This window comes from Thermosynechococcus vestitus BP-1, from assembly GCF_000011345.1.
Lineage (GTDB): Bacteria > Cyanobacteriota > Cyanobacteriia > Thermosynechococcales > Thermosynechococcaceae > Thermosynechococcus > Thermosynechococcus vestitus.
The window spans coordinates 1-109,660 of record NC_004113.1; the positions used below are offsets into that span (position 1 = coordinate 1).

The window sequence follows — 109,660 nt, forward strand, 5'->3', positions numbered from 1 at the left end:
ATTTAAATCCAGAGGTGCTTGCATCGCCAGCCAATGGAAAATCTGCAGGGGGTTCTTTGGCCGTCGAGTTGATGGAGTACAATAGGGGCGTTATTTTGTTCTGAAGTGCTTTCCCAGCGAGCCAAAAGATGAAAGCCGTTGCCATCGCTGAGTTTGGCGAGCCCGATGTCTTGGTGCTACGGCAGGTACCCGAGCCGCAGATTGAAGCTGCCGATGAGGTGAAAATTCAACTGCGGGCAGCCAGTGTCAACCCCATTGATACCAAGCTGCGACAGCGGGGCACGTTTTTTCCCGATCGCCGGCCAGCGATTCTTGGCTGTGATGGTGCTGGCGTAGTCGTGGCCGTGGGTGCAGCAGTACGGCGCTTTCGCGTAGGCGATGAGGTCTATTTCTGCTATGGCGGCCTGGGCGATCGCGGTGGCTGTTACGCCGAGTATGCAGTTGTGCCGGAAGCGGCTGTTGCCCACAAGCCCAAAACCCTCTCCTTTATTCAGGCAGCCGCCTTGCCCTTGGCCGTCATTACCGCCTGGGAAGCCTTGGGCGATCGCGGGGCTGTCCCACCGTTGAATGTCCTCTCTACGGCAAAAACCGTTCTCATTCACGCCGGCGCGGGCGGGGTGGGGCATCTGGCCATTCAATTAGCGCGGCGCGCAGGGGCCCAGGTGGCCACCACCATTAGTTCACCGGCAAAAGCCCAATTTACAGAAGCCTTGGGGGCAACCCTCGCCATTAACTACACAACAACCGACTGGGTGCAAGCGGTTTTAGATTGGACCGGCGGCAAGGGGGTCGATCTTGCCCTTGATACCGTTGGGGGGGCCACCTTTGCCGAAACCTTCAAGGCCGTGCGTCCCTACGGCACCCTAGCCACCCTCTTGGAACCTGCAGTCGATACCCCATGGAAAATTGCCCGCCAACGCAATCTCTTGATCCAACTGACCCTAATGCTCACCCCTCAACTCCTGGGCCTGCGGGAGGCCCTTGCCCACCAAGGCCAGATCCTAGAGCAGGTGGCTACCCTCGTGGATCGCGGTGAGCTGCGGGTTGTTGTGGATAAAACCTTTCCCCTCGGTGCCGCCGCCGATGCCCACCGCTATCTCAGCCAACGCTTGGTACAGGGGAAGGTGGTACTCATCCCATAACTGGGGATTTTCCGATGGTTGCTCCAATCTTTGCTGCCCTCCCCATCGGGCTGGAACACGCCCAAGGGATGCCGGTCCTCCGCAGCCAAAGGTCCCCCAGCGCTCTCTATCGTGTTGCCCCATGTTTAACGGGCGGCTTAGCGACTGTGGCCTTTGGTTTAGGGGCGAGACGGTGCGGGCGCAGCCTTAGTCCTAACTGGGTCCTAACTTATTCGGGTTGAGCGGAGGGATACCATTCCGGCGGCATGGGCTCGGGCTTAAGGCGAAGGGTTTGCCGGCGATCGCCCCGTTCAATCTCCAAAGTAATTTTCTCCCCAAGTTTCGTTTGCTCAACAACGCTTTGTACCTGTTGCGGGGTGGGTTGGTTAATGTCGTTCACTTTGGCAATCCAATCTCCCGCTTGCAGACCCGCTTTTGCTGCTGGGGAATTGGGGGCAACGCCAATGATCAAGGTGCCTTGGGTTCGGTTCAGGGTCCAGTTGGGCTGTTGTTCACGGATTTGTAGTGCCAGTTCTGGAGTTAGGGGCACCATGCGAATGCCTAAGTAGAGGTGCTGAGCGCGACCTGTGGTAATAATTTGCTCAGCAATACCATAGGCCGTATTGATGGGAATGGCAAAGCCAAGACCCTGCGCTTGGGAAATCACCGCCGTATTGACCCCCACCACTTGACCGGCAGCATTCAGGAGTGGCCCCCCGGAATTCCCCGGATTAATGGCTGCATCCGTTTGAATAAAGCTGACGCGCTTATCGGCAGCACCAATTTCACTACTGGCACGCCCCATGGCACTGATAATCCCAGCGGTGACCGTGTTACTCAGCCCCAAGGGGTTACCGATGGCGATCGCCCACTCACCGGGCCTCAGGGTGTCGGAATTCCCCAGTTGAACCGTGGGCAGATTCTTGGCATTAATTTGCACCACCGCCACATCCGTCAGGGAATCAGCACCCAGCACCTTGCCATCGTACTGGCGACCATCGGGAAGCGTGACTCGCACGGCGCTAGCGCCTTCCACCACATGGGCATTGGTCATGATTTTGCCATCGGGCGTAAAGATAAACCCAGAGCCTTGACCTTGGCGCAGCGGCACATCTGGCACTGGGAAAGGAGCGAGAAAAGGATCCTCGCTACCGCGGTCCAATCGTAGCGTATCAATACTCACCACCGCTGGCCCTGCCTCAGCAACCACCTTGGCAATGAAATTCTCTCCCGCGTGGGGTCGCTCCGCGGGGGCAAGGGGAGGCAGAGATGCTTCTGTACTAGGGGTGGAGGGGGTGCGATCGGGCAAACGCAATGGACAGCCCGTTAGGGCGCCAAGGGCGATCGCCATCCCAAGGAAACTCAGCCGCCTGCGGACCATACTCAACCCAACTCGGCATCAGATCCACTCTAGCCTTATTCTGAAAATAGTGATTTTGTCGAACGTCTGCTGCCATGCTAACTGTGATTAGCTACCTTGAACAGCCCATGACCTTTGATAGTTTCTTTGGGCCGGTGACCCTTCAGCCAGGTCGCAATGAAAATGTCGATGAACGGCGCTGGCGCAACTGCAAAACCCACAATGCGGATCTGCAAGCTTTGATGAAAAAGGGCCTCATTGTTGTCGAAGAATTGGGCTAAATTTAGACTGAGAAGGCCAGACTTCGCCGGCACCTGACCTCTTTAGACCCCCAATGAGCTACCGGATTGATCGCCAGACCTATGCAGAAACCTATGGCCCGACCGTGGGCGATCGTCTGCGACTTGCGGATACTGACCTGATTATCGAAATTGAGCACGACTACACCCACTATGGCGATGAGGTTAAATTTGGCGGCGGCAAAGTGATCCGCGACGGGATGGGACAGTCCCCCATTGCCAATGCCGAAGGTGCGGTGGATGTGGTGATCACCAATGCGGTGATTCTGGACTGGTGGGGCGTGGTCAAAGCCGATGTCGGCATCAAAGACGGCAAAATCTACAAAATTGGCAAAGCCGGAAATCCCTACACCCAAGAGGGGGTAGATATTATCATTGGCCCCGGCACGGAGGCGATCGCTGGCGAAGGCATGATCCTCACCGCTGGGGGGATTGATGCCCATATTCACTTTATTTGTCCACAGCAGATTGCCACTGCTATTGCCGCCGGCATTACGACAATGATTGGCGGCGGAACGGGACCTGCCACGGGTACCAATGCCACCACCTGTACGCCGGGACCTTGGAACATCTACCGCATGCTTCAGGCTGCTGATGCCTTTCCAGTGAATTTAGGCTTTTTGGGCAAGGGCAATAGCAGCCAACCCCAAGGATTGATTGAGCAAGTGCAGGCGGGCGTTGTGGGTCTCAAACTCCATGAAGACTGGGGCAGTACCCCTAATGCCATTGACACCTGTTTGAGCGTGGCGGAAGACTACGACATTCAGGTGGCCATCCACACCGACACCCTCAACGAATCTGGGTTTGTTGAAGATACCATTGCTGCTTTCAAAAACCGCACCATTCACGCCTATCACACGGAGGGCGCTGGCGGAGGACACGCCCCCGACATTATTAAGCTCTGTGGTCAAGCCAATGTGTTGCCCTCTTCCACTAATCCCACTCGGCCCTACACCGTCAATACCCTCGATGAGCACTTGGATATGTTGATGGTGTGCCACCACCTCGACCCCAGTATTCCTGAAGATGTGGCCTTTGCCGAGTCGCGGATCCGCAGAGAAACCATTGCCGCTGAAGATATTCTCCATGACCTCGGGGCGTTTAGTATTATCTCCTCAGACTCCCAAGCCATGGGACGGGTGGGGGAGAGTATTATTCGCACATGGCAAACTGCCCACAAAATGAAGGTGCAGCGGGGACATCTCAGGGATCCTCAGCGGCCGGGAGTCGATCACGACAACTTCCGCGCCCGCCGCTATGTGGCCAAATACACGATTAATCCTGCCATCACCCACGGCATTGCTGAGTATGTGGGATCAGTAGAGGTGGGCAAAATTGCTGATCTATGCCTCTGGAAGCCCGCTTTCTTTGGGGTCAAGCCCGAACTGGTTATCAAGGGGGGAGTGATTGCCTACGCCCAAATGGGGGATGCCAATGCCAGTATTCCCACACCGCAACCAGTACACATGCAGCCCATGTTTGCCAGCTATGGGGGCTGCCGAACCACCACATCGGTAACCTTTATGTCTCAGGCGGGCATTGCCAACAACATCCCAGAACAATTGGGGCTACAAAAAACGGTGCTGCCGGTGGGCCATATTCGCCAACTGCGCAAAGCGGATTTGAAGCTCAATGACTACTTACCCCATATTGAGGTCGATCCCGAAACCTATGAGGTGCGGGCGGATGGTGAATTGCTCACCTGTGAACCGGCGACCGTTTTGCCCCTTGCCCAACGTTATTTCCTCTTTTAAGCGATGACAGATGCGGTATCTGCCCTCTTTCAACAGGGACAACAGGCCTTTGAGCGGGGCAACTATCAACAATCCATTACCCTCTTGGCCCAGGCTGTCGCTCTCGCTGAGGGCAACACCACCCAATCGGGAGAAATTAGTCTCTGGCTGGTCACTGCCTATAGCGCTGCTGGCGATCAAGAGGCCGCCGTGAGCCTCTGCCGTCAACTGCAACGACACCCCGATCATCAGACCCGCCAGGAAAGTCGGCGCTTGCTGGCGATTTTGGAGGCGCCCCAACTGAAACGCCGCCCGGAATGGTGCAGCGAAATTCCTGACCTATCCCACCTGGGCGATCGCGCCTACACCTCCCCCTATCGCCATTCCCGGAAGCGGCCATCGGCCCCCACCCCAAAACCCCAAGAACCACCGCCCCCTGCAACTCCTTTACCAAATGCCTTTATCTGGATTGCCCTCACAGGCTTGGGCGTGGCTACCCTCTTGGCAGCTTGGTTATAAAGCAGCTTTGACCACCCTGCAAAAAGTGCTGCAAAGGCAGTAGGGTAGTTCTCAAGGGCTACAAATGACGACAGGGTAGGCCTTACTAATTTTCTTCTTAAGAATACTCTGGATGAGTGGGGCTCCAGAGCGATTACCCAAGGATGGCGATCGCTACGAAATGATGAGTGGGGAGTCAGGGGTGAGCCGTGCCTCCCACTGCCAAATCACCCATCTGTAGAAATTTTGACAGCCAACTTTAGGCATGGTCACACGTCACGGGTCTCCGTCGTACCTGCATGGGAGTTGGCGTTATTCAAAAGAAATTCAAAAGAATACCTTGACCTTTGCAACATCTCCCCTGTTGCCCAAGTTCCGTTGTCCCCTAGGGCAAATATTTCAGCCATGAGCCCATGGGTTAGTGATTGCTATAGAGGCTAAAGAGCGAGCGAAAGTCGAATAGACGAATCAACATTGGCCAAAAGGCATCTAGACCATTGGGGGCTTTCGGTTTGTGCCACCATGTGAGGCCACCATAAAGCAGTTGTACCAGGCCCCGCTGTGCCTCATCACTGACCTCAAGAAACCGCAGGTAAAGACAGCATTGCTCCTCTTCGGTGCGACTACGAACGACGGCAGCAGTCACACTAAAGTCCTGTTCCAAAAAGGTGAGGGTGCCGACGGTATCTCTTTGGGCTTCTATAAAACGCCCGGCGGTTAATAGTAGAGCAGCGCCTGTCTCCGACACATCGCGGGTATAGCCCCAGTAGGTTTGATCCCCTAATTGGAAGCGACACACAGTGCAAACGGGAAAGCGATCGCTTTGGCGCCGACTCGGCTGGTCAATAGACGACAAAACCGCAATCAAGGCAATAAAGGCGTTGTAGAGCGTCCAAGCCAACATCACCTCTAACCCTGACCGTTCATACTCCATTGGTGGCCAGATATGGAGCCAGTAACCCCCATAGCGGATAAAGACCCCTACGCTCACCGCAATCAGAAACGCCACCAGCGGCCATGTATAGCGCAAATTCAACCGCTTCCGATTGGAGAGGGTGCCCTTGTTGGTGACAATGCTGCCAATTTTGCCGAAGGGATTGCGGAGGATTTTAATCAGTTGCACCATTCCCGGAAAGGCAAAGGTTACCTCATAAACTTCACCCCAAAGGGAAAAATACCGTCCTTCCGTCGCCCAGCTAAAGGTGGCGATCATCAGCAGCGTATAGGGCAGAGCATAAAAGAGATATTCACTCAAGGTAGCCACTGTCAGGGAAATGCCGGTCATCAGGCTTAAAAAAGGGCCGATGAGAAAGCAAGTGCGAATAAAGGGGTTGATGTTGTGCAATAGCAGCGACAGGTGGCAACTGCGCTGAAACCAGGACAGTTTTGACCAAATGGGGAGATCATCGCCACAGAAATAGATTTGCATATTCCCCTGTAGCCACCGCAGCCGTTGCTCCAGATAATCTTGGAAGTTCCGCGGAGACTCGCCCATGCTGAGGATTTCATTGAGGTAAACGAGGCGATAACCAGCGATCTGCATTTTGGTTCCGGTCTGGAAATCCTCGACCACACAGCGGGTATAGTATCCGCCTATGGCTTCTAGGGCACGGCGGCGCACGACATAGGAGGTACCACAGCAGATAATGGCGTTGCCAAAGTCTCGCCCTGGCTGAATAAAGCCAAAAAAGTACTCCATATCGCCGGGCATCATAAACTCAATCCCCAGGTTTTGGGAGTGGTAGTCAGGGTTAAAGAAGTGCTGGGGGGTCTGCACCATGGATACCTGATCATCTTGGAAGAAGCCCACGGTGCGAGTGAGGAAGTTCTGAAAGGGAATAAAGTCGGCATCAAAAACGGCAATCAGTTCACCAGTGGTGTGTTTCAGGGCATGGTTGAGATTGCCTGCTTTGCGGTGCTCATTGGTGGGGCGGGTGAGATAGTTGACCCCCAGGTGCGCACAAAGATCTGCAATTTCCGATCGCCGACCATCGTCAAGGACATAGATACTTTTATTCCTGTAGTGGATCGCCTGACAGGCCACAATTGTCCGCCGCAAAATATAGGGGGGTTCATTGTAGGTGGGGATGAAAATATCTACACTGGGACAGTATTCACCCCTGAGAACCGCCTGCTGATAGGCATTTGCCTGCTGCGATCGCCAGGCAGTTGTCAGCCATGCCGTCTGGTAAAAATAAAGCAAATAGGTGAAAAAGGAGAGCACCTCAAGACCATAGAAGCCAAGACTGGCAGCGAAGCTCAACCAGTGGGCATCATTGAGCGTCACCCAGCCCCGCCACACCAGATAGCGGCAGCCAAAAAGAATGACAATGAAGCGAATAATTAAGCGGCTGACATTGTTGCTCGGAATAAAATTGAGGGCGATCGCCACCATCCCCACCAGAACCAGTGGCCACCACACACTCAACTCATCCTCAGGCATCTGTAAGAGGTCAGGTAAAGGCCGTAACTGGTCTGGGTTCACCAGATCAATGGGAAACAGCGTCGGTCGCCACGTGGTGGCCAACAGCACACCGAAGAGCAAGAGGATGCTGAAAACAAAGAATCCCCAGACCCACGGTGCAACCCATTGGCGGGGTGAAGCGGGCCTAGGCGGCTCATGGCTCATCGGCAGGGACCCTAAAAAGAGGGAACTTAGGCCATCGTTGGCATTTGCAGACGGGCAAAAATCATGCGGCCGGCGGAGGTTTGCAAGGCACTGGTGACAACCACCGACAACTGATCGCCAATGTGATCCACCCCCTCTTCAACAACCACCATTGTGCCATCCTCAAGGTAACCCACCCCTTGGGCAGGCTCTTTGCCTTCCTTAAGAATTTTCAACTCCAGGGTATCCCCGGGGAGATAGATGGGACGCAGGGCTTGAGCTAACTCGTTAACGTTAAAGACATCCACTTTTTGGAAGCGGGCAACTTTGTTCAGATTCAAGTCGTTAGTGACCAGGGTGCCGTTGATCTCTTGGCACAGGCGCACTAGCTTGGCGTCCACCGTCGTTAATTCTGGATAGTCTGCGGAGTGAATGACAATGCGATCGCCCAAACTCGCTTGGAGGCGATTGAGGACATCTAGACCCCGCCGCCCCCGCATCCGTTTTTGCTCATTGCCGGCATCGGCAATCAGTTGCAACTCCTGAAGGACAAACTGGGGCACAATGATTTGCCCTTCCAGGACCCCGAGATTCAACAGCGCCTCAATGCGGCCATCAATAATACAACTGGTATCCAGCACCTTTGCACGGGCAGGTTTGAGCATTCCCTCCGCCAAGAGGCTGCTTGCCACAGCATTGGGGTTAATTAACCGCAGTAGGGCCGGTCCGTGGCTATCGGCCAAGGTCGTTCCCGAATAGGCAAAGAGAATGCTCGTGAGAACAGCAATCAGAGGCTTAATAAAGGAAAAGTCCTTGGGAATGGGCAACAGAAAAATCGGTGCCAGCATCAAATTGGCAAGGAGCAGCCCCACCACAAGACCCACTGCCCGCGACAGGAGGGTTTCTGGGGGCAATTGGCGGATACTGCGCTCGAGACGATGGTAAAGCGACTGCAACAATAAGCCAAGGGCAATGCCAACGATGGCGCCAAAGGCAGCCATGACCCACTGCAATCCCCGCACATTGGCCACTTGAGCAAGAACCGTTTCTGGGAGTAGGTCAATGCTGTTGAAGCCAACGGCAATTCCCATCACGACGATAATGAGGAGTAAGATGGTATCGAGCATTTGTTCGCTCCTGTCGCGCTGGACATCTCCATAGGCCCTTACTTTAGGATTATACTTTCTTCTCTTTTGCTGCGGTGTTGGACTGTTGCCTATCGAGATGACGACTCATACGGCTACCGGCTCGGATGCCCGCGGCTTCGGCTTGAGGCCCCAAAATGCCCCGTGCCACAATCCCACCGAGGGTGGCCAATAGCGTTTCCTTGGCAAAGGTTTGACTGGTTTTCACCCACCACTCCAGGAAAAAATGCAGGGACGGAGGGGGAGGTCCCTCAGGGGAGGGTTCGGCCAACTGTCGCCCCAGATCTTCCCCGAGTTGCGAACCGACCATATTGCCCACCACACGTCCGAGGGTTTCACCCACAGGTCCTAAGACCACTTGCCCCGCTAAGCCGCCAGCAAGTTCACCGGCTGCCCCGCCAATTTTGTCACCGCTGTGAATCTCCAGTGCTTTTGCAATTCGTTCCGGAGTTTCCTCAAGGGCGGTAAATTGCAGTTGAATCATCTGCTCAGTGGCTTCCATGCCCAGTCGTGCACCAATGACACCGCCAACAAAGGTGCCCACTTGCACCCCCATGACAGCACCCCCAGGCCCCATCAACAGACCGCCCGCCGTTCCCCCCACCATGCCGCCGAGAATATCCCCCAGGTAGCCCCCCATGAGGAATCCGCCCATGGCGGTGAGTTTGTTGCCGACTTCTTCGGGTTCGAGATCAAAGGCGCGGGTGAGGTTTTGCAGGCCCCTATTGCCTTGGCCAATGATCTGAACCTCTCCCCAAAACTGAATGGCGGCGAGCAGTTGCAGGGGAGTGATCTGCTCGCGGTGATACTCAATGGTGATCGAGGCGGCAAGGGGGTTAACGTGAACAGACTGGATACCGCGGAGGGTTTTCAGGTAGGCAGTCAAGGAGTCGCGAAAGCCGACATCGGTTTTCAGTTCTTGAATCCGCAATCGCAGGCGATCGCCCGTGACGTGCACGAGCTCGGCAATCGGCGCAGTTTCAGCAGTGGCCATGGGAACCCTCCCCAATCGGCTCTAGTTGCTGTTGTAGCACGCACCCCAAAGGAAGGAGAAATATCTGTCAAAATGTTAAGGGAATCGCACACAGAGTTAATGACCATGACAGCCACGGTAAAGGTCGAACATCTCAGGAAGTCCTACGGTGCCATTACAGCGGTGGCCGATGTCTCCTTGACAGCCCATCAAGGGGAAATTTTTGGGGTGCTGGGGCCGAATGGCTCAGGGAAAACGACAACGCTGCGCTGTCTGTGTACCCTCTCGCGACCGGATGCGGGGCTACTGGAAGTCTGCGGCTTCTCGGTGCTTCACCAACCCCATTTGGTGCGCCAAAAATTAGGCTATGTGGCCCAAGAGGTGGCTCTCGATAAAATTCTTACGGGTCAGGAATTCCTAGAATTGCAGGCGGCGCTGTACCACATTCCCCGTGCCCTGATTCCGGAGCGCATTGAGGCGGTGCTGGCGCGCTTAGATCTACTGCAATGGCGCGATCGCCAGTGTGGTACCTATTCGGGTGGCATTCGCAAACGCTTTGATCTGGCGGCAGGACTGCTGCACCAACCCCAAGTTCTTGTCTTGGATGAACCCACCGTAGGTCTCGACATTGAAAGTCGCCAAGTGATCTGGGATGTGCTGCGGGATCTCAAGGCCCAGGGACTGACGATTATCTTGACCAGCCACTACCTGGAGGAGGTGGATCTCCTCAGCGATCGCTTGGTGATTCTCGATAAGGGACGGGTGATTGCCAGTGGTTCTCCTGAGGAACTCAAGGCCAATATCGGGGGCGATCGCGTCACGTTGCGGGTGCGGGAATTTACACCGCGTCAAGAGGCGCAAAGGGCACAGGCCCTTCTCAGTCAATTGACCTGCGTAAAATCAGCACTGATTAATGCCAACCAAGGCAACTCCTTGAATTTGGTCGTCACAGATGTCACTGTGGCGATCGCAGCCATTAAAAGGGCGCTAGAGGAAGCAGGCCTGCCCCTCTTTAGCTTGGCGCAGTCACGGCCCAGTCTAGATGATGTCTATTTAGCAGCCACCGGTCAAACCCTCTTGGATGCCGACTTGGCAGCAGCAGCGCAGCGGGACAGCAAACAGTTGAAAAAAGAGGTCATGCAACGCTAATGGGGCAGCCAATTCTCTGGGTACATGGGGATTGCCTCGACCCCAACGCCCCCATCTTTAGCCGCTATCCGGCAGCACCGGCAATTTTTGTTTGGGATGTGGCCCTGCTCAAGGAGTGGCAAATTCGTCTGAAGCGGCTGGTGTTTCTCTATGAGTGCCTGCTGGATCTACCGGTGCAGATGTACCGTGGCGAGGTGGCGCCCTTGGTGAATGCCTTTGTGGAGCTGCACGGGGGCGATCGCGTGGTGACGATGGCAAGTCCTAGCCCCCGCTTTCGCGCCATTTGTGGGCAATTGGCCTATCCCCTGGAGATCCTAGAGCCAGAACCCTTTGTTACGTTGCCGGCCAATGCTGATTTGAAGCGATTCTTTCGTTATTGGAAGTTGGCCAAACCTCGCCTGGGGCTATAGATATGTTGGCGATCGCCCACTCCCTTGAGAAGCTGCCTTGGCCGCCGCGATTCTCCCTGTTGGATCGCTATATCCTGCGGGAGATGATTCGCCCCTTTGTCTTTGGTTTTGGTATTTTTACGGCGATCGCGGCCGTTATTGGTACGGTGTTCTACCTCATTCGCAATATGGTGGAGCACCACCTTGGCCTCCTCAGTGCCATTCAAGTTTTTTTTCTACGCCTACCCACCTTTGCCGTGCTGGGCATTCCCATGGCGATGCTCTTTGGTGCGCTCCTTTCCTATAGTCAACTCTCCCGCCGCAGTGAACTGATTGCCTGTAAAAGCTGTGGGGTTAGTCCAGTGCGTCTGGTGCGACCCGCGCTCCTAGCGGGGTTCTGTGCCTTGCTCTGCACCTTTGCCCTCAATGAACTGGTAGCTCCCCCCCTGGCCTATCGCGCCATCAAAACCTTGGAGGTGGCGATCCACCGCCCGCAACCCACCTTTCAGACCCGCAATATCTTCTACCGTCGTTTTGGCGACGGACACCTGCGGCAACTCTTTTTTGCCCATCGTTTTGATGGGAAGGTCATGGGTCAAGTGACGGTGTTGAACTTTGAGCAGGGGGAGTTGCGGGAAATTATCACGGCCCAGGAAGCTCAGTGGCAGGGTTCAGCGTGGCTGTTTCGTCAGGGAACCTACCACCACCTCAGGGGCGATCGCGACTATGATGTGGCCGAGATCTTCTCAGAACGAAGGTTTGCCTACCCCCGCACCCCCCTTGATTTAGCCATGGAAACGCGGGTACCCGAGTTTATGACTAGCCGCGAAATCTATCGGTACTTGCAAATTTTGGCGGAAAGTGGCGATGCCAAACGCTTGCGGCAGTGGCGGGTGCAGTTGCAGGAAAAGCTCTCCCTCCCCTTTTTGTGTCTAAGTTTTGCCGTCATTGGCGCTGTTTTGGGGATCAGTTCTCCCCGCCAAGGACAGGGACGAGCCTTTGGCCTGAGTGTGGCGATTATTTTTGGCTACTATGTTGCCGCTTTTATTTTCACTGCCTTTGGTGAGGGTGGAGCGGTGCACCCGATCGTGGCCAGTTGGCTACCAAAGGGAATTGTGAGCGCGATCGCCCTGGGGATGCTCTACGACGCCAATCGTCATTAGTCGGTGATGAGTAGGCCATTAGTAGGGAATTTGCCAGTAGCGGCAGGCCGCATGGGCAAGGGTCATGACCCCCACAGGAATGGCCTGTTCATCCACATCAAATTCGGGGTGATGCAGGGGATAGTTGGGGCGATCGCGAAAGCCGACGCCAAGGCGAAACATAGCACCGGGGGCGTGCTCGAGGTAAAGGGCAAAATCCTCTGCCCCAAGGGACGGTTCTGGCAAGATGTGCACATGGGGGGCACCGACCACCTCCGTGGCTGCCTCCGCCAGCAATTGCGATAGGTAGGGGGTATTTTCCACTCCCGGCACCCCCCGCCGATAGTGGAGCTGGTAGCGGGCACCGTAGGCGTGGCAGACGTTAGCCACAATTTGCTCAATCCAAGTGGGAAGGGTGGCGCGGGTTTCCGGGTGGAGCGATCGCACAGTTCCCTGAAGTGTGACCTGATCAGCAATGACATTGGCTGCCCGTCCCCCTTGAATTTTGCCAAAGGTGAGCACCACGGGGCGCAACGGATTTTGGGTACGACTAATGGCCTGTTGCAAAGCACTGATGACTTGAGCAGCAATCCAAATGGCATCCACCGCTTCATGGGGGCGCGCCCCATGTCCCGATTCTCCCAAAATCGTTAACTCAATGTCATCGGCAGCGGCCGTTAAAGCACCATAGCGCACCGCCACGTCCCCCGCTGGAATACTGGGGAAAACATGGAGCGACAAAATGGCACTCACCGCTTCCATAGCGCCATCCGCAATCATCCAACTCGCCCCTTGGGCAATTTCTTCCGCAGGCTGAAAAATAAACCGCACGCGGCCGGGGAACTCCTCCTTGAGGGCAGCTAAGACCATTGCCGTGCCAAGACCCACTGTCGTGTGGACATCGTGGCCACAGGCGTGCATCACCCCCGCATGTTTCGAGCTAAACTCCAGACCGGTGCGCTCTTGAATAGGCAAGGCATCCATATCGGTGCGAATAGCCAAGAGCCGTTGTTCTTTGGAATTCCCCTCCAGCTCAGCAATCACACCCACTTTGCCCACATCCTGCTGTACACTTAAGCCTGCGGAGGAAAGGACCCCAGCCACATAGGCAGCGGTTTGATGTTCTTGGCCACTCAACTCGGGGTAGCGGTGCAGATGGCGACGAATTTCAATGAGACGGGGGGTGAGGGTGTGGGTAATCTGGCGAATCCGAGCAAGCATAGGGCAGCTGTGGCGATATTTTTGTATCCTATCGAATCTTAGGAATTCAGGGGGACCACTCCTGATAGGGATGCTCTGCTAAGTAGGCATTGGTATAGCGGGGGTCGTCGGTCACCTCAGGGCCAACCCAAGGGGGTAAAGTCAGGGGATAGTCAGCACGGGGCAATTCAATTTCTGCCAAAATGAGACCCCGACAGGCGCCAGCAAATTCATCAATCTCCCAACAGAGGTCACCCACTGGGATGCGATAGCGGTTTTTCTGAATGATTGGTTGCAGGCACAATTCCTCAAGGAGTTCCCTGGCCTCGGTAACGGGGATAGCATACTCATACTCACGGCGTTGGCCACCCCTGGCTTTGCCCTTGATCGTGATCCAGGCCTCCTCAGCCGCAAGACGCACGCGCACCGTGCGCTCAGGAACCGTTGAGAGGTAGCCTTGGGCAAATTCGGCCACACTTGTGGCTAGGGACCGCCATTGTTCACCTGTGACGAGGAACTTGCGCTCAATTTCAATGCCCATTGCCTAGACCGCCGTGGTAAATGAACCGTGAAGACCATAGGGAATGTGGTGTTTCAGGTGCAACCGTGCCACAGGACCAGCGCTAATGGCCGCGGCATCAAAGATGAGTAACTGGGATTTGTGGCAACTGGCATCATAAACCACCTGCAACAGCCAGCCATCCTCTTCTCCTTGGGCCCCCTGCCAGAGAAAGTCTCCCTTTTGCAGACCGCGGGGGACAACGATCGGCTCACTGACAAAACCGCGCGGCGCTGCTGACCAAAACTGTTCCTCGCCCGTCTGGCGATCGCACCGCCACAGGGCCTGTAGGGGTGCATTGGTTTTCGGATCATGCCCCGCCGCCAAATAGGTGTAGCGGTAGGGTTGGCCCACCTTGGCCGGATGCACCACAGGAAATTCGCAGGGGCGATCGCTCACCACCTGCCAGTCCACCGCTTTTGTCTTCGGATTCAACTGGATGCGCCACAGCAAACTTGCGGGCAGGGCTGCAAAATTCACCTCCCGAAAATCCATGCCCGGTTCCAAATTGGGAAAATGGCTGTAGGCAATGGACTCCACGTGAATTTCATCCCCCACTTCGTAGGCATTGGCATGGTGAAAGACAAAACAGGGGGGCATGGTCAACATTTGGGGGGGGCCACCCCGACGGGGCAGCAGCCAAACCCGTGTCGGTTCCTGAGCATTGAATTGAAGGCACTGGGCAGCGCCCCGCAGTCCCAGCAGATAGGGCAAGGGATTGAATTGCACTGGGTTTTGAAAAACAATGGCGTAATTGGGGGTGAGGGCAAAGTCATGGATAAAGGCAAACCCTGGAATTTGAAATGTGGGTTGCGAAACACACTGACCATTGGCATCAAACTCGTAGAGCCTAATGCGGGTATTGAGGCCGGGCTGAACACCAAAATTCACCAGCCGCTGCGTCTGGGGGTCAAAGCGGGGATGGGCTGCAAAGGCATCCCTCTCCCTGAGGAGACCGCCTAGGTTGTCGAGTCCAATGGTTTCTAGGGTCACAGGATCAAGGCGGTGGGGCAGGCTTGCTTCCCAGAGCGCCAGTAATTTCCCAGCCCAGTAGATCACATGGGTATTGGCAATGTTTTTGACACGGGTATCGAGGAAATTGGCGAACCAGCCTCCCGGCTTTTGGGTGCCAAAGACACCCCGATAGAGCAGGCGATTGGCTTTTTCCTCCTCCAAAAATCCCGCAGTGCGCACGTAGCGATTGCGAAAATGTACCCGTCCCTTCTCAAAGCGAAAAGCACAGATCATGCCGTCGCCATCAAAGGGATGGGCTAAGGGCACGCCGCCGCGCTCCAACAGTCCAGGGCCATTGCGGTAGAGGGTTCCCACCAAATCCGTGGGCACCGTGCCTTCGACCTCCTCAATCCAATAGTCATACTCTTGGGTAAGGGATTCGGTACCCCCCCGCCAATCGGCCATTGTGTAGGGGCGATCTAAAACTCCGGTCATGAAACACTTGGCTCCAACTCAACAGTGACAGCGGATTGCGAGGCGGGTGCGGGCAGCTGCTGCGGCAACCAGTTCAACAGCGGTAGTGGCAATAGCGTACTCAGGTTAGTCATGAGCACCAGCAACCACAGGCGATCGAAGTTGTGCTCAGTAATCCCCAGCCAGTGGGTCAGCAGCGCCCCCAACTCATGGGAAACCAAATTGGCAAGGTTGCTAATGGACATCAGCAGCGCAAAGAGGGTGGCCTCAATCCCCGGCGGACACAACCGCGCCGCCAACACCAGTACCGGCATAAAGGCAATTTGTCCCATGACGGCCAAAATCAAGCTATCACCCAAGCTAAACCACTGGTCACTAATGCCCCATTGGCGATTGAGGTGGGTGACCAAAATCAAGCTAGAGAGCCCTAAAAAGGCTGAGAGAATCGTGCTCCAGAAAAATATGGTACGCAGGGGCAGCGTTTTCAGATACCGCTGGAAAATCCACACCCCCAAGAGGGAAGCAATGCTCGTGACAAGGCGCACCCGCCCCAAAAACTCCGCCTCAAAGCCCAATTCATTCGTTGTAAAGAAAAAGAAAGCGGATTCCGAGCCGGGGGTCGCCTGCCAGAGGAAGAGGAAAGCCACCGGCAACCAAATCCGTTTTTGCATCATGGCTTGGCGCACATGGTTGATATGCTCCCAAGTCTGACTCAGTTGAGGCCGAGCCATGACCCGTTCTTCGGCGATCGCTCCCGCCACTGCCGACACCAAGAGGGGAAACACCGCCGTAATTTGAAAGACTGTACGCGGACTAAACCACTGCAACAGTTGGCCACTAAAGTAAGCGGTGAGGATGCCCCCCACAGCAGTAGCGGCCCAGCTTAGGGATTGCAGAGTTCCCATTTCTGTAGCGGATTCTTGGCGTGCCCGCTCAACCACCAGTGAATCGACAATCACATCACTGAGGGCGATCGCGATCGATGCTCCTAGAATTGCTGCCGTTGCCTGCCAAGGGGTAGCCACCCACGTCCCCAGGCTCAACCACGCCCCACAGCCCAGCAAGCCCGACAGGACAAGATAGGAGCGGCGGCGAAATCCCAAAAGTGGCAGGCTATCAGAAACGAGACCAAAGACCGGCTTAATCACCCAGGGCAGCGCCGCCACCCCCATCAAGGCCGCCACTTCCGCCGGCGACAGCCCCAACTCATCCTTAAAGAAAAAGCTAATGGCCAGCCGTGCTAAGCCCAAAACCCCTTGGACAAAATACACCAGCAAAATGGCTAGGAGTTCGCCACTGGGCTCTTGGCCAAAAAGGAGTGTTTCCTTGAGCCCCCGTAGCCAGCGTTGAGGTTGCGAAGGTTGAACCAACATTACCAAATGTTAAGCAACAGCATTGCCTCCATCATATCCAGACAAGCTGAAAATTGCTAACACTGGTACGTTTCACTAGCCCCCAGAAGAACAGAGGCGCAAGAGACCCTGATGGGGGTTATTGGGCAACCTCGAGTTGATCGAGGCGCAGCCAAACCGTGGGCGTGGGGACTGGAAATTTAATCTGGGCATAGTCACCGCGAATGTCCACCACCTCGCCCCGTCCCTCAAAGAGATAGGGAGGGTAGCGGTGATCACTGGCTAGAGCTTCAAGACTATTGGCCAGCTTTTCAGCAACGACTTTCACCAAATCTCCTTTTTTGATTGCCATAGGACGCTCCACAGAAATCGTTCCCCATTGTAGGGGATCAGGGAATGGCAGTGGCTCAACAGTAGGCTGCCTGCGGTTAAACTACGCTTAGGGATCACAATACCACTGGGGAGTTTTGGCATGGACTGTATTCCCGTCATTCTGTCGGGGGGCGTAGGAAGTCGCCTCTGGCCCTTATCGCGACAAGCCCATCCCAAGCAGTTTATACGCCTAACTCCCGAAGGTAAGAGTCTGCTACAGCAAACGTGGCAACGGGTGCAGGGCTTACCCCAACTTCAGCCCCCCCTTGTTGTTGCCAATGAGGCCCATCGCTTTCTTGTGGCGGAGCAATTTCAGGAGCTGGGGGTAACGCCGACGCGCATTTTACTTGAACCCGTAGGGCGCAATACTGCCCCTGCCATTACCGTTGCTGCCCTCTATGTCACAGAAGTCCTTGCCAGCGATGCCCTTCTCTTGGTGCTGCCGGCAGATCACTTCATTCAGGATGTCGCCCATTTTCAGTGGGGACTGCAACGGGGATTTTCAGCCGCAGCCAAGGACTGGCTGGTAACCTTTGGGATTGCGCCCACTTCTCCCCACACAGGCTATGGCTACATCCGGCGCGGCGAGTCCCTCAGTGATCCTGACACCTATCGCGTGGCAGAGTTTGTGGAGAAGCCCGATTTGGCAACCGCAGAGGCCTATCTTGCTGCGGGGAATTATCTTTGGAATAGCGGCATGTTTCTCTTCCGGGCCCAGAGTTTTTTGGCGGAACTGGCGCAGCAACAGCCACAGATTTTAGACTATTGCCGCTTGGCACTGCGGCAGGGACGGGAGGATTTAGACTTTATCCGCTTAGGGAAGGAAGCCTTTGACCAATGCCCCAATCTTTCTGTGGATTATGGCCTCATGGAGAAGACCCAAAAAGCAGCTGTTGTGCCCCTAGACTGTGGCTGGAGCGATGTGGGGTCTTGGTCGAGTCTCTGGGAAATCCTGCCCAAGGATGAATGGGGGAACAGTTGCCGCGGTGATGTCCTCGTTTATAACAGCAAAGACTGCTTTGCCCAGAGTCAGCACCGCTTGGTGGCCTTGGTGGGCGTGGACAACCTCATGGTGGTGGAAACGGCCGATGCCATTCTGATTGCCCATCGCGAGGCCGCCCAACAGGTGAAACAGGTGGTGGAGCAACTCCAAGCCCGCAACCGCAGCGAGGCCTATAATCATCGGCTGGTCTATCGCCCTTGGGGTTACTACGATGCCATTGATGCCGGTCATCGCTTTCAGGTAAAGCGGATTACGGTGAAGCCAGGAGCCAGCCTTTCACTCCAACAGCACCATCATCGTGCCGAGCATTGGATTGTGGTCAGTGGCACCGCAGAGGTCACCTGCAATGGCAAGACGTTTTTGCTGACCGAAAATGAGTCCACCTATATTCCCGTGGGAGCAGTGCACCGTTTGGCCAATCCGGGAAAAATTCCCCTTGAGATGATTGAGGTGCAGTCGGGGTCATACTTGGGGGAGGACGATATTGTCCGCTTTGAGGATTGCTATGGTCGCAAGACAGAGGAATAAAGGCAAAACCCTAGACCGCTAGCCAAGCGATCGCCACCCCCAGGGCGGAACCGACAATCACTTGAATGGGGGTGTGGCCCAACAATTCCTTGAGGTGGGCCTCTGCCAATTCGTGCCCCTCTTGGAAAAATTCATCAACAATTTGATTGAGAATGCGGGCTTGTTTACCCGCTGCTTGGCGTACCCCAGCGGCATCGTACATGACAATACAGGCAAAGACAACGGCGATGGCAAACTCAATGCTATCCCAGCCCCGCTGCAGCCCCACTCCAGTGGCCAAAGCAGTGACCAGGGCGGAATGGGAACTGGGCATCCCACCGGTTTCCACCAAAACGCGGAAATTGAGCTTGCGGTGTTTGGCAATGTCAATCAGTAACTTGAGCATTTGGGCGATCGCGCTCGCGGCGAAAGCGACCCAGAGGACATGGTTAGCCAGTAGCTCACGAAGACCGTCCATCATGGTTACGGACAAGGACAAACTCTGCGCCCATCCTAACCCACTTCGGGATCGTTAATGACTACGGCTGGTAATGTAGTCGGCGATCGCCTGCAAAGGAACAGCGGCCGCCCCATATACAGCCAACTCTGCCTTCGCCTCCGCCACCAAGCGCTCAGCCTCTTGGCGAGATTTTTCCAGACCCCACAGGCGCGGGTAGGTCATTTTTTGGGCAGCCACATCTTTACCAACGGTTTTACCGAGGACATCGCGGGTCGAAGTAATATCCAAAATGTCATCCACAATCTGGAATGCCAAGCCAATATTTGCCGCATAACGGGACAGGCGTGCCACGTCAGATTCATGCGCCCCCGTCAGCAATGCCCCAGACACCACAGAGGCCTCCAGTAGGGCCCCCGTTTTGTGGGAGTGGATAAAATGCAGCGTTTCCAGACCAATGTCGGGCTGTCCTTCACACTCTAAGTCCACCACTTGACCACCGACTAAGCCCGTTGCTGCCACCGCATGCCCCAACCGCGCCACAATTTTCAACAGATACTCCGCGGGTACATTCTTGGTTTGTTCCACCACATACTCAAAGGCATAGGCCAGTAAGCCATCCCCCGCCAGAATGGCAATATCTTCACCATAGACCTTGTGATTGGTGGGCTTGCCGCGACGGTAGTCGTCATTGTCCATGGCCGGTAGATCATCGTGGATGAGCGACATCGTATGGATCATCTCCAAGGCACAGGCAGTCGGCATGGCCATTTCCACGGTGCCCCCCATCAGTTCACAGGTGGCCAAACAGAGAATCGGGCGCAGCCGCTTGCCCCCCGCCATCAGTGAATAGCGCATCGCATCGTAAATTTTCTCCGGATAGGCCACCGGAATCGAGGCTTCAAGGGCAGCTTCCACAAGGGCTTGGCGTTCTTTGAGGTAGGCCTTGAGATCAAATGTGCCGGCGGGATGGACTTGGGGGGGATCAGCGGAAATCATGAACAACTCCTCAGGGTGCGGGCGGCATAGAGGTCAAGGAAAGCAGGGGCTGCTGCCAGTTGTGACGGCGACAGTAGCTCCATACAGTATTGTGCAACAACATGGCAACGGTCATCGGACCTACGCCCCCCGGAACAGGGGTAATATAACTGGCCACTGCACGGGCAGCTTCGTAGTCCACATCACCCCAGAGACTTGATTTGCCATCGGGGCGTTGGATGCGATTAATGCCCACATCAATGACCACTGCCCCTGGTCGGATCATATCGGCCGTAATGCGCCGCGGCTGCCCCATCGCTGTCACTAAAATCTCGGCACTACGGGTGATACTGGCGAGTTCACGGCTACGGGAGTGGGCGATCGTCACCGTTGCGTTGGCACTGAGCAACATCAGCGCCAGGGGCTTACCGACCAAAATACTGCGACCCACGACCACTGCTGAGCGACCTACGACATCAATGCCATAGGCGGCCAAAAGCTGCATCACCCCAGCGGGAGTACAACTGCGCAGTCCCGGTTCATCGCGCACTAGCCGACCCAGATTTTCTGGATGCAGGCCGTCCACATCTTTATCGGGATGAATGGCGTATAGCAGGGGACGAGGATCAAGGTGGGGCGGCAGGGGCAATTGCAGGAGAATGCCATCCACTCGTTCATCTTGATTGAGCTCAGTGATTTTGGCCAAGAGAGCTGCTTCTGTGATAGTGGCCGGTAGGTGGGCACCAAAGGATTGAATCCCGACGCGGCTACAGGCCTGTTCCTTGGCACGGACATACACCGCACTGGCGGGATCATTGCCAACTCGCAAGACTGCTAACCCGGGCGATCGCCCCCACTGGGCTTGAAACGTCCGCACATGATCAGCCAACTGGCGTTCAATAGACTGGGCTAAGGACTTGCCATCAAGGCAGGTAGCGGCATGTGCAACCAAAGGACACCTTAAAATTCATCGATCACAAAAGTCTAGGGTTGAGTTGCCCAATACGTTTCCATCGGTTGGCAACAACATCGAACTAGTTTATCCCAAATCGTGACCACGGGCGCCCGCTTCGATCAAGTTCTTTACTCAGTTGTACCCAGGGCTTAACACTCCCTAGGGGCGATCGCCTGCGGGGGAGCCTCGCTCCACTTGAATGTTGGAAATGGCAGGGGTGGTACACAGGTACGTCAGCACATCCTCTGCACTCATCAGGCGCTTTAGCACCACTTGGCCAATGGTTGAGGCAGGATCAGGATGGCTCGGCTTGACCTCCACCATAAGAACCATGTCCTCCACTTGATAAAGCCAGAGCTTTTCTTCCCCCTCTAGGATGTAGAGGCAGGTACGGGTGATCACCGGCGATCGCCGCCACGCTTGCTCATTCCAGAGGCCTTGGGGTTCCCACACGCGGCCAATATGCCACCCCTCAGTGAGGAAAAAGTATTTCATGCCCCGGGTGGCGATTCATTCCCTCGGGTACTGGCGGTCTCCTCGGGTTCCATAGAATTAAAACAAGCTGCCGCCATCAGCAAAAAAGGTGTTCCTGGCACTAGGGGTAAGAGAAAGCCCACAACCCCAATAATTCCAAAAATCACACCAAGAATCATACGTGCTGTGTTACGGATGCTTTTAGTCACAGGCACTCCTTTCGAGTTCCAATAGGCGAGGATGATTCACCTCTAACGTAGCCTGAACCTTGTCTTTTCACAAGTTGCGGGTCTAAGCTTTATCGAGAATCGCATTCCGCAGATCCATGTCGTCCATTTCTGCTTTGTAGAGGTTGGCTCCCTTAAAGTTGGCACGGCGGGCATTGGCCTTCGCCATCTTGGCAGCAATGAGAACGGCAGATTCAAAGTTCGCCTCAATGAGACTGGCGCTTTCGAGAATCGCCTCCTGTAAAATTGCACCCTTGAGATCAGCCAAGTACAGGTTGGCCTGAAAAAGATTGGCACGGGTGAGGTTGGCATAGGCAAGGGTTGCTTCCACCAAACTCACGCGCCGCAGTAGCGCGCCCACTAAGTTGGCTTGGCGGAGATCGGCCATCGCAATATTTGACTTGTAGAGATCGGCACCCACTAAGGTGGCTCGCTGTAGACAGGCACCCTGCAAATCTGCCTCAATCAGGTCACTCATGTAGAGGTTTGCACCTGCCATGTAGGCATCCTTGAGCAAAGCATTGCGCAGATCGGCCCCTGCTAAATTTGCCTGATCGAGATTGGCATTGGTGAGGTTGTATAGCTCTAAATTGGCGCCAGTGAGATCCGCCTGTCCCAGATCAGGACGAATATCACTGTTTTGCTCCCGCCATTGATTCCAAGCGGTCACCCCCTGCTTAAGAAGCTGAAGATGTTGGGGATTCGTCACAGCAGCTATCCTTGGGCACTCGGCTCAGTATTTTGATAACCGTAAAAATCAATGCGATAGTCAACAATCTTGACGCCAGTTTTTGCTTCAATCTCAGCAACGAGGGAGGGGGGGAGCTCAACGTGAACGTCAATAATCTTCTGGGTATCAAGACAATTGACATGGCTGTGGCTATCACTGATATTGCCGTAGAGACGCCCATCGGCACGCTCAACGCACTCAATGATGCCATGCTCTGAAAGGGCTTCAAGATTTTGGTACACAGAGGTATGGCCGATGTCTTTGCCGGCTTGATTCAGGCGATCATAGATCTGCCGCGCTGAGAGATGATCCTTGGCATCCCAGAGCAGTTCAAGAATAGCACGCCGCTGCCGACTCAGGCGCAATCCTAGGCGTTGACAGCGATCAATGGCATCCTCAAGGGAACGAATGGGGGGTAGGGAACTGGGAGCAGGAGACGTGAACACGGCGCTATCCTAAAATAAAACTCAAACAGCAGATGTTGCTTAGTGAAGTAGCCTATTGCGGTTTAATCGCAGTTTCAGGATGATCCATTTATTAACCTGTAGTCACTATGATAATCAATCCTCTGGTTATAATCAAATTTGCCCCTTGTCAAGGCTCTCAGCCGTTGTTTGAGAGAGTAAGTAAAAACCCAGAAATGCAAACATCATTGCAGCGATCGCCTTTACAACCTTGACGGGGATCAATGTGGCTATCCCACTGCCCAAAAGCACACCCAAAAACGTTGTACACACCAAACCAGAGGCGACCCCTAAAAACACGGCAGTAGTGGAGCGGGCATTACTCCCTAAAGTAATCGCCACCAGTTGACTCTTGTCCCCCAGTTCCGACAAGAAAACAATTGCAAAACCGAGGGCAAAGGATTGCCAGTCCATCTGGTCTCTCCAAAGAGGTTGCTGCTATAGGGCAGCGTAACGGTATAGGCAGTGGTGGTCAACGAGGGTCCTGGTTCAGCGTGGCTGGTTCAGCTTAAAATAAGTTATAATTCTTAACATCAGTTTTGCCTATAGTTATAGCCCTGTTAAATAATAGTCGAGGTGCGCCTGTTGAATACCACTGATGGATCGAGCGCGATCGCGCCGGACCCTTCCTTCTTGACCAGTCCAGCACAGGCCTGGGCAAAGCGCTATATCAGCAACCTCAACACCCCCACCCTTGCGGAGGATGATCCGGCAGTGGTGGCTCCTCGACTTTTGGCCGAACTGCGCAGCGCCAGTGTCAAGGCTTGGCAGCGCACCGAAGGCTTTTTGGCTGAAGCGATGATTCGCCATGGCATCCCAGCGGAACTGGTGGATCCCTGGAGCATCTCCAAAGACATTCATGACATTTATCAGCACACCCTGAAACTCTACGTAGCTGGCAAGGGCACCCAGCAAATGACCGCCAAGATAGCCAGTGCCGTCAGTGAGATTCGCAGCCGCTATACAGCGGTCGATTCCCGGGTGATTGGCTTTGTGAGCATGCAATTTCACCACACGGGGGTATTACTGCTGGAAGTAGCACCCATAAATCAACGTCCCATTCTCAGTCGCTTCTTCAAGGTCATTGATGATCACCTCTACATGCCCTTGCACCGTCTCTATAGTGCAGCGGCCAATTACGACTACAACGATCCTGCCTTGGCTTTAGTGCGCCATCTATTGCCCCAGAGCACAGCGATCGCCACCGCCATTTGTCACCGTGTTGCCGAGCTCAACCCCCAGCACCGCTGTTTTAGTGGCCCTTTAACCGAAGCCAGTGTGCGCGTTTCCAGTATTCGCGATGTTGAGATGTTCCAAATCTACCTTTGGGTATGTCTTTTGGAGCAAAGCCTTGAGGCCCTGCAACGGGAACTTTTTCCCCTCTGTTTGATGCTGTATCCCTCTCTAAATGTGACATGGGAGCTGGTGTTTCAAATGGTGCACCTTTTGGGTAAAGAAATACAAACCCGTGCCCCTGGGCATGATACAAGTGTTTTTACACCCTACTATTTATCTTTCCGAGAAATGTTTGATCCCAAGATTTTTCAAGGACTCCCATGATTCCCAATTTGCCGCAGGTTTCTTTCTCCCCCATTGCCATTGCCGGCTCTGGTCTGTGGGCGATCGCCCTGTACTGGGGGTTTTATCCCACGGGGCAAGCCTTCATGCAGCGTTTAGTGATGTGGCTAGGGGGTGAAGCAAACCAAAGTGCCGAATTCTGGGCAGGGATGGTGGGGCTCATTCCCTTTATTCTTGTGGGTACGGGTTGCTTTGTCCTCTGTAGTTTGGGCTTAGGTCAAAGTTGGGCCTTGAGTTTAGGCCTGATGGCAACCATCGGCGGGGCAATTTACGAACTCGGACGGCGGGATGGCCAGCGCTCCTAGGTTGGGCTGCGGATGAGAAGCCTAACATTTCAGTTAACCTTTATGTTAGTTAATCTTTATACATCCTCTTTAGGGTTTCCCCTCTAGGAAGCGCAATTCACTGCCCTTGAGAAGACTCCCCGGTGATTCAATGAAAGCGTCTGCGGATGCCAGTTCTCCCCAAGAAACGACACCGCCGCTCAGTTTGCTCCTGTTTGTTGCCAATCGTCCGGGCGATGAAGAGGAAACTGCTGCCATTCAAGCTCACATTCAGCAACTGCCCTCGAACTTTAGCTTTGAATTAAAAGTGGTGCCCATTGGTGAGCAGCCCTACCTTCTAGAGGAGTATAAGCTAGTTGCCACGCCCGCTTTGATTAAAGTCCGTCCTGAACCGCGCCAAACCCTCGCTGGTCGTAAGCTCCTGCAAAAGGTGGACTATTGGTGGCCGCGCTGGCAGCGGGAAGTGGCCCTTGGCCTACAGGCGGATATGCAAAAGTCGGCAGCGGAGCAGTCAGATTGCTCTATGGAACTCAGCCGCCTCAAGGATGAGCTGTTTCAACTGCGCCAAGAGCGGGATCGCCTTGCCGAACAACTCCAATTCAAGGATCGAATTATTAGCTTGCTGGCTCACGAATTACGCAACCCCCTCACTGCCGGCGGCATTGCCCTTGAAACCCTAGAGTCCAACCTTCAGGAAGAGAGCAGTCAACAACTCCCTATTGAGGACATCCAACGCCTGTTTCACCATGCCCGCAGTCAAACCCAGACAATGGGACAGCTGATTACTGATTTACTTTTGGCGGCTCGCGGCCCCCAAGACAAGCTGCAAATTATGGCACGGCAACTGGATTTGCGGCAACTATGCCAAGAGACCGTTGAGGATGTGCGCCTAAATTTTGAGCGTAAAAAGCAGCACTTTACCACCGATATTCCTCTGGATTTGCCCTTGGTTTATGGGGATGGCGATCGCATTCGTCAGGTGCTTGTCAACCTACTGGATAATGCCTGTAAATACACTCCCGAAGGGGGCAAAATTCACCTGAGTGCTTTTCACCGCATGACTCAAAAAGTGCAAGTTACCGTCTCTGACACTGGTCCAGGTATTCCCATTGAGCAGCAGGAGAAAATTTTTGGCGAAACGGTTCGCCTCGATCGCGATCGCGCCATTGAAGGCTATGGCATTGGCCTTGCCCTTTGCCGCCAGATTATTCGTATGCACTATGGCCAGATTTGGGTGGACTCCCAACCGGGGAAAGGCAGTTGCTTCCACTTCACACTCCCTGTTTATAGCTAGGGCTGCCCTTCCTCAATCATGCGGGCGATCGTTTCGGCACGCAGATAGGGATCAGGCCCAAAGGGCAAAATTTCGTAGAACTCATTATCTGGCAAGCGCATCAGTTGGAGGGATTCCTGCTCGCGATAGATCACATAGACTCCCGGTGGCCACGTTTTGGCACTGCGCACTGGCACTGGAATGTCGCGGCGCTCTCCGCCGACGCAGGCTAGGCGTACCACCTGTGTATTGGGACGATAGACCACCTTATCTTCCCGCGTGCGCCGAAACAAAAAGCGATCCAAAACCTTGGGTAGGATCTCTGTTTCTGTGCCCCCCAATTGCAAATTTAACTCCAGCAATTTGTCTTCGAGGGTGAGTTCAATGATACGGGGTTCAGGGACAAGGGGCTGAGAGTGAATTTCGGTGGTCTCTTGGGGCGGCGCGGCAGTAGGTTTTAGCTTCTGGACAATTTGACTGATGTACTCTAGATCGACGGTCGTAATTTTCTTAAAGGTGACAAACCAAGAGAGCAAACTAATGGCCACCCCCGGTTCCAATGTCGTAATTAAGGTGGCGAGGTCTAAGTCATCAAGACGAATGGCCTTAAGGGCAGCATCGGTTTGGCCTAAAACAATGGCTGCATCCCCCGGACTTAAGTGTTGCAGGCTGGTGTAGAGCAGGCCCAGATCAATCGTTTCTTGGCAGCCTTGGGTTGAAATGCGGTAGGTGATGTCGTAGAGCCAATCTAGGGTTACCAAGTCATGGTTGAGCATCCAGAGGGCAACATTAAAGGCGGTTTGGGGAAAGGCAGCTTGGGCAAGACTTTTGACGATGACTTGGGCGCGATCGCGCTGGAGCAAGGAGATCAAGGCCGCCTGTTTTTCTGCCTTGGTTGTGAGTTCATGATAGCCAAGGAGATCTTGGAAGAGTTTTTGATCGCTGGGCAGTAATCGAATTGCCGCTGGAGGAGTCATAGGCTTAGTGCCGCAGATTGATGTGACTCATTTCCCCTCACCCGACGATGAAGGCGATGAAGGCTAGACAAGGCAACGCTAGCTCTTAATTCCACTATAGAGGGTGGCGTGCGACGCGAAAGCTAGCCAGATGATTGTCCCACTAGCCCAACAAGCTAGAACGGGACCGGTTGTTCCCCCAACCGTAGCCTAGGGAGGCATGCGCGACTGGTAACGGTCAGGTATGAAGCCCTCCCGACAACGGAGCCCGAACCGAAAGGTTGAAGCCGAATCCGTGAGGAGGAAGCAACTTTGCCAGCGTCAGGCGATAGGGAGCTAGGCTTGAGGGTATGGTGAACGCAAGTGAAGTGACGCCAGAAGCCTCGTTACTATAAACAGGCCAAAGACGCCGATAGGCCTGAGCCAAAATGGCAAACGGACTGGTTTCACTGCTGTCATCTCAGTGGACGGGGACAATAGTTCCGTCGGGGTAAAGTCACCACCTAACCCCTCGCGTCATCTGGTTGGAACGCGGTAAGCCCGTATCTTCGCCTTGAACATTCAAGGCAGGCAAACCGTAAGGAATGCTGATGAGGGTGCGGGTATGGGATGCAGGAGAAAGCGAATGCTGGTCTGTAACGGACCGGATAGGGGTTGAGGAAACAATCCAACATCACCCCGCCCGAAAGGGAGCAGACTTCCTGCTGGTCTCCCTTTGCGAGATAACCTGTAGAACCTCTTGAATGGAGACAAGGCAGTGCGACGCGAAAGCTAGCCAGATGATTGTCCCACTAGCCCAACAAGCTAGAACGGGACCGGTTGTTCCCCCAACCGTAGCCTAAGGAGGCATGCGTGACTGGTAACGGTCAGGTATGAAGCCCTCCCGACAATGAAGCCCGAACCGGAAGGTTGGAGCCGAATCCGTGAGGAGGAAGCAACTTCACCAGCGTCAGGTGATAGGGAGCTAGGCTTGAGGGTATGGTGAACGCAAGTGAAGTGACGCTAGAAGCCTCGTTACTCCAAGCAGGCCAAAGATGCTGATAGGCCTGAGCCAAAATGGCAAAGCGGATTGGATTCACTGCTTGCTTTTCAGTGAACGGGGACAGCAACTCCGCCGGGGTATAGTCACCACCTAACCCCTCGTGTCATCTGGTTGGAACGCGGTAAGCCCGTATCTTCGCCTTGAACATTCAAGGCAGGCAAACCGTAAGGAATGCTGATGGGGGTGCGGGTAGAGGAGGTGGGAAAAAGCGAATGCTAGCCTGTAATGGGCTAGATAGGGATTGAGAATGCTGGCAGGACATTCAACATCATCCCACTCGAAAGAGGGCAGACTTCCCGCCGGTCCCCCCTTACGAGAAAGTCTATAGAACCTTCCTAATGGTGACAATGCAAATGGCGGTGATCTTGAGTCACTGGTGCGGTCACCAACCTGCTCAAAAGGTAGAGAGGCTGTAGATGAGTATCGTAAAGGTTGCATGCACAACCGGTTCCTCTTAAATGAGGGGTCCTGGGGGGCTCGAGCCGGATGCGGGGAAACTTGCACGTCCGGTTCCTAGGGGGCTAGGGGGCAGCGATGCCCCCCTGCTACCCGACAATGACGGTGGACCAAACCACTGGTGCAGTCACCAACCAAACGGAAATAAGCTGGCACAGCATAAACTGGGCCAAAGCCAACCGTGAGGTAAAGAGGCTGCAAGTGCGTATCGCAAAGGCTGTGAAGGAAGGACGCTGGGGCAAAGTGAAAGCTTTGCAATGGCTCCTGACCCACTCGTTCTACGGCAAAGCCCTTGCCGTGAAACGGGTAACTGACAACTCAGGCAGTAAAACACCTGGTGTGGATGGGATAACCTGGTCCACACAAGAGCAGAAAACCCAAGCCATAAAGTCCCTCAGGAGAAGAGGCTATAAGCCCCAACCCCTGAGGCGGGTATATATCCCGAAAGCAAACGGCAAACAGCGCCCGCTAGGAATCCCGACAATGAAGGACAGGGCAATGCAGGCACTATATGCACTAGCCCTAGAACCAGTCGCGGAAACCACAGCAGACCGGAACTCCTATGGGTTCCGCCGAGGGCGATGTACGGCAGATGCGGCAGGACAATGCTTCCTTGCTCTGGCAAGAGCCAAGTCGGCTGAACACGTCCTTGACGCTGACATATCCGGATGCTTTGATAACATCAGCCATGAGTGGCTACTAGCCAACACTCCACTGGACAAAGGGATCTTACGGAAATGGCTTAAATCTGGGTTCGTCTGGAAACAGCAACTCTTCCCCACCCATGCTGGGACACCTCAGGGAGGGGTAATCTCCCCAGTTCTTGCCAATATAACCCTAGATGGGATGGAAGAACTGTTGGCCAAACACCTCAGAGGTCAAAAAGTCAACCTCATCCGATATGCTGACGATTTTGTCGTGACGGGAAAAGATGAGGAAACCCTGGAGAAAGCCAGAAACCTAATCCAGGAGTTCCTAAAAGAACGGGGCTTGACCCTGTCCCCCGAGAAGACAAAAATCGTCCATATTGAGGAAGGCTTCGACTTTCTCGGATGGAACATTCGCAAGTACAACGGGGTTCTTCTCATCAAACCCGCGAAGAAGAACGTGAAAGCGTTCCTCAAGAAAATCCGAGACACTCTAAGGGAACTTAGGACAGCAACCCAGGAAATCGTGATAGACACACTCAACCCAATCATTAGAGGTTGGGCCAACTATCACAAAGGACAAGTCTCTAAGGAAACCTTCAACCGAGTGGACTTCGCCACCTGGCACAAATTGTGGCGATGGGCAAGGCGCCGGCACCCAAACAAACCTGCCCAATGGGTGAAGGACAAATACTTCATCAAAAACGGAAGCAGAGACTGGGTGTTCGGTATGGTGATGAAAGACAAGAACGGGGAACTGAGGACCAAACGCCTAATCAAAACCTCTGACACCCGAATCCAACGCCACGTCAAAATCAAGGCAGACGCCAATCCGTTTCTCCCAGAGTGGGCAGAATACTTTGAGAAACGCAAGAAACTCAAAAAAGCCCCTGCTCAATATCGGCGCATCCGCCGAGAACTATGGAAGAAACAGGGTGGTATCTGTCCAGTATGCGGGGGTGAAATTGAGCAAGACATGCTCACTGACATCCACCACATATTGCCCAAACACAAGGGTGGTTCTGACGACCTGGATAATCTTGTCTTAATCCACGCCAACTGCCACAAACAGGTGCACAGCCGAGATGGTCAGCACAGCCGGTCCCTCTTGAAAGAGGGGCTTTGAGAGGCCTGAGCCGGATGCTGGGAAACTAGCACGTCCGGTTCTTAGGGGGCTAGGGGGCAGTAATGCCCCCCGCTACCCGACTAGAGTATCGAGGCTATTCCCCCACCTTAGCTTCTAATTTGCGCACTCGCTTGAGGAGATCTGGCAATTGCTTCACTGCGGCTGAGACCTTGAGGTAGAGGGTTTGATCCATCGCCGGGATCCCCCCCATGCGGCTATCTGGGGGTACCGAGCTACTAATGCCGGATTTGGCGGAGACAACAGTGCGATCGCCAATGGTCAAATGACCCGCTGCCCCCACCTGTCCAGCCAAGACCACGTGATTACCAATGTGGGTTGAACCTGCCAACCCCACTTGGGCACAGAGAATGGCGTTTTCACCAATGGTGCAGTTGTGGGCCACCATCGTTAAGTTGTCAATTTTTGTGCCATTGGCCACAGTGGTCTCTCCAAGGGTGGCGCGATCAATCGTTGTGCCAGCACCAATTTCTACATCGTTGCCAATGACCACGGTGCCCACTTGGGGAATTTTGTAGTGACGACCATCGGGTAGGGGGACATAGCCAAAGCCATCACTCCCTAAAACCACGCTGTTTTGCAAGATGACGCGATCGCCCAATTGCACCCGCTCCCGCAGGGCACAGTGGCTGTAGATACGACAGTCTGAGCCAATCACCACATCGTCATAAAGGGTGCAATGGCTATCAATCACTGTGCGATCGCCAATGCGGACGCGATCGCCAATCACCGTATAAGCACCAATCGTTACCTCAGCTCCCAAAACCACATCGGCTCCCAGAATTGCTGTCGGGTGGATTTTGGCGACAGGTTTGGGTTGTGGATAAAACCATTCAATACACTTGGCAAAGGCAAGGTAGGGATGGGGCACCCGCAGCAGAGGACAGGCCGCCTCCCCTTGAAAGTCGGGACGCACAAACACCGCAGCCGCTTGGGTGGTCTGCAACAGGGCGGTGTACTTAGGATTGGCCAGAAAAGAAATATCCGTTGCTGTTGCTGTTTCTAGGGGGGCTACTCCCAACACCGGGCGATCGCCGTGCTCTGGACAGTCGAGGGTTGCCCCAAACCGTTCGGCTACATCTGCCAACCGCATCTTGCCGTCCTCATCATTGACCTGGATTTGAGCTCAGTCTATCAGGTCTCATTAATGAAACTGAACAAGAATTTCGTGAAATCGTTCACGCTGAACATTTTATCCTTTGCGCAGGTGATATTCATTGAGTGGCAACTTTGTCAATGTGTTTGTTATATTTTTTAACACCTATACCGATGACATGGAGTAAGGAGTACGTTCTATGGAGCAACGCTTCCCCGAACTGAATGTTGACCTCAGCGTCGAACAGCAGTTTCAAATGCGAGTGATGGAGGCGCAAGTGAGTGCGATGAGCCTTCAGGAAGCTCGTGAGCTGCTGTTGCAAGCCTCTCGCCTATTGATGATGAAAGACAACGTCATTCGCTCCTTGGTCAAACGCGCTGCCTAGGTCACCAATGTGTGGGACGGACCTCTTTCTCCACCTTGCTTCCGCTCGCGAATCAAGTAGGGGATACGGGGCTGCACCACAATTTTTTCTGCACAGGACTCTTCCCACAGCAAAAAGCTTTGTAGCGGCGAATCACGCCCATCATTTTTTCTGGGTTCAATGTCCCTTGCCCTACCACGGGCGGAGCTGAAACTGCGGGTCGTGGAGAATCGTCACCCCATCCCGCGACTGCGCTAGCACAAACAAGCCTTGCCGATAAGCGTAGCGAGGAATCATCCCCACCACAGGTCCCAAGAGTTGAGTGCTGCGATACTGATGAGCCAAACGAGGAAATTTTGCAATCCGCTCTAAATGCTCATCAATATTCCCTTGGCTGAGTTGTGTTTTCACTGGGACGAGAACGGCTTCATCCCTATTGACCACCGATAGATCAATTTCTAGGCTTTCGTTGCCATCTTGAAGCATGACATCGCTGTAGAGTTGAGAAACAGCAATTCCACGACTCTGAGATCAGCGCAACACGGCTGGGCGTACTTGCCACTCAACAAATTCCCCAAGGCGATTGCCCAGTTTGCCAATTTGTTGGTTGAGCGGCCGTGCTTCTTCTTACAGTAAGCGTTCAGCCTCTTGAAAGCGGTGTTCTGTTTCCTTTTGAGTCTCTAGTAGCTCCGCCAATCATCGCGAAACCTCTTTAGGAGTGTATGCCTGATTGATAATTGCAAACGACCTAGTGTGTACCCCTTGCCATCCTAATTTAGGGAACCATACAAAAGAGGACCTGAGCAGCCTCGCCATCTCAGGGTGAAGAGGAAAAACTGAAAAAGGACTTTAGTCCCAGGGAGTATAATGAAAAAATAAGGCTGAGTTGAGTGAACAAAACGAACGGCTAGCGGAAGGAAAAAGTCAGCAGCCCTTTAAGTTTGAAGCTGGAGGAAGTAGGTAGGAGTATTTTAACAGCGCTTTTATTTTTAGGTGTCACTCCAGAGGACTGCAAGTGCGATCGCTCCTAGGAGGTATGGATTTATGACCCGTCTACTGCTGATGAGTATGGTGCTGACGGCGATATTCTCTCCCCTCGTCACGTTGGCAACCCCCCTGTCCCCAATCTTTAATCCCATTTCCCCGACCACTGGCTTTGAATCCTCAGAAATGAACCGCCTTTGGCAAAATCAGTGGCCCCCTAAAGACCGCCGCAAAACCAACACCACACTGCAACCCTCCTCTGACAAGGTGCTGCAAATTGAGCTGGATGGCCAACTCCTGACCCCCAGCCAAGCCCAACAACTCCTGCTGCGCCAGGAATAATCCTGAAGGGCTTAGACTGTTAGCGGGAACATTTCACGTACTCGTTATGCGCCTAACCCGTCGTCAAACCCTCGGCCTCCTCGGCGTCAGTGCTGCTACCCTGTGGTTGCGATCGCGCCCCGCCGTGGCGGCAGGTGAGCCATCAGAAATTTATACGCTGCCGCCTTTGCCCTATGACTACGATGCCCTAGAGCCAGTGATTGATGCAGAGACGATGCGTCTGCACCACGACAAACACCATGCAGCCTATGTCAACACTCTCAACAAGGCACTGACACCCTACCGTCAATGGCACGGGCTCGCCATCGAAACGCTCCTGCGCCACCTTCACCAACTCCCCACCGCTATCCAATCAACTGTGCGCAACCACGGCGGTGGCCATGCTAATCATTCCCTCTTTTGGCAAAGTATGGCACCGAATGGCGGCGGTGAGCCCGCGGGGGACTTAGCCATAGCCATAGAAAACACTTTTGGCTCGTTCCCAGAATTTCAAGCCCAGTTTCAGCAAGCAGGTCTGAGGCACTTTGGCAGTGGCTGGGTCTGGCTTGTGCTGACGCCCCAAGGGAATTTGACCATTACCACCACGCTCAACCAAGATTCTCCGCTGATGCAAGGGCAAGTGCCCATCTTGGGTAATGATCTGTGGGAACATGCCTACTACCTAACCTATCGCAACCGTCGCGATCAGTACCTAGAGGCTTGGTGGCAGGTGGTTAATTGGCCTTGGGTGAGCGATCGCTATGCCCAGATGCGCGAGCTTTTGGCTTAGTGCGCAAGGCCTGCTCATGGCGATCGTAGGCATCAATAATCCGCTCGACAAGGGGATGGCGAATGACATCCCCCTTGGTTAGATAACAAAATGCGATCCCTTCGACATCCTTGAGAATTTTCGTAGCCACACTGAGGCCGGAAGTTTGGTGTTCTGGTAGATCGGTTTGCGTCAAGTCCCCGGTCACCACCAAGCAGGAGTTAAAACCAATACGGGTCAACACCATTTTCATCTGGGCAGGAGTGGTGTTCTGGGCCTCATCGAGGATGACAAAGGCATTGTTCAGTGTACGCCCTCGCATATAGGCCAAGGGAGCTACTTCAATCACACCCCGCTCCATCAGGTTGCTAATTTTCTCCGGCTCTACTAGCTCGTAGAGGGCATCGTAGAGGGGGCGCAAATAGGGATCAATTTTTTGCTGTAAATCTCCCGGCAAAAAGCCAAGCCGCTCCCCCGCTTCCACCGCAGGCCGTGTCAAAATTAACCGCTCATAGGTGCCCGCCAGTAGCGCTTGTACGGCTAGGACCGTGGCCAGGAAGGTTTTACCAGTGCCCGCTGGCCCAATGCCAAAGGTCAGGGTATGGCTACGAATCGCTTGAATGTACTGGCGCTGGCGAAAGGTTTTGGCGCGAATAATGTCACCCCGACGGGTGCGAGCCAGAATATCCTGTTGCAGCTCTTGGAGGGCTTCCCGCTGCTGAGTATCGTAGGCGTGGCGGACCGTGAGAATATCCACCCCCGACACAGGACGTCCCTCCCGCCAGAGGGTACCGAGGTCCTGAATGAGTTGTTGGCAGAGTTGGACTTGAGCAGGGGTGCCAGTGATATAGAGATCCCGTCCCCTTAAAACAAGAGTCGCCCCTGTTTGGGCGGCAAAGATGCGCAGGTTAGCTTCTTGCTCACCGACAAGGGCGATCGCACTCTCAATGCTGTGGAGGTCAATGGTGAGGCTTTCCCTCGTGGTCATAGCCTAAGCTTAGCGATTGCGCTTGCGGGCAGCCTCCTGTTTGCGTTTGCGGCGCAGGCTAGGTTTTTCGTAACGTTCACGCCGCTTGACTTCCGAAAGAATACCTGCTTTCTGGATTTTTTTCTTGAATCGCCGTAGAGCGGACTCAATGGATTCGTTTTCACCTAAACGGACTTCAGCCACGCGCTAACTTTGCCTCCTTGATGATGGATAAAAACGACGACGGGATCGCCGCGGGCGATCGCTCCTTTGATGATCTATTTTAGGCGTACTTTTGGCATCATCATAAACATCTAAATAAACCTGCTGACCAGCGGCTTGGGCAGCAGCCTGTAAAACCGCTCGAATGGCTTGAAGATTGCGACCCCCACGACCATAAACCCGCCCTTTATCCTCGCCAGCAAAGGCAAGACGTACCCAGATACGAGAATTGGCAGGGGAAAATTCCGCATGGAGCCGCAGGGTTTCTGGTGCTTCCATAAAGGGCTCCAGCAGGAAGCGAATCAAGGCAGCGTAGTTGGGGGCAGCCGATTCAGTCATTGCCTATTTTTGGGCAGTTTCGGGGAGAAGATTCGCTTTGACAAAGAGCCGCCGGACGGTATCTGTGGGTTGTGCACCCTGCGCCAAACGCCGCTTGATCGCCTCTTCCTTGAGGCGCACTTCATTATGGATTGGATCATAAAAGCCCAATTCTTCAAGGGCACGCCCATCGCGGCGATCGGTATTATTCATGGCCACAATACGATAGGTGGCGTTCCGCTTTTTGCCGTAGCGTTTGAGACGCAGTTTAATCATGTCAGCCTATGGAGATAAAAGAGGTAGGTTTTTCTCGACAATTTTCTAGTATAACGGACATCCCAAATCGGGTAAAGTAGATTCCGGTTTGAGTTGAGCAGTGCCGATGACAAAGACAGCGTGGTTATTTCCCGGCCAAGGGTCGCAACATCCAGAAATGATGGCGGATTTGCTGACGGCCTATCCCCCAGCCAAGGCGCGCTGCGAACAGGCAGCGGCCATTTTAGGGTGGTCGGTCATTGACTGCTGTGGAGGGCGCATCGGCAATTTAGACCAAACGCTCTATACCCAGCCCAGTTTGTTTCTCGTCGAGAGCCTACTGGTGGATGCCCTCAAGGAACGGGGAGCGAAGGCGGACTTTGTGGCAGGACATAGTCTCGGTGAATATGTTGCTCTCTATGCGGCAGAAGTCTTTGATTTTGAAACGGGACTCCAATTGGTGCAGCGGCGCGCCGCACTGATGAATGCTGCTGGTGGCGGCAAGATGGTGGCCTTGATTGGCTTTGACCGCGAGGAGTTGCAGCAGGCGATCGCCCGCATCCCCAATGTGGTTCTGGCCAATGATAACCATCCGGGACAAGTGGTGATTTCAGGGCTGCCCGAGGCCGTTGACGCCCTACTGGCAAAGATAAAAGTCAAACGGGCAGTTCCCTTGAATGTCAGTGGTGCCTTTCATTCCCCCTTTATGGCGGAGGCCGCGGCAACTTTTGCCACACTGTTGGATGAGTGCCAGTTTCAAGAGGCTGTCTTTCCTGTCCTGAACAATGTCGAACCCGAACCAACAACGGATGCAGCGCTGATCAAGGCACGGTTGCGATCGCAAATGACGGGTTCTGTGCGTTGGGTGGACACTTGCTATGCCCTTGCGGCGGCGGGAGTAACCCAAGCTCTGGAGATTGGGCCCGGGAATGTCTTAGCTGGCTTGGTCAAGCGCACCACTCCAGAGATCACAGTCACAGGGGTGGCAACGATCGCCAGTTTGGAGAGCCTGGTGTGAGTCGCGATCGCGAGCCGCTGATCAGCCTGCTCCTCTACCATCTCTTCAAATGGTCAGTGGTGAGTCCACTCCTGCACACCTATTTTCGGGGGCGCATCTATGGTGCCCATCAGGTACCGCTGCGCGGACCACTGGTGGTGGTCGCCAATCATGCCAGCTACTTTGATCCGCCCCTTATCTCCAACTGTGTGCGCCGACCGGTGGCCTGGATGGCTAAGGAGGAATTGTTCCACATTCCCATTTTTCGCACCTTGATTCGCTGGTATGGCGCCTATCCTGTGAAGCGAGGCGCGGGCGATCGCCGGGCGTTGCAGGCTGCCCTCAAAGCCCTACAACAGGGTTGGGCGGTGGGGGTCTTCTTGGAGGGTACCCGCACCAAGGATGGCCGGATTGATGACCCGAAACTGGGGGCCGCGTTGATTGCAGCCAAAGCGCAAGCACCCCTGTTGCCTGTTTGTCTTTGGGGCACTCAGGAGATTCTCAAGAATGGCACCTTTCCCCGACCGGTCCCAGTTACGGTGCGCATTGGTGCACCGATTCCACCGCCGGCTTCGGGGGATCGCGCTGCCCTAGAAGCGGTCACTCAGCATTGCTGCGACGTCATCCACCGCCTCCATGACTTGGGTCGCTAGAGCAGACCCTCCTTAGCGGCCATTAATTTGAGTAGATCCACCACCCGGCAGGAATAGCCCCACTCATTGTCATACCAGGCCACTACTTTAAAGAAATTGGCATTGAGTTGGATCCCGGCTGTGGCATCAAAGATACTGGAGCGGCCATCACCAATAAAATCGCTGGAGACAACCGCCTCTTCGGTATAGCCGAGAATACCCTTGAGTTCCCCCTCTGCCGCTGCCTTCATTGCTGCACAAATGTCCCCATAGGTTGTCGCCTTCTCGGTTTTGAAGGTCAAATCCACCACAGAGACATCGGGTGTGGGAACGCGAAAGGCCATCCCCGTCAACTTGCCCTTCAGTTCGGGCAACACCAACGTTACTGCCTTGGCGGCTCCCGTAGACGCGGGAATAATATTTTGGCCAGCCCCACGGCCGCCGCGCCAATCCTTTTTGCTGGGACCATCCACAGTGGGCTGGGTAGCGGTGACGGCGTGCACGGTGGTCATCAAGCCCTCCGCTAAGCCAAAGCTTGCGTGCAACACCTTAGCAACTGGGGCTAAGCAATTGGTTGTGCAACTAGCATTGGAGACAATGCGATCGCTCGACGGGTCAAAGGTGTCATGGTTAACACCAACGACAATCGTTTTCACTTTATCGGCATCCTTAGTGGGGGCTGAAATCACTACCCGTTTGGCACCAGCTTGTAAATGCTGCGCTGCCCCCTCATAGCTCGTAAATAACCCAGTGGACTCAACAACATAGTCTGCACCAACGGCTCCCCAGGGCAGTTCTGCTGGATTGCGCACAGCAGTACAGGGAATGAACTGACCATCAATTTCAATGCCCTCCGCTGTGGCCTTGACGGTACCCGGATACATGCCGTGGGTGGAATCGTACTTAAAGAGGTAGGCTAGGTTATCCGCAGGCACGAGATCGTTAATGCCGACAAACTGAAGATTGTCGCAGGCAAGCCCTGCCCGTAACACCAAGCGGCCAATACGGCCAAAACCATTAATACCGACTCTCAACGTCATGAAAACTCTCCCAAATCATCCACTAGTAACGGGGAAGGGTTGGATCCACTACCGCAGCATAGGCATCAATTCCACCCACAATATTCTTGACATTGCGAAACCCCTGCTGAATTAACCAGTGCCCCATCTGGGCAGAGCGTACACCGTGGTGGCAGAGCACCAAGGTTTCCCGGTCTGGATCAAAGAGCTGACAAATTTGGGGCGACCATTGGGGAAAGGCACTCAAGGGCAAAGGCGTAAAGTGAGGAAGATGGGCGATCGCCCACTCCTCGGGTTCCCGCACATCAATGAGTTGCAAGGTATCCGCCTCTGTGGCTAGGCGTTGCGCCAATTCCACCACTGTGATTTGTCCTAGCATGGTTTCCCCTTGATTCTATGAGGATCATGGGAGATCGGCATTGAAATCATCCTTAAGATTTGCCTGCCGGGGAGAGGGCTTGGTAAGCGACCTCCATAACCGTTGGTTGATTAGCCAGTTGCGGCACATCCCATACTGCCGTATTCACCAAGTTGAAGAGGGGATTGGCCAAGATGCCCGCTAAGGAGGTGGCAATCACCGTCATGACCAAGCCCACCTGCAAAGGCCGCAGGCCAAAACTCGACCAGGAGACTTCGGGATAGTTGCGCACCGCCTCTGACATTTCTTGGGGCTCCTTGACCACCATCATCTTGACGACGCGGATGTAGTAGTAAATGGAGATCACACTCGTCAATAGGCCCAGCAGGACAAGACCATAGGCACCTGCTTGCCAACCCGCCCAGAAGAGGTAAATCTTACCAAAGAAGCCTGCCAAGGGTGGAATCCCCCCCAGAGACAGTAGGCATAGGCTCAGGCCAAGAGTCAGCAGGGGGTCTTTTTGATAGAGGCCTGCATACTCACTAATTTGATCGGTGCCGGTGCGCAGGGAGAACAGAATCACACAGGTAAAAGCACCAAGGTTCATGAAGAGGTACACCAGCAAGTAAAAGAGCATACTGGCATAGCCTGCCTCAGTGCCAACGACAAAACCAATCATCACAAACCCCGCCTGACCAATGGAGGAGTAGGCGAGCATCCGCTTCATACTGGTTTGGGCGAGTGCCACCACATTGCCGAGAATCATGCTGAGGATGGCCAGCACTGTAAAGATGAGTTGCCACTGATCGGTGACACTGGGGAAGGCCAAGGTCAAAAAGCGAATGGCGAGGGCAAAGCCAGCGGCTTTGGAACCCACCGAAAGAAAGGCAACCACAGGGGTAGGGGCACCCTCATAGACATCGGGGGTCCACTGGTGAAAGGGTACCGCGGAAATTTTGAAACTAATGCCGGCAATCACAAACACTAGGGCCACAACAAGACCCAAGGATTCGGAGGACAGGGCTTGGGCGATTGCTGGCAGTTGGGTGTGCCCACCGGAAAGGCCGTACAGTAGCGATGAGCCATAAAGGAAGATGGCAGAGCTGGCCGCACCAATCAGGAGATATTTCAAGGCGGCTTCATTGGAGCGGCTATCGCGCTTTGTATAGCCCGTGAGCAGATAGGAGGCAATACTTAGGGTCTCTAGGGCCACAAAGATAAACACCAGTTCTTGGGCACCGGCAATGAACATGCCACCCACCGTGGCCGTCAACAGAATGGTCATAAATTCGCCGAGGGAACTGCCCGTTTGCTCAACATAGCGAATGGACATGAGAATCGTGCCCAAAGCGGAGAGGGCAATCAGTCCCCGGAAGAAGAGGCTGAGGTGATCGGAAATAAAGCTGCCAAAGAAACTGATAGTTGCAGGCTGAGTCCATAGGGGAATCATCGTGGCGATCGCCCCCCCTAAACCGACAATGGCAAAGTAGGGCGTCCAGCGATCGGCCTGACGTCCCTGAATCAAATCCGCCAACAGGACGACAAGCAGCGTCACAATCAGGATGGTTTCCGGCAAAATGGTGCCTGCATTGAGCTGTCCGGCCAGTGTCACCAAATCCATAACTTTTTACGTGCCTTGATGGAATCCCCCATATCTTATCACCCAGATTTTCATTTCATTGGTGACTGGCGATCAGCTTCTGCTTATGGGTTCGATTAGTTTTGGCCCCCCTTGACAGCGGCGCATCAGGGATTTGATTCCTTAGCAGCTTGTGGTTCACCGGGTGTCAGCTTGTCAGAGCAATACCTGCAAAGAACCGCGATCGCCATCTAGCTCAGCCGCTACCCCCACTGGTAATGCAGCATTGACCCCCTCATGGCCAAAGGGCAAGTCACTAACAATGGGAATTCCCAAATCCCCCAAGCGATCGCTCAAAACCTCAATCAGCCGAAAATTCGGTTCCATGGTGGCATCTTCACAACGACTAAAACGGCCGAGGGCAATCCCCTTAATCTGATATAACGCCCCACTCCGGCGCCACTGCGTCAGCATACGGTCAATGCGATAGGGGGCTTCAGCCACATCCTCTAGGGCCAAGATCACATTCTCCAAAGGTGGGCAATCAGGTGTGGCCAGTAAATGGGTCGCGACCGTTAAATTTCCCACTAAGAGGCGACCCTGCACCACACCGCCTCCCCAACCGCTTCCCCATAGGGGGTCTAGGGACTTGCCCTGGACGAGATCAAAAAGACGCTGCTGAGTCCAAAGGGGCTCTTGCGCCAGTGTGGTGAGGACTGGACCATGAACGCCGGCCACCCCTTGGGCGGCATAGCTCCACAGAAGAGCCGTAATATCTGAAAAACCAATTAGCCACTTTGGTGGCGCTGAAGGCCACTGCCACTGTTCCAGTAGACGGGTGGCACCAAATCCCCCTCGCCCACAGAGAATGCCCTTAATAGAATCATCTTGCAATAAGTGCCGTAGGCGATCGCGCCGCTGTTGATCGGAACCCGCAAGGTAGCCCCAGCCGGCAAAGGCCGCCTCATCGACAATGACCTCATAGCCCTGGGCTTGCCAACAGGCCACTCCCTGCCAAAAAGGTTCCTCTTGGCGGAGCACACCACTGGGAAAGGCGACGGCAAGGCGATCGCCCGGCTGCAGGGGAGGCGGTAATGCTGCAACAACAGTCACGTTAACAAAAATTAGAATTGCGGCAAAACTGTAAGCGACCCGTGATGACATTTTGACCCAAGGGGCGATCGCCCCCACGGAGACCTTGGGGCAACAAATCAACGGTCTCAATGCTGGGCAGTTGCTGAATCTCAAGACGGGCAAGGGGTTTCCCTGCGCTGGCCGGTATCTGGATAAAGAAGTTGGAGGTGGTCTTCATCAGGCCCCCTTGAGGGCTATTGGCTTCAAGAACAACTTCAGCAAAAACAGAGGGCTGCTCAAAGGCCACTCGCCCATGGGGAAACCCAACCCCCGGAATTATAGGGGTTAAAACAAGGGCAATCCCGAGAGGGCGTAACATCCCCTATTTACCCCGCGAGGGGGGTTCTGTCCCGTGGGCGATCGCGCTACTACAGACCCAGTTTTCTGGCAGTCCCGGATAACCACGCCGCAGCGCCTCTGGACAAATGGTATAGATCGTCAGTTGGCAATCAATCAGTTGCAAACCATATTTCTCCGTTTGCTTCAAGGCCTGCTTGAGGATGGAGTCATTATCGAACTCAGTCGTGCGGTTGCACTGCACACACACCATGTGGTGATGGTGGTGGGGGGACATGGTATTTAATTCGTAGTGCTTGTGCCCCTCAGCCAGTTCCAACTCCCGCAGAATACCCATCCGTGACATCAACTTCACGGTACGATAAACGGTGGATAAACTAATGGAGTGTCCCTGTTTGCGCAACTCATGGTAGAGGTCTTCAGCACTCAGGTGATTGCCCTTAGGCAGATTCTGGAAAATGTTGAGAATAGTTTCTCGCTGTGGCGTCAACCGCCAGCCCTTCTCATTGAGTTCTGCCTTTAAGGCTGCTGCTGTATAAAGTGGCATAGGAGATTCACTTGATCTGCCGGTCTTGGTTTGCATGATAGCCGAGAACAAGTGTCATTTGCAACAACCGGAGCTTATTGAGAATAATTACAATGGTTTTACTGGACTTTTTGCCAATGAGTTGCAATGCTTCACCAGCCCCCATAACGGTGTTCCCCAACTCCCAGATCAATCCCTGAACCACCTCACCCTATGGGGGGATTCAGAATTGCGCCAGCAGAGTTAATTTTTTGGCCGCGGCGGCTTGGGCCGCTGGAACTTCGACATCGGGGTAAAGTCCTCTACGGGCACATCCTTGAGTGCCTGACTCATGAAATCTCGCCAAATGGGTGCCATAAAACCACCCCCCGTTGCCCCCTGCCCCAAGGGCGCATAGTTGTCATTCCCTGCCCAAACAGCCGCTGAGAGTTGGGGCACATAACCCACAAACCAAATATCCCGCTCCGAAGAAGTGGTGCCTGTTTTTCCTGCGGCAGGCCGGCCAATGTTGGCTGCTGTCCCTGTACCACTGGTGATCACACTCTGCAGTGTGTTATTTACAGCGGCGGCGGCCCAAGGATCAAGCACGAGTTTGGGGCGCGGTGTGTGATCCAACAGCAAATTGCCATTGTTGTCGGTGACCTGAATAATTGTTGTCGTGGGAGATTGCCAACCATTATTGGCGAATGTGGCATAGGCAGCGGCCATTTCCAAGGGGGTGAGATCCACCGCTCCCAAGGGCAGGGAAACCACCGGCAGCATGGGACTGGTGATGCCAAGGGTGCGGCAAATTTCAATTACGCGCTCAATGCCCACCTCTTGGCCAAGGACAATCGCGGGAATATTGCGGGACATGGCCAAGGCCATGCGCATAGACATCCCACCCATAAATGAGCCATCGTAGTTGCGAGGCACATACCATCCGTCCCCATCCCGATACTGCACTGGCGAGTCGCTAATGACTGACTCAGGGGTATATTTGCCACTGGCATAGGCGGCATAGTAGACAAAGGGCTTAAAAGCAGACCCCGGCTGGCGCAGGGCTTGGGTGGCTCGATTAAATTGACTGCGGCTGTAGTCCACTCCCCCCACCAGTGCTTTGACATAGTGGGTACGCGGATCCACAGCAGCTAAAGCTAACTGATCTGCGCGCACGCCACTGGCTTGTAGGCTGTCATATCCCCGTCGGATGGCCTCTTCCGCCATTGTTTGCATTTTGAGATCAAGGCTGCTTTGCACCCGCATGCCACCACGAATGACTGCTTCACGGCCAAATTGGCGGGTCAATTCCTGCAACACAGCATCGGTTATCCAAGGGCTACGACTGCGCTGGAAGGAGGTAATTTCCCCCAGCTTGATGGGTTCTTGGGCAGCGGCAGCAGCCTCTTGGGGGGTAATCCAATGCAACTCCACCATCCGATCCAGGACCAATTGCTGCCGTTCCTTGGCGAGATCAAAATCCACAAAGGGGCTATAGGCTTCTGGAGCTTGAATAATCCCAGCCATCATGGCGGCTTCAGCAAGCGTGAGATCTGCAGCATTTTTTTTGAAGTAGCTTTGGGCTGCAGTTTGCACACCGTAGGTGTTGTGTCCCCAATAGACCTGATTGAGGTACATCTCTAAAATTTCGTCTTTGTTGAAGATCTGCTCGAGGCGCATGGCCAAAACGGCCTCAGCCACTTTACGGCTCAGGGAGCGATCGCGAGACAAAAAGAGATTTTTGACCAATTGCATCGTCAGGGTAGAGCCGCCCTGCACAGTACGCCCAGAGGTGAGGTTGACCATCAAGGCACGGGCAATACCAATGGGATTAATACCGCGATGCTGGTAGAAACTGCTGTCTTCGATCGCCAGCACGGCCAGCTTCAAATTGGGCGAGATTTCGTTGAGGGGAACGACTTCGCGGTTTTCTTCATCGTGAAGGCTCACAAGGAGTGTGCCCTTGGCATCGTAAATGTGGGTGGTTTCACTGGGGACATAGCCCCGTAGCGATCGCACATCCGGCAGATTCCGAAAGCTAATCGCTAGGCCCAACAGGCTGCCCCCAATAGCCGCACTCCCAAAGGTCATCCCCACGAGGAAGGTGCGGTTAGCAATTCGCAGTACCCCACGCCAGAAGTTTTCATGTTGGGGGCGAGTTTGGGAGGGGTGTTTGCCAAGGGTAGTGGTGGACACGACAGTCGCTGCCTCAGGCGAATTATTTTTTGCTTCGTATACGATTTTTTATTTGGAGAAAAGTCAGGAATGGCAAAATTGCCGCGCGATCGCAATTGATTGCTATCATAGCCATCCTAGACCAGAAAATGTCCTCACCCCAATCAATGCCCAATCAAATGATGTCTTCAGACCTTGAGGCCACCATTGCACGGCTCCAGCGCGGCGTGGTCGAAACGTTCCCCCATGTCCCTGATTCTGTCAAACCCGAAGAAAATCTCTGGGCCTATTTGCGGCAAACGCAGCGACCGCTCCGAATTAAGTTTGGCATTGATCCAACCGGCAGTGAAATTCACCTCGGTCATAGCATTGTCCTGCGCAAGCTCCGCCAGTTTCAGGATGCGGGGCACTGTGCTGTGCTGATTATTGGTGACTTTACGGCTCAAATTGGCGATCCCACGGGGAAGTCGGAAGTACGCAAACAACTCACCCCTGAGGAGGTCGCTGCCAATGTGCAAACCTACCTTGAACAGGTGAGGCCGATTTTGGATTTTGAGACCCCTGGCCGCTTAGAAATTCGCTACAACTCAGAGTGGCTTGCCAAACTGGACCTGCGCAAAGTGCTTGAGCTTTTGGGAACGATGACGGTGGGCCAGATGCTGGCCAAGGAGGGATTTGCCGAACGTTACGCCAAGGAAACGCCTATTTTTCTCCATGAGTTTCTCTATCCGCTGATGCAGGGCTATGATTCGGTGGCGGTGGCCGCAGATGTGGAATTGGGGGGAACGGATCAAAAGTTTAATATTGCCGTCGGTCGCGATTTACAGCGTCACTTTCGCTTGCCAACCGTGCAATTTGGCCTGCTGATGCCAATTCTAGTGGGGACCGATGGGGTTCAGAAAATGTCCAAGTCCCTTGGCAACTATGTGGCGCTCACGGAGTCGGCAGCCAGTATGTACTCCAAGCTTGAAAAAATTCCCGATGCTTTGGTGAACCAGTACATTGAGCTGCTCACGGATCTGCCTTTGGACAGTTTGCCCACTCATCCTCGCGATCGCCAGAAGGCCTTAGCCCTAGCAGTAGTCAGTCAATACCATGGGCAAGAGCTGGCCCTGCAAACCCAAGCGGAACTGGCGGCGATCGTCACCCAAGGGCAAACGGCACAGGCGGGATCCATTCCAGAGTATTCCCTTGGCGAGTTTCAGTTTCCTGTGAAACTGACCTACGTGCTCAGTCACACCAAGCTCTGCCCCAGCAGCAGCGAAGCCCGGCGGCAAATTCAAGGGGGTGGCGTCCGCCTCAACGGTGAGAAAATTACCGATGTGGATTTTACCCTCACCGCGCCAGAACCCTACGTCAACCAAGTGCTGCAAGTGGGCAAGAAAAAATTCCTGCGCTTTGTGCCCTAGGCGTTTTTTCACCTGCTGCGCCAAGATTGATTCAAGATAGAGGGAGCAGGTTCGGGGGCAGATGGGTGAGCAGGAATGTCAGGCCAAGGTCCGCAGGGAGTGACCCGCCTTGGGCGCCGATGTGCCGCAGCGGCAAACAGATGTCACGTCTCTTGCTCATCTTCAGACTGACCTGCCCAAGCGGCAAAGTGATAGGAGTGAGTTGGCAAGGGTACAAGGTGAGGTTAGGCGTGTGACCCCATGGTGTGGATGGCAACAACGATGAAACAATGGGGAAGGCGGCAGCATCAGGGATGGTTCTGTTGCGTCTTTCAGCAGCGATGATGACTCTTGGGAGCGCGATCGCCCCCCAAGGCAATTCAAAGGCAATTCAGTGAAACAATGACCCTAGGGCTAACTCCAAAATTCGTTAAAATTTTCTTATTTGTTGGCTTGATGCTCTTGAGTACCAGTTTGGCTGTGATTTTTCCCCTGAACTCGGTAGAAGGACTCGGTAGTGGCGTGACCAAAACGGTCTTAGACAATGGCCTGACCGTTCTCATTAAGGAAATTCCCACGGCGCCCGTTGTGAGTTTGCAGGTGTGGTATCGCGTGGGGTCTCGCCATGAACCTAAGGGAGAAAACGGAATTGCTCACCAGCTAGAGCATCTGATGTTTAAGGGGACCCAAAGCCGACCCGTGCAATTTGGGCAGTTGTTTTATGCCCTGGGCAGTTCTTCCAATGCCTTTACCAGCTACGACATGACGGCCTACCACCACACGGTGCGTGCTGACCAACTGGAGCCACTGCTGATCCTTGAAGCGGATCGCCTGCGCCATACCCTCATCACCCCCGATGCCCTTGAAAGTGAAAAGCGGGTGGTGATCTCGGAGCTACAGGGCTATGAAAATAGTCCTGAATATCGCCTCAGTCGTGCGGTGATGGCGGCCCTCTATCCCAAGCATCCCTACGGCTTGCCAGTGGGGGGAACAGCCAGTGATGTGGAGCAGTTGACGCTAGCGGCAGTCAAGAGTTTTTATCAGCAGTACTATCGCCCCGATAATGCTGTGGTGGTGATTGCTGGCAATGTTCGGGCCGCGAGGGCACTGGAGCTGGTCAAGAGCACCTTTGGGGCTATTCCGCAGCCGCCAGAACCTTTGATTTCTCCGCCGCTGCCGCCGCCTGGGGCCGTTTCAGGCCAGCGAATTCGCCTCAGGGAACCGGGGAGTGCGCCGCTACTACAGATTTTGGTGCCCATCCCGGGGATCACCCATCCGGATCAAGCGGCGTTGGATGTCCTGGATATGCTCCTCAGTGGCGGCCGCAGTTCGTACTTTTATCAAGAACTGATGGAAACGGGTCAAGCCAGTTCGGCCTACTCCTACGTAGCTGCATTGCAGGAGGGGGGCTGGTTTGAAATGGGGGCGATCGCCAGCCCCGATCAATCCCTTGAAACCATTGAGCAGAGCATCGGCAAGATGTTGCAGCAACTGGCGGAGCGTCCCCTCAGCCTCGCTGAATTGCAACGCGCCAAACAACAGCTCAAGGCCAATTTTATTCTCCGCAATCGCGATATTGATGCCCAAGCCAGTCAACTGGCCAACGATGAAACCCTCACGGGCGATTACCGCTTTAGCGATCGCCACCTGGCGGCCATTGAAAAGGTCACTGCTGCCGATGTGCAACGGGTGGTGCAGACCTATTTTGGGCGCGATCGCTGGATTGTTGGGGAATTTATTCCCAGTGAATTTGCCGATGTGGAGCTATCAGGTCGGCCGGCGGTCCAAACCACCGCCCACAATCTGATTGGCGAACCCGTCGATCCCCAAACCATTGCCGCCTATTTACCCCAAGGAAGCGCCCAGGCTGCCCCGGCGGTCAAAAACAATGGGGTGGAAACCTTTACCCTTGAAAATGGTCTGCGGGTGCTCTTACTGGTGGATCGCAGTACCCCCACGGTCACCCTGGCGGGGCGGATTGATGCTGGCACCGCCTATGATCTGCTCACGCAGCCGGGGGTTGCCAACCTCACCGCTGCCAATTTGCTCAATGGTACCCGCACCAAAACGGCCCTCACCTTAGCTCAAACCCTTGAGGATCGCGGCATTAGCCTTGAATTCAGCGCCTTTCGCGACGGAGTTGATGTCGAAGGCTATGCCCTAGCCAGTGAGCTACCCACCCTCTTGGCCACCCTTGGCGAAGTGCTGCAGGAGGCCACTTTCCCAGAGGCGGAGTTTAAACTCAGTCAGCAGCGCTACCTAACGGCCCTGGGTCTGGAGGCGGACGATCCTGTGCGCTGGGGGCGCCGCGTTCTGCAGGAAACCCTCTATCCCGCTCATCATCCGCTGCATCCCTTTGCCACCCCTGAGTCGGTGCAGGCCATTCAACGCCAAGATCTCCTGAATTTTTATCGTGCCGCCTATCGGCCGGATCGCACGATTTTGACCCTCGTGGGAGATTTTGACCCCCTGGCGGTGCGATCGCGCCTCAAGGACATTTTTGGCCCTTGGCAGCCGCCAACGGCGCCCCTTTCCCTCACGTTTCCTGCGGTTTCGCCACCCCCGCAAACCCTCTTTCGGAATGCGGTCATTGCCGGTAAAAGCCAAGCAATTACCTATTTAGGGACGCCGGGGATCGATCGCCGGCATCCGCGCTTCTATGCGGCAATGCTGATGAATCACATCTTGGGGGGAGATACCCTGGCCAGCCGCTTGGGCACGGAGATTCGCGATCGCCAGGGGTTAACCTACGGTATCTACAGTTTCTTTACGGCCAGTCGTCAGGCTGGACCTTTCATGATTCAGTTGCAAACTGCCCCCGAAGATACCGCCAAGGCCATTCAGGCCACGCTGCAACTGCTGCGGGAGGCACGCCGCCAGGGATTCACTGCTGCTGAACTGGAGGCGGCCAAGCGGAGCCTCAGTAACACTTATCTAGTGGAGTTGGCCAATGTGGATGTGGTGGCACGGACGCTGTTGGCAAATGCCAGTGTGGATTTACCGCCGCAGGAATTGCAACAGTTTAGCGATCGCCTGCAGCAGGTGAGCTTGGCGGAGGTCAATCAAGCGCTGCGAGAGCTGATTGATCCGGAGCGACTGGTCATTGTCACTGCCGGACCTGCCGTTTCCTTTAGCCCCTAAGACCATGGCCAGCCTTAGCCTAGGACTCTACCAACTGGAACAGTGGGCCGACCAATGGGTGACCGGTCAACTCCGGGATCTGACGCCCATCAGTGGCGGTATCGTCTTTTTGGCAGGACTGCTCACCAGTCTCACCCCCTGTACCCTCTCCATGCTGCCGATTACGGTGGGTTATATCGCCGGCTATGCCAGCAAGCAAAATAGCTCCGGGTTGCGCCAGTCCCTTTGGTTTGCCCTGGGTCTTGCCACCACCTTAACGGTCTTGGGGATAACAGCGACCTTGGCGGGACGCATCTACGGTCAGGTGGGCTGGGGATTGACCCTGGGGGTCAGTTTGGTGGCGATCCTCATGGGGTTGAATTTGCTCGATGCCTTGCCCCTCAGCTTTCCCCGCAGTCGCTTCCTAGAGGAACTGCCGGATCGTGTCCCTGCCAGCTTACAGGCGTATACCCTAGGAGCCACCTTTGGCATCGTTGCTGCCCCCTGTAGCACACCGGTTTTGGCAACGCTCTTGGCGTGGGTGGCCACCACCCAAAACCTCTGGGTGGGGGCAGGTTTGCTCTTGGCCTACACAACGGGTTATGTCGTCCCCCTGATGATCGTGGGTACCTTTAGTGGCGCCCTCCAAAAGCTACTGGCCCTGCGGCAGTGGTCGGGTTGGATCACCAGAATCAGTGGCGTGCTCCTCATTGCCTTTGGGGTGATTGCTTTGGCCACTCGGTTGTAGCGATCGCTCCCCTTCAGATTTTCTTTCCATTGATTCGGCTGGGAGAAACTCCCAGCACTGACCCCCCTTAGGAGGTGCTCTGGAGTGACTATGGCACAACCCATTTTCAAGCATCTAGTCCTGATCATTATTTTGTTTTTGTAAAATTTTTAGATCCGCGGCTGCCTAGGGGCGCAATCTCTCTCTAGGACTGGTTTTCCAGAAAATTCAAGCACCTCTAAATCTGCCAGAAACTGCCCTAGGCCTGACGGTGTCGGAGGTTGCTAAAATCTTGGAGCGGAGAGAATATTTTTGTCCGGAGGTGCTTGATCGACTGCCGTTGGACCCGCGATCGCCACCCCAGGGAGGAAGCCTCTATACTAGGATGTTGACCCTCTGGCGATCTGGTTTGCCCCATGAGCTTGCTCGAAGTCTCTGATGTCTATGCCGGCTATATTCCCGACGTGGATATTTTACGGGGGGTGAATTTTCGCCTCGAAGCCGGGGAGCTTGTGGCGGTCATTGGGCCCAATGGCGCCGGAAAATCCACATTGGCAAAAACGATTGCTGGTTTGCTGAGACCCCGCCTTGGCACCATTACCCTCGCCGGAGAAGATATTACTTACCTGCGTCCCAACCAAATTGTTAAAAAGGGCATCGGTTACGTGCCGCAAATTGCTAATGTGTTCCCCTCCCTCACCATTGAAGAAAATCTGGAGATGGGAGCCTTTATCAAAAGCGGCAACCTCAAAGGACTCAAGGGGCGCGTCTATGAAACCTTTCCCCGTTTGGCTGAGCGCCGTCACCAACGGGCGGGTACCCTTTCTGGCGGCGAACGGCAAATGCTGGCCATGGGACGTGCCATGATGCTCGATCCCCAAATTATGGTCTTGGATGAGCCCTCTGCTGCTCTTTCCCCAGCGCTGGTCAATGATGTCTTTGCCAAAATCAAAGAAATTAATGCCCAGGGCACCGCGATTATCCTCGTGGAGCAAAACGCCCGCAAAGCCCTTGCCATGAGCGATCGCGGATACGTCCTAGAAATGGGGAAAGATCGCTATGAAGGACTGGGCAGCGAATTACTCAATGACCCCAAAGTGGGGGAACTCTACCTCGGAATTGTGCGGGCAGAGCCTTAGGGCGCTGGGCTAAAAATGGCCGTTTCAAGAGCAATCAGGCTTTTTTCTAGATCATCATTGACAATTTGCACATCAAATTCTGGGGCAGCCGCAATTTCCGTTTCTGCTTGAGCTAAACGGCGGGCGATCGCCTCCTCACTGTCTTGGCCACGGCTGCGCAGGCGGTGTTCCAGTTCTGCTAAAGATGGCGGCAAAATAAAAATGTGACGCGCTTGGGGATAGGATTGGCGCACTTGACGTGCCCCTTGCAGTTCAATTTCAAGGATCACGGTTTTCCCTTGGGCAATGAGTTGAACCAGTGGCTGGCGCGGTGTGCCGTAGTAATGACCTGCAAACTCCGCCCATTCCAAGAGTTGGCCAGCGGCAATCATGGCCTTAAATTCTTCCACAGAAACAAAATAGTAATCCACCCCTGCCACCTCCGTAGGGCGCGGCGGCCGGGTCGTCGCCGAAACCGAAAGTGCCAGTTCCGGATGTCGCTGCCGCAGTTGCCGTAGGAGCGTCCCTTTGCCAACACCACTGGGGCCAGTAATCACAATGAGTTGTCCGGGCTGGGGCGTTGCACTGGTCATAACTGCATGGGTGGGAAACTTTTTGATCCTACTGTGTTTGCTCAGAGTTTTATCATTAAGGCAACGTGGTTGAGGAATGGCCGTGAAGATTCATCTGCCCACTGAAAGTGACAATGTCCGCATTGAAATGCTGCCCCTAATTGACGTGGTCTTTTGTATTCTCACGTTCTTTATTTTGGCGGCGGTGAGTCTGACGCGGCAGCAGGCGATTACCTTGAATCTCCCTAAAGCGAGCACTAGCCAAGCCCAGTTGCAAAAGATGTTCGTGGTGAGCATTGATCCGGCAGGCCAACTCTTTGTCGATAAAGACCCCGTCAACCGCAGTGAACTCTATCAACGCTTGGCCACATACTTGAAAACCCATCCAGAGGGACTCGTGATTTTACGGGCGTCGCAGGTGGTCAGTTACAACGAAGTCATCCAAGTCTTGGATCTCCTGCGATCCCTAGGGGGCAATCGGGTGGCCTTGGCCACTCAACCCGTTGAACGGCCGGTGCTGAGCACGGAGGCCCCCCCTAGCAGCCCTAACCCCCTCCCCTCGCTACCGGCTAACGAGCAACCCCTACCCTCCAACCCATAGGCTGCTACCATGGAAGCGATTGCCAGTATTCCTGTGGCCCCGGCGGGCTTTCGCTCTGGCTTTGTGGCCTTAGTCGGTCGTCCCAACGTCGGTAAGTCCACGCTCTTCAACCATCTCCTGGGGCAAAAGGTAGCCATTACCTCGCCTGTGGCGCAAACCACCCGCAATCGCTTACGAGGCATTCTGACAACGGCAACAGCGCAATTTATCTTTGTGGATACACCGGGCATCCATAAGCCCCACCATCGCCTTGGGGAAGTGCTGGTGCACAATGCCAAAGGTGTTCTCAAGCGGGTGGATGCCATTGTCTTTGTGGTGGATGCTGCCAGTCCGCCGGGTCGGGGCGATCGCTACGTGGCGGATCTCCTGACAACGACCCCCGCTCCCGTTCTGATGGCCATCAATAAAATTGACCTACTGCCCCCAGAGGCGCGGGAACAGCGGCAACAGGACTATCAAACCCTTGGGCCTTGGCCAGCCTATCCCTGCTCAGCACTCACTGGCGAGGGAGTTGGTTTGCTACAATCGGCGATCGCAGCGCAGTTGCCCCTTGGTCCCTATTACTATCCGCCAGACATGGTCACCGATCAGCCGGAGCGATTCATCATGGCGGAATTAATCCGTGAGCAAATTTTGCACCACACGCGCGAGGAAGTCCCCCATTCAGTCGCCGTGACGATTGAACAGGTGCAGCAGGAGCGCAACCTCACTCGGGTACACGCGGTGATTTATGTGGAGCGTCCAACGCAAAAGGCTATCATTATCGGCCAAGGGGGTCAGTTGCTCAAACAAATTGGCACCGCTGCCCGCCAAGAAATTGAAACCCTCATTGGTGGCAAGATCTATCTAGAACTGTTTGTCAAGGTGCGTCCCCGCTGGCGACAGGATCGGTTGCGCTTAGCGGAGTTAGGCTATCGCATTGAGAAGGATTGAGAACATGGAGACAGTATTGCGAGTCGGTGTGGCAGGGCCCGTGGGTTCAGGTAAAACCGCGCTTGTGGATGCGCTTTGTAAAGCCTTGCGCGATCGCTATCGCCTAGCGGTTGTGACGAATGATATTTACACCCAAGAGGATGCTCAGTTTTTGGTGCGCTCCCAAGCCCTTCCCCCAGAGCGAATTCTGGGCGTTGAGACCGGCGGATGTCCCCACACCGCCATTCGGGAAGATGCCTCCCTCAATCTGGCGGCCATTCAGCAATTGGAAACGGCTTTTCGGCCTTTGGATTTGATTTTTGTCGAGAGTGGTGGCGATAATTTGGCTGCGACCTTTAGCCCAGAACTGGTGGATTTGACAATTTACGTGATTGATGTGGCTGCCGGCGATAAAATTCCTCGGAAAGGCGGGCCTGGCATTACCAAGTCGGATTTATTGGTGATTAATAAAATTGACCTTGCCCCCTATGTGGGCGCTGATTTAGAGGTCATGAAACGGGACACCCTAAAAATGCGCGGCGATCGCCCCTATGTGATGACGAACTTGAAAACTGGCCTTGGGCTAGATCAGGTGATTGCTTTTCTCACAGTCCACTTAGCCGCCTAAATGTCATCCCCCAGAATTTGACCCAACCCACAAACAGTGACTGATCATCATCACTGCTACTGCAACAATTTGCCCGTTAAAATCGTCGTATCAGTGTCATCAGGTAGGAAAGGGATGATGAACGACGCATGGGTGAGGGGCGCAATGGTAGGAGCAACGGGGTTAGTGGTCATGGCTCTACCCGCAGTGGCTCAAGTCCAACCCCGCAGTGGTGAAGAAATTAACGAGATTGCCCGCAACATCACGGTGCTCATTGTGGGAAAAGATTCCCACGGTTCTGGTGCGATCATTTCCCGGTCCGGTTCGACCTACTATGTGCTCACGGCAAAGCACGTTGTCAATCGTAAGGATAATTACCGTGTGATTCCCATTGATCAGCAGGCCTACGCCGTTGATTTTAATAAGATTAAATTTTTGCCGAATACCGATTTAGCGATCGTGGAATTCACGAGTGAAAAGAAAGACTATCAGGTAGCGACGCTAACAAACTCTGACTTTGTCAAGGAAGGGTCGCAGGTCTTTGTCTCTGGATGGCCGCAGCCGGGAGGCAGTGGTCAGTTAGTGCGGCAGTTTACCGATGGTCGTATCTCTGGCTTTTTGATTGAACCCATCGATGGCTACAAAATGATCTACACCAATGTGACCCGTCGTGGCATGAGTGGTGGTCCTGTCTTGGATAGTGCAGGGCGTGTGGTTGGGGTTCATGGTCTTGGCGATACAGAAGACCCCCGCTCCCTGGAGCGCCAGGGCTTGAATCCAGAGGCGGCAGCCAGCATTGCCAGATTGATTAAGCCGGGGTTTAATTACGCGATTCCCATTAACACTTTTTTGGCGGGTGCGCCAGCGGCGGGTGTATTCCTGTCCCTGCAAGTGGATAATCAGGCGATCGCCAGCGGCACTGCTCCTGTGGTTGTGACTGTACCGAGTCAACCCGATAGTCGCGATCGCATTGAGAACATCAATTTAATTTTGAATGCGGTCAATACGGGTGTGGATGTCCTCCGTAGCATCTTTCCTTTCTAGACCTTTGAGAAAACCTTCCAATGACCGGTTGAACTGAGTCCCTATTCATTGCCTGTTCATGTTCAATTGTGAGGATTAAGGACATGGCTATTCAATTTGGCATCCGCCCCGTTGCCGTTCCCCTAAGTTTGGCAGCAGTGATGATTCCAGCGATCGCCCATGCCTCTTGGGCAAGTTATCGTCCACCAGCCAACATTGGCCGCCCTGGTAATCGTGAGGGAGCCGCAACGCGAATTGCCCGTCCCATGCTGCTGCGGGAGAGTACCGGTGATACCGAAAGCTGTCTGACTGAGCCAAAGCAAACCGTGGTTGCCCTCGTGCCCAGGGATAACAATGGCCTCAGTAGCACACCCACTCCCACCCTCTATAGCTTCATTCCCGCCAATAGGGGAGCAACCCTAACCCTGACGCTGCGGGCTCCCCAAGGTACAGAAGTCTATCGCCAAGAGCGTCCAGCCCCCACGGCAGCAGGCATTATTGGCTGGCCCGTGGAGAATGTCTCCCTCAAAAGTGGTGTGGATTACCAGTGGCAACTGACTCTCACTTGCACCAATGGCACCACGGTCCTCAAAACCGTCAGTTGGTTTCGACCGGTGCCCTTATCCCAAAGCCAACAGCAGCGAATTGTCCAAGCTAAAGATGCGGTGGATGCCTTTGCCATGGCAGGCTACTGGTACGATGCCCTCAATCAACTCGCTAAACAACGCCTAGCGCAGCCGGAGAATGCCCAACTCCAGCAAAAATGGCAAGCCCTCTTACAGTCTTCCCCTGTCCAGTTGAGTAACGTGGCAGATCAACCCCTCCTGCCTTGATCCTCCCAGCCCTCGCTCTCTAGGGAGAGACTTGCTAGCCACTGGTAGAGGTCAGGAATATTGGCATTGGGTTGAAGGAGATCCTCTTTCATGCGCATGAGTGCCTTGGCCAGGGGTTGGGCGCGATCGCGATACTCGGCAACACTGGCCAGCAAATCCGTAAATACCTGTTCTTCGATCTGGGCGCGAGGGGGTGACGCAGCGGTCCCATCACGGTAGGTTTGATAGGCCACAGCCGTTGCGGCAAACCCCAGTCGAAAAATAAAGGCCGCCGCTGCCTCTTGCAGTTGCCCTTGGAGCGATCGCACAGACAACTCACCGCGCTCAAAGCCCACTTCTCCTTTGAGGGTGACTTCAACAATCGCCTCTGCCATGTCTGACCGATGCCGCTGCACCAATTGCTGGAGTTGGCTCTCCACATCGCTCACGGTGTCACTGGGGGTGAGGGTAAGGGTGTAGCGATGGATGGGACGCTGCCAATAGTCGCGCTTGAGTTCCGCTTGGGGGGGGCCCTGATCCAGGTTGACCAACAGTACTCCCCGCGGATTTTGCTGCTGATTTTCCTGAATCGAATTGGCCTCAATGGAGCCGGGATTAAAGATCCAGTCCTCAACGGCATAGTGGCGATGGATATGCCCTAGGGCCAGGTAATCGACACCCGCTTGACGCAGAGGTAGGAGTTCGTTGTAGCGCAATGCCCCTTGGTAGCGGCAGACTTGCCCCTCAAGACCGTGGTGAAAGAGCAAAATCGTCGCACCAGCAGCGGGGGGCAGCGCCTGAATTTGCCTAGCCAGCTGTTGAATGGCCCGGGGGGCACTGGCACCATACCACTGGGAACCAATGACGCGCACACCACAGGGAAGATCAACATACCCACCCCGCGCTGTTTCTGGATCCCAGGGCTGGAGAGTACCTGTCTCGTCGGGTTCCAAAAGATAGAGGTAGTCCTTTTCGCAGAGGTAGCGTAGCCAATTGGACTTGACACCGTAGGGGCAGTTGTCGTGGTTGCCCTCAATGGCGAGCACTGGAATTCCCGCCGATCGCACCTTATCAAGGACGTATTCCGCCTGATTGAGAATGCCGGGGGTAATCATCCGCTCCTCAAAGAGATCACCGGCAATCAGAACAAAATCAACCTGCGCCTGGATAGCGTAGGTTTCCAGGGCACTGTCAAAGGCCCTAAAAAAGTCCAGCATGCGGCTGGGGTTGTCTTGGCGATACTTGTTGTAGCCTAGGTGGACATCGGCAACATGGAGAAACCGCACCATTTGACCCTGTCTCCTAGGGGCGATCGCTGGCAAGTTGGGCAAGGCGGACTGCCCAATTGGGATAGGCCTCTGCTGCTTGATCGGTGGCCACCACTTCCATGGTGCGATAGCAGGCCATGGGCAAATTCAGTAAACTGGCCAGAAATGCAGCTAAATCTTCACGACTGAGAGAACCCATCAGGCGATCGCCCTGATCCAGGCGCAGTTCTCTACCGCCGGACTGATCCGTCAGACCACAGGGACGGACAATCGTATAGGGAAGACCACTTTGGCGCAGCATATTTTCCGCTGCTAGTTTCCACGTCAGGAGGCCCCCCAATTCTTTGTTGTATTGAACCGCCAAGGGCTGTTCCTTAGGATCAAGATTGGCTTGTTGGGGACGGGTAACCCCCGCAGAACTGACCTGAATAATACGAGGTAAGGGCAAGTTCCCATAGGCTTGGATGGATTCTATCTCAAGGCTGAGGGTGCCGGGACGAAAGCGGGGGTTGAGGGCGCCGTCATACTCAAATTTGCTGAGCATCAGTTGTAGTGAGTAAATTTGCCCCACATTCAGGGGTGGGGCACTGGGGGCTGTGCGTGCCCGAAATACCGGAATAAAGTGGCTAAAGGGCAACTCGACCGTGATCCACTGATCGGCCACCGTATCAAAAGAGATGGCATAGCCGACGCCATCCCAAGCGGGGTCACTGCGTAGGAAAAATTTATAGCGCTGGCCATCGCCGCGAACCCGTAGTTGAATGCCCGTGTAGCCTTGGAGATTGAGGGGTGGGGTGAGGTTGCGGGTGCGAATCGAGACAAAGCCCCCCGAATTTGCCGTAGAAACCACCCCTGTGAAGAGCGCACTGTGATCCTTGAGGTAAAACTGGCTGGCGCTGACGCCGCCCATGACCACATCATCGAGGGCACCCCAAACCTCCTTCAGAGGCGGCGTGGGATAGCGATAGTCAAAGAGAGGATAGGTGTTGGGTTGACTTTGAAAATAGGGCTGAGCACGTTCCAACAGATGCCGCATCCCCTCAAACTCAACGGCCTCTGGGCTAGCACCAACAATTTCAAGGCCCGGGGGTGGCGCGTTCGGATTGGGCTGTACCTTTGCCCCGACACAGTTGATCACCGCTCGACTCCCCTGCAGCACATCGGCCGGCAGGGGCTGAGTTACATCGGCAACGACAATCTCTAAAAAGGGGTCTGGGGGCAGCAGCCTTTCAGCCTTGGCGCGATCGCGCACCACTGACCGCACGGCATAGCCTTGACCTAAGAGGGTTTTCACGACCGCTTGGCCGGTTCGGCCCGTTGCCCCCATAACCACCACCAGGCCACTGCCCCGATAGGCGGGCGGCTTGAAGAGATCCGGTAAAAGAGGTAACAGCACAGGGCGCAGAGGCTCCAGCGTTCCCACAAAAGGTAAGGTTTGAAAAAAGCGCAGTGTATCGAGAAAGCGACCCAGTTCCCAGTTATTTGCCATAGAGGGGCACCACGCTTGACCAGTGGGGGAGTTTTTCCCCTGCCCTTAGTGTATCGTGCCATTGTTGGGCTGCCCATGTCAGCAAGGCCCGGCCATGGTCGCTGGGATGGGGAGGGCTGAGGTGTTTGTAGGGGTGGGGCCAGGTGGCTAGGAGCGCCTCTGCTTCACTGTCTGTGACCAGGCGATCGCCCCAAAGGGTGTGGAGACGCCCGCCCTGATAGCGATAAATACCAAGGTATTGATGCCCCTGCTGGGCGCGGCGCGACACCACCCCATCCGCGTCTAGGAGTTCATTGCGAGCGTGCCAAGCCATTGTGCCAAGGCTAGACAGACCCAGAAGGGGGACTTCCAATTGCTGAGCCAATATGCGAGCAGTGACTACCCCTAACCGTGTTCCCGTAAAGCTGCCCGGACCACAGCCAATAGCGATCGCCCCCAATTCGCCCCAAGGGTAGGGAGCCATGAGTTCCCTCAGGCAAGGGTGAAGTTGACTGGCCAGTTCTCGACCCAAGGGCCATGTTTTCACCTCCAGCAGTTCATGAGCCCCCAAATCATAGAGACCAGCCACCAGTGTGGCATCACTGGTATCAAAACCCAGACAAAGCAGATTAGCTCACTCCGACAGCGATCGCCACCAAGCCAGCCACTAAGAGCAATCCACCCCCAACCAACAGGGCTGCCCGTACTTTTTGCTGAGGTGTCCAAGGCTGCGCTTGATAGACCTTGGGTTCAATGGCAAAGTTGTTGAGGCGGCCGCCCTCATCGGTGGTATAGCGCATCGAAACAAACCTCAATTCAGCGTTACAGTGCAGCTATTTTAACAAGCGAGCTTTAGAACTCTTGAGAATCCTTAACAATTTCTTGCAATTGACCGTGGCGATTGACTTGCAACCAGCGACCGCGCCAGTAGATGCGATTGCCAAAACAGCCCCCCAGCCAAATTAGGAAACTCATCACATCCCGCAGGGGCAATAGCCACAACCACAGCAGCAGCCGCGGCGTCCCCATCAAAAGGATGCTGATCACAGCCTGCAACCAGCGAATCCCCTGTACCGTCAAAAAGAGCCCTAGGGTCCAAGGTGCCGGAAACAGCCCCCACAGCAGGGCACTATAGACAGTGCCAAACATAAACACCATGCCAAAATACTGATTGCCGCGATTGGAGCGAATACTGCGAGACCAGCGCAGTTCCCGTTGGACAGCGCTGAGAAGGGAATCATTGCCACAGTCATTGTCAAGGATGTAGGTGGATAACTCCACCCGGTACCCTGCCCGCCAAGCCGCATATCCCAATTGATAATCTTCACCAATACGATTCAGGGCAATCTCAAAACCACCGATTTTTTCTAGAACCTCTCGCCGCAACAGCACTGTGGGTCCAATGGCAAAACGCAGTCCCCCATCCAGGCGCCGCGCAACGAGCACACTAGGGATAAAGTCCAGACACCGCCCGAGGGCGACAAAGGCGGCTCCTAACCTTTGGGGCTGGTGATCGATGTAACCACAGGTAACAACTCCCACCTGGGGATCCGCTAACGGTTGGGTTAGAGTGGCTAGGTAATTGGATCGGACCCGCACGTCACTATCGGTTTCCACCACCACGTCATAGCGGGCATGGGCAAATAATTGCGAGACGTTGCTAGCCTTTAGGTTGATGCCACGAATTGGGTGACAAAGATACCAACGGGCCCGGTCGGGATAGGTTTCACAAATTGCCTGCAGGACGGGTATAGCCGGATCATTGGGGCTTTGGACACCAAAGAGAACTTCGTAAACAGGATAGTTTTGCTCACACAGCGAGGACCAATTTTGCCATGCCCTTGCCTCTAAGCCACAGACAGGCACCAAGATCGAGACGGCTGGCAAAGTCTCCAGGGGGGCGGTTTTCTCCTTTGTAAAATTGGTGAAAAATTGCCAAGTGAGTACCCCTGCAACAATGTAAAAAAGGGCTCCTGTACAGCTCAGCAGGGTGAGAAGAATGGGCACAAGACTCATGATCTAGCCGTAATCGTGCCACTGAGGGGTGAACTGGCACTGGCATAGGCTTTGACGGGAATGCGCCCCGCTAAGTAGGCAAGGCGGCCAGCAGTGGTTGCAAGGGCCATGGCTTTTGCCATTGCTGGGGCATTTCCCGCTTCGGCGATCGCCGTATTAATCAACAGGGCATCGGCTCCCAATTCCATGGCAGCGGCAGCCTCACTGGGCGTGCCAATCCCCGCATCCACCACAACGGGCACACTGGCTTGCTCAATAATGATTTGGATATTGGCGGCATTGCGCAAACCTTGCCCTGAGCCAATGGGGGAAGCCAAAGGCATGACGGTGACGCAGCCCACTTCCTCAAGGCGTTTGGCCAGCAGGGGATCTGCATTGATGTAGGGAAGAACAGCAAACCCTTCTTTAACCAGTTGCTCAGCGGCAGCTAAGGTGCCAAAGGGATCCGGCAACAAATACTTGGGATCGGGGATCACCTCAAGTTTGACAAAGTTATTATCTTCTTGACCCAAGAGCTTGGCCATTTCTCGGCCTAAACGGGCAACGCGAATCGCCTCCTCAGCGGTTTGGCAGCCAGCGGTGTTGGGCAGTAGCCAGAGTTTACTCCAGTCAAGGGCATCCACAAGTCCTTCGTGACCGGGGGCATTGGTTTGAACGCGACGTACAGCTACCGTAACAATTTCGCAACCGCTTGCGGCAACACTGGCCTGCAAATCTGCAATGGAACGATACTTACCCGTACCCGTCATCAAGCGTGAACGAAATTGCCGCCCAGCGATCGTTAGCGGGGCATCCTCAATCAACTGCTCAGCAGGAGGCGCACTCACCATGATGTCCTTGGGAAGTGAAAAGCACTAGGGTTTGCTTCTCTACAATATCAGGGTTACGCTCTTTGCTGCTGCGACCTTGAAAAACTTATGGCATCATAGAGGCACTATCATCACAGGAGTGCAACATTGGTGCATGGCACACATTGGCAACAATGCCGCTATTCAGGCTGCCGATCGCCTGCTACGTCAATATGGGTTTGATTTGGATGGCTCCTCCGTTGAGGTTATCTTAGATCGCTGGTTGCGCCATTTTCCTCCCCGCTGGATTCGCCTTGCACTCATTGAAGCCCTTTATTTGGGACGTTATAAGGCTATTTCTGTAGAACAAATTTTAGAGCTGTGGCAACGGCGTGAGCAACCAATTTATCACTTCAACAGTGAGTTTGAAGCCATTATCTGCCAGTCATTGCCCCTGAGTGTGCCGGAAGCTCCTCCCTCTCGCCTTGCAGAGACACCCAGCAATACAGGAATCAGTGAATTTCACCCTGATTTAGGTTCTGACCCATTTGTTAGCAAGTTAACCAGTATTGTGCAGCAGTGGCAGTCCCAAGACTTCCTCGTGGAGCAAGGCGATCGCTCCTCCTAGGCCGTTGCAGGTTATACTCTTTTGGGTAAGATTTGGCACCTCCACCTATGGCTGTTTTTGAAGGCACCTATCAAGTTCTGGGAACGCCTCGCTTTGGCATTGTGATTTCCCGTTTCAATGATCTGATTACGACCAAGCTGCTAGAGGGTTGCCAAGATTGCCTGCGTCGTCATGGCGTTGATCCCAATCCCCACGGTTCCCAAGTGGACTATGCTTGGGTACCCGGTAGTTTTGAAATTCCCCTTGTGGCAGCTCAACTGGCGGCTACTCGTCGCTACGCTGCCATTATTTGCCTAGGGGCGGTGATCCGTGGCCAAACCCCCCACTTTGACTATGTCGCTGCTGAAGTCACCAAAGGTATTGCCACTGCCTCAATGCAAACAGGGGTGCCCATCATCTACGGCATCCTCACCACTGACACCATGCAGCAGGCCCTTGAGCGGGCGGGTATTAAAAGCAATAAAGGCTGGGAATATGCCCTCAATGCCTTGGAAATGGCAAACCTGATGCAAACCCTCCCCAGCGCCATCAATCCACCAACAACCAAACTGAGTTCCAGTACCCGTATTCTCACGGATGGGTGAAGCAGAAATTGCCCCTAGAGCTACCAAGGACTGCCAATCATCGTAAAGGCTGCCCAAAAGGATGCATGGGAAAGTAGACGGCCACCCCTCGTTTGAACTGCTTGGGGTAAAGGAATCGAAAGCGCTCCCCACAGTCCAGCACTGTGCCGATGACTCTCCTCAACCACAACCTGCTGATGGATCATGGCAAGCTGCGGCTGTCGCAGGGCCTCTGCTTTAATCGGAGCAGTTCTCAAGTTGCCATAAAATGCTGTCATCAGGATCAGCGCTCCTTCATCACTGACGGTAGTGCCAGTGCCATTGGTGGTTGGGGTCATCTGGCTTAGACACTGCCGCTGAAAAGTCCCCAAAAGGCTAAGACCATGGGAGAGAGATACCGTTGTGGGGTTTTCACGATCCCAGCCTCCAGATCATTCATCGAGTCCTGCCGCTGGCGATTCCTGTGGGGGAGTCCAGAGGCTGTGGTCAAAATTGGCTATAGCCATTATAGATACGACAATAAAATTCCCAAAATAAAATTCTCAAAATGCGATGCCTTGTTACTTCTTCACCTGCAACGATCATAAAATGAGCTTATATTTCTAGGAGTAATGGTTTTGGCACAGGGATTACGGGTTGGCATTTTAGGAGCCACAGGTGCGGTTGGCACGGAAATTTTAGCAATTTTGGCGGAACGGTTGTTTCCAGTGGCAGAGCTACGGCTGTTGGCGTCGCCCCGTTCTGCGGGTCAAACCCTCTCGTTTCGTGAGACTGTCCTGCCTGTAGAGGCGGTGAGTGAACAGACCCTCAAAGGGTTGGATCTCATTCTGGCTTCGGCGGGGGCAAGTGTGTCGCGGCAGTGGCTGCCGATCGCCCTCAAAGGGGGAGCGATCGCCATTGATAATTCCAGTGCCTATCGCATGGAACCCAACGTGCCCTTAGTGGTGCCAGAGGTCAACCCTGACGATCTAAAAACCCACCAAGGCATCATTGCCAATCCCAACTGCACAACCATTTTGATGACCGTGGCGCTATGGCCATTGCATCAGGTGCGACCGATTCGGCGCATTGTGGTGGCCACCTATCAGTCCGCGAGTGGGGCGGGGGCAAAGGCTATGCAAGAACTCAAGGATCAAGCTCTTGATATTCTGAAGGGACAACCGCCGCGTACTGAGGTCTTTCCCTATCCCTTGGCCTTTAACCTCTTTCCCCACAATTCTCCCCTCAATGAGCAGGGCTACTGCCAAGAGGAAATGAAGATGGTCAATGAAACCCGCAAAATTTTCCATGCCCCAGAGTTGCGGCTAACGGCTACCTGTGTGCGTGTGCCGGTACTGCGTGCCCATTCAGAAGCGTTGAATGTTGAGTTTGCTGAGCCTTTTCCCGTGCAAGAGGCCCGCGATCGCCTGCAAAAAGCGCCGGGGGTGCAGTTTGTTGAGGATTGGCAGCGCAATTATTTCCCCATGCCCCTAGAGGCAACAGGGAAGGATGCGGTGCTTGTGGGGCGGCTGCGCCAAGATATTTCCGCACCCAATGCCCTTGAACTGTGGCTGTGTGGGGATCAAATTCGCAAGGGGGCGGCATTGAATGCGGTGCAAATTGCTGAATCCCTGATTGCCCAAGGACTTCTTTAACTCCCGCAAAGGACGCTCCTCTCACCAGTCAGTGATTCATTGATCAGTCGGTTCAGGGGGCGATCGCCCAAGATCAGGTGATGGCTCCCCCAGCTTTTCTAAATAGGCTTCGAAGTGCTCCTGAAAATACAGCCACGAGGTCATATCTGCCCCCTCGCGGTATTCCCTGGGGGCTTCACGGTATTGGGGCAGTCGCTCTAATTGCTCTTGTAGGAGAGGGGGTAAGTCTTCCACAGTCAGGGCTTTGCAGCCGGTCGCGCTATAGATGAGATAACCGGGGCGATCGCCCATCTTCATCCAAGGCAACCAAGGACCAATCCGACTCCAACACAAATGGACATTGGTAATCGTCGGCGTATCTTGTTGTAAATCGGCCGTGGCCACCGTTAGCTTAAAGAGTTCTGCGGCTTGGTAGATGGGCTGGGGGCTGTAGGCTTGAAACCGCTGATCGCTAGCCAAGGGATTGTCGTAGTAGGGAAACAGATCAAACTGAAACGTCGTGGTTTGCTCACCCACTTGCGCAGGCACCTCACGGCGAAATAGCCCCTGCACAGGATCATTGGCAACGGGAATCACGGGAACTACGGCCCCTATCCAAGGATTATGCCAGCGATCGCACAGGGAGCCATTTTCTGGATCCAGATAAAACGTTAATTCACGGGAAAGAAAATACCACCCTCCCTCGGGATGGGGCAAACAGCGAGCGGCACTCATGCCAAGAATGTTGAAGAGGTGACGGCGACGCTCTTGGGGAACAAAGCTATACACGGCTCCCTGCCATGCGATAAACGTGGTCTTGCCCCTCAAATCTGCCCGCACCCGCACCCAATCGCGAGCACTCAACCATTTTTGAACCAATTCAGCAGCAGCCATAGCTACTCCACCGGAATATTGGCCGCCTGCAATTGCACATCCTGATTTGGATAGCTGGCAAGGCGCAGTGTTAAGGTTTTTGTATTGTTGAGGAGGCTTTTGGGAATCAGAATCGTGCCCTTGACCAGATCACTGCCGGCGGGCAATTCCGTCGGTAGGCCTTCGGTGAGGGCACTCAAAAGATCACCTTTATCATTTGTGATTTCAAGAAAGGTGTAAATAAACTGCACCCCTTGGCTACTATCGTTTTTCAAGCTAACCTGCAGGGCTAAATCTTGGCCAAGGGTGTCCACACGGCTAATTTCTAGGCGTACCCCCTGATCCTCAGCGACGATAGGCAGTGTTCGACTCACTGCTGGTTCCGCTGCTGGGGGTTCATTGGCAGTGGTGGGAGCAGGCACAATCTTGCGATCGCTAGAACCTTCAGTCATTTCGGCAATGCGGGCTTTAGTTTGGGCAATGATCTGTGCCTCGTCAAGAATGGGCGATCGCTCCCCTTGGGTTTGATCCTTGGTCTTCACGGCACTGCCGAGGATGGGATTCACCACTGGCTGGGAGACACCGCGTAATGAGTCTCGCCCTAGGTGGTAGCCAATAAAAGCCGTAACTAGGGTAATGGCGGCTGTTGTACTGATTAAAACAAGGGAGGTGAGAATTCCGGGGTGAAGGGCACGCAGCATTGTCCTACTCCACTGAGGATGGCTTCATTGAGGAAGAAGCAGGCAGTACGGGGGGCGGATGATTGGGGAGGGCAACGGTGGCGTCCGCCTCTTCCTCGCTATTGAGGCGCGATCGCACACTCACAAGGAAGGTTTTGATCACCACCGCGATCGGAACTGCAATGAGAACCCCAACTAAACCCGAAGCCCTAGCGCCCGTCAGGATCGCCAAAAAAACCCAAACCGGATTTAAGCCCGTAAAGCTACCAATGATCCGTGGCGCAACCACATTCTCCAAAAACTGCTGATAGAGAAAAGCAAACCCGGCCACCTTGAGGGAGAGCCAAACATCCTGAAGAGCAACCAGCAAACTAATGGAAATGATCCCCACCGTGCCGCCAAAGGGCACCAAGGCCATCACGCCAATAATGACACCAAAGAGCAGTCCGTAGGGCACCTTGAGGAAAATGAAAATCGTGGTCAAGCCAATCCCCATGCACAGCCCTAGTACCAGCTGACCAATAAAATAGCTCTCAAAACTGCGGCGGATCGTTTCTGAAACCGTGGGGCGGACCGTATTGGGTAGCCAACTGAGGAGACCATTCCACAATTCATCACCGTGCTGCAACAAATAAAACGTGAGCACAACCGTCAAAATCAGGTTAATCAGCACATCCACCGCACTGCTGAGGGTGCCCAAAATTAAATTCAGCGCCTCGCGAGCTAAGCTTTGCAATTGATCCTTAAGTTTTTCCAACAGTTGATTGGCAAGGGCATCCACATCCACCGTCACCGGCAGATTGAGGGAGTCCACCCACTGGCCAAATTCCAAGAGTCGGCGTTGACTGGAGTTAAACCATTCCGGCAGACGGGCAATGAGTTGTTGTGCCTGATTAAAGAGATTGGGCACCACGACCAAGGCAATGATCGCAATCAGTACCAAGGCCAGCAGAAAGACGAAAATTGCTGAGGGTCCTCGGGGATTTCCCTGCTCCTCCATCCAGCGCACCGGGTAATTCAGCAAAAAGGCAAATAGGGAGGCAAGGACAAGGACTGCCACCAGTGGCCCAAAGAACTTGAGAACGGTGGCAAATGCCCAGAAATTCAGCGTCAAAATCGGCCCTGCCAAGCCAATAATTAGAAACCGGCTGGCAATGGAGAGGCGATTCCACCAGTGACCCGAGGCCGCAGATTGGCTCATAGCTCTAAGCACAGTTGACGAAAGTGATCACCGCGTTCTTCAAAGTTCTGATATTGGTCAAAGCTGGCACAGCCAGGGGAAAAGAGCACGGTTTTGATTGGATACTGGGTCACCAGTTCAGCCGCCGCCGCCACTGCCCGATCCAGTGTCTCCATGATCTCATAATTTGTAAAGCCGATCGCCTCTAGGCGCTGCGCAAACTGCGGTGCTGCTTCACCAATTAAAAGCACCCAAGCAGCTTTCTCCTGAATCAGGTTGAGCCAAGGGCGATCGTCCCCCTTTTTGGCCTGTCCCCCGGCAATGAGAATCACTGGACCTGTCACAGAACGCAGCCCAATTTCTGCAGCGTCATAATTGGTGGCCTTGCTGTCATTGATCCACTCCACCTCTCGCCATTGACGAATCCGCTCTAGACGATGGGGCACACCGGCAAACCCCGCGACCCCTTTGGCGATCGTTTCGGCGGGAATACCGGCTAGATGGGCAGTTGCCACAGCCAGAAGAAAGTTTTGCTGATTGTGTCGACCCGGCATTTGCAGGATATGGGTAGGCAGGAGGGGCTGATCCTGAAACCACACCTGATCCTCGGCAATATAGATGCCCTGTGCAATCCCCTTGGGTAGGGCGATTGCCCCTTGAGTGCTGATCCACCATGCCTGGGGCCAACGATTCACCATGTGTTGGCGCAAATAGGGATCATCCCCATTGAGAATCACGTGTTTCGCGCCGTTCATGAGGTGGGCTTTGGTGGCCACGTAGGCATCGAGGGTACCGTGGCGTTCCAAGTGATCCGGCGTCAGGGTTGTCCAAAGGGCAAATTCGGGTTGTAGGGGGGGGCTGGACTCCAACTGATAGCTACTAATCTCAGCAATCACCCAATCAAGGGCCCTAGCGGTCAAAGCGACTTCGCAAATGCTATTGCCAATGTTGCCACAGGCCGGTGCATTGTACCCCGCTGCTTGAAAAATGGCGGCCGTGAGTGCCGTGGTTGTTGTTTTACCATTGGTGCCCGTAATACACACCCAGGGCAAATGGGCAAGGGTTTGCCAGGCAATTGCCACTTCACCGCGGACGGGAATGCCCGCTTGGCGAGCAGCGACCAGCGCCGGGGAGTGCCACGGTACCCCTGGACTAATGACAATTTCATCGGGAACACGCAGGCCAACGCTGATAAGAGTTTGCAAATCAAAGTCATAGTTGAGTTGAACGGGGATGCCTTCAGCTTGCAGCAGTTGCTGTTGAGATTGCAGCGCTGGAGTTTGGCGGCGGTCACTGACCTCCACTTGCCAACCTTGACGTTTGAGTAAACGGGCGGCAGCAATGCCGGAGCGACCAAGACCAATCACATGAACAGTTGGCATAGTTAAGGGGGGTGAATCCAATCGAGCAGGTACAGACTCGGGACAGCGGCCACCAAAGGGGTATCCTCAAGGCCAATGGGACCGAAAGGCGATCGCTCCCGCTGAATGTTGCGTCTTAGACTCTATTATTGTCACACTGGGTAAAGAACAATGCCTAACTTACGCACAATTTGGCTCTGCGGTTTGCTATTGACAACCTGGGGCGGCCTCCTCTCCCTTGAAGGGATGCCCGCGATCGCCCGCCGTCGGGAAGTACCCAAAGTGGTGCGCGTCACCGATCTCCAATTGCAGAGTGAGAATATTGCGGGTGTCTGGTACCACCGCCTGACAGGACGCGTGCGCAATGAAACAGCCACCCCAGCACGCAATGTTCAGATCTATTACGAAATCTATGACCCCACGGGCAAACGACTGCTGGAGGCAGGATCGACCCAGTTGCACAATCGAGTGATTGATAGCGAAGGCGAGGCGGAGTTTCTGGCAACTCCCAATGCGGGCGGGCGGGTGAAAATTACCCTTGTGGAATGGCTGAGTGGCGATCGCGACTATCACTCGTTTCAACAAATGCAGGAATTTTAGGAATTTTCCCAATAGTGGGAGGCCTACTGGGGGGTCTCACTGGATGCGGGGGATTGAGGGGTTGTAACCTGCACACCAAAGGCCAGTACCCAGCCTTCAAGATTATTTTTAGTGCGAATCTTCAACCATTCCCCATCCTCACTGCGCTCTAGGATCGTCACCACCTCATCAAAGGCCACACCCCCTAGGGCATTTGCCTCCCGACTGGGGCGATCGCGCACCCGCAGACCCTCTCCATAGATCACTCGCCCTTCAGGATTTGGCTGCGGTGACTCAGTCGGGCTTGGTTCAGGACTAGCTGAGGGTGAATTCGCTGAGGACGCTGGGGGCGTAGGTGGTGGCAAATGGTGTGCCTCGACCTGGGGACGTGGGGGTGGCCAGAGCAGGTTAAAGATGAGGGGCATAATCATAGCAGCCGCCACAAGGGTCATCAGACCTAAACCCAAAAAGGTTCCCAAGAACCATTGCAGCACACGCACAACGGGTTTCATCATCTAACGCCCTGGGGGAGAAGACAGGATGCGTGAGGCAAACCGCGCCCGACCAGAGGCCGCCCATTCTTGTAACTGGTGTACCTGCTCGCGAGCTGTCCGTGCCAAGGGGATAATTTCGCTGGCCGCGTGCAGCAGATCTTCGGTGGTAAAGTCGCGGTCTTGGCTAAAGGCAAGGTGCATGGCTTCAATGATACACTGCTCGATTTCAGCCCCGGAAAAGTCAATGGTTTCGTAGGCCAAGCGCTCTAGATCGTAGTTTTGCAAGCGATCGCGGCGGACGCGACTAAGGTGCACTTCAAAAATGGCGCGCCGCTCATCCATATTGGGTAGCCCCACAAAAAAGATTTCATCAAAGCGCCCCTTGCGCAGCAGTTCAGGGGGCAAGACCTGCACATTGTTGGCAGTGGCCACAACAAAAACAGCAGAGGTTTTCTCCGCCAGCCAAGTGATAATCGTGCCAAAGACACGGCTACTGGTTCCGCCATCGCCACGGCCATCAATGCCCGCAAAGGCTTTATCCATTTCATCAATCCAGAGAACACAGGGCGCCAAGGCCTCAGCAATGTGAATCATTTCGCGGGTCCGGGCTTCGGATTCGCCGACAAGGCCGCCAAAGAGCCGCCCGACATCCAAGCGCAAGAGGGGCAGGTGCCATTGGTGGGCAATTGCCTTTGCTGTTAAGGACTTACCGGTCCCCTGAATCCCCACCAGCAGTACCCCACGGGGATAGGGTAGCCCATAGCGCCGTGCTCGCTCAGAAAACGCGCCCCCCCGCCGCAGTAACCACTCCTTGAGGTTATCAAGGCCGCCAATATCAGCAATTGTTTCTTGGGTAGGATAAAACTCCAGAATTTCGGTTTGCCGCAGGATCTGCCGTTTCTCCGCCAAGATCAGATCCACATGGCTGCCGTCCAGCATACCGTGGAGGGCAATAATCCGACCAATAACCCGGCGAATCCGCTCTAGGGTCAAGCCCTGACAGGCACGGATTAATTCATCGAGGACGGGTTCTGGGGGAATGTTACCGAGGCTGTGGCAGAGCTTCACCAGTTCAAGGCGAATTTCCTCCCGTTGGGGCAAGGGGAACTCGACAACGGTAATCACATCCCGTAGTTCCGGGGGCAACTGCACCGTGGGAGCAAGCAAGATTAAGTTTTTGGGCTGGGACTTGAGTTGCCGTGCCAGGTTCCGCAGTTTGCGAGAGACGGCTACATCTTCAATAAAGCGATGAAAATCCCGCAGCAGAACCATGGCCGCTGCCGGTGGCGGTAGTTTCTCGACAAATTCAAGGGCACTGAGGGGATTGCGCTTGGCCACGCCCACATCATTGGGATTCCCCTGATACCCCTCGACAAAATCCCAAATGTAGATGGGGCGCTGATTCAGGCGATCGCTAATCGTGTGCAGTGTCGCCTCAAGGCGTTCTTCCTCCGTTGTTGCCACATACAACAGGGGATAGCGTGCCCGCAGCAACAGTTCAAGGTCAGACTGAGCACTCACGGCGATGGTTCTGCACCCTCCAGAGCCGACTGTAGTTGCGCTAACATTGCCCAGCGGTGATCCACGGAGGGTTCTGCGGGGGTGGGGGGGTGAATACCGCCACAGTTGGGATCACAGTACTTGGGGTAGGGCAGGGCAAGGCACAGTTGCTGGTAGAGCCAATCTCCGAGATCAATGCGACCGGTGGCCGGCGCAGTCTCCACGAGATCATCGTCGGGCTGACTCGCTGGGCTTTCCGCCAGCCAAATGAGTTCGCTGGTCGTACACTCTAGGCGGTGATTATAGTACTGCAAACAGCGATCGCAAGAGAGGGTGACAATGGTCTGCACACTGGCACGCAGTTCTAAGTAGGTGTGGCGGTGAGTGGCAGCAACCATCCCTTGCACAGGAGTCAGGGTTGGTAAGTCTGGAAAATGGGTATCGACCTGCCACTCGTAGGTCTGGGCGGGCAGCCGCAACAGTTCAGGAATGCTTAGCCAGTGAACAGGGGTCACGTCTAGGATCCTTGACTCATGTCATAGAGTTCTTTTAAGAAACGGAAGCATTGCTCAGCCGTCATTGATCTTGGCTGAAACGTTGCTGCTGGAGAGTATTTTAACCGCAGGCGCCGAATGGTGTCGCTATCCATCTCACCCAACTGCACCAGACGCATGGACCAATTGATAAAGGTTCGCTCTTCGATTGCCTTAAACTCAACAATTTCAGCGCTGTGGTGGCGGGGATCCTTAAGAATACGGGCGTAGGTTTCACTGACTTTTTGGCGATCGCCCTCAAGGGTTTGCAGAAACATGCCATTGCCATAGCACAGCATTCCCGTAATGCCATCGCGCAAATTGTTGACCTCTGACTTGGCCATAATATCCCGCAGGTCTGGGTACGATAACCCATCCGTAGCGCAACTGAGATAAATCAGGCGATGTAGTCCCATGGGTTTTCTGTTCGCGATCGCACACCATCGAGTTTTACTATCCCATAAAAGGGTTCCTTGCTTTAGCTGAATTTTGTTACGAGTCTCTCTAAGGGATTGATATAGAACTCCCCGGTGTGCAGTAGGCTGTACAGTCGCAGGCCATAGTAGCCAAGATAAATGGCCCCTAGCCACCACCAGTTTTGAAGGCGTTCATTGATGTAGCGAAAGGGAGTCTGCCGCAGTCGTCGCCCTACTCTCAGTTCAATGGCTATAAATACAGCAGCCACTGTAAATGCGAGAAAGAGTATAGGGCCAAAGAGATGCATTCTCAGGGCATCTGTAACATCGCCGCGAGCGATCGCCATAAAAGAACGAGTCAGGCCACACCCCGGACAGGGAATGCCCGTTGTTGCCCAAAAGGGACACCTTAAGAAGGGCGGCGTCCCCGTATGGTTAAACAGTGCCGCTCCCACTAAAGGTGCGGTGGTCAGTCCCAAAAAGCCCCAACGGCTCAAACGTTCCTGTTTAGATAAAACGGCATCAGAGAAGCGCAGCATCGGGTTCCTCAGCATCCACCACGAGTCGCTGCTCCCATTCTGCCGCAAAGGCCGCAAATCGCTCCTCTAAAATTGCCTGCCGTGCTGCTTGGGTAAAGCGAATCAGTTCGGTCACGTTATGAATTGAGAGCAAGGTATAGGCGAGGAGTTCCTTGGCACGCACAAGATGGCTGAGGTAGGCGCGACTAAATGTCCTACAGGTATAGCAGGGACAGGTTGGATCGAGGGGTTCATAGTCGCGGCGGAAGCGGGCATTTTTCAGGTTCCAGCGCTGTCCTTGGACAATGGCACAGCCGTGGCGAGCCAGACGCGTAGGAATCACACAGTCAAAGAGGTCAACACCGGCAGCGATCGCCCGCAGCATTTCTAAGTGCGTCCCCACCCCCATCAAATAACGCGGCTTATGGACAGGCAGGAGGGGAGCGGTCACCGCCACAATTTCGTGCATAATCCGGTTGGGTTCACCGACACTAACACCACCAATGGCATAGCCGGGTAGGTCATAGGGCACCATTGCCTCAGCACATTCCCGCCGGAGGTCGGCATACACCCCCCCTTGAACAATGGCAAAGAGGGCCTGATCCGATCGTTGCTTGGCGACAATACAGCGCTCTAACCACTGCAGGGTGCGTTGGGTTGCTTGGATCACAGCCTCACGGCTAGCAGGGTAGGGGGGACACTCATCGAAGGCCATGATGACGTCTGCCCCCAAGGCTTCTTGAATGGCGATCGCCCCCTCTGGCGACAATTCAATGATCTGACCATCGTGGGGCGAACGAAACACCACCCCCTGATCGGAAATTTGCCGCATTTCACTGAGGCTAAAGACCTGAAACCCCCCCGAATCCGTGAGAATTGGCCCTGACCAGCCCATAAAACAGTGTAGCCCCCCGGCTGCGGCCACAATGTCTTCCCCCGGTTGCAGATGCAGATGGTAAGTGTTAGCCAAAATCATTTGGGCGCCCGCTGCCTTGAGATGTTCTGGAGTGAGGGTTTTCACATTGGCTAAGGTGCCCACTGGCATAAAACGCGGCGTTGCCACTGTGCCATGGGGGGTGTGAAACAGGCCGGCCCGGGCTTGGGTATGGGCACATTCCTGCTGGCAGACAAATTCAAACACGCTGTGGATCCACAAGAAGGCGTAAAAAATGTTACCAAATCCCTAGACAAACCCACAATCGCTGATCTATGATTAAAACTTGTGACCAAAAACGGATACTGAGTGGGAGCGATCGCCTCAACCCCCTTAAGTCCTTGGTCCCACTGATCCAGGGGTGGCAGCGTGTTCGCAACTTGCAATCATAGCCTTGCCATCTTTACCTGCGCCTGTCCTTGATCAATGAGAGATGCCCCCTGGGCGTCATCGTCTTGACCGTATAACTGCTGGGTCAATCCACTATTCCTAACTGTAGGAATCTGCCGAAATGGAGCTTTAGGGCTCCCTGCGGCTGCATCGTTGTGATTCGTATTTTTAAGGAACGCGATCGTGACAGTTGGTATTTTAGGGACAAAGTTGGGCATGACCCAAATCTTTGACGAGGCGGGCCGATCTGTCCCCATTACGGTGGTACAAGCGGGGCCGTGTCCGATCACCCAAATTAAAACCCCCCAAACCGACGGCTACACGGCAATTCAAGTGGCCTATGGCGAGGTGCGAGAGAAAAACCTGAGTCGCCCTGAGCGCGGCCACCTCAACAAGTCACAAACACCGCCTATGCGTCATCTGCGGGAATTTCGCCTCGAAGATGTCTCTGCCTATCAATTGGGTCAGGCCATCACCGTTGATATTTTTAGTCCAGGGCAGCTTGTGGATGTCCGCGGCACGAGCATTGGCCGCGGTTTTGCTGGTTATCAAAAACGCCACAACTTCAAGCGTGGTCCGATGGCCCACGGCTCAAAAAACCATCGTCTGCCTGGCTCCACTGGAGCGGGGACAACCCCAGGTCGGGTCTTCCCCGGCAAGCGGATGGCGGGTCGCATGGGCAACACGGCGGTTACCATTCGCAAGTTGCAGGTAATGCGCGTTGATCCTGAGCGCAACTTAATCCTGATCAAAGGGGCATTGCCGGGTAAGCCGGGGGCACTGGTGAGCATTACCCCCGCCAAGGTTGTCGGTCGCAAATAGGGGCTGGAGAGTAGTTATGGTTGCATGCGTGGTTAAAGACTGGCAGGGTGCCGACAGCGGTGAAGCTACCCTTGATCTGGCGACAGCAAAACCTGAAACTGCTAGTCATATTGTTCATCGTGCCCTGGTGCGGCAGTTGGCCAATGCCCGTCAGGGAACTGTTTCCACCAAAACCCGTGCTGAAGTGCGCGGTGGCGGTCGCAAACCTTGGCGGCAAAAGGGAACAGGACGTGCCCGCGCCGGCTCAATTCGCTCTCCCCTCTGGCGCGGTGGCGGCGTGATCTTTGGTCCGAAGCCCCGCGACTATAGCCAAAAAATGAACCGTAAGGAGCGGCGGCTCGCCCTGCGCACAGCGTTGATGAGTCGCGTTGAAGACCTGATTGTGGTTCAGGACTTTGCCGATCACTTGCCCCGTCCTAAAACCAAGGAATTGGTAACGGCTTTACAACGATGGGGCATTGAGCCAGAGCAAAAGGTACTGCTACTGGCCGCAGATATTACCGAAACGGTGGCCCTCTCAGCGCGAAATGTCCCCACCCTGAAACTGCTGCGTGCCGATCAACTGAATGTTTTTGATTTGCTCTATGCCGATCGCATTGTTGCCACCACTGGCGCGATCGCCAAAATTCAGGAGGTGTACGGTGACTAAAGTCCAACCCCGCGCCCTTGCGGATCTCATCAAGCGCCCCATCATCACAGAGAAGGCCACAGTTTTACTGGAAAACAATCAATACACCTTCGATGTGGATCGGCGCGCCACCAAGCCGCAAATCAAGGCCGCTATTGAGGAACTCTTTAACGTCAAAGTCACGGCAGTTAATACCTATCATCTGCCTCCCAAAGAGCGCCGCGTGGGTCGGTTTGTTGGTCGTCGTCCTCGCTATAAGCGGGCGATCGTCACCCTTGCCCCCGACAGCAAGATCGTTCTCTTCCCCGAAGTTTAACGGAGTAGATCATGGGCATTCGCGTTTACCGACCCTACACCCCTGGCGTTCGCCAAAAAACCGTTTCTGACTTTGCTGAAATTACCACCGACAAACCTGAAAAGTCGCTGACCCGTGGCTTCAAGCGCGACAAAGGCCGTAACAATCGCGGTGTGATTACCAGTCGGCGGCGGGGTGGTGGCCACAAGCGTCGCTACCGCATTGTTGATTTTCGTCGCAGCAGCAAGCTCAATATCCCTGCCAAAGTGGCAACCGTGGAGTACGACCCCAACCGCAATGCCCGCATTGCCCTGCTCCACTACCGTGATGGTGAAAAACGTTACATCCTCCATCCTCGGGATTTGACCCCCGGCACGGAGATTATTGCTAGTCCCGATGCCCCTATTGAAGTGGGTAACGCCCTTCCCCTGGGCAAAATTCCCCTGGGTACCAGCGTTCACAATGTGGAAATTACCCCCGGTCGCGGTGCGCAAATGGTGCGAGCTGCCGGCGCCATGGCACAGGTGGTGGCCAAGGAAGGCGATATGGTCACCCTCAAGCTTCCTTCAGGGGAAGTGCGGCTCTTCCGTAAGGAGTGCTATGCCACCATTGGCCAAGTGGGGAACGTGGAAGCCAACAACATCAGTTTGGGCAAAGCCGGTCGCAATCGCTGGAAAGGGCGTCGTCCGAAGGTGCGTGGTTCGGTGATGAACCCTGTGGATCACCCCCACGGTGGTGGTGAAGGCCGTGCTCCTATTGGTCGTCCTGGGCCTGTTACCCCTTGGGGTAAACCCACCCTTGGCTACAAAACTCGCAAGAAGAAGAAACTCAGTGATGCCCTCATTGTGCGTCGTCGCAAGAAGTCTTCCAAGCGGGGTCGCGGTGGTCGTCAGTCTTAGGTTTTTGCGGAGAAGTTAGGTTATGGGACGTTCATTAAAAAAAGGCCCCTTTGTGGCGGATCATCTCTTACGTAAGATTGAAGCCCTCAATGAGCGCAATGCCAAGGAAGTGATCAAAACGTGGTCGCGTGCCTCAACAATTGTGCCAGAAATGATTGGCCACACGATCGCTGTTCACAATGGCAAACAGCACGTGCCCGTGTACATTACTGAGCAAATGGTGGGTCACAAACTGGGGGAATTTGCCCCCACCCGCAACTTCCGCAGTCATGTTAAGGGCGACAAAAAAGCCCGCCATTGATTCTCCTGTTCGCGTCTGGGATAACCGTCTATGGTTTCTACCTCTTCTCCTACTGCCCGTGCCTGCGCCAAGTATGTCCGCATGTCACCCCACAAGGTGCGGCGGGTATTAGATCAACTGCGGGGTCGCACCTACCGCGATGCCCTCATTATGCTGCGCTTTATGCCCTATCGTGCCTGTGAGCCGATTACCAAGGTTCTGCGATCGGCGGCAGCCAATGCTACCCATAACTTGGGCTTGGATCCCGCTACCTTAGTGATTAGCCAGGCCTATGCTGATCAAGGGCCTTGCCTGAAGCGGTTCCGTCCCCGTGCCCAAGGCCGCGCTTACCAAATTCGCAAACCCACCTGCCACATCACGATTGCTGTGGCCCCCCAAAACACTGCTGACGAATCGTAAAAGGATACCACCGTGGGACAGAAGATTCACCCAATTGGCTTTCGCCTCGGCATTACACAAGACCATCGCTCCCGCTGGTACGCCGATAGCGATCGCTATCCTGAGCTCTTGCAGGAGGATCACCGCATCCGCACGTTTATTAATCAGCAATTGGCCAATGCTGGCATTGCTGAGGTGCGCATTGAGCGCAAAGCCGATCAAGTGGAGTTGCAAATTCGCACTGCCCGTCCTGGTGTCGTCGTTGGCAAAGGCGGCCAAGGGATTGAGGAACTGCGCAAGCAACTGCGGCAGATGCTTCCTGCTAACCGCACGATCAAGGTGAACGTGGTGGAAGTCAACCGAGTGGATGCTGAGGCCAGCCTCTTGGCGGAATACATCACCCAGCAACTGGAGCGACGGGTAGCCTTTCGAAGGGCTGTGCGCCAAGCTATTCAGCGGGCGCAGCGAGCAGGTATTGAGGGGATCAAAGTCCAAGTGGCGGGTCGCCTGAATGGGGCAGAAATTGCCCGCACCGAGTGGACACGGGAAGGGCGAGTTCCGCTGCATACCCTCAGGGCAGACATTGACTATGCCTACCGCACAGCCCGCACGATCTACGGCATTTTGGGCGTGAAAGTGTGGATCTTTAAGGGTGAAGTTCTGCCGGGACAAACGGAAGCAGTTCCACGGGAAGCCACTCGCCGTAGTCCGCAGCGCCGTCTACCCCAATTTGAAAATCGCTCTAACTAACAGGGAAGCTAGCGATGCTCAGTCCAAAGCGTACAAAATTTCGCAAACAGCAGCGGGGTCGCATGACGGGGGTTGCCAGTCGCGGTAACTCCATCCACTTTGGCGACTATGCCCTTCAGGCCCTTGAACCTGCTTGGATCACTGCACGGCAAATTGAGGCCGGCCGCCGCGCCATGACCCGCTATATCCGCCGCGGTGGCAAAATCTGGATTCGCATTTTCCCCGACAAGCCCGTGACGATGCGGCCTGCAGAAACACGGATGGGGTCAGGGAAAGGATCGCCGGAGTACTGGGTGGCGGTGGTCAAACCCGGTCGCATTATGTATGAAATTGCCGGTGTGACAGAGGAGGTTGCTCGCGAAGCCATGCGCCTTGCTGCCTACAAAATGCCGATCAAGACCCGTTTTCTGGTGCGCAATCAAGAAGAGCAACAACAGGAGGGTTAAGAATGGCACTGACGAAAATGAAAGACCTGCGCCAACTAAGTGATCAAGAGGTGAGCGATCGCATTGCCGCTATTAAAAAAGAACTCTTTGATCTGCGCTTCAAAAAAGCCACCCGTCAAGAGGTCAAGCCCCATCAATTTAAACATCTGCGCCACGAGTTGGCACAGCTTTTAACCCTTGAGAATGAACGTCGCCGCAGTGGAGGCCAAGGCTAATGGCAGTTAAAGAACGTGTTGGCGTTGTTGTCAGCGACAAAATGCAAAAAACCGTTGTCGTTGCTGTCGAAAACCGCGCCCCCCATCCCAAATACGGCAAAATTGTCGTCAAAACCCGCCGCTACAAAGCCCACGATGAAAACAACGAAGCCAAAGTGGGCGATCGCGTGCGTATTCGGGAAACCCGCCCCCTCAGTCGCACCAAGCGTTGGGTCATTGCCGAGATTCTCAGTCCTCGCACTGCCTAAGGAGAACCAGCCATGATTCAACAGGAAACCTATCTCAATGTTGCTGATAATAGCGGCGCCAAAAAACTCCTTTGCATTCGTGTGCTCGGGGGCAGTAACCGTCGCTACGGTAGTGTGGGCGATGTGATCATTGCCACCGTCAAAGATGCCACCCCCAATATGGCAGTGAAGAAATCCGATGTAGTTCGCGCTGTCATTGTGCGCACCCGCAAAAGCATTCGCCGCGAAAGTGGCATGAGCATCCGCTTTGATGACAACGCCGCTGTCTTGATCAACCAAGATGGCAACCCTCGCGGTACCCGTGTCTTTGGCCCTGTAGCTCGCGAACTGCGGGATAAAAACTTCACAAAAATTGTTTCATTGGCACCGGAGGTACTCTAATGGCGGCCAAGAAAGCAAACAAAAAGCCTGTGCGCTATCGTATGCACGTCAAAAAAGGGGATACGGTTCAAGTCATCGCCGGCAGTGACAAAGCCAAAGTGGGTGAAGTCCTCGCCGTCTTCCCCAAAACTAGTCAGGTGATTGTTAAAGGGGTCAACCTGAAAACGAAACACCTCAAGCCTCGCCAAGAGGGAGAATCAGGGCAAATTATCACCAAAGAAGCCCCGATTCACAGTTGCAAGGTGATGCTCTACTCTACCAAGCAAAACGTGGCCAGCCGCATCTGCTATACCTACACCGAAGATGGTCGTAAGGTACGGATGCTTAAGAAAACTGGTGAAATCATTGATTAGGTCTCACTTGTTTGCCCTCTCTGACCCAGCCCAGAGAACGCCCCTAGGAGAAGCCCCATGTCCCAACGCCTCAAAGACCACTACAACAAAACCGTTGTGCCGCAGCTCATGCAGCAATTCCAGTACAAAAATATTCACCAAGTGCCAAAGATTGTCAAAGTGACTGTTAACCGGGGTCTGGGTGAAGCGGCACAAAATGCCAAAGCCCTTGAAGCCACACTGGCGGAAATTGCCACAATTACAGGCCAAAAGCCGGTGGTTACCCGTGCCAAGAAGGCGATCGCTGGCTTCAAAATTCGCAAAGGTATGCCTGTGGGGGTTGCCGTGACCCTGCGTTCCGAGCGCATGTATGCCTTTTTGGACCGCTTGATTAACTTGGCACTGCCACGTATTCGTGACTTTCGCGGTGTCAACCCCAAAAGCTTTGATGGCCGGGGCAACTACACCCTAGGTTTGCGTGAGCAACTGATTTTCCCCGAAGTCAACTACGACGATATTGATCAAATTCGCGGCATGGATGTCTCAATCATCACCACTGCCAATACTGATGAAGAAGGACGTGCCCTGCTCAAAGCAATGGGCATGCCGTTCCGTGAGAACTAACGCCGGAGGCAGATTTTTAAGGAGCAACTATGGCAGTAAATGACACGATTGGCGATATGCTAACTCGCATCCGCAACGCAAACCTTGCGCGTCATCAAACCACGACAATTCCGGCCACGCGCATGACCCGCAGTATTGCGCAGGTGCTGAAAGCGGAAGGGTTTATTCGCGATTTTGAAGAGCAAGGGGACGGTGTCAAACGGCATCTTGTGGTTTCCCTAAAATATCGCGGCAAGCAGCGCCAGCCGATTATTACTGCGCTCAAGCGGGTAAGCAAGCCCGGTCTGCGCGTCTATGCCAACTCCCGTGAGTTGCCCCGGGTGCTCGGTGGCATCGGCATTGCCATCATCTCCACCTCTAACGGCATCATGACCGATCGCGAGGCACGGAAGCAGGGCATTGGCGGCGAAGTACTCTGTTACGTTTGGTAAGCTCGGAGGAAGTCCCACATGTCTCGTATTGGCAAGCGTCCCATCCCCCTGCCAAAGAATGTCACCCTCACCCTAGACGGGCAGCAGGTCACGGTCAAGGGCCCTAAGGGTCAACTCAGTCGCGTTTTTCCCCCTGAAGTGAATGTTGTCCAAGAGGGCGAAGCAATTGTCGTCAAACGCCGCGATGACTCTCGACCTGCCAAAGAACGCCACGGCCTCTGCCGCACGCTACTGGCCAACATGGTAGAAGGTGTCTCCCAAGGATTTACAAAAAAGCTCGAGATTCAAGGGGTGGGTTACCGTGCCCAGCTCCAAGGTAAAACCCTTGTCCTCAGTATGGGCTATAGTCACCCCGTTGAGATCGTGCCCCCTGAGGGCATTACCCTAGAAATTGAAGACAACCAAGGTAAAAAAGTGCAGCAGGGGACAATTGTCCTCGTTAGCGGCATTGACAAAGAACTGGTCGGCAACACCTCTGCCCGTATTCGCGCCGTGCGTCCCCCTGAGCCCTACAAGGGCAAGGGCATTCGCTATATGGGTGAATTTGTGCGTCGTAAAGTTGGTAAGACAGGGAAGAAATAGATGAAGCAAACTCGTACTGCGGCTCGCCAAAGTCGGCACCAGCGCATTCGCCGCAAAGTCAAAGGGACCAGCGATCGCCCCCGACTCGCTGTCTTTCGCTCCCATCAACACATCTATGCCCAAGTGATTGATGACACCCGGCATCATACTCTTGTCGCTGCTTCCAGTCTTGAGCCAGAACTGCGGCAAAAGCTAGGGAAGGGCAGCACCTGTGCCGCCTCCATTGCGGTGGGGCGACTGATTGCAGAGCGGGCCAAAGCCGCTGGCATTGAGCGTGTTGTCTTTGATCGCGGTGGCAATATTTACCATGGGCGTGTCAAGGCCTTGGCGGATGCCGCCCGTGAAGGTGGATTAGACTTTTAGAGGATGACCCGATGGCAAATCGTCGTAAAAACCCCCGCAAAGTTGAAAAAGAAACGGACTGGCAAGAGCGAGTAGTTCAGATCCGCCGCGTCTCCAAAGTGGTTAAAGGTGGTAAGAAGCTCAGCTTCCGTGCCATTGTTGTCGTTGGCAACGAGCGTGGTCAAGTGGGTGTGGGTGTCGGTAAAGCCGCCGATGTTATTGGTGCAGTGCGCAAAGGCGTCGCTGATGGCAAAAAGCATCTGATTGATGTTCCGATCACTAAATCCAACTCTATTCCCCACCCCACCTTTGGCGAAGGCGGCGCTGCCCGTGTCATGATTCGCCCCGCTGCACCCGGAACCGGCGTAATTGCGGGTGGCTCTGTGCGCACTGTTCTCGAACTAGCCGGGGTACGCAACGTACTCGCCAAACAACTGGGATCCAGCAACCCCCTCAACAATGCCCGTGCCGCCCTCGAAGCCCTTGCGGCCTTGCGCACCTTCCAAGAAGTTGCCGAAGAGCGGGAAATCCCCATTGAAAACCTCTATAGCAAATAGTTAGGAGTTGTCCATGCGGTTTCAAGATCTGCACCCCCAAGCGGGATCGCGACGGCGCAAACGGCGGATTGGTCGGGGTATTGCCGCAGGTCAAGGGGCCAGCGGCGGCTTTGGTATGCGGGGGCAAAAATCTCGTTCCGGTCGCCCCACTCGTCCTGGCTTTGAAGGCGGTCAAAACCCCCTTTACCGTCGTCTCCCCAAACTCAAGCACTTTCCCCTCGTCAAGCGGAAGGTTTACACTACGATCAACGTGGGTCGTCTCAATACCCTACCGGCCAATAGTGTAGTGACGGTTCAATCCCTCCTTGAGGCTGGCATTCTCACCACTGCCAAGTATCCCCTCAAGGTGTTGGGGGATGGTGAGCTCAATGTTAAGTTGGAGGTTCATGCTGCTGCCTTTAGTGGCAGTGCCCGCAGCAAAATTGAAGCCGCTGGTGGGGTGTGTGTGGAGACCTCCGTTGCTGCCGACAGTGAATAGAGGAACCCCAGTATGATTGTGAATCGCGGCAAGGCACCCACTGCCCAGGAAACGTTTATGCAGATGGCTCAAGCAGCCGGTCTGCGGGGGCGGCTTTTGATCACCATTGGGTTACTAATTCTGGTGCGGCTTGGTATCTATCTACCCATTCCGGGAATCGATCGCGCTGTTTTTGCCCAGAACGTCCAAGATAATGCCGTGATTCGCTTCCTCGACATCTTTGCAGGGGGTGGTCTCTCTGCCCTTGGCATTTTTGCCCTTGGTATCCTGCCCTATATTAACGCCTCCATCATCATGCAGTTGCTGACTGCTGCTCTCCCTTCCTTGGAGCGACTCCAAAAGGACGAAGGGGAAGCCGGCCGCCGCAAAATTTCCCAAATTACCCGCTACGTTGCGGTGGGCTGGGCAGTTCTGCAAAGCTTTGGCATTGCCATTTTTGTCAGTTCAATTCCCGGTGCCGCTTTACACCCGGGGCCATGGTTTGTAGCCGAGATTGTCCTTGGCCTTACCGCTGGCTCAATGGTGGTGATGTGGATTTCGGAATTGATTACTGAGCGAGGGGTGGGTAATGGTGCCTCCCTCTTGATCTTTTTGAGCATTGTTGCCTACTTACCTGCCTCGGTGGGCCAAACCATCGCCCTCGCAGAAAGTGGTGGCAACATTGGCGGCATTGCTATCCTTGTGGCTGTCTTTTTAGCCATGATTGTCGGCATTGTCTTCGTTCAAGAGGGGACCCGCCGCATCCCTATTGTTTCTGCACGTCGCCAAGTGGGGCGTAAGCTCTACCGCGAGCAAACCAGTTACCTGCCCCTGCGCTTAAACCAAGGCGGTGTGATGCCGATTATTTTTGCCTCGGCGGTCCTGATTCTGCCTTCCACATTGGCCCAGTTTACCCGTAGCGAACTCGTGGCTCGATTCGCAAGTTATGTTTCTCCGGCAGGGCCAACACCCTGGCTATACGTAATTTTTTATTTGCTGTTGATTCTCTTCTTTAGCTACTTTTACTCCTCCTTGGTGGTCAACCCCGTGGATATGTCCCAAAACCTGAAAAAAATGGGCGCCAGTATTCCGGGGATCCGACCGGGGAAAGCCACGTCTGATTACCTAGAACGGGTTCTCAACCGCTTGACATTCCTAGGGGCGATCTTTTTGGGTCTGGTGGCCATTATTCCCACAGCAGTCGAGAGTGCAACCAAAGTGACAACATTCCAAGGCCTGGGGGCGACCTCCCTGTTGATCTTGGTGGGGGTGGCCATTGACACCTCAAAACAAATTCAAACCTATGTGATTTCTCAACGTTATGAGGGGATGGTGAAGCAGTAATGCGCTTAATTTTGTTTGGTGGCCCCGGTTCGGGCAAAGGGACACAGGCGGCAATTCTCACCACGCTCTTGGGCATTCCCCATATTTCTACAGGGGATATTCTGCGAGCAGAGCGAGCTGCCGGCACCCTCCTCGGTCAACAGGCTCAAAGCTACATGGATCGCGGTGAACTGGTACCCGATCAGGTGATTGTGGATATGGTGGCCAATCGCTTGCAACAGCCAGATACGGCTGCGGGTTGGCTTTTGGACGGGTTTCCCCGCAATGGGGCACAAGCAGCGGTCTTTGAGGAGATGCTCAAAAGCATTCACCAAGACTATGATTACTTGCTTTTTTTAGATGTGCCCGCTGCGATTCTCCAAGAACGCGCTCTAAATCGCGCCAAGCAAGCTGTCAACGGTCAGCAGCGCTCCGATGATACACCGGAAACTATCCTTAAGCGGCTACAGGTCTATGAGCGGGAAACCCTACCGATGATTCAACAGTACATGAGTCATCCCAAGTTTGTGCCCATTGATGGAACGCGTACGATCGAAGAGGTAACTGCTGCCATTCAAGCACGTATTGGGGAGGTGAACCGTGTCTAAACAGGATGCCATTGAAATTGAAGGGACAGTGACCGAGTCATTGCCCAACGCCATGTTTCGCGTGGATCTGGACAATGGCTTCAATGTCCTTGCTCATATTTCTGGTAAGATTCGCCGCAACTACATCAAGATTTTGCCGGGCGATCGCGTCAAGGTAGAATTGACCCCCTATGACTTGACCAAGGGGCGGATTACCTATCGCCTGCGCAAAAAGTAGTTTGATCTTTACTGACCACTCTGCTAAGATATAAAATTTGCGATTACATGAGCAACTGATATGAAAGTAAGAGCATCGGTACGGCGTATTTGTGAAAAATGCCGCGTCATTCGGCGACGTGGCCGGGTTATGGTGATCTGCACCAATCCGAAACACAAGCAGCGCCAAGGGTAACCCACTGTTGTTGCACACATAGGAACTAGATTCATGGCTCGTATTGCTGGTGTTGATTTACCCCGCGACAAACGCATTGAAATTGCCCTGACCTACATCTATGGCATTGGCTTAACCCGCTCCAAGGAAATTTTGGCAAAAACGGGTGTCAACCCTGATACACGCACCCGTGATTTAACGGATGCCGACATTGCGGCACTGCGGGCTGCCATTGACGAGTACCAAGTGGAGGGGGATCTGCGCCGCCTTGAGGCCATGAATATCAAGCGGCTCATGGATATTGGCTGCTATCGGGGGCGACGGCATCGCCTTGGATTGCCGGTTCGTGGTCAGCGCACCCGTACCAATGCTCGCACCCGTCGTGGTAGTCGCCGCACTGTGGCTGGTAAGAAAAAACCCGCCGCCAAGAAATAAGTTTTTCCGCTCCTGCTACCTGATTCACGGTTTGGATAGATTATGGCACCCTCTGCAAAACGCTCTGGCCCTCGTAAGCAAAAGCGCAATGTCCCCAGTGGCGTTGCCCACATTCAGTCCACATTTAATAACACGATTGTCTCAATTACCGACCCCAATGGTGAGGTGATTGCTTGGGCCTCTGCTGGCTCTAGTGGTTTCAAAGGTGCCAAAAAAGGCACACCTTTTGCAGCCCAAACTGCTGCTGATAATGCGGCTCGCCGTGCCATTGATCAGGGGATGCGGCAAATTGAGGTCATGGTGAGTGGTCCCGGCTCCGGTCGAGAAACAGCCATTCGGGCGTTGCAAGCCGCAGGCCTAGAAATTACCCTCATTCGGGATGTGACCCCCATTCCCCACAATGGTTGCCGTCCCCCCAAACGGCGGCGGGTTTAGGTTGGTGTGGGTCACTTGGGAGAACAGCTATGGCGTATCAAATTGAATGCTTGGAAACACGGGTTGAGGAGGATCAGGGGCAGTACGGCCAATTTGCCCTGCATCCCCTTGCTCCCGGTCAAGGGATTACGGTGGGGAATGCCCTGCGGCGGGTTCTCCTTTCCAACTTGCCCGGTAGTGCTGTGACAGCGGTGCGAATCGCGGGCGTCAATCATGAGTTTTCGACGATTCCTGGTGTGCGCGAAGATGTCATGGACATTTTGCTGCAAATGAAGCAGTTGGTGATTCGCAGCCACACCTCAGAACCCCAAATGGGTCGTCTTTTTGCTCAAGCCCCTGAGAATGAGCCATTGACGGTTACCGCGGGTATGGTGCAACTTGGCTCTGAAGTGGAGGTGGTCAACCCCAACCACTATATTGCCACGCTGATGCCAGGGGCAACCTTGGAGATGGAATTTAAGATTGAAAAGGATCGTGGCTATCGCTCGGTGGAGCGGGTGCGCGACGATCGCCTTGCTTTGGACTATCTCCAATTGGATGCTGTCTTTATGCCTGTGCGGCGGGTGAACTACACCGTTGATTCTGTGCGCAGTGCCGGTGCTGAGGGCGATCGCCAGCTCCAAGACTACCTGAAGCTGGAAATCTGGACAAATGGCAGCTTGACCCCTCAAGATGCCCTCAATCAGGCGGCAACCATCCTTGTCGATCTCTTTAGCCCCCTGAAGGAAGTGCCCCTACACACCTCTGAGGCCACCGCCACCGACGACCATGACGAAACGGGGCAGATTCCCATTGAGCAACTGAATTTGTCAGTGCGTGCCTACAACTGCCTCAAGCGTGCCCAAGTGAATACGGTGGCCGATCTTCTTGAGTACTCCCAAGAAGAGCTACTGGAGATCAAAAACTTCGGTCAAAAGTCGGCTGAGGAAGTGATCGAAGCACTGCAAAAACACTTGGGAATTACGCTACCGCCCCAAAAAGCTGCCCGTAACTAGAGAGATTGAATGAGGTTTACCTATGCGTCACCAACGTCGGGTTCCCCAACTAGGACGACCAGCGGATCAACGAAAAGCGCTGCTGCGGGCATTAACCACTGAGCTGATTCGCCATGGCCGCATTACCACCACCAAAGCGCGGGCAAAGGCTGTCCGCGCAGAGGCAGAGCGGATGATCACCTTGGCTAAGGATGGCTCCTTGGCGGCCCGCCGGCGTGCCCTGGGCTATCTCTACGATAAGCAACTGGTGCATTCTCTCTTTGCCCAAGCCCCAGAGCGCTATGGCGATCGCCAGGGTGGCTACACCCGTATTATCCGCAGTGTGCGGCGACGGGGTGATAATGCCGAATTGGCGGTCATTGAGCTGGTGTAGCAGGCAATGATGACGGCGATCGCACCTTCCCAGAGCGGCCAACGCTTGGCACTGCTCATTCAGTACCAGGGCACCCACTTCCACGGCTGGCAACGGCAAGTGGGACAGCGCACGGTACAGGAGGTGATTGAGCAGGCGATCGCCAGTGTTGTCAATCATCCCGTCTCTGTTGTTGCAGCAGGGCGCACGGACACAGGGGTTCATGCTGCCGGTCAAGTGGCCCATGTCACGGTCAACTCGCCTATTCCCGTTCATCGTTGGCCAGGGATTCTCAATGCTCGCTTGCCTGCTGATGTGGTGATTCGTGCTGCGGCGGCGGTGCCGCCTGACTGGCATGCCCGTTTCTCAGCGCTGTGGCGTCGCTATCGTTATACCCTCTATACCGATCCCTGCCCCAATATCTTTCTGCGGCCTTGGACATGGCACTACTACTATGCCCCCTTGGATGTGGCAAAAATGGCAGCAGTGCTTCAGCCATTGGTGGGGCGGCATCACCTCAGCGCATTTCACCGTTCTGGCTCCAATCGTGCCCATTCTTGGGTGGAGGTGCAGGCGGTGAGTTGCCAGCGGCGCGGTGCCCTTGTGGAAATTGAGGTACAAGCTTCAGGGTTTCTCTACGGCATGATGCGCCTGTTGGTGGGTCTCTTGGTACAGGTGGGACAAGGCCAGCGATCGCCCGCCAGTTTTACGGAAATTTGGCAACAGGAGCAACGCCACCTTGTCAAGTATGCTGCACCCCCCAGCGGTCTTTGTCTATTGGGGGTGGGCTATCCTGAATCACCTTTCCCTCTGGCCCTGTGCACCGAAGCGATGCCCCAGTTCCAGTTAGCCTCTGTTTGCCCTGAATTGTCCATTGCATAGAACTATGGAGTTTGTGATGACCAGTACCGTAAAGACACCACTGCCCGCTGTGGATGACCTTGCTCCCCAGTGGTATGTCATTGATGCCGCTGATCAACGGTTGGGTCGGCTAGCCGCAGAAATTGCCCGCATTCTCAGGGGCAAAAACAAAGCCATTTACACCCCCCACATGGATACGGGTGACTTTGTGATTGTCATCAATGCCGAAAAAGTCACCGTCACCGGCAAAAAACGCTCCCAAAAACTCTACCGTCGTCACTCCGGCCGTCCCGGCGGCATGAAAATTGAAACCTTTGATCAACTCCAAGCCCGTATTCCGGAGCGGATTATTGAGCACGCTGTTAAGGGGATGCTGCCAAAAAATTCCCTGGGCCGCAAACTCTTTACCAAGCTGAAAGTTTATGCTGGCCCAGAGCATCCTCACCAAGCGCAAAAACCCCAGCCTTTGACCATTAACACAATTCCGGGAGCCTAACAATGCAGATTGCTGATCAGTCTAAGCGGGTGGTTTACTTGGGAACCGGTCGCCGTAAGTCGGCGGTAGCGCGGGTGCGATTGATTCCCGGTAGCGGTCAACTGTGGATTAATGGCCGCAATGGGGCTGACTACCTGCAAAATAACCCTATCTATCTCAACTTGGTGAAAGCCCCCCTTGAAACCCTTGGACTTGAAAATAGCTACGATATCTATGTCAATGCCACGGGGGGTGGTCTGACAGGGCAAGCAGACGCCATTCGTCTAGGGATTGCCCGTGCCCTCTGCCAACTGGACATCGAAAATCGCAAGCCCTTGAAAACGGAAGGCTATCTCACCCGCGATCCCCGTGCTAAGGAGCGGCGTAAATACGGTCTGCGCAAAGCCCGCAAAGCCCCCCAATACTCAAAACGCTAAAATTTTGTTTTTGACTTCTCGTTTGTGGTGAGACACCTATGCCAAAACCAAACATTCATCCCCAGTGGTATCCCGAAGCCAAAGTCTATTGCGATGGTGAAGTGATTATGACGGTTGGTTCCACGAAACCAGAACTGCACGTAGACATCTGGTCAGGCAACCACCCCTTCTTCACCGGTACTCAGAAAATTGTTGACGCCGAAGGGCGGGTGGAACGCTTCCGCCGTAAATACAGCGGTACTAAACCTCAGCAAACCGCTAAAGGGAAAAAAGCCGCCCCTAAATCTACGCCTAAGACGAACAAAAAGGGCTAACCGCTCTTCATGTCCCTCTTTTTTCGGCCCGCTGAGTGGCTGCCCCATCGCGCCTGTTGGTTAGCTTTCCCCAGTCACGAAGATCTGTGGGGGGAGTTATTACCGCAGGTGCGCTTCGAGTTTGCTGCCCTGTGTCGGGCGATCGCTGACCCTGATCCGGTCACGGGTCAATGTCGGGGCGAGCAACTGAAAATTCTAGTGCTGGATGAGACAGGAAAAGCCACTGCCCATTCCTACCTCAGCGATCTTAACCCGCAATTTTATCAACTGACCTTTGGTGACATTTGGCTGCGGGACACGGCTCCTGTGGGCCTCATCAATGAGGCGGGGGAGCGACGGCTCCTCTGTTTGCCCTTTAATGGTTGGGGCAAAAAGTATCAACTGGCTGGCGATAGTGACTTGGCCATCCGCCTAGCCCTCCTGATGGGGATACCCTATGGTAGCGTGCCCCTATTTCTTGAGGGGGGAGCGATCGAAGTAGATGGCGAAGGAACCTGCCTCACCACTCGCCAGTGCCTCCTCAATCCCAACCGCAATCCCTATTTAAGCAGTGCAGAAGTGGAAGCCCGCCTCAAGCCTGCCCTTGGCGTGAGCAAAATCCTCTGGATTGAATCGGGACTGGTCAATGATCACACTGATGGTCATATTGATACCCTGGTGCGTTTTGTGGCTCCCGCAACCGTGGTCTGTATGTTGGCTGAAAGCCCTGAGGATCCGAACTGCGATGTCCTGCGGACGATTTATGAGCAGTTGCAAACCCTGACGGATGCCAAGGGGCGCTCCCTAGAGGTGATCCCAGTGCCCTCACCGGGGCGGGTAACCAGTCAAAAGGGAGAGATTTTGCCTGCCAGTTATGTGAATTTTTATATTGCCAATACTACTGTTGTTGTTCCCACCTACGGTGTGGAGGCGGATGCCAAAGCAGTTGAGGCGATCGCCAAGCTCTTTCCCAGTCGCAGAACCATTGGCCTGCCCGCACGGACCATTTTAGAAGGGGGAGGCGCTTTCCATTGCATTACTCAGCAGGAATTATGAGAACACTGACCGTTGCTGCCATTCAAGCTCAACTGACCGATGACGTTGAAACCAATATCCTGCATCTCAGTGACTTGGTGCGGCAGGCGCATCAACGGGGAGCCCAGCTCATTGTCCTGCCAGAGCTATTTGAGGGGCACTATTTTTGTAAGGAAGAGCGGGAGATTCACTTTCAGCGGGCACACCCTGTAAAAAAACACCCAACGATCGCCCACTTTGAGGCCTTGGCGCGGGAACTGGAGGTGGTGATTCCAGTCTCGTTTTTTGAAAAGGCGGGTACCGTCTATTACAACAGTGTGGCCATGATTGATGCGGGGGGCGTTAATCTCGGTGTCTATCGCAAAAGTCATATTCCCGATGGCCCCGGCTATGAGGAAAAGTTTTACTTTCGACCGGGAAATACAGGCTTTCGGGTCTGGCGCACCCGCTACGGCAGAATCGGTGTCGGTATCTGCTGGGATCAGTGGTTTCCTGAGGCAGCACGGGTAATGACCCTCATGGGGGCAGAGGTGCTAGTGTATCCCACCGCCATTGGCAGTGAACCCCATGATCCCACCCTGGACACTAAAGACCCTTGGCAACGGGTGATGGTTGGCCATGCAGTGGCCAACGTGATTCCAGTGGTGGCAGCGAACCGTGTTGGTAACGAGGGGGGCCAAGTATTTTATGGCAGTTCCTTTATTGCCAATCCAAGGGGAGATCTGGTGGCCGAAGCCGATCGCTCCCAGGAAGCTGTGCTTGTTCATAAATTTGATTTAGGTGAAATTGAGCGCCTACGGGCGGCCTATGGCTTCTTTCGCGATCGCCGACCCGGACTCTACAAAGCCTTGTTGACTGCCGATGGCGTTATTTAACCTATGGTGCGATGATCATCGGCCTGGGTTGTTCTTAAAGACTTGTGAAGGGTGCAGCGACATGTTAGGGCCCTGGTCGGGATCGCCAGCGGCCTAGCTCCACCGACCGTTGCTTTTGCAACCTGCACAATTATCAGCGTGACAGGTCTAAACGTTGCTGACTACAGGACTTCGAGTTCCTCTGCTCGCGATGCCACAGATCAGATTATCTTCCTCTGTAGGCATGTCCGAGATGCCATTACGGTTTGCCTCCGCACTGGCAATGCCGGTGTTTTATCCCTCGATTGATCAATCACCTTCGGCAAGGGGCCCCTTGACTACAATCTTTACAATCTCTACATTGATACCGCTTACAGCCACATCTGGGGAGAGGAAATCAGCAGAGCAGTTGGCCTACCCTCGTGCCTGTGGATAATACCCCTAGAACCCTTGAAATTTTTGGCCACATTCCCACCCGTCAGTTCGTGCCTGCAGGCATCTACAGCGATAGGATGCACGCTAAGAAGCCGCAAAGCGATTGGTTTCCTCGCGAATTTGCTCGAAGGTAATCTCTTGAGCCGTACCCGCAAAGGGATGATCCGGGGTTAGAAACAGAAGACAGTGACACTCCCGCCGTTCGCGCATGGGTACACAGGGGCAGTTCCAGTAGGCGGCTGCCACCTCTGCTTCTTTGTCCTCATAATGGCGGCAGGGACACAATGGGGAGCCGTAGTCGTCCTTATGTTTGGCTAATCCTTCAAGAACAACTGCCGTTGTCCCTAAATCTGAGCAAAAGTAGGTTCCTGTGCGCTTGGCATAGGTTTCCGCAAACTTGCGCATGGCTTCAAGGTTTTTGTCGGAGGCCTGTTGGGGTTTGTAGCTGCTACTCATGGCAAAATTTGCGACACGAAACTTCTTTCAGTGTAGCGGAAGGCGATCGCTCAATTGGCCTCCCGTGGCTTAAAAGATCCAGGGTGCTGGAGTCGAACCAGCCTATGGCGAATTATGAGTTCGCTGCCTCATCGCCGGGTAGCAGGGAGGCATTACTGCCATCCCCGCCCCCTAAGAACCGGACTTGTGAGTTTCCCCACATCCGGCTCAGGCCTCTCAAAGCCCCTCTTTCAAGAGGAACCGGCTGTGCTGACCGTCTCGGCTGTGCACCTGTTTGTGACAGTTGGCGTGGATTAAGACAAGATTATCCAGGTCGTCAGAACCACCCTTGTGTTTGGGCAATATGTGGTGGATTTCAGTGAGCATGTCTTGCTCAATTTCACCCCCGCATACTGGACAGATACCACCCTGTTTCTTCCATAGTTCTCGGCGGATGCGCCGATATTGAGCAGGGGCTTCTTTGAGTTTCTTGCGTTCCTCAAAGTATTCTGCCCACTCTGGGAGAAACGGATTGGCGTCTGCCTTGATTTTGACATGACGTTGGATTCGAGTATCTCCGGCTTTAATTAGGTATCTGGACCGTAACCTTCCCTCTTTGTCCTTTTTCCATGTGCCAAACACCCAGTGCCTATTCCCGATTTTGATGAAGTATTTGTTCTTTGTCCATCGGGCTGGTTTGTTTGGGTGCCGACGTTTTGCCCATCGCCATAATTTATGCCAGATATTGTCATCCGCTCTGTTGAAGATTCTTTTGGAAACCTGGTTTCTGTGATAGTTAGCCCAGCCTTTGATAATTGGGTTGAGTGTGTCTATCACAGCTTCCTGGGTGGCTGTTCTGAGTTCCTTCAGTGCGTCTCGGATTTTCTTGTGGAACGCCTTGATGTTCTTCTTCGCAGGTTTGATGAGAAGCTTCTCACCATATTTGCGAATGTTCCATCCAAGAAAGTCAAATCCTTCTTCGATATGAACGACCTTTGTCTTTTCTTCTGATAGGGTAAGGCCCCTTTCCTTGAGGAATTCTTGGATTACAGTTGTAACCTTTTCCAAGGTTTCCTTTGATTCACCAGTTACGACAAAGTCGCCTGCATATCGTATGAGGTTGACTTTTTGTTTTCTGAGGTGTTTCTTCAGCAATTCTTCCATCCCATCTAGGGTCATATTGGCCAGCATTGGGGAGATTACCCCTCCCTGAGGTGTCCCAGCATGGGTTGGGAAGAGTTGCTGTTTCCAGACGAACCCAGATTTAAGCCACTTCCGCAGAACCTCTTTGTCCAGCGGGATGTTGTCTAGTAGCCATTCGTGGCTAATGTTGTCAAAGCATCCGGTGATGTCAGCATCAAGGATATATTTTGCACAGTCAGATCGGCCTAGCACAGTGAAGCACTGCCCGGCAGCATCTGCCGTGCACCGTCCTTGACGGAACCCGTATGAGTTCCGATCCGCTGTGGTTTCCGCGACAGGTTCTAGAGCTAGGGCATATAATGCCTGCATTGCCCTGTCCTTCGTTGTCGGGATTCCTAGCGGGCGCTGCTTGCCGCTTGCTTTCGGGATGTATACCCGCCTCAGGGGTTGGGGTTTGTAGCCTCTTCTCCTGAGGGACTTTATGGCTTGGGCTTTCTGCTCTTGTGTGGACCAGGTTATCCCGTCCACACCAGGTGTTTTGCTGCCCGAGTTGTCAGTTACCCGTTTCACGGCGAGGGCTTTGCCGTAGAACGAGTGGGTCAGGAGCCATTGCAAAGCTTTCACTTTGCCCCAGCGTCCTTCCTTCACAGCCTTTGCGATACGCACTTGCAGCCTCTTTACCTCACGGTTGGCTTTGGCCCAGTCTATGCTGTGCCAGCTTGTTTCCGTTTGGTTGGTGACCGCACCAGTGGTTTGTTCCACTGCCATTTGCCTTGTCTCCATTCAAGAGGTTCTACAGGCTATCTCGCAAAGAGAGACCAGCAGGAAGTCTGCTCCCTTTCGGGCGGGGTGATGTTGGATTGTCTCCTCAACCCCTATCCGGTCCATTACAGACCGGCATTCGCTTTCTCCTGCATCCCATACCCGCACCCCCATCAGCATTCCTTACGGTTTGCCTGCCTTGAGTGTTCAAGGCGAGGATACGGGCTTACCGCGTTCCAACCAGATGACACGAGGGGTTAGGTGGTGACTGTGCCCCGATGGATTGACGTCCCCGTACACCGACGAGCGGGCGATGTAGCCTATCCATTTGCCGTTTTGGCTCAGGCCTATCAGTGTCTTTGGCCTGTTGGTCTGTGACGAGGCTTCTGACATCACTTCGCATGTGCTCACCATACCCTCAAGCCTAGTTCCCTATCACCTGACACTGGTGAAGTTGCTTCCTCCTCACGGATTCAGCTTCAACCTTGCGGTTCGGGCTACATTGTCGGGAGGGCTTCACACCTGACCGTTACCAGTCACGCATGCCTCCCTAGGCTACGGTTGGGGGAACAACCGGTCCCGTTCTAGCTTGTTGGGCTAGTGGGACAATCATCTGGCTAGCTTTCGCGTCGCAACGCTCGGCCAACCCTGGGAAAATCTCTATCATTTCCAATATAGCCCCCCTTGGCGCCTTCTACCCCTAGGTTGCCTGACTGGCCAGTGAGGGGGGATTGCTTGCGAGGGTTTTTGGGAAGATTGGGAATGAGGCCAATTTACTTAGATGGACTAGCCACTACACCGGTGGACCCCCAAGTGTTAGCAGCAATGTTGCCCTATTTTAGCGATCGCCCTGGTAATCCCAGTAATCGTGGCCATGCCTACGGTTGGGAGGCCGCTGCCGCCATTGATGTTGCCCGCGAAACCATTGCCGCAGCCATCCATGCCCATCCAGAGGAGATAATTTTTACCAGTGGTGCGACCGAGGCCAACAATTTGGCCATCAAGGGGGTGGCGGAAGCCTACCATAGTCGCGGTCGCCATATCATTACCGTACAGACGGAACACAATGCGGTGCTTGCCCCCTGCCGCTATTTGGAGTCCCTGGGCTTTCGGGTGACCTATCTGGGGGTGAATGAGAAAGGGTTTATTGATCTCGCTGAGTTAGAGCAAGCCTTTACGCCCGAGACCCTCTTGGTGTCTGTGATGGCTGCCAACAATGAAATTGGCGTGCTGCAACCCTTAGCTGAGATTGGTCGCCGCTGTCGCGATCGCGGGGTACTCTTCCACACTGATGCCGCCCAGGCCCTGGGCAAAATTCCCTTGGATGTTCAGGCGCTTCAGGTGGATCTCATGTCCCTGACTGCCCACAAACTCTATGGACCCAAGGGTATTGGTGCCCTCTATGTGCGGCGCGATCGCCCCCGCGTGCAACTGGCGCCTCAACTCCACGGCGGTCCTCAAGAACAGGGCTGGCGATCGGGAACCTTAGCCACTCCCCTCATTGTCGGCTTTGGAGCAGCGGTGCAGCTGGCTCAGGAACGTCAAGCAACGGATATTCCCTACTTGTGGCATCTCAAGGAACGACTGTGGCAGGGGTTGGTTTCCCTGGGGGATATCTATCTCAATGGTGATTGGCAACAGAGTTTGCCCAACTGTCTCAATGTCAGTATTGCTGGGGTTGACGGCAATGTCCTTCTGCGCTCCATTTATCCCTATGTTGCCCTCTCAACGGGGGCAGCCTGTAGTAGTGAAAAACCTACCCCCTCCCATGTTCTCCTTGCCTTGGGGCGATCGCCTACCCTTGCCCGTGCCTCGCTGCGCTTTGGTCTGCTGCGCACCACCACAGAGGCAGACATTGATACTGCCCTTGAGCAGATTGGCCGTAGCATTTGGCAACTACGCCATTCGAAATAGAGATTCTTAGATTCTTGATATTTTTTAATACTTACAGTTTCTTCACATAAATTTACGATATTCTCAAATGCCGATAATATCACGCTTTGTGTGATCTAAATCACATCTAAAAGGGCTTTTACGTGGGATCACGGATGATCCCCGAGTTGCAGAGTTCATAGAATAATAACGTACGGTAAATCAATCCTTAAAGAAAGGAATAGTTATATCCCCTGTTGATCCCCCACAAGACTTGCCCAGGGGTGGAAATAGACAGTGGGAAATCACTTCTATCACTTCTTAAGATGCCGACATAAAAGTTGGGGGAAGGCAACATGGCAAAATTATTGCCCATTACTGCTTATACAATTCGCCGCCTGTTGCGGCAATACCAAGGACAACTCAAATCCGTAGTGGTGGAAGGGGCTTGCTTAGTGGCAGATCCCGAAGCCGACCTGAATGCAGTCCTCGAGAGTCTCTATTTGGAAGAGGAAGAAGTCCGCACCCAAGTGGCTGAAATTGAGAAGCTGATGATGACCCATCAACTGCTGTTAAAAGCAGGTGCAAAAGAGCAAGCAGCAGCCATTGAAGATCAAATCCTCTGGATTTTTGGCCTGAAGCGGATTAAGGATCAAGCCAGCCAAGAAGCAGCCCCTGCAATGCCACGATGATGTCTGTGGGCATTTAAGGACTAAGGACCCGCAAAAATGGCCTCCTCCACCTCAGCACGGGGGCAGGAGTACTTAAAAGAACGCTGAGTCACACTGCCCTCAAGGCGATCGTGGTAGACCACCTGTAGCTCCTCAATATCCAAGCAAATCCGAGCTGACCACTGGGGATACTCTAACTCCCAACAGTGAATATCTGTTTCGTCCCGCACACAGCCCTTTTGCTGTAGCCATGCTTCAATTTGGGGCAGGCCATGGTTGTAGAGGGGAGTTTGGGGGTTAGGCAGTGTATTCATCCGACCTCTGAGATGCGACTGACAATTTGCAAGATCCATTCTTGCCCCTGTTGGGACAAACCGACAATCACCGCCAGAACCAGACAGCTGACAAAGGTGAGCCCCAAGATAAACAGGGCAAATAGCTCCCCCGGCGAGAGGGGGCGATCGTCGGTCGGCACAGCAGTGGAACGCACAGACCCCTGAGCGCGGGAAGAGGCACCTATCGCCGTCGTGCTTAGCGGTTTTGACTGTGACCGCAGGCGCAATTGCAAGTCATACCACTGCCGTTGCTCTGGGTTAGTCAGCACTGCGTAGGCCTCATTGAGGCGATGAAACTCCTCGCGGGCGATCGCCAGCGGCAAGGTCGTCGTATCAGGGTGGTAGAGCTTACTCTTTTCCCGATAAGCGCGGCGAATCTCTGCCAACGAGGCCGTGGGGGCCACCTCCAGGATGTCGTAGTGGGTTCGCGACGGGGACAGATGTGCCATGGCAAAGCTTACTTGACCAGATCGAAGATCTTGAACATGGGCAGGTACATCGCCACCAGGATTGACCCTACCATACCCCCTAATACCGCAATCATCAAGGGTTCCATCACACTTGTCAGGGACTTCACTGCCTGTTCCACTTCATCTTCATAGAAGTCGGCCACCTTCATCAGCATCTTGTCCAATTCCCCTGTCTCTTCGCCCACGTTAATCATCTGGGTCGCGAGAACTGGAAAGACCCGTTCCTTTTGCAGGGCAAGGCTGAGCATCCCCCCTGTCTGGACTTCTTTGGCTGCACGGTCAATGGCATTGGAGATCACTTGATTACCGGCTGTGGCACTGACAATCTCAAGGGAGCGCAAAATGGGCACCCCAGAACGAGACAGGGAACCAAAGGTGCGGCAGAAACGTGCCACCGCCGTTTTTTCCACCAAATCGCCAAAGAGAGGTAACTTGAGCAGCAAGCCATCAATCGTCAGGCGGCCATTAGGGGTCTTGTAGTAGAAGCGAATCCCCACAACCAAAGCCACGATAGCAACAATGAGCAACCCCATGTACTGAGGTGTGCGCAGGAATTGACTAAGAGCCACCATCATGGCTGTAAAGGCAGGCAATTCTCCCCCCAACTGCTTGAAAATTCCCTCAAACACAGGAATCAGGAAAATCACCATCCCTAGAAAAATGCCCACCGCCAGCAGCCCCACCACCACGGGATAGGTCAAAGCAGACTTAATCTGGTTGTTGAGGCGAGCTTGATCCTCTAGTAACTTTGACAGACGGTTGAGCACTTCGTCGAGAACCCCCCCCCGTTTCCCCCGCTTGGATCATGGCCACAAATAAGTTATCAAAGGCCTCTGGATGGGGGCGCATGGCATCGGCTAGGGTACTCCCCTGCTGAATATCATTGTTGACCGCCATGAGGATTTTTTTCAGTTTTGGGTTGGTACATTGATCCGCCAATACACCGATCCCGCGCACCAAGGCCACGCCTGCATTCACCAGTGCCGCAAACTGGCGGGCAAAGATGGCCCGATCCTTCACCGTAATTTTCGCGAGGAAGCTGAGGTCAAGGTCGGACTGGAGGGTGAATTTTTTCGCCTCCTTGACCTCCAAAACCTGTACCCCTTGCAATTGCAAGGCCATACGTGCTTCCCGTGGTGTCGCAGCGTCTTCGCGGACAGTCCTGTACTTGCCTTCGGCATCCCGTATCCGCACTTCGTAGGTTGCCATGACCCAATACCCCTTCTCAATGATGACTCACTAGCGTGCTACTGCCGCCGGTGTACCGCTACCAATAAGACGTTGCAGCTCGTCCTGACGCGAAGACTTGGCCATTGCTGCTTCATAGGTGATGATGCCGGCACGATAATAATCGGCCAGCACCTTTTCAAGAGTTTGCATCCCCAGCTTGCCACCCGTTTGAATTGCCGAATAAATCTGTGACGTCTTGCCTTCGCGAATCAGGTTGGAGATAGCAGGGGTAACCACCATGATCTCTTGCGCCATAATCCGTCCAAATTCACCGGGCTTGGGATTTTTCTTCGGAACCAGTGTCTGGCTAAAGACGGCTACCAAGGAGTTGGACAACTGGACGCGAATTTGCTGTTGCTGCTCAGGGGGAAACACATCCACCATGCGGTCAACGGTTTGTGCTGCTGAACTGGTGTGCAACGTACCAAAGACCAAGTGACCTGTTTCCGCTGCTGTGATGGCAAGCTGAATCGTTTCCAAGTCGCGCATCTCACCCACGAGGATAATGTCGGGGTCTTCCCGCAGCGCTGCCCGTAGGGCATTGGCAAAACTCTTGGTGTCTTCCCCCACCTGCCGCTGGTGGATCAGGCTCTTGATTGGTTCATAGACAAACTCAATCGGGTCTTCAATCGTCAGAATATGCTCAGCGCGGGTTTTGTTGATCAGGTCAATCATTGCCGCCAAGGTTGTGGTTTTCCCTGATCCCGTCGGCCCAGTCACCAGAATCAAGCCCCGTGGCCGCTCACTCATTTCGCGAACAATGTTGGGCAAGCCCAACTGCTCAAACGTGGGAATTTTGGAACTCAAAGCCCGCAAGCAAGCGGCATAGGTCCCCCGATCTTTATAGACATTGACGCGGAACCGGGCTAAACCCCGCACGCCATAGGAGCAGTCCAACTCCCAGTTTTGCTCTAGGTGCTTGCGTTGGGTATTGTTGAGCATACTGAAGATCAGGCGCTGGCATTGCTCTGGGGTAAGGGGCTCGTAATCCATTGGGGTTAATTTACCGCTGATGCGTACGTAGGGGGGGATACCTGCTGAAATGTGCAAGTCTGAACCACCGTTGGCCACGACCTGCTCCATGAGATCCTCAATCATCAACTCCATAGGGTGCTCCTCGTTTGGTCGTTAAAAGGTTACTGTCTAGCTTTAGTTTCCTGTAACTTCACTGCTGGTTTAATCTAGAAAGCGGGGAGTCATGCAATAGGGACAATCCAACCACTCAGGCGCCAGTTCAGCACCACAACCGCGACAGGTCAGCGAGCTCTTCCGCTTGGCTTTCAGCTCTGCCTCTAGCCCAGTGTCTGTAAAGGTCACCCGCTCCACCTCCTCAAAGGTTGTCAGTCCCTGTTTAACAAGCTCCAAGCTGTAGGCCAACAGGGTTTTCATCCCCTCTTCGACGGCGGCTTCTTTAATTTGCTCGGTGGGGGCAGCTTCTGTAATCAGGCGTTGTAGCCGTTCGGTCACCCGCATGATTTCATAAACACCAACCCGTCCTTTGTAGCCTACGCCACCACATTTACTACAGATGGGTTGGCCACTGGCTTTGGCCGCTTGAATCTGCTCGGGTGTGAGTTTATTGGCTTTGTAGAGGGTGAGGTTAACGTCCTTAGAGGCTGATAGTCCAAAACGGGCTAGTTCTTCAGGGGTAGGGGTGTAGGGAATGCGACACTCACTGCATACCCGCCGCATGAGGCGCTGTGCCACGACACCAATCAGGGAAGCGGAAACCATGAAAGGCTCAATTCCCATTTCCGAAAGGCGGGCGATCGCGCTCGGCGCATCGTTGGTGTGCAGGGTGGTTAACACCAAGTGACCCGTCAGGGCAGCTTCAATAGCGGTTTTTGCTGTTTCCTTGTCGCGGGTTTCCCCCACCAGAATGACATCGGGGTCTTGGCGGAGAAAGGCCCGTAGAATTGAGGCAAAGTCCATGCCCTTTTCCCGAATGACCTGCACCTGCGTCAGGCCCGGCAGGGTGTATTCAATCGGGTCTTCTGCTGTACTGATGTTGACACCGGGGCTATTACATTCGGCGAGTGCTGAGTACAGGGTGGTGGTTTTCCCTGAACCCGTCGGACCTGTAACGAGGATGAGACCAAAGGGGCGCTTGGTCATTTCCCGCACGATGGCAAGACTCTCAGGGTCGGTAATCAGTTTGTCGAGACCCAATTGAGTGGCGGAGTTATCGAGAATCCGCAAACACACTTTCTCACCCCAGCGGCTGGGGAGGGTATTCACGCGGAAGTCCACCCGTCGCCCTTGGAACATTTTGCGGATACGACCATCTTGGGGGGCACGCCGCTCCGCAATATCGAGGTCAGCCAAGATCTTGAAGCGAGAAACTACCGCTGGCACGATTTTCTTTGGCAGTGGATCAAAGGCTTGGTGGAGCACCCCATCTTTGCGGAAACGAATCCGCAGGTATTCCTCCTGGGGTTCGACGTGGATGTCAGAGACCCCTTCGGTGAGCGCCTTGGCTAGGATTTTGTTCACCAGGGCAATAATGGGCGCATCCTCTGCCCCCCTTAAGGCTTCAGCGAGGTCAACTTCCTGTTCCCCTGCCACCTCTTCGAGGCCGCCTATGGCTTCGATGTCTTCTTCAATGTTGAGGTCACCGATCTCGGCAGGGGCATTTTTGCTGGCGGCGGTTTCTGCCACCTGCTTATTGAGAATCGGATCAATGAGGCGTTGGTAGTCCTCTAGGGTAATTACCATCCGCTTGAGGGTGAGGTTATGACTGCGCAGCAGACGGGTAAGGTTGTCAATGGCTTGGAGGTTGTCGGGATCGACCATCGCCACCAACAGATAGGGGGGGTCGGCATCCAGGTGCTTGGCAATGGGAATGACTTGGTAGGTGCGGCAGGTGTCAATGGGTACAATTGTGGCAATCAGTTCCTCGATTTGCTCAGTGGGGAAACGATTGAGTTCGGGATCGAGGCAATCAACCCCATAGATGACTTTGAGTTCAAAAAGCTGTTGTTTGTGGTACTGGCGTAACACATCGGGGGGCATCGTGGTGCCCGTAATCTCCTGCAACACGGCTACTAGGGACTTGCCAGTTTTGCGGGCGGTGTTCATAGCTTCCCGCACTTGATCGATACTGGCGTAACCGGAAGCAACAATGGCCCGTTCTGTGGGGCTAGCGGCTCTACCCCGTACGGTAAGTGCTTTGCGAGAGGAAGATGGGGATGTGTTGACCATAGGGCATGTTGGGGTATCGATGGCTTGCCTACTATAGTAGCAACAACCTTCCCAGAGATTTCATGGGTATTTTCACGGTTTATTTTTATTGACATTTTTGTCGGCAATTCTGGTGATGAATGTTTCGCAACCGCGATCGCCAGGTTTTGCATAGGCTGAAAATGATTGACAGTCCTGCGGCACATTAGAAACTACGAGTTATCCTTTCTCCCTGTGAGCGCGTCCTCTCAATTCCCTCATGATCCTGTGGAGGTTTGCTCTATGCGTGTCAAAGACGTGATTTTCCCCCTACTGGCAGTTGGCTTTGTCTTTGTCGGTTTTGGCGATCGCTTTTTGCCAGCACCTTTGAGCACAGCAAGTGCCAGTACCCGCGAGCAATTGAATGGCTTTCTCAAGGGAATGTTTAGGGGGTTTTCCACCTATAACCGCTACCATAAAACGGAGGAGATGATTCGCCAAGCAGAACAAGCCGAGAGAAAAAAGTAAATGCGTCGCTTTTTACTCTTTTTACTCTGGATGATCAGCAGTGGGGCGATCGCCCTCTTTTCCGTACAGAATGCAAAAGCAGTGTCCCTAAAATTTTTATTTTGGCAATCCATTGAGATGCCCCTGGGCTTGCTCCTGATCTTTGTGGCAGCGATCGCCCTGTGGGTGCCCTATTTAGCCCGTCCGCTGCGGCCATGAAGGGCCAACCCCTGCTGTTCATCCTGCTGGTGATGGTTTTATTCTTGATGGGGCAACCCAAAATTGCGGCAATTTCGGCCTCACCCCTAGCCCTAGAAGTCAATCCCGCCGATCCCCAAGCCAGTGATGTGGGCAAGGGAATGCCGCTAACCCCTTTTCGCACTATTGGTGCTGCCTTGGCGTGGGCCCAGGCCCACGATCGCCCCATAGATATTTACATTCATGGCGGGATTTATCGGGAGGCCCTAGGAGCCATTCGGCATCGGCAGACGCCCCTTCGACTGCTGGCTAAGGCGGGCGATCGCGTGATTTTGCGCGGCAGTCAACGATGGTCAGATTGGCAAGCGGTCTCTAGTACCCCGAACTTCACCATTTACCGTCACCCTTGGACATTGGCTTGGGGCTTTTCGGGTAATCCCTGGACAGCGTTTGATATTGACTTACCCCCAGTGGCACAGCGGGGCGAACTGGTGTGGTGGCAAAAGACTCCCCTGCGGCAGCGGCTCTCCTTCCTAGAGTTGCAGGGCAATGATTTCTACGTGGATGATACAGAGCAGCAACTGTATGTGGCACTGCCTGCCGGCGTCTTACCCAGTGAATTAGAAGTCGCTGTTCACCGTGAGGCTTTACGAATTTTAAACAGTGGTTTGATCAGTTTGGTGGGGTTACGCTTTGAACACTATGGCGGCACATTTACCCAAGCGGTGCGCATTGAACGCAGCCATGACATTGAGGTCAAAGACTGTACTTTTTGGGCAAATAATTGGGGCGGCCTCGAAAGTCACCAGAGCAATCGCCTGCGGGTGGAGCGAACCCAGTTTCTGCAAAATGGCTGGCGGGGCATGGCGGGGGTTCATTTGCAGGACTTCACGGTGCAACAGGTGCTTGTCCAAGGGAATAACTGGCGGGGGGGATGGGCAGGCTTTTACGATTGGGATGCGGGGGAGAAGTACTTTCATCTGCGCCGCGCCGTCTTTGATCACTACCGCGCCATTGGGAATCAAGCGGCCGGTCTGTGGCTTGACACCGATAATCAAAACGTCAAGATTCGGCGATCGCAATTTGTCGGTAATGCCGTGGTCGGTCTTTTTCTAGAGGCGGGCACGGGTCCAGTCACAATTGAAGATTCTTTAATTGCCTATAACTACAGCGTCGCCCCTAACTATCTGCAAACCCCTGGCATTTTTGGTTGGGCGGCGGCCCATGTGACCCTGCGCCGCAACTGGATTTGGCAAAACCAAGGGGCACAAATTGGCGTCCGCGATCTTTCGCCGCGAACCCTCACCCTACCCGAAACTGGCGAGGAAGTCACGATTCGGTCTCAAGATTGGCACCTAGAAGGGAATTGGATTGGCAGCCACCAGGAGCCACTCCTGACGACCCTCAAGGGGGAAGCCTTCCTGCAGACCCTGAGACTGGAGGATAACCACTGGTGGAGTCACGCTCCCTACCCCTTTCGCCTAGAGGGGGAAAATGTCACTTGGTCACAGTGGCAAGAACGATATGGCCATCCCAGCGATCGCTGGCTTCTCCCCTAGAGGCGATCGCGCACCTGATTGACCATTGCTTGGGCAGAGGCCTCATCCACAAACACCCCCAGTTGAATCTGGGTTTGATCGCCATTCCCCACCAAAAAGGCATCGGGTACGACGGTTTTGACTTTTTCTAGGTCCGCAGGTTCCTTGTAGGGAGCCAGCACATAGTAGCCATTGGGCATTTTTTCAACAGAGATCTGCATTCTCTGTTCAGGTTCAGATGAGGTTGGGCTGGCGGTAGGGGTGGGTGATGCACTCGGAGCTGGACTGGCCACCGGTTCCAATTGAGCGAGGGTGCTGCGATTGACATCAGCAAATTCCCGTGCCGTCATATCAGGGCCAATGGGGGGCGGCGGTGATTCTGCTGTTGGTGTTGAAGGTGGGGGGGAGGGGGATTTAGTGGCGACGGGAGCGGGTCGGCGGTTGAACCATCCCAGGGCTGCGCCACTCAACCCGGCAAGAATGCCAACGACAATTAACCAGCGTTGCACAAGATGTTGACGATTGCTTTCCCGCCGCTGCCACCAAGGACGCTGTTGATTTTTGCGTGCCTGCTTGAGCAGCTCACGAGTGGAGGCAAAGGGGCGCTTTGTTCGGCTTGGCGTTGGGGAAGCAGGGGGATCACTCGAATAGGACTGGGGTAACAGTTCTGCTAAATCTGTCGGATCAAACTCAAAAAATGGATCCGCACGTCCCTCATTGACGTGTTCATCGGTGGTGGGTGCTGTCTCAGGGGTCACAGCTAAGGAACCAACAACGGGAGAAACGGTTGGTGCAACAGGTTCTGCGACAGCGGTTGGGGGAACACTCGCTGGTGGGGCGATCGCCGATGGATCAACCGGGGGCATCTCAAAGGGGGAATGGGCTTGCACCATGCGATGGCAGCGATATTGGGTGAGTTCTGCCTCTAAACTAAGGTTGAGGCAAGCCAAGGCCGCTTGCAAACGCTGGCGATCGACAGTGGCAGAAGTCATAGCAATCGCTCCGAAAACAGTGCCCTAGAGTCCTTTGAGTGAACGCACAACGCCGATGGATTATGCAACAAACTGTGCAAGTTTGCCAAAATGGCACAAAGTCCCCCTCTTGAGTGTTTGCATTCCCGCCTATAACCGCCCCCAAGGACTGGTGGCAGCAGTGCGCTCAGTGGTGGCAGCCTTGCCCCGTGAATACCACGATCAAGTGGAAATCGTCATTACCGATGATTCTGCTACGCGAACAGCCGTAGACGATTTGCTCGCTCCCTGGTCAGGCCACTGGCACTACCAGCACAATGCCCAACGCTTAGGCATGGTAGCCAACTGGAATACGAGTTTAGCCAAGGCCTGCGGGGAGTTTATCCTGCTGTTGCACGATGATGATTACCTCCTACCCCAAGGCATCACGACGATTCTAGCAACCCTCAGTCAGTACGGTAGCCAGTTTGATGTCTTTCTCTTTGGGGTGCATCTGGTAGATTCCCATCAGCGCTGTTTGCGACGGCAGATACCCCGCCGGCAGGAATGGCTCTCCCCGGCCCAAGCCCTTAGGCAATTGCTGCGTCATTCCTCCTTGGTGCGGTTTCCAGCCTTGATCTGGCGGCGATCGCTCCTCGATGCGGTCGGCTACTTTGATCCCACCTATGGCGAAGCCACAGACCTCTATCAGTGGCTACGATTCTTTGCCCAAAAGGGCGTTTACACGGTTCCCTGTGCCACCGCGGCCTACAGGATCCACGATCAAGCCCTGACGATGGGAATGTTCCAAGCCCAGACCTTGGCGACTCTAGGGCGGATTTTTGCAGCCGCCGCTGATTTATCTCTTCTCTCACCAGCGGAACTACGGCACTGCCAGTGTGACTTTTTTCACCAGTTTATCTTGGCGGGAACATGGCGATTTTTGCGCCGACGGCAGTGGCAACGGGCACAGGCAGTGTACCAGCTTTTTGATCTACCAGAGGTCATTGCCTTGGGGCGATCCCGCCGCTGGCAAGGCTTGCGTTGGCTTTTGGGGAGTTGGCTATGGCTACTGCAACAGCTGAGCTCCTAGGGGGGACCCCCACCCTCTACCGTTGGGCAGCCGGTCCCTAGGGCATGGTGAGCGTTGGTAGTCTGTTGCGGAGGGGTCTCAATCGTAACAACTCGTTATCCTTAGGTCCACTGCCAGAAAAGCAGCCTAAAATTAATTGGGTTACTGTGGATTCAATAATGCTTGGAGTCTATTCCTATGGCCACGGATTTTAATCGCGGCATTATGAAGTTTGATGGTGCCGACAGCCCGGCGATGATTGCGATTTCTGCGGTCTTGATTCTTGGCTTTATTGCAGGACTGATTTGGTGGGCACTCCACACCGCTTACGCCTAAAGGAGCGATCGCTCCAGGTGGATTGTGTGCTCGGTGAGAGCTTCAAAGGTTTCATCGTGGCTAATGACAAAAAGTTGATGAAAACTTTTGAGGTTGCTGAGGCTCTCGGCCAGTTGTTGGCGGCGCACCTGATCCATATTGGTGGTTGGCTCATCAAAAAAGGCAATGTCGGTGTTCACGAGTACCCGTAGCAGGGCGAGGCGCACCGCAAGGGCAGCACACATTTGCTCACCTCCTGAGAGGCTTTTGAAGGGCCGCCAGTAACCGCCTTCATTCACTTGAATTTCGTAGTCCGATGTCCATTGGAGTGCCACGTCAGGACGGTTGAGGAGCTCCCGCAGTAGGCGATCGGCTTCGGCAGAAACGGTGTGCAGATAGGCTTCACTGACCCGAGGACCGCTCCTCCTGAAAATGTTGCGGGCGGTCTCAATGAGATGGTGGTGGTTTCGCGCCGCTGCCAGATGTTGCAGTGTTGTTTCCTTGGCGGCGGCCACGTCATCAAGATGCTGGAGGGTGGCAAGGCAGTTTTGGTACTGCTTTTCCTTTTCGGGAATGGCACCAAGGCACCGTTGATACTCCCGCTCTAGGCTCTCGTAGCGATCGCGGACGGCTGCCAAAGCGGCTAAATCGACCCCCTGCGCCTGGGCTTTGTACTCTGCTTGAGCTTTGGCAAGGTCGCCTTTTAACGCATTGGCTTCTTGGGTTGCTGCCCTCAGGGCAGCTTCATAGGTCTCTACTTGGGCCGCCTGCTGCTGATGTTGAAGATAGGTATCATAGCTGGAACGTCCTCTAGCCAGTTCATCACTCAGCTGTTGCCGCCGCGCTTCGAGAGTGGCATAGTGGTGCCGTTCCCTATAGAGGGGAGTGAGGCGAGCTTGTAGGCTGGCCCGTTCGCTGCACAAACGCTCGTAGTCCGCTTCCAGTTGGGGGGCTGCTGCCTGCTGCTCCAGTAACAGTTGTCGCTGGGCATGGGGTTGACCAAGGTTGGCTCGTTCTTGACGTAATTTCTCCACTCGGCCTTCGAGATCAGCCAGTTCTTGGCTTAGGGGTTCTAGGGCTTGCTGGCGATCGCCCAACTGTCTAAGCTCTGTTTGCAAACGGCAGCGTTCCTCCTCAAGGGCTTGGGCGCGCAGGAGCGATCGCTCTGCTGCGGCAGCCAGGGCAATCTCAGCTTCTAACTCTTCTAACCTCTGGTTGAGGGCAGGAAGAGCTGCGGGATCGGTGAGGGTGTGTCGCAGTGCCGTGAGTTGATCCAAAAGCCAGTGATAGTTCTGCTGAAGCTGTTGGAGTGCCCCTAGCCCCTCTTGAATAGCGGCGGCAACGAGGGAAAATTGCTGAGCTGCCGTGAGGCCTGTAATGGCTGCCGTCACAAGGGCATCGCTGACCGCGGCTTGGCGTTGAGCTGTATTGAGAATGGGATCCAGGGTGGCGGCCAAAGCATGGGCGGCGGCGGCATGGTTGAGTTGGGCTTGGAGTTGCTCCCGTTGTGCTTGTTTAGCGCTCAGGGTGGCGGCTATGGGACGCTGTTGCTCTAGGGCCTGCACCTGTTGGTCAATTTCCTCAAGGCGGGTTTGCAGCGTTGCCGCCTGTTGCTTGAGGTGGCGCAATTCTTGGTCTGCCTGTTGGGCTTGCTGGTAACGTACCTCAAGGGGAGCAATCTCGGCGTCGAGGGCATCGGCATCGGCAATCTGGGGTTCTAGGGCCGCAAGTTGGCTAGCAATGGTGGCGATCGCTTGGCGTTGGCTTTCAATCCTGGCCAATTCGGTGGCTAGCTTTTGTTGCTGCTCCTCTAGTGTGCGAATCTTGTGCTCAAGGGTAGCCCGTTCCCGTAGTTGCTGCTCGAGTTCTTGGTAGCAAGCTTCCTGCTGACGATAGCGATCGTAGTCGGATTGCAATTGCTGGCAGCGGGCTTGACTTTCGCGGGCAGCGGTCAACTGGCGCTGGCGATCGCGACACAATTCCTCCTGCTGACGCAGTTGGGCTTCGAGGCGTTCGCAGGTTTGCTGAAGACGGTTCAGCGTTTCAACGGCAGCTTCGTATTCTTGTTTTTTAGCGGCCAAGGCCTGACATTCCTGTCGTAATTCCTCGCACCGCTGGCGATCGCGCTCTAGCTCCGCAGCCAAAGCGGTTGCCTGTTGTTCATACTGCGATCGCGTGGCCAGTTCCTGGTTCTGGAGAGCCAACTGACGCTCTAGGGATGCCACCTGCTCTTGGGAAAAATTCACGAGGGCAAGGGCATTGTCAAAGGCTTGACGATAATCACTCACCTGCAAAATGGGTTCAAAAATTTGGCGCCGCTGCGCTGGTGGTTTGAGAAAGTCCGCTGTCATCATTCCCTGGGGAATGCCAATGATCTGCTCAAAGAGATCCCTGAGGGGAAAGGCACTGCGGATACCGAGGTGTTCCTGCAACCAAGCGTGGACATCTTCACGCAAGGGCAGACCCAGTTCCCCCACCTGGGGGTCAACAATTGAGTAGCCCGTCTGCGTATTGCGGCGTACGATGTAGGAGCGACCATCGGCTGCGGAGATAAACTGGACGATGGCTTCGGCCCGCTGAGTGCCCCTGCGAATAATGGCTTTATGAAAGCCACTGCCATAGCCCGATCTGGCATCAAAGAGCACCCAAGCGATCGCTTCAAAAAGACTGGTTTTGCCTGCGCCATTCTCACCACAGATGACATTGACACCGGGCATAAACTCAAAGGTGCGATCGCGGTGGGTCTTAAAGTTTTTTAGGGTCAGGCGCTGAATTTCCACCGGATGTCTCCATCAGCAGGCGTTCAACGGGTAGACAACGATCCATATATTTACAAAAGTTTACTAGGGCTTAAGTCTTCTTGAAAAAGTTGCCATTGTCTGGGGATTTTCCTTAGGCTGGATCTCAGTCATCTATGGTAGGGATTGCTATTCCTAACTTTCTAAGAAAGTTCAGTCTCCGCACCCTCTGCCCCCAATCCTAGGTAGCTGCCACCCGCGGAAATGTTTGCTTTATCCAGCGTATTTCTAGTGCCTAGGGGGAGTGGCCTCCCACTTCTCTATTTTCCCAAGAGGCCGTTGAGTTGACAACTACAGCGTTCCACTGCGAGAGGATTTGACCTGTGGACTTATTACATAAGCAGATTCTGGTTCTGAGTAACAAAATTGATGCCCTCTACCAGATCGTGGAACAACTCAACCAAAAGGTTTCTAAGGCCTTAGAGGAAGGGCGGCTCAAACCGCTGCCGACCACCCCTGCGGAGCAGCCCCCCCTGCCAAAACCTCGCCCCTTGGTGAGTACCCCGGAGCACAAGGATATTCTTGTGGATGATGACTATGGCCAGGTGCGTCACCTCAGTGGCGATCGCCCCCTGAGTCCAGAGATTCAAATTCAACGGCTCACGGCGCAACTCACAGCCGCCTATAACCAAATTGCTGCCCTTGAAGAGCGGTTGCTTTCCCACCACCACGGCCACAGCCATTAAAGGCGCAACACTTAACCCCCAAGATGGGCGAGTACCTGCTGTCGCCATTGGGCGTTGCGGTGGCGATCGCTCCTAAATTCCAAAAGCCGTATCTTTGGCCAAGGGGTCTGGCGCAGCTGTGCCTCCACATCCGCCCAATCCTTGAGACAGTGGTAGGGAATGCCATAGGCAGCGGCAAGGTAACTAAAATCGACCTGCTGTGGGGTGGCAAAAAAGGCTTCAAAGGGCGGATCAAACTGGCGAATCGGCAAATGCTCAAAAATACCACCCCCCCTATTGTTGATCAGCAGCACGGTGAGACACCCTTGAAACTGGGGTGTGATCAGCCAGCCATTGGTATCGTGCAAGCAGGCTAAGTCGCCGGTGATCAACAGGGTCGGTTGACCGCGATGGGCAACCCCCAAGGCAGTGGACAGTGTGCCATCAATGCCGTTGGCGCCCCGATTAAAGTAAAAGCGATGGCGGCGATCGCTCCCCTGCCAGACACTCTCAACATCGCGCACGGGCATACTACTGGCAACAAAAATCGCCGTTTGCGATGGCAACCACTGGGGCAAATGGTAAATCAGCTTGACCTCAGAGAACCAATCAATGGCCTCAAATGTCCGCTTCAGTTGCTCCCGCACTCGTTGATCCTGGTCTTGCCAGTCCTTGAGGTAGGGGTTAGGGGGCAGGGGGTCGGGGGGGCAGTCCACTGCTTGGGGGGCGATCGCCAACATCTGACAGCGGCCATGGAGGGGATTGTT

At 54.3% G+C, this 109,660-nt stretch carries 128 protein-coding genes and 1 pseudogene (1 of these 129 cut by a window edge); 70 read left to right on the forward strand and 59 right to left on the reverse strand.

Annotated features, from left to right (window positions below; genetic code table 11):
* Positions 1–128 precede the first annotated feature (128 nt).
* Entirely contained in the window at positions 129–1,142 is a 1,014-nt protein-coding gene (locus TLL_RS00005; protein WP_011055856.1) for a zinc-dependent alcohol dehydrogenase family protein, read from the forward strand.
* 208 nt (positions 1,143–1,350) lie between these two features.
* Here TLL_RS00005 and TLL_RS00010 read toward each other — a convergent pair whose 3' ends face one another.
* On the reverse strand, positions 1,351–2,502 hold the full coding sequence (locus TLL_RS00010) for a trypsin-like peptidase domain-containing protein (protein ID WP_164920627.1): 1,152 nt from the start codon (positions 2,500–2,502) through the stop codon (positions 1,351–1,353).
* A gap of 74 nt (positions 2,503–2,576) precedes the next feature.
* Between TLL_RS00010 and TLL_RS00015 the strand changes: the two genes are divergently transcribed.
* Genes TLL_RS00015 through TLL_RS00025 form a run of 3 tightly spaced genes read left to right on the forward strand, consistent with a single transcriptional unit; the run spans position 2,577 to position 5,032 of the window.
* On the forward strand, positions 2,577–2,762 hold the full coding sequence (locus TLL_RS00015; protein ID WP_011055859.1) for a hypothetical protein: 186 nt from the start codon (positions 2,577–2,579) through the stop codon (positions 2,760–2,762).
* 53 nt (positions 2,763–2,815) lie between these two features.
* A complete protein-coding gene (gene ureC, locus TLL_RS00020; protein ID WP_011055860.1) occupies positions 2,816–4,534 on the forward strand; it encodes an urease subunit alpha in 1,719 nt (572 codons plus the stop codon).
* Positions 4,535–4,537: 3 nt separating this feature from the next.
* Complete coding sequence (locus TLL_RS00025) at positions 4,538–5,032, forward strand: hypothetical protein (RefSeq protein ID WP_011055861.1); 495 nt, start codon at positions 4,538–4,540, stop codon at positions 5,030–5,032.
* Positions 5,033–5,429: 397 nt separating this feature from the next.
* Here the strand turns inward: TLL_RS00025 and xcsA are convergent, their stop codons facing one another.
* The 3 genes from xcsA to TLL_RS00040 are packed head-to-tail and all read right to left on the reverse strand — an operon-like array spanning position 5,430 to position 9,758.
* Positions 5,430–7,640, reverse strand: coding sequence for a cellulose synthase XcsA (gene xcsA / locus TLL_RS00030; protein ID WP_011055862.1), 2,211 nt, complete (start codon positions 7,638–7,640; stop codon positions 5,430–5,432).
* A gap of 26 nt (positions 7,641–7,666) precedes the next feature.
* Positions 7,667–8,746 (reverse strand): PIN/TRAM domain-containing protein, encoded by a 1,080-nt coding sequence (locus tag TLL_RS00035; protein ID WP_011055863.1) that lies wholly within the window; start codon positions 8,744–8,746, stop codon positions 7,667–7,669.
* A 49-nt stretch (positions 8,747–8,795) separates the two neighbouring features.
* On the reverse strand, positions 8,796–9,758 hold the full coding sequence (locus tag TLL_RS00040; protein WP_011055864.1) for an HMA2 domain-containing protein: 963 nt from the start codon (positions 9,756–9,758) through the stop codon (positions 8,796–8,798).
* A gap of 105 nt (positions 9,759–9,863) precedes the next feature.
* Here TLL_RS00040 and TLL_RS00045 point away from each other — a divergent pair, with 105 nt between their 5' ends.
* Genes TLL_RS00045 through TLL_RS00055 form a run of 3 tightly spaced genes read left to right on the forward strand, consistent with a single transcriptional unit; the run spans position 9,864 to position 12,438 of the window.
* Complete coding sequence (locus TLL_RS00045; RefSeq protein ID WP_164920628.1) at positions 9,864–10,886, forward strand: ABC transporter ATP-binding protein; 1,023 nt, start codon at positions 9,864–9,866, stop codon at positions 10,884–10,886.
* Positions 10,886–11,296, forward strand: coding sequence for a hypothetical protein (locus TLL_RS00050; protein WP_011055866.1), 411 nt, complete (start codon positions 10,886–10,888; stop codon positions 11,294–11,296). Before TLL_RS00045 ends, TLL_RS00050 begins: the two co-directional genes overlap by 1 nt.
* A 2-nt stretch (positions 11,297–11,298) precedes the next feature.
* On the forward strand, positions 11,299–12,438 hold the full coding sequence (locus TLL_RS00055; RefSeq protein WP_011055867.1) for an LptF/LptG family permease: 1,140 nt from the start codon (positions 11,299–11,301) through the stop codon (positions 12,436–12,438).
* Between the two features lie 18 nt (positions 12,439–12,456).
* On the opposite strand, the gene TLL_RS00060 is transcribed toward TLL_RS00055, so the two are convergent.
* From TLL_RS00060 to ndhO, 5 genes are all read right to left on the reverse strand, one after another.
* Positions 12,457–13,638, reverse strand: coding sequence for a M20 family metallopeptidase (locus TLL_RS00060; RefSeq protein WP_011055868.1), 1,182 nt, complete (start codon positions 13,636–13,638; stop codon positions 12,457–12,459).
* A gap of 46 nt (positions 13,639–13,684) precedes the next feature.
* On the reverse strand, positions 13,685–14,158 hold the full coding sequence (locus tag TLL_RS00065) for a CYTH domain-containing protein (protein WP_011055869.1): 474 nt from the start codon (positions 14,156–14,158) through the stop codon (positions 13,685–13,687).
* Positions 14,159–14,161: 3 nt separating this feature from the next.
* Positions 14,162–15,625: a carotenoid oxygenase family protein gene (locus TLL_RS00070; protein WP_011055870.1), complete on the reverse strand. Its 1,464-nt coding sequence runs from the start codon at positions 15,623–15,625 to the stop codon at positions 14,162–14,164.
* Positions 15,622–16,977 (reverse strand): folate/biopterin family MFS transporter, encoded by a 1,356-nt coding sequence (locus TLL_RS00075; protein ID WP_011055871.1) that lies wholly within the window; start codon positions 16,975–16,977, stop codon positions 15,622–15,624. The genes TLL_RS00070 and TLL_RS00075 overlap by 4 nt, the downstream gene beginning before the upstream one ends.
* Positions 16,978–17,095: 118 nt before the next feature.
* The gene (gene ndhO / locus TLL_RS00080; protein WP_011055872.1) at positions 17,096–17,308 is read right to left on the reverse strand and encodes a photosynthetic/respiratory NAD(P)H-quinone oxidoreductase subunit O; all 213 of its coding nucleotides are present in this window, start codon (positions 17,306–17,308) and stop codon (positions 17,096–17,098) included.
* Between the two features lie 120 nt (positions 17,309–17,428).
* Here ndhO and TLL_RS00085 point away from each other — a divergent pair, with 120 nt between their 5' ends.
* Positions 17,429–18,859, forward strand: a complete 1,431-nt coding sequence (locus tag TLL_RS00085; protein ID WP_011055873.1) for a mannose-1-phosphate guanylyltransferase/mannose-6-phosphate isomerase — start codon at positions 17,429–17,431, stop codon at positions 18,857–18,859.
* A 10-nt stretch (positions 18,860–18,869) separates the two neighbouring features.
* Here TLL_RS00085 and TLL_RS00090 read toward each other — a convergent pair whose 3' ends face one another.
* The 8 genes from TLL_RS00090 to TLL_RS00125 all read right to left on the reverse strand — a co-directional run bounded on the left by TLL_RS00090 (position 18,870) and on the right by TLL_RS00125 (position 23,537).
* Positions 18,870–19,319, reverse strand: a complete 450-nt coding sequence (locus TLL_RS00090; protein WP_011055874.1) for a divergent PAP2 family protein — start codon at positions 19,317–19,319, stop codon at positions 18,870–18,872.
* A gap of 51 nt (positions 19,320–19,370) precedes the next feature.
* The gene (gene crtE / locus TLL_RS00095) at positions 19,371–20,294 is read right to left on the reverse strand and encodes a geranylgeranyl diphosphate synthase CrtE (RefSeq protein WP_011055875.1); all 924 of its coding nucleotides are present in this window, start codon (positions 20,292–20,294) and stop codon (positions 19,371–19,373) included.
* A 10-nt stretch (positions 20,295–20,304) separates the two neighbouring features.
* Positions 20,305–21,225 carry a bifunctional methylenetetrahydrofolate dehydrogenase/methenyltetrahydrofolate cyclohydrolase FolD gene (gene folD, locus TLL_RS00100; RefSeq protein ID WP_164920629.1) on the reverse strand — a complete coding sequence of 307 codons (921 nt, stop codon included), beginning with the start codon at positions 21,223–21,225 and terminating at the stop codon, positions 20,305–20,307.
* A gap of 162 nt (positions 21,226–21,387) precedes the next feature.
* Positions 21,388–21,723, reverse strand: a complete 336-nt coding sequence (locus TLL_RS00105) for a hypothetical protein (protein WP_011055877.1) — start codon at positions 21,721–21,723, stop codon at positions 21,388–21,390.
* A complete protein-coding gene (locus TLL_RS13405; protein ID WP_164921063.1) occupies positions 21,720–21,881 on the reverse strand; it encodes a DUF454 family protein in 162 nt (53 codons plus the stop codon). The genes TLL_RS00105 and TLL_RS13405 overlap by 4 nt, the downstream gene beginning before the upstream one ends.
* A gap of 112 nt (positions 21,882–21,993) precedes the next feature.
* Positions 21,994–22,638 carry a pentapeptide repeat-containing protein gene (locus TLL_RS00115; protein WP_011055879.1) on the reverse strand — a complete coding sequence of 215 codons (645 nt, stop codon included), beginning with the start codon at positions 22,636–22,638 and terminating at the stop codon, positions 21,994–21,996.
* 5 nt (positions 22,639–22,643) lie between these two features.
* The gene (locus TLL_RS00120) at positions 22,644–23,105 is read right to left on the reverse strand and encodes a Fur family transcriptional regulator (RefSeq protein ID WP_011055880.1); all 462 of its coding nucleotides are present in this window, start codon (positions 23,103–23,105) and stop codon (positions 22,644–22,646) included.
* Positions 23,106–23,237: 132 nt separating this feature from the next.
* The gene (locus TLL_RS00125) at positions 23,238–23,537 is read right to left on the reverse strand and encodes a TMEM165/GDT1 family protein (RefSeq protein ID WP_011055881.1); all 300 of its coding nucleotides are present in this window, start codon (positions 23,535–23,537) and stop codon (positions 23,238–23,240) included.
* A 162-nt stretch (positions 23,538–23,699) separates the two neighbouring features.
* Here TLL_RS00125 and TLL_RS00130 point away from each other — a divergent pair, with 162 nt between their 5' ends.
* The 3 genes from TLL_RS00130 (at position 23,700) to TLL_RS00140 (ending at position 26,279) form a co-directional block, all read left to right on the forward strand.
* Positions 23,700–24,683: a hypothetical protein gene (locus TLL_RS00130; protein WP_011055882.1), complete on the forward strand. Its 984-nt coding sequence runs from the start codon at positions 23,700–23,702 to the stop codon at positions 24,681–24,683.
* Entirely contained in the window at positions 24,680–25,006 is a 327-nt protein-coding gene (locus tag TLL_RS00135; protein WP_011055883.1) for a hypothetical protein, read from the forward strand. The genes TLL_RS00130 and TLL_RS00135 overlap by 4 nt, the downstream gene beginning before the upstream one ends.
* 130 nt (positions 25,007–25,136) lie before the next feature.
* Complete coding sequence (locus TLL_RS00140) at positions 25,137–26,279, forward strand: histidine kinase (RefSeq protein ID WP_011055884.1); 1,143 nt, start codon at positions 25,137–25,139, stop codon at positions 26,277–26,279.
* Here the strand turns inward: TLL_RS00140 and TLL_RS00145 are convergent.
* Positions 26,276–27,235: a hypothetical protein gene (locus tag TLL_RS00145; protein WP_011055885.1), complete on the reverse strand. Its 960-nt coding sequence runs from the start codon at positions 27,233–27,235 to the stop codon at positions 26,276–26,278. The genes TLL_RS00140 and TLL_RS00145 overlap by 4 nt on opposite strands.
* A 1,576-nt stretch (positions 27,236–28,811) precedes the next feature.
* On the opposite strand from TLL_RS00145, the gene ltrA (TLL_RS00150) reads away from it, so the two are divergent.
* A complete protein-coding gene (gene ltrA / locus TLL_RS00150) occupies positions 28,812–30,485 on the forward strand; it encodes a group II intron reverse transcriptase/maturase (protein ID WP_231833792.1) in 1,674 nt (557 codons plus the stop codon).
* Positions 30,486–30,579: 94 nt separating this feature from the next.
* Here the strand turns inward: ltrA (TLL_RS00150) and lpxD are convergent, their stop codons facing one another.
* A complete protein-coding gene (gene lpxD, locus TLL_RS00155; protein ID WP_011055887.1) occupies positions 30,580–31,596 on the reverse strand; it encodes a UDP-3-O-(3-hydroxymyristoyl)glucosamine N-acyltransferase in 1,017 nt (338 codons plus the stop codon).
* A 202-nt stretch (positions 31,597–31,798) separates the two neighbouring features.
* Here lpxD and TLL_RS00160 point away from each other — a divergent pair, with 202 nt between their 5' ends.
* Entirely contained in the window at positions 31,799–31,984 is a 186-nt protein-coding gene (locus tag TLL_RS00160; protein ID WP_011055888.1) for an NblA/ycf18 family protein, read from the forward strand.
* 171 nt (positions 31,985–32,155) lie between these two features.
* Here the strand turns inward: TLL_RS00160 and TLL_RS12795 are convergent, their stop codons facing one another.
* Positions 32,156–32,449, reverse strand: a complete 294-nt coding sequence (locus TLL_RS12795; RefSeq protein WP_011055889.1) for a hypothetical protein — start codon at positions 32,447–32,449, stop codon at positions 32,156–32,158.
* 558 nt (positions 32,450–33,007) lie between these two features.
* Between TLL_RS12795 and TLL_RS00170 the strand changes: the two genes are divergently transcribed.
* Both TLL_RS00170 and TLL_RS00175 read left to right on the forward strand, forming a co-directional pair.
* Positions 33,008–33,289, forward strand: a complete 282-nt coding sequence (locus TLL_RS00170; protein ID WP_164920630.1) for a hypothetical protein — start codon at positions 33,008–33,010, stop codon at positions 33,287–33,289.
* A 46-nt stretch (positions 33,290–33,335) separates the two neighbouring features.
* Positions 33,336–34,058 (forward strand): superoxide dismutase, encoded by a 723-nt coding sequence (locus TLL_RS00175; protein ID WP_011055891.1) that lies wholly within the window; start codon positions 33,336–33,338, stop codon positions 34,056–34,058.
* On the opposite strand, the gene TLL_RS00180 is transcribed toward TLL_RS00175, so the two are convergent.
* From TLL_RS00180 to rpsP, 4 genes are read right to left on the reverse strand one after another with little or no spacing between them, the layout of a single operon-like run.
* A complete protein-coding gene (locus tag TLL_RS00180) occupies positions 34,003–35,025 on the reverse strand; it encodes a PhoH family protein (RefSeq protein WP_011055892.1) in 1,023 nt (340 codons plus the stop codon). The genes TLL_RS00175 and TLL_RS00180 overlap by 56 nt on opposite strands.
* A 9-nt stretch (positions 35,026–35,034) precedes the next feature.
* Positions 35,035–35,208, reverse strand: coding sequence for a 30S ribosomal protein S21 (gene rpsU / locus TLL_RS00185; RefSeq protein WP_011055893.1), 174 nt, complete (start codon positions 35,206–35,208; stop codon positions 35,035–35,037).
* Positions 35,209–35,211: 3 nt separating this feature from the next.
* Positions 35,212–35,565 (reverse strand): KH domain-containing protein, encoded by a 354-nt coding sequence (locus TLL_RS00190; RefSeq protein WP_011055894.1) that lies wholly within the window; start codon positions 35,563–35,565, stop codon positions 35,212–35,214.
* A 3-nt stretch (positions 35,566–35,568) separates the two neighbouring features.
* On the reverse strand, positions 35,569–35,820 hold the full coding sequence (rpsP, locus tag TLL_RS00195) for a 30S ribosomal protein S16 (protein ID WP_011055895.1): 252 nt from the start codon (positions 35,818–35,820) through the stop codon (positions 35,569–35,571).
* Positions 35,821–35,926: 106 nt separating this feature from the next.
* Between rpsP and fabD the strand changes: the two genes are divergently transcribed.
* Together fabD and TLL_RS00205 are read left to right on the forward strand one after the other, a co-directional pair.
* On the forward strand, positions 35,927–36,817 hold the full coding sequence (gene fabD / locus TLL_RS00200) for an ACP S-malonyltransferase (protein ID WP_164920631.1): 891 nt from the start codon (positions 35,927–35,929) through the stop codon (positions 36,815–36,817).
* Complete coding sequence (locus TLL_RS00205) at positions 36,814–37,449, forward strand: lysophospholipid acyltransferase family protein (RefSeq protein ID WP_011055897.1); 636 nt, start codon at positions 36,814–36,816, stop codon at positions 37,447–37,449. The genes fabD and TLL_RS00205 overlap by 4 nt, the downstream gene beginning before the upstream one ends.
* Here the strand turns inward: TLL_RS00205 and gap are convergent.
* The 7 genes from gap to TLL_RS00240 form a co-directional block, all read right to left on the reverse strand.
* Complete coding sequence (gap, locus tag TLL_RS00210) at positions 37,446–38,468, reverse strand: type I glyceraldehyde-3-phosphate dehydrogenase (RefSeq protein WP_011055898.1); 1,023 nt, start codon at positions 38,466–38,468, stop codon at positions 37,446–37,448. The genes TLL_RS00205 and gap overlap by 4 nt on opposite strands.
* Positions 38,469–38,490: 22 nt before the next feature.
* Entirely contained in the window at positions 38,491–38,826 is a 336-nt protein-coding gene (locus TLL_RS00215) for a rhodanese-like domain-containing protein (RefSeq protein WP_011055899.1), read from the reverse strand.
* 52 nt (positions 38,827–38,878) lie between these two features.
* Entirely contained in the window at positions 38,879–40,426 is a 1,548-nt protein-coding gene (locus TLL_RS00220; RefSeq protein WP_011055900.1) for an NAD(P)H-quinone oxidoreductase subunit N, read from the reverse strand.
* A 174-nt stretch (positions 40,427–40,600) separates the two neighbouring features.
* On the reverse strand, positions 40,601–41,497 hold the full coding sequence (locus TLL_RS00225; protein WP_011055901.1) for a S66 peptidase family protein: 897 nt from the start codon (positions 41,495–41,497) through the stop codon (positions 40,601–40,603).
* A gap of 1 nt (position 41,498) precedes the next feature.
* Positions 41,499–41,837: a hypothetical protein gene (locus tag TLL_RS00230; RefSeq protein ID WP_011055902.1), complete on the reverse strand. Its 339-nt coding sequence runs from the start codon at positions 41,835–41,837 to the stop codon at positions 41,499–41,501.
* A gap of 3 nt (positions 41,838–41,840) precedes the next feature.
* Positions 41,841–42,362 carry a transcriptional repressor gene (locus tag TLL_RS00235; RefSeq protein ID WP_164920633.1) on the reverse strand — a complete coding sequence of 174 codons (522 nt, stop codon included), beginning with the start codon at positions 42,360–42,362 and terminating at the stop codon, positions 41,841–41,843.
* Between the two features lie 222 nt (positions 42,363–42,584).
* Positions 42,585–44,516, reverse strand: a complete 1,932-nt coding sequence (locus TLL_RS00240) for a transglycosylase domain-containing protein (RefSeq protein ID WP_011055904.1) — start codon at positions 44,514–44,516, stop codon at positions 42,585–42,587.
* Between the two features lie 161 nt (positions 44,517–44,677).
* Between TLL_RS00240 and tyrS the strand changes: the two genes are divergently transcribed.
* From tyrS to TLL_RS00260, 4 genes are all read left to right on the forward strand, one after another.
* Positions 44,678–45,904, forward strand: a complete 1,227-nt coding sequence (tyrS, locus tag TLL_RS00245) for a tyrosine--tRNA ligase (RefSeq protein ID WP_011055905.1) — start codon at positions 44,678–44,680, stop codon at positions 45,902–45,904.
* Positions 45,905–46,285: 381 nt separating this feature from the next.
* Complete coding sequence (locus tag TLL_RS00250) at positions 46,286–49,024, forward strand: M16 family metallopeptidase (RefSeq protein WP_011055906.1); 2,739 nt, start codon at positions 46,286–46,288, stop codon at positions 49,022–49,024.
* Positions 49,025–49,028: 4 nt separating this feature from the next.
* Positions 49,029–49,751: a cytochrome c biogenesis protein CcdA gene (locus tag TLL_RS00255; protein WP_011055907.1), complete on the forward strand. Its 723-nt coding sequence runs from the start codon at positions 49,029–49,031 to the stop codon at positions 49,749–49,751.
* Between the two features lie 395 nt (positions 49,752–50,146).
* Positions 50,147–50,869 carry an ABC transporter ATP-binding protein gene (locus TLL_RS00260; RefSeq protein ID WP_011055908.1) on the forward strand — a complete coding sequence of 241 codons (723 nt, stop codon included), beginning with the start codon at positions 50,147–50,149 and terminating at the stop codon, positions 50,867–50,869.
* On the opposite strand, the gene gmk is transcribed toward TLL_RS00260, so the two are convergent.
* Entirely contained in the window at positions 50,866–51,441 is a 576-nt protein-coding gene (gene gmk, locus TLL_RS00265) for a guanylate kinase (RefSeq protein ID WP_011055909.1), read from the reverse strand. The two genes, TLL_RS00260 and gmk, sit on opposite strands and share 4 nt — an antisense overlap.
* A 76-nt stretch (positions 51,442–51,517) precedes the next feature.
* Here gmk and TLL_RS00270 point away from each other — a divergent pair, with 76 nt between their 5' ends.
* The 5 genes from TLL_RS00270 to TLL_RS00290 all read left to right on the forward strand — a co-directional run bounded on the left by TLL_RS00270 (position 51,518) and on the right by TLL_RS00290 (position 55,396).
* Positions 51,518–52,021: an ExbD/TolR family protein gene (locus TLL_RS00270; RefSeq protein ID WP_011055910.1), complete on the forward strand. Its 504-nt coding sequence runs from the start codon at positions 51,518–51,520 to the stop codon at positions 52,019–52,021.
* Positions 52,022–52,030: 9 nt separating this feature from the next.
* Positions 52,031–52,954, forward strand: coding sequence for a GTPase Era (gene era / locus TLL_RS00275; protein WP_011055911.1), 924 nt, complete (start codon positions 52,031–52,033; stop codon positions 52,952–52,954).
* A gap of 4 nt (positions 52,955–52,958) precedes the next feature.
* Positions 52,959–53,561, forward strand: a complete 603-nt coding sequence (gene ureG, locus TLL_RS00280; RefSeq protein WP_011055912.1) for an urease accessory protein UreG — start codon at positions 52,959–52,961, stop codon at positions 53,559–53,561.
* A gap of 114 nt (positions 53,562–53,675) precedes the next feature.
* The gene (locus tag TLL_RS00285; RefSeq protein WP_164920635.1) at positions 53,676–54,584 is read left to right on the forward strand and encodes a S1 family peptidase; all 909 of its coding nucleotides are present in this window, start codon (positions 53,676–53,678) and stop codon (positions 54,582–54,584) included.
* 83 nt (positions 54,585–54,667) lie between these two features.
* Entirely contained in the window at positions 54,668–55,396 is a 729-nt protein-coding gene (locus tag TLL_RS00290; RefSeq protein WP_164920636.1) for a DUF928 domain-containing protein, read from the forward strand.
* Here the strand turns inward: TLL_RS00290 and TLL_RS00295 are convergent.
* Genes TLL_RS00295 through TLL_RS00320 form a run of 6 tightly spaced genes read right to left on the reverse strand, consistent with a single transcriptional unit; the run spans position 55,378 to position 60,957 of the window.
* Positions 55,378–56,664: a metallophosphoesterase family protein gene (locus TLL_RS00295; protein WP_011055915.1), complete on the reverse strand. Its 1,287-nt coding sequence runs from the start codon at positions 56,662–56,664 to the stop codon at positions 55,378–55,380. The two genes, TLL_RS00290 and TLL_RS00295, sit on opposite strands and share 19 nt — an antisense overlap.
* Before the next feature lie 13 nt (positions 56,665–56,677).
* Entirely contained in the window at positions 56,678–58,132 is a 1,455-nt protein-coding gene (locus TLL_RS00300) for a CIA30 family protein (protein ID WP_011055916.1), read from the reverse strand.
* Positions 58,122–58,700 carry a tRNA (adenosine(37)-N6)-threonylcarbamoyltransferase complex dimerization subunit type 1 TsaB gene (tsaB, locus tag TLL_RS00305; RefSeq protein ID WP_011055917.1) on the reverse strand — a complete coding sequence of 193 codons (579 nt, stop codon included), beginning with the start codon at positions 58,698–58,700 and terminating at the stop codon, positions 58,122–58,124. Before tsaB ends, TLL_RS00300 begins: the two co-directional genes overlap by 11 nt.
* A gap of 40 nt (positions 58,701–58,740) precedes the next feature.
* Positions 58,741–58,911 (reverse strand): photosystem II assembly protein Psb34, encoded by a 171-nt coding sequence (gene psb34, locus TLL_RS00310; protein ID WP_011055918.1) that lies wholly within the window; start codon positions 58,909–58,911, stop codon positions 58,741–58,743.
* Between the two features lie 52 nt (positions 58,912–58,963).
* The gene (locus TLL_RS00315) at positions 58,964–60,127 is read right to left on the reverse strand and encodes a glycosyltransferase (RefSeq protein ID WP_011055919.1); all 1,164 of its coding nucleotides are present in this window, start codon (positions 60,125–60,127) and stop codon (positions 58,964–58,966) included.
* A complete protein-coding gene (locus TLL_RS00320; RefSeq protein WP_011055920.1) occupies positions 60,124–60,957 on the reverse strand; it encodes a thiazole synthase in 834 nt (277 codons plus the stop codon). Before TLL_RS00320 ends, TLL_RS00315 begins: the two co-directional genes overlap by 4 nt.
* 133 nt (positions 60,958–61,090) lie before the next feature.
* Between TLL_RS00320 and TLL_RS00325 the strand changes: the two genes are divergently transcribed.
* Positions 61,091–61,543 carry a hypothetical protein gene (locus tag TLL_RS00325; protein WP_164920637.1) on the forward strand — a complete coding sequence of 151 codons (453 nt, stop codon included), beginning with the start codon at positions 61,091–61,093 and terminating at the stop codon, positions 61,541–61,543.
* A gap of 47 nt (positions 61,544–61,590) precedes the next feature.
* Positions 61,591–62,127: a 6,7-dimethyl-8-ribityllumazine synthase gene (gene ribH, locus TLL_RS00330; protein WP_011055922.1), complete on the forward strand. Its 537-nt coding sequence runs from the start codon at positions 61,591–61,593 to the stop codon at positions 62,125–62,127.
* A 20-nt stretch (positions 62,128–62,147) separates the two neighbouring features.
* Here ribH and TLL_RS00335 read toward each other — a convergent pair whose 3' ends face one another.
* Entirely contained in the window at positions 62,148–62,444 is a 297-nt protein-coding gene (locus TLL_RS00335) for a CHAT domain-containing protein (RefSeq protein ID WP_011055923.1), read from the reverse strand.
* A gap of 273 nt (positions 62,445–62,717) precedes the next feature.
* Here TLL_RS00335 and TLL_RS00340 point away from each other — a divergent pair, with 273 nt between their 5' ends.
* A complete protein-coding gene (locus TLL_RS00340) occupies positions 62,718–63,740 on the forward strand; it encodes an aspartate-semialdehyde dehydrogenase (RefSeq protein WP_011055924.1) in 1,023 nt (340 codons plus the stop codon).
* Positions 63,741–63,776: 36 nt separating this feature from the next.
* Here the strand turns inward: TLL_RS00340 and TLL_RS00345 are convergent, their stop codons facing one another.
* Genes TLL_RS00345 through murD form a run of 4 tightly spaced genes read right to left on the reverse strand, consistent with a single transcriptional unit; the run spans position 63,777 to position 67,834 of the window.
* On the reverse strand, positions 63,777–64,613 hold the full coding sequence (locus TLL_RS00345) for a DUF1838 domain-containing protein (protein WP_011055925.1): 837 nt from the start codon (positions 64,611–64,613) through the stop codon (positions 63,777–63,779).
* Between the two features lie 2 nt (positions 64,614–64,615).
* Positions 64,616–65,293, reverse strand: a complete 678-nt coding sequence (locus TLL_RS00350) for a hypothetical protein (RefSeq protein WP_011055926.1) — start codon at positions 65,291–65,293, stop codon at positions 64,616–64,618.
* Between the two features lie 4 nt (positions 65,294–65,297).
* Positions 65,298–66,473: an AI-2E family transporter gene (locus tag TLL_RS00355; RefSeq protein WP_164920638.1), complete on the reverse strand. Its 1,176-nt coding sequence runs from the start codon at positions 66,471–66,473 to the stop codon at positions 65,298–65,300.
* Positions 66,470–67,834: a UDP-N-acetylmuramoyl-L-alanine--D-glutamate ligase gene (murD, locus tag TLL_RS00360; RefSeq protein ID WP_011055928.1), complete on the reverse strand. Its 1,365-nt coding sequence runs from the start codon at positions 67,832–67,834 to the stop codon at positions 66,470–66,472. Before murD ends, TLL_RS00355 begins: the two co-directional genes overlap by 4 nt.
* 150 nt (positions 67,835–67,984) lie before the next feature.
* Between murD and TLL_RS00365 the strand changes: the two genes are divergently transcribed.
* Complete coding sequence (locus TLL_RS00365) at positions 67,985–68,413, forward strand: FxLYD domain-containing protein (protein ID WP_011055929.1); 429 nt, start codon at positions 67,985–67,987, stop codon at positions 68,411–68,413.
* A gap of 23 nt (positions 68,414–68,436) precedes the next feature.
* Here TLL_RS00365 and TLL_RS00370 read toward each other — a convergent pair whose 3' ends face one another.
* The 6 genes from TLL_RS00370 to tgt form a co-directional block, all read right to left on the reverse strand.
* Positions 68,437–68,907 carry an SH3 domain-containing protein gene (locus tag TLL_RS00370; protein ID WP_011055930.1) on the reverse strand — a complete coding sequence of 157 codons (471 nt, stop codon included), beginning with the start codon at positions 68,905–68,907 and terminating at the stop codon, positions 68,437–68,439.
* Positions 68,908–70,407 (reverse strand): AAA family ATPase, encoded by a 1,500-nt coding sequence (locus TLL_RS00375; protein WP_011055931.1) that lies wholly within the window; start codon positions 70,405–70,407, stop codon positions 68,908–68,910.
* Positions 70,404–70,901, reverse strand: coding sequence for a YceD family protein (locus TLL_RS00380; RefSeq protein WP_011055932.1), 498 nt, complete (start codon positions 70,899–70,901; stop codon positions 70,404–70,406). Before TLL_RS00380 ends, TLL_RS00375 begins: the two co-directional genes overlap by 4 nt.
* A 2-nt stretch (positions 70,902–70,903) precedes the next feature.
* Complete coding sequence (locus TLL_RS00385; RefSeq protein ID WP_011055933.1) at positions 70,904–71,335, reverse strand: BLUF domain-containing protein; 432 nt, start codon at positions 71,333–71,335, stop codon at positions 70,904–70,906.
* 62 nt (positions 71,336–71,397) lie between these two features.
* Positions 71,398–71,874, reverse strand: coding sequence for a DUF2752 domain-containing protein (locus tag TLL_RS00390; RefSeq protein ID WP_164920639.1), 477 nt, complete (start codon positions 71,872–71,874; stop codon positions 71,398–71,400).
* A complete protein-coding gene (tgt, locus tag TLL_RS00395) occupies positions 71,858–72,994 on the reverse strand; it encodes a tRNA guanosine(34) transglycosylase Tgt (protein ID WP_011055935.1) in 1,137 nt (378 codons plus the stop codon). Before tgt ends, TLL_RS00390 begins: the two co-directional genes overlap by 17 nt.
* A 366-nt stretch (positions 72,995–73,360) precedes the next feature.
* Between tgt and rplC the strand changes: the two genes are divergently transcribed.
* From rplC to aguB, 32 genes are read left to right on the forward strand one after another with little or no spacing between them, the layout of a single operon-like run.
* Positions 73,361–73,999, forward strand: a complete 639-nt coding sequence (gene rplC, locus TLL_RS00400) for a 50S ribosomal protein L3 (RefSeq protein ID WP_011055936.1) — start codon at positions 73,361–73,363, stop codon at positions 73,997–73,999.
* Between the two features lie 16 nt (positions 74,000–74,015).
* On the forward strand, positions 74,016–74,648 hold the full coding sequence (gene rplD / locus TLL_RS00405) for a 50S ribosomal protein L4 (RefSeq protein ID WP_011055937.1): 633 nt from the start codon (positions 74,016–74,018) through the stop codon (positions 74,646–74,648).
* Positions 74,641–74,943, forward strand: coding sequence for a 50S ribosomal protein L23 (locus TLL_RS00410; protein ID WP_011055938.1), 303 nt, complete (start codon positions 74,641–74,643; stop codon positions 74,941–74,943). Before rplD ends, TLL_RS00410 begins: the two co-directional genes overlap by 8 nt.
* Before the next feature lie 11 nt (positions 74,944–74,954).
* The gene (rplB, locus tag TLL_RS00415; RefSeq protein WP_011055939.1) at positions 74,955–75,821 is read left to right on the forward strand and encodes a 50S ribosomal protein L2; all 867 of its coding nucleotides are present in this window, start codon (positions 74,955–74,957) and stop codon (positions 75,819–75,821) included.
* A 22-nt stretch (positions 75,822–75,843) separates the two neighbouring features.
* Positions 75,844–76,122, forward strand: a complete 279-nt coding sequence (gene rpsS / locus TLL_RS00420) for a 30S ribosomal protein S19 (protein ID WP_011055940.1) — start codon at positions 75,844–75,846, stop codon at positions 76,120–76,122.
* A 30-nt stretch (positions 76,123–76,152) separates the two neighbouring features.
* Positions 76,153–76,521, forward strand: coding sequence for a 50S ribosomal protein L22 (rplV, locus tag TLL_RS00425; RefSeq protein WP_011055941.1), 369 nt, complete (start codon positions 76,153–76,155; stop codon positions 76,519–76,521).
* Between the two features lie 12 nt (positions 76,522–76,533).
* Entirely contained in the window at positions 76,534–77,250 is a 717-nt protein-coding gene (gene rpsC, locus TLL_RS00430; RefSeq protein WP_011055942.1) for a 30S ribosomal protein S3, read from the forward strand.
* Between the two features lie 14 nt (positions 77,251–77,264).
* Positions 77,265–77,696, forward strand: coding sequence for a 50S ribosomal protein L16 (gene rplP, locus TLL_RS00435; protein WP_011055943.1), 432 nt, complete (start codon positions 77,265–77,267; stop codon positions 77,694–77,696).
* Between the two features lie 2 nt (positions 77,697–77,698).
* Entirely contained in the window at positions 77,699–77,911 is a 213-nt protein-coding gene (gene rpmC / locus TLL_RS00440; RefSeq protein ID WP_011055944.1) for a 50S ribosomal protein L29, read from the forward strand.
* A complete protein-coding gene (rpsQ, locus tag TLL_RS00445; protein WP_011055945.1) occupies positions 77,911–78,159 on the forward strand; it encodes a 30S ribosomal protein S17 in 249 nt (82 codons plus the stop codon). Before rpmC ends, rpsQ begins: the two co-directional genes overlap by 1 nt.
* Before the next feature lie 12 nt (positions 78,160–78,171).
* A complete protein-coding gene (gene rplN / locus TLL_RS00450; protein ID WP_011055946.1) occupies positions 78,172–78,540 on the forward strand; it encodes a 50S ribosomal protein L14 in 369 nt (122 codons plus the stop codon).
* A complete protein-coding gene (rplX, locus tag TLL_RS00455) occupies positions 78,540–78,893 on the forward strand; it encodes a 50S ribosomal protein L24 (RefSeq protein WP_011055947.1) in 354 nt (117 codons plus the stop codon). The genes rplN and rplX overlap by 1 nt, the downstream gene beginning before the upstream one ends.
* 57 nt (positions 78,894–78,950) lie before the next feature.
* Complete coding sequence (rplE, locus tag TLL_RS00460) at positions 78,951–79,496, forward strand: 50S ribosomal protein L5 (protein ID WP_011055948.1); 546 nt, start codon at positions 78,951–78,953, stop codon at positions 79,494–79,496.
* Between the two features lie 29 nt (positions 79,497–79,525).
* A complete protein-coding gene (gene rpsH, locus TLL_RS00465; RefSeq protein ID WP_011055949.1) occupies positions 79,526–79,927 on the forward strand; it encodes a 30S ribosomal protein S8 in 402 nt (133 codons plus the stop codon).
* A gap of 18 nt (positions 79,928–79,945) precedes the next feature.
* Entirely contained in the window at positions 79,946–80,509 is a 564-nt protein-coding gene (gene rplF, locus TLL_RS00470) for a 50S ribosomal protein L6 (protein WP_011055950.1), read from the forward strand.
* Positions 80,510–80,872, forward strand: a complete 363-nt coding sequence (gene rplR / locus TLL_RS00475; RefSeq protein ID WP_011055951.1) for a 50S ribosomal protein L18 — start codon at positions 80,510–80,512, stop codon at positions 80,870–80,872.
* 11 nt (positions 80,873–80,883) lie between these two features.
* Positions 80,884–81,408 (forward strand): 30S ribosomal protein S5, encoded by a 525-nt coding sequence (gene rpsE, locus TLL_RS00480; protein WP_011055952.1) that lies wholly within the window; start codon positions 80,884–80,886, stop codon positions 81,406–81,408.
* Between the two features lie 13 nt (positions 81,409–81,421).
* The gene (gene rplO / locus TLL_RS00485) at positions 81,422–81,886 is read left to right on the forward strand and encodes a 50S ribosomal protein L15 (protein ID WP_011055953.1); all 465 of its coding nucleotides are present in this window, start codon (positions 81,422–81,424) and stop codon (positions 81,884–81,886) included.
* Between the two features lie 12 nt (positions 81,887–81,898).
* Positions 81,899–83,209: a preprotein translocase subunit SecY gene (gene secY, locus TLL_RS00490; RefSeq protein ID WP_011055954.1), complete on the forward strand. Its 1,311-nt coding sequence runs from the start codon at positions 81,899–81,901 to the stop codon at positions 83,207–83,209.
* Positions 83,209–83,796, forward strand: a complete 588-nt coding sequence (locus tag TLL_RS00495; protein ID WP_011055955.1) for an adenylate kinase — start codon at positions 83,209–83,211, stop codon at positions 83,794–83,796. Before secY ends, TLL_RS00495 begins: the two co-directional genes overlap by 1 nt.
* Positions 83,789–84,013 carry a translation initiation factor IF-1 gene (gene infA / locus TLL_RS00500; RefSeq protein WP_011055956.1) on the forward strand — a complete coding sequence of 75 codons (225 nt, stop codon included), beginning with the start codon at positions 83,789–83,791 and terminating at the stop codon, positions 84,011–84,013. Before TLL_RS00495 ends, infA begins: the two co-directional genes overlap by 8 nt.
* Before the next feature lie 60 nt (positions 84,014–84,073).
* The gene (gene rpmJ, locus TLL_RS00505; protein ID WP_011055957.1) at positions 84,074–84,187 is read left to right on the forward strand and encodes a 50S ribosomal protein L36; all 114 of its coding nucleotides are present in this window, start codon (positions 84,074–84,076) and stop codon (positions 84,185–84,187) included.
* Positions 84,188–84,220: 33 nt separating this feature from the next.
* Entirely contained in the window at positions 84,221–84,601 is a 381-nt protein-coding gene (rpsM, locus tag TLL_RS00510; protein ID WP_011055958.1) for a 30S ribosomal protein S13, read from the forward strand.
* A gap of 42 nt (positions 84,602–84,643) precedes the next feature.
* Positions 84,644–85,036 carry a 30S ribosomal protein S11 gene (gene rpsK / locus TLL_RS00515; protein ID WP_011055959.1) on the forward strand — a complete coding sequence of 131 codons (393 nt, stop codon included), beginning with the start codon at positions 84,644–84,646 and terminating at the stop codon, positions 85,034–85,036.
* Between the two features lie 29 nt (positions 85,037–85,065).
* Entirely contained in the window at positions 85,066–86,031 is a 966-nt protein-coding gene (locus tag TLL_RS00520; RefSeq protein WP_011055960.1) for a DNA-directed RNA polymerase subunit alpha, read from the forward strand.
* A 22-nt stretch (positions 86,032–86,053) separates the two neighbouring features.
* Positions 86,054–86,404, forward strand: coding sequence for a 50S ribosomal protein L17 (rplQ, locus tag TLL_RS00525; protein ID WP_011055961.1), 351 nt, complete (start codon positions 86,054–86,056; stop codon positions 86,402–86,404).
* Between the two features lie 6 nt (positions 86,405–86,410).
* Complete coding sequence (gene truA, locus TLL_RS00530; protein WP_011055962.1) at positions 86,411–87,265, forward strand: tRNA pseudouridine(38-40) synthase TruA; 855 nt, start codon at positions 86,411–86,413, stop codon at positions 87,263–87,265.
* A 16-nt stretch (positions 87,266–87,281) separates the two neighbouring features.
* Positions 87,282–87,740, forward strand: coding sequence for a 50S ribosomal protein L13 (rplM, locus tag TLL_RS00535; RefSeq protein ID WP_011055963.1), 459 nt, complete (start codon positions 87,282–87,284; stop codon positions 87,738–87,740).
* Between the two features lie 2 nt (positions 87,741–87,742).
* Positions 87,743–88,156 (forward strand): 30S ribosomal protein S9, encoded by a 414-nt coding sequence (gene rpsI, locus TLL_RS00540; protein WP_011055964.1) that lies wholly within the window; start codon positions 87,743–87,745, stop codon positions 88,154–88,156.
* A 38-nt stretch (positions 88,157–88,194) separates the two neighbouring features.
* A complete protein-coding gene (gene rpmE, locus TLL_RS00545) occupies positions 88,195–88,470 on the forward strand; it encodes a 50S ribosomal protein L31 (RefSeq protein WP_011055965.1) in 276 nt (91 codons plus the stop codon).
* 9 nt (positions 88,471–88,479) lie between these two features.
* Complete coding sequence (locus tag TLL_RS00550; RefSeq protein WP_011055966.1) at positions 88,480–89,505, forward strand: agmatine deiminase family protein; 1,026 nt, start codon at positions 88,480–88,482, stop codon at positions 89,503–89,505.
* Positions 89,502–90,359, forward strand: a complete 858-nt coding sequence (aguB, locus tag TLL_RS00555; RefSeq protein WP_011055967.1) for an N-carbamoylputrescine amidase — start codon at positions 89,502–89,504, stop codon at positions 90,357–90,359. The genes TLL_RS00550 and aguB overlap by 4 nt, the downstream gene beginning before the upstream one ends.
* A 498-nt stretch (positions 90,360–90,857) precedes the next feature.
* Here the strand turns inward: aguB and TLL_RS00560 are convergent, their stop codons facing one another.
* Positions 90,858–91,229, reverse strand: coding sequence for a ferredoxin-thioredoxin reductase catalytic domain-containing protein (locus TLL_RS00560; RefSeq protein WP_011055968.1), 372 nt, complete (start codon positions 91,227–91,229; stop codon positions 90,858–90,860).
* Between the two features lie 216 nt (positions 91,230–91,445).
* Complete coding sequence (gene ltrA, locus TLL_RS00565) at positions 91,446–93,134, reverse strand: group II intron reverse transcriptase/maturase (protein WP_011055969.1); 1,689 nt, start codon at positions 93,132–93,134, stop codon at positions 91,446–91,448.
* Between the two features lie 741 nt (positions 93,135–93,875).
* Here ltrA (TLL_RS00565) and TLL_RS00570 point away from each other — a divergent pair.
* Complete coding sequence (locus TLL_RS00570) at positions 93,876–95,027, forward strand: cysteine desulfurase family protein (RefSeq protein WP_172598138.1); 1,152 nt, start codon at positions 93,876–93,878, stop codon at positions 95,025–95,027.
* A 314-nt stretch (positions 95,028–95,341) separates the two neighbouring features.
* A complete protein-coding gene (locus TLL_RS00575; protein WP_011055971.1) occupies positions 95,342–95,677 on the forward strand; it encodes a hypothetical protein in 336 nt (111 codons plus the stop codon).
* 20 nt (positions 95,678–95,697) lie between these two features.
* Here TLL_RS00575 and TLL_RS00580 read toward each other — a convergent pair whose 3' ends face one another.
* The 5 genes and pseudogenes from TLL_RS00580 to TLL_RS00600 all read right to left on the reverse strand — a co-directional run bounded on the left by TLL_RS00580 (position 95,698) and on the right by TLL_RS00600 (position 100,892).
* Positions 95,698–95,970 carry a DUF3143 domain-containing protein gene (locus tag TLL_RS00580; protein ID WP_011055972.1) on the reverse strand — a complete coding sequence of 91 codons (273 nt, stop codon included), beginning with the start codon at positions 95,968–95,970 and terminating at the stop codon, positions 95,698–95,700.
* Complete coding sequence (locus tag TLL_RS00585; protein WP_011055973.1) at positions 95,967–96,440, reverse strand: J domain-containing protein; 474 nt, start codon at positions 96,438–96,440, stop codon at positions 95,967–95,969. Before TLL_RS00585 ends, TLL_RS00580 begins: the two co-directional genes overlap by 4 nt.
* A gap of 8 nt (positions 96,441–96,448) precedes the next feature.
* Positions 96,449–97,670 (reverse strand): annotated as a pseudogene (locus TLL_RS13410) (type II secretion system F family protein).
* Positions 97,671–97,700: 30 nt separating this feature from the next.
* The gene (locus TLL_RS00595) at positions 97,701–98,798 is read right to left on the reverse strand and encodes a type IV pilus twitching motility protein PilT (protein WP_011055976.1); all 1,098 of its coding nucleotides are present in this window, start codon (positions 98,796–98,798) and stop codon (positions 97,701–97,703) included.
* Between the two features lie 69 nt (positions 98,799–98,867).
* Positions 98,868–100,892 (reverse strand): GspE/PulE family protein, encoded by a 2,025-nt coding sequence (locus TLL_RS00600; RefSeq protein WP_011055977.1) that lies wholly within the window; start codon positions 100,890–100,892, stop codon positions 98,868–98,870.
* A gap of 261 nt (positions 100,893–101,153) precedes the next feature.
* Between TLL_RS00600 and TLL_RS00605 the strand changes: the two genes are divergently transcribed.
* From TLL_RS00605 to TLL_RS00615, 3 genes are read left to right on the forward strand one after another with little or no spacing between them, the layout of a single operon-like run.
* Complete coding sequence (locus TLL_RS00605; RefSeq protein WP_164920641.1) at positions 101,154–101,378, forward strand: hypothetical protein; 225 nt, start codon at positions 101,154–101,156, stop codon at positions 101,376–101,378.
* On the forward strand, positions 101,379–101,576 hold the full coding sequence (locus TLL_RS00610) for a lipopolysaccharide assembly protein LapA domain-containing protein (RefSeq protein ID WP_011055979.1): 198 nt from the start codon (positions 101,379–101,381) through the stop codon (positions 101,574–101,576).
* Positions 101,540–103,114, forward strand: coding sequence for a right-handed parallel beta-helix repeat-containing protein (locus TLL_RS00615; RefSeq protein ID WP_164920642.1), 1,575 nt, complete (start codon positions 101,540–101,542; stop codon positions 103,112–103,114). Before TLL_RS00610 ends, TLL_RS00615 begins: the two co-directional genes overlap by 37 nt.
* Here TLL_RS00615 and TLL_RS00620 read toward each other — a convergent pair.
* Complete coding sequence (locus TLL_RS00620) at positions 103,111–104,085, reverse strand: hypothetical protein (RefSeq protein ID WP_011055981.1); 975 nt, start codon at positions 104,083–104,085, stop codon at positions 103,111–103,113. The two genes, TLL_RS00615 and TLL_RS00620, sit on opposite strands and share 4 nt — an antisense overlap.
* 55 nt (positions 104,086–104,140) lie before the next feature.
* Here TLL_RS00620 and TLL_RS00625 point away from each other — a divergent pair, with 55 nt between their 5' ends.
* Both TLL_RS00625 and TLL_RS12610 read left to right on the forward strand, forming a co-directional pair.
* Entirely contained in the window at positions 104,141–105,136 is a 996-nt protein-coding gene (locus TLL_RS00625; RefSeq protein ID WP_011055982.1) for a glycosyltransferase family 2 protein, read from the forward strand.
* A gap of 177 nt (positions 105,137–105,313) precedes the next feature.
* Complete coding sequence (locus TLL_RS12610) at positions 105,314–105,451, forward strand: hypothetical protein (RefSeq protein WP_165442170.1); 138 nt, start codon at positions 105,314–105,316, stop codon at positions 105,449–105,451.
* Here the strand turns inward: TLL_RS12610 and TLL_RS00630 are convergent.
* Positions 105,448–108,210: an AAA family ATPase gene (locus TLL_RS00630; protein ID WP_011055983.1), complete on the reverse strand. Its 2,763-nt coding sequence runs from the start codon at positions 108,208–108,210 to the stop codon at positions 105,448–105,450. The genes TLL_RS12610 and TLL_RS00630 overlap by 4 nt on opposite strands.
* 341 nt (positions 108,211–108,551) lie before the next feature.
* On the opposite strand from TLL_RS00630, the gene TLL_RS00635 reads away from it, so the two are divergent.
* Positions 108,552–108,914 (forward strand): hypothetical protein, encoded by a 363-nt coding sequence (locus TLL_RS00635; protein ID WP_011055984.1) that lies wholly within the window; start codon positions 108,552–108,554, stop codon positions 108,912–108,914.
* Between the two features lie 11 nt (positions 108,915–108,925).
* Here TLL_RS00635 and menD read toward each other — a convergent pair whose 3' ends face one another.
* Positions 108,926–109,660, reverse strand: the end of a protein-coding gene (menD, locus tag TLL_RS00640; protein ID WP_011055985.1) for a 2-succinyl-5-enolpyruvyl-6-hydroxy-3-cyclohexene-1-carboxylic-acid synthase. The gene runs 954 nt beyond the window's last position; only the last 735 of its 1,689 coding nucleotides appear in the window; the start codon falls outside the window, past its right edge; it ends in the stop codon at positions 108,926–108,928.

Coding starts and splice junctions, on each gene's coding strand:
- TLL_RS12795 (WP_011055889.1), bottom strand. CDS start 32,449: ATGCTTCAAGATGGCAACGAAAGCCTAGAAATTGATCTATCGGTGGTC.
- fabD (WP_164920631.1), top strand. CDS start 35,927: ATGACAAAGACAGCGTGGTTATTTCCCGGCCAAGGGTCGCAACATCCA.
- TLL_RS00345 (WP_011055925.1), bottom strand. CDS start 64,613: ATGGCTGCTGCTGAATTGGTTCAAAAATGGTTGAGTGCTCGCGATTGG.
- rpmE (WP_011055965.1), top strand. CDS start 88,195: ATGCCAAAACCAAACATTCATCCCCAGTGGTATCCCGAAGCCAAAGTC.
- rplM (WP_011055963.1), top strand. CDS start 87,282: ATGACCAGTACCGTAAAGACACCACTGCCCGCTGTGGATGACCTTGCT.
- secY (WP_011055954.1), top strand. CDS start 81,899: ATGATTGTGAATCGCGGCAAGGCACCCACTGCCCAGGAAACGTTTATG.
- TLL_RS00075 (WP_011055871.1), bottom strand. CDS start 16,977: ATGTTGGTTCAACCTTCGCAACCTCAACGCTGGCTACGGGGGCTCAAG.
- psb34 (WP_011055918.1), bottom strand. CDS start 58,911: ATGCGCTATACCACCGATGAGGGCGGCCGCCTCAACAACTTTGCCATT.
- rpsE (WP_011055952.1), top strand. CDS start 80,884: ATGGCAAATCGTCGTAAAAACCCCCGCAAAGTTGAAAAAGAAACGGAC.
- TLL_RS00570 (WP_172598138.1), top strand. CDS start 93,876: ATGAGGCCAATTTACTTAGATGGACTAGCCACTACACCGGTGGACCCC.
- rpsP (WP_011055895.1), bottom strand. CDS start 35,820: ATGATTAAACTGCGTCTCAAACGCTACGGCAAAAAGCGGAACGCCACC.
- ndhO (WP_011055872.1), bottom strand. CDS start 17,308: ATGGCAATCAAAAAAGGAGATTTGGTGAAAGTCGTTGCTGAAAAGCTG.
- TLL_RS00015 (WP_011055859.1), top strand. CDS start 2,577: ATGCTAACTGTGATTAGCTACCTTGAACAGCCCATGACCTTTGATAGT.
- TLL_RS00070 (WP_011055870.1), bottom strand. CDS start 15,625: ATGACCGGAGTTTTAGATCGCCCCTACACAATGGCCGATTGGCGGGGG.
- aguB (WP_011055967.1), top strand. CDS start 89,502: ATGAGAACACTGACCGTTGCTGCCATTCAAGCTCAACTGACCGATGAC.
- ribH (WP_011055922.1), top strand. CDS start 61,591: ATGGCTGTTTTTGAAGGCACCTATCAAGTTCTGGGAACGCCTCGCTTT.
- TLL_RS00260 (WP_011055908.1), top strand. CDS start 50,147: ATGAGCTTGCTCGAAGTCTCTGATGTCTATGCCGGCTATATTCCCGAC.
- TLL_RS00600 (WP_011055977.1), bottom strand. CDS start 100,892: ATGGTCAACACATCCCCATCTTCCTCTCGCAAAGCACTTACCGTACGG.
- xcsA (WP_011055862.1), bottom strand. CDS start 7,640: ATGAGCCATGAGCCGCCTAGGCCCGCTTCACCCCGCCAATGGGTTGCA.
- TLL_RS00175 (WP_011055891.1), top strand. CDS start 33,336: ATGCGCCTAACCCGTCGTCAAACCCTCGGCCTCCTCGGCGTCAGTGCT.
- TLL_RS00055 (WP_011055867.1), top strand. CDS start 11,299: ATGTTGGCGATCGCCCACTCCCTTGAGAAGCTGCCTTGGCCGCCGCGA.
- rplD (WP_011055937.1), top strand. CDS start 74,016: ATGGTTGCATGCGTGGTTAAAGACTGGCAGGGTGCCGACAGCGGTGAA.
- TLL_RS00180 (WP_011055892.1), bottom strand. CDS start 35,025: ATGACCACGAGGGAAAGCCTCACCATTGACCTCCACAGCATTGAGAGT.
- TLL_RS00625 (WP_011055982.1), top strand. CDS start 104,141: ATGGATTATGCAACAAACTGTGCAAGTTTGCCAAAATGGCACAAAGTC.
- TLL_RS00355 (WP_164920638.1), bottom strand. CDS start 66,473: ATGAGCCAATCTGCGGCCTCGGGTCACTGGTGGAATCGCCTCTCCATT.
- rpsS (WP_011055940.1), top strand. CDS start 75,844: ATGGGACGTTCATTAAAAAAAGGCCCCTTTGTGGCGGATCATCTCTTA.
- TLL_RS00025 (WP_011055861.1), top strand. CDS start 4,538: ATGACAGATGCGGTATCTGCCCTCTTTCAACAGGGACAACAGGCCTTT.
- TLL_RS00605 (WP_164920641.1), top strand. CDS start 101,154: ATGCGTGTCAAAGACGTGATTTTCCCCCTACTGGCAGTTGGCTTTGTC.
- TLL_RS00235 (WP_164920633.1), bottom strand. CDS start 42,362: ATGCCACTTTATACAGCAGCAGCCTTAAAGGCAGAACTCAATGAGAAG.
- rplO (WP_011055953.1), top strand. CDS start 81,422: ATGCGGTTTCAAGATCTGCACCCCCAAGCGGGATCGCGACGGCGCAAA.
- TLL_RS00230 (WP_011055902.1), bottom strand. CDS start 41,837: ATGTTACGCCCTCTCGGGATTGCCCTTGTTTTAACCCCTATAATTCCG.
- rplE (WP_011055948.1), top strand. CDS start 78,951: ATGTCCCAACGCCTCAAAGACCACTACAACAAAACCGTTGTGCCGCAG.
- TLL_RS00370 (WP_011055930.1), bottom strand. CDS start 68,907: ATGATGAAACCCGTTGTGCGTGTGCTGCAATGGTTCTTGGGAACCTTT.
- tyrS (WP_011055905.1), top strand. CDS start 44,678: ATGTCTTCAGACCTTGAGGCCACCATTGCACGGCTCCAGCGCGGCGTG.
- TLL_RS00560 (WP_011055968.1), bottom strand. CDS start 91,229: ATGAGTAGCAGCTACAAACCCCAACAGGCCTCCGACAAAAACCTTGAA.
- TLL_RS00335 (WP_011055923.1), bottom strand. CDS start 62,444: ATGACCCCAACCACCAATGGCACTGGCACTACCGTCAGTGATGAAGGA.
- crtE (WP_011055875.1), bottom strand. CDS start 20,294: ATGATTTCCGCTGATCCCCCCCAAGTCCATCCCGCCGGCACATTTGAT.
- TLL_RS00125 (WP_011055881.1), bottom strand. CDS start 23,537: ATGGACTGGCAATCCTTTGCCCTCGGTTTTGCAATTGTTTTCTTGTCG.
- TLL_RS00320 (WP_011055920.1), bottom strand. CDS start 60,957: ATGGTGAGTGCGCCTCCTGCTGAGCAGTTGATTGAGGATGCCCCGCTA.
- TLL_RS13405 (WP_164921063.1), bottom strand. CDS start 21,881: ATGATTCTTGGTGTGATTTTTGGAATTATTGGGGTTGTGGGCTTTCTC.
- TLL_RS00145 (WP_011055885.1), bottom strand. CDS start 27,235: ATGACTCCTCCAGCGGCAATTCGATTACTGCCCAGCGATCAAAAACTC.
- TLL_RS00255 (WP_011055907.1), top strand. CDS start 49,029: ATGGCCAGCCTTAGCCTAGGACTCTACCAACTGGAACAGTGGGCCGAC.
- TLL_RS00140 (WP_011055884.1), top strand. CDS start 25,137: ATGAAAGCGTCTGCGGATGCCAGTTCTCCCCAAGAAACGACACCGCCG.
- truA (WP_011055962.1), top strand. CDS start 86,411: ATGATGACGGCGATCGCACCTTCCCAGAGCGGCCAACGCTTGGCACTG.
- gmk (WP_011055909.1), bottom strand. CDS start 51,441: ATGACCAGTGCAACGCCCCAGCCCGGACAACTCATTGTGATTACTGGC.
- TLL_RS00250 (WP_011055906.1), top strand. CDS start 46,286: ATGACCCTAGGGCTAACTCCAAAATTCGTTAAAATTTTCTTATTTGTT.
- TLL_RS00520 (WP_011055960.1), top strand. CDS start 85,066: ATGGCGTATCAAATTGAATGCTTGGAAACACGGGTTGAGGAGGATCAG.
- TLL_RS00495 (WP_011055955.1), top strand. CDS start 83,209: ATGCGCTTAATTTTGTTTGGTGGCCCCGGTTCGGGCAAAGGGACACAG.
- TLL_RS00365 (WP_011055929.1), top strand. CDS start 67,985: ATGCCTAACTTACGCACAATTTGGCTCTGCGGTTTGCTATTGACAACC.
- rpmJ (WP_011055957.1), top strand. CDS start 84,074: ATGAAAGTAAGAGCATCGGTACGGCGTATTTGTGAAAAATGCCGCGTC.
- TLL_RS00295 (WP_011055915.1), bottom strand. CDS start 56,664: ATGGTGCGGTTTCTCCATGTTGCCGATGTCCACCTAGGCTACAACAAG.
- TLL_RS00580 (WP_011055972.1), bottom strand. CDS start 95,970: ATGAATACACTGCCTAACCCCCAAACTCCCCTCTACAACCATGGCCTG.
- rplX (WP_011055947.1), top strand. CDS start 78,540: ATGGCGGCCAAGAAAGCAAACAAAAAGCCTGTGCGCTATCGTATGCAC.
- rplN (WP_011055946.1), top strand. CDS start 78,172: ATGATTCAACAGGAAACCTATCTCAATGTTGCTGATAATAGCGGCGCC.
- ltrA (WP_011055969.1), bottom strand. CDS start 93,134: ATGGAGACAAGGCAAATGGCAGTGGAACAAACCACTGGTGCGGTCACC.
- TLL_RS00315 (WP_011055919.1), bottom strand. CDS start 60,127: ATGAGTCTTGTGCCCATTCTTCTCACCCTGCTGAGCTGTACAGGAGCC.
- TLL_RS00050 (WP_011055866.1), top strand. CDS start 10,886: ATGGGGCAGCCAATTCTCTGGGTACATGGGGATTGCCTCGACCCCAAC.
- TLL_RS00390 (WP_164920639.1), bottom strand. CDS start 71,874: ATGCTGCGCTTCTCTGATGCCGTTTTATCTAAACAGGAACGTTTGAGC.
- rpsQ (WP_011055945.1), top strand. CDS start 77,911: ATGGCAGTTAAAGAACGTGTTGGCGTTGTTGTCAGCGACAAAATGCAA.
- TLL_RS00300 (WP_011055916.1), bottom strand. CDS start 58,132: ATGGCAAATAACTGGGAACTGGGTCGCTTTCTCGATACACTGCGCTTT.
- TLL_RS00010 (WP_164920627.1), bottom strand. CDS start 2,502: ATGGTCCGCAGGCGGCTGAGTTTCCTTGGGATGGCGATCGCCCTTGGC.
- rpsI (WP_011055964.1), top strand. CDS start 87,743: ATGCAGATTGCTGATCAGTCTAAGCGGGTGGTTTACTTGGGAACCGGT.
- TLL_RS00270 (WP_011055910.1), top strand. CDS start 51,518: ATGGCCGTGAAGATTCATCTGCCCACTGAAAGTGACAATGTCCGCATT.
- gap (WP_011055898.1), bottom strand. CDS start 38,468: ATGACGTTGAGAGTCGGTATTAATGGTTTTGGCCGTATTGGCCGCTTG.
- TLL_RS00040 (WP_011055864.1), bottom strand. CDS start 9,758: ATGGCCACTGCTGAAACTGCGCCGATTGCCGAGCTCGTGCACGTCACG.
- TLL_RS00220 (WP_011055900.1), bottom strand. CDS start 40,426: ATGGATTTGGTGACACTGGCCGGACAGCTCAATGCAGGCACCATTTTG.
- TLL_RS00340 (WP_011055924.1), top strand. CDS start 62,718: ATGGTTTTGGCACAGGGATTACGGGTTGGCATTTTAGGAGCCACAGGT.
- TLL_RS00610 (WP_011055979.1), top strand. CDS start 101,379: ATGCGTCGCTTTTTACTCTTTTTACTCTGGATGATCAGCAGTGGGGCG.
- rplQ (WP_011055961.1), top strand. CDS start 86,054: ATGCGTCACCAACGTCGGGTTCCCCAACTAGGACGACCAGCGGATCAA.
- TLL_RS00385 (WP_011055933.1), bottom strand. CDS start 71,335: ATGGGACTACATCGCCTGATTTATCTCAGTTGCGCTACGGATGGGTTA.
- TLL_RS00060 (WP_011055868.1), bottom strand. CDS start 13,638: ATGCTTGCTCGGATTCGCCAGATTACCCACACCCTCACCCCCCGTCTC.
- rpsM (WP_011055958.1), top strand. CDS start 84,221: ATGGCTCGTATTGCTGGTGTTGATTTACCCCGCGACAAACGCATTGAA.
- TLL_RS00105 (WP_011055877.1), bottom strand. CDS start 21,723: ATGAAATACTTTTTCCTCACTGAGGGGTGGCATATTGGCCGCGTGTGG.
- TLL_RS00045 (WP_164920628.1), top strand. CDS start 9,864: ATGACAGCCACGGTAAAGGTCGAACATCTCAGGAAGTCCTACGGTGCC.
- rpmC (WP_011055944.1), top strand. CDS start 77,699: ATGGCACTGACGAAAATGAAAGACCTGCGCCAACTAAGTGATCAAGAG.
- TLL_RS00350 (WP_011055926.1), bottom strand. CDS start 65,293: ATGCTGCGTGCCCTTCACCCCGGAATTCTCACCTCCCTTGTTTTAATC.
- TLL_RS00550 (WP_011055966.1), top strand. CDS start 88,480: ATGTCCCTCTTTTTTCGGCCCGCTGAGTGGCTGCCCCATCGCGCCTGT.
- rplB (WP_011055939.1), top strand. CDS start 74,955: ATGGGCATTCGCGTTTACCGACCCTACACCCCTGGCGTTCGCCAAAAA.
- era (WP_011055911.1), top strand. CDS start 52,031: ATGGAAGCGATTGCCAGTATTCCTGTGGCCCCGGCGGGCTTTCGCTCT.
- TLL_RS00190 (WP_011055894.1), bottom strand. CDS start 35,565: ATGACTGAATCGGCTGCCCCCAACTACGCTGCCTTGATTCGCTTCCTG.
- TLL_RS00065 (WP_011055869.1), bottom strand. CDS start 14,158: ATGGGCATTGAAATTGAGCGCAAGTTCCTCGTCACAGGTGAACAATGG.
- TLL_RS00290 (WP_164920636.1), top strand. CDS start 54,668: ATGGCTATTCAATTTGGCATCCGCCCCGTTGCCGTTCCCCTAAGTTTG.
- rpsK (WP_011055959.1), top strand. CDS start 84,644: ATGGCACCCTCTGCAAAACGCTCTGGCCCTCGTAAGCAAAAGCGCAAT.
- rplV (WP_011055941.1), top strand. CDS start 76,153: ATGGTTTCTACCTCTTCTCCTACTGCCCGTGCCTGCGCCAAGTATGTC.
- TLL_RS00160 (WP_011055888.1), top strand. CDS start 31,799: ATGGAGCAACGCTTCCCCGAACTGAATGTTGACCTCAGCGTCGAACAG.
- TLL_RS00215 (WP_011055899.1), bottom strand. CDS start 38,826: ATGCTAGGACAAATCACAGTGGTGGAATTGGCGCAACGCCTAGCCACA.
- rplR (WP_011055951.1), top strand. CDS start 80,510: ATGAAGCAAACTCGTACTGCGGCTCGCCAAAGTCGGCACCAGCGCATT.
- TLL_RS00325 (WP_164920637.1), top strand. CDS start 61,091: ATGGCACACATTGGCAACAATGCCGCTATTCAGGCTGCCGATCGCCTG.
- TLL_RS00170 (WP_164920630.1), top strand. CDS start 33,008: ATGACCCGTCTACTGCTGATGAGTATGGTGCTGACGGCGATATTCTCT.
- murD (WP_011055928.1), bottom strand. CDS start 67,834: ATGCCAACTGTTCATGTGATTGGTCTTGGTCGCTCCGGCATTGCTGCC.
- TLL_RS00595 (WP_011055976.1), bottom strand. CDS start 98,798: ATGGAGTTGATGATTGAGGATCTCATGGAGCAGGTCGTGGCCAACGGT.
- ureG (WP_011055912.1), top strand. CDS start 52,959: ATGGAGACAGTATTGCGAGTCGGTGTGGCAGGGCCCGTGGGTTCAGGT.
- TLL_RS00035 (WP_011055863.1), bottom strand. CDS start 8,746: ATGCTCGATACCATCTTACTCCTCATTATCGTCGTGATGGGAATTGCC.
- TLL_RS00090 (WP_011055874.1), bottom strand. CDS start 19,319: ATGATGGACGGTCTTCGTGAGCTACTGGCTAACCATGTCCTCTGGGTC.
- TLL_RS00620 (WP_011055981.1), bottom strand. CDS start 104,085: ATGACTTCTGCCACTGTCGATCGCCAGCGTTTGCAAGCGGCCTTGGCT.
- rplP (WP_011055943.1), top strand. CDS start 77,265: ATGCTCAGTCCAAAGCGTACAAAATTTCGCAAACAGCAGCGGGGTCGC.
- ureC (WP_011055860.1), top strand. CDS start 2,816: ATGAGCTACCGGATTGATCGCCAGACCTATGCAGAAACCTATGGCCCG.
- TLL_RS00585 (WP_011055973.1), bottom strand. CDS start 96,440: ATGGCACATCTGTCCCCGTCGCGAACCCACTACGACATCCTGGAGGTG.
- TLL_RS00005 (WP_011055856.1), top strand. CDS start 129: ATGAAAGCCGTTGCCATCGCTGAGTTTGGCGAGCCCGATGTCTTGGTG.
- TLL_RS00575 (WP_011055971.1), top strand. CDS start 95,342: ATGGCAAAATTATTGCCCATTACTGCTTATACAATTCGCCGCCTGTTG.
- TLL_RS12610 (WP_165442170.1), top strand. CDS start 105,314: ATGGCCACGGATTTTAATCGCGGCATTATGAAGTTTGATGGTGCCGAC.
- lpxD (WP_011055887.1), bottom strand. CDS start 31,596: ATGCGGTTGGCAGATGTAGCCGAACGGTTTGGGGCAACCCTCGACTGT.
- ltrA (WP_231833792.1), top strand. CDS start 28,812: ATGACGGTGGACCAAACCACTGGTGCAGTCACCAACCAAACGGAAATA.
- TLL_RS00135 (WP_011055883.1), top strand. CDS start 24,680: ATGATTCCCAATTTGCCGCAGGTTTCTTTCTCCCCCATTGCCATTGCC.
- TLL_RS00085 (WP_011055873.1), top strand. CDS start 17,429: ATGGACTGTATTCCCGTCATTCTGTCGGGGGGCGTAGGAAGTCGCCTC.
- TLL_RS00285 (WP_164920635.1), top strand. CDS start 53,676: ATGATGAACGACGCATGGGTGAGGGGCGCAATGGTAGGAGCAACGGGG.
- rplF (WP_011055950.1), top strand. CDS start 79,946: ATGTCTCGTATTGGCAAGCGTCCCATCCCCCTGCCAAAGAATGTCACC.
- rpsH (WP_011055949.1), top strand. CDS start 79,526: ATGGCAGTAAATGACACGATTGGCGATATGCTAACTCGCATCCGCAAC.